The organism is Rhizobium sp. 01L410 (genome assembly GCF_056400165.1).
Genome location: NZ_JBFTST010000003.1, coordinates 166195 through 279434 on the forward strand (window position 1 = coordinate 166195; position 113240 = coordinate 279434).

General features: G+C 61.6%; 112 protein-coding genes (1 of these 112 running past the window's edge). 76 read left to right on the top strand and 36 right to left on the bottom strand.

The features are described 5' to 3' along the window. Nucleotides 1–83 precede the first annotated feature (83 nt). The gene (locus tag AC1DV9_RS08040) at nt 84–416 is read left to right on the top strand and encodes a LapA family protein (RefSeq protein ID WP_112538435.1); all 333 of its coding nucleotides are present in this window, start codon (nt 84–86) and stop codon (nt 414–416) included. Here AC1DV9_RS08040 and AC1DV9_RS08045 read toward each other — a convergent pair whose 3' ends face one another. Then, nucleotides 417–854 carry an N-acetyltransferase family protein gene (locus tag AC1DV9_RS08045; protein ID WP_477947133.1) on the bottom strand — a complete coding sequence of 146 codons (438 nt, stop codon included), beginning with the start codon at nt 852–854 and terminating at the stop codon, nt 417–419. It lies immediately after the preceding gene. 46 nt (nt 855–900) lie between these two features. Next, entirely contained in the window at nt 901–1353 is a 453-nt protein-coding gene (locus AC1DV9_RS08050) for an SRPBCC family protein (protein ID WP_112385265.1), read from the bottom strand. Nucleotides 1354–1469: 116 nt separating this feature from the next. On the opposite strand from AC1DV9_RS08050, the gene AC1DV9_RS08055 reads away from it, so the two are divergent. The 6 genes from AC1DV9_RS08055 to AC1DV9_RS08080 all read left to right on the top strand — a co-directional run bounded on the left by AC1DV9_RS08055 (nt 1470) and on the right by AC1DV9_RS08080 (nt 7985). Next, the gene (locus AC1DV9_RS08055) at nt 1470–2567 is read left to right on the top strand and encodes a class I SAM-dependent methyltransferase (protein ID WP_477947135.1); all 1098 of its coding nucleotides are present in this window, start codon (nt 1470–1472) and stop codon (nt 2565–2567) included. Then, on the top strand, nt 2564–3421 hold the full coding sequence (locus AC1DV9_RS08060; RefSeq protein WP_112385263.1) for a TrmH family RNA methyltransferase: 858 nt from the start codon (nt 2564–2566) through the stop codon (nt 3419–3421). The genes AC1DV9_RS08055 and AC1DV9_RS08060 overlap by 4 nt, the downstream gene beginning before the upstream one ends. After that, entirely contained in the window at nt 3418–3921 is a 504-nt protein-coding gene (gene lspA, locus AC1DV9_RS08065; RefSeq protein ID WP_112385262.1) for a signal peptidase II, read from the top strand. The genes AC1DV9_RS08060 and lspA overlap by 4 nt, the downstream gene beginning before the upstream one ends. Before the next feature lie 85 nt (nt 3922–4006). Further along, a complete protein-coding gene (locus tag AC1DV9_RS08070; protein ID WP_477947137.1) occupies nt 4007–6238 on the top strand; it encodes a PAS domain-containing hybrid sensor histidine kinase/response regulator in 2232 nt (743 codons plus the stop codon). 104 nt (nt 6239–6342) lie between these two features. Further along, nucleotides 6343–7218: a l-ornithine N(alpha)-acyltransferase gene (olsB, locus tag AC1DV9_RS08075; protein ID WP_477947139.1), complete on the top strand. Its 876-nt coding sequence runs from the start codon at nt 6343–6345 to the stop codon at nt 7216–7218. Between the two features lie 131 nt (nt 7219–7349). Next, the gene (locus AC1DV9_RS08080; protein ID WP_477947508.1) at nt 7350–7985 is read left to right on the top strand and encodes a bleomycin resistance protein; all 636 of its coding nucleotides are present in this window, start codon (nt 7350–7352) and stop codon (nt 7983–7985) included. A 57-nt stretch (nt 7986–8042) separates the two neighbouring features. Here AC1DV9_RS08080 and AC1DV9_RS08085 read toward each other — a convergent pair whose 3' ends face one another. Beyond that, on the bottom strand, nt 8043–10328 hold the full coding sequence (locus AC1DV9_RS08085) for an NADP-dependent malic enzyme (RefSeq protein WP_477947141.1): 2286 nt from the start codon (nt 10326–10328) through the stop codon (nt 8043–8045). Between the two features lie 302 nt (nt 10329–10630). Here AC1DV9_RS08085 and mutS point away from each other — a divergent pair, with 302 nt between their 5' ends. The 4 genes from mutS (at nt 10631) to murJ (ending at nt 18225) form a co-directional block, all read left to right on the top strand. After that, nucleotides 10631–13345, top strand: a complete 2715-nt coding sequence (mutS, locus tag AC1DV9_RS08090; protein ID WP_477947509.1) for a DNA mismatch repair protein MutS — start codon at nt 10631–10633, stop codon at nt 13343–13345. 11 nt (nt 13346–13356) lie between these two features. After that, a complete protein-coding gene (locus AC1DV9_RS08095) occupies nt 13357–13629 on the top strand; it encodes a hypothetical protein (RefSeq protein WP_477947143.1) in 273 nt (90 codons plus the stop codon). A gap of 127 nt (nt 13630–13756) precedes the next feature. Continuing rightward, nucleotides 13757–16648 carry a [protein-PII] uridylyltransferase gene (locus AC1DV9_RS08100; protein ID WP_477947145.1) on the top strand — a complete coding sequence of 964 codons (2892 nt, stop codon included), beginning with the start codon at nt 13757–13759 and terminating at the stop codon, nt 16646–16648. Further along, nucleotides 16645–18225 (top strand): murein biosynthesis integral membrane protein MurJ, encoded by a 1581-nt coding sequence (gene murJ / locus AC1DV9_RS08105; RefSeq protein ID WP_477947147.1) that lies wholly within the window; start codon nt 16645–16647, stop codon nt 18223–18225. The genes AC1DV9_RS08100 and murJ overlap by 4 nt, the downstream gene beginning before the upstream one ends. A 3-nt stretch (nt 18226–18228) precedes the next feature. Here the strand turns inward: murJ and AC1DV9_RS08110 are convergent, their stop codons facing one another. Further along, on the bottom strand, nt 18229–18657 hold the full coding sequence (locus AC1DV9_RS08110; protein WP_112385254.1) for a YcbK family protein: 429 nt from the start codon (nt 18655–18657) through the stop codon (nt 18229–18231). A gap of 332 nt (nt 18658–18989) precedes the next feature. Here AC1DV9_RS08110 and AC1DV9_RS08115 point away from each other — a divergent pair, with 332 nt between their 5' ends. The 17 genes from AC1DV9_RS08115 (at nt 18990) to trmB (ending at nt 34005) form a co-directional block, all read left to right on the top strand. Next, the gene (locus tag AC1DV9_RS08115) at nt 18990–19391 is read left to right on the top strand and encodes a VOC family protein (protein ID WP_477947148.1); all 402 of its coding nucleotides are present in this window, start codon (nt 18990–18992) and stop codon (nt 19389–19391) included. A gap of 91 nt (nt 19392–19482) precedes the next feature. Beyond that, nucleotides 19483–20547, top strand: coding sequence for a tryptophan--tRNA ligase (gene trpS, locus AC1DV9_RS08120; protein ID WP_477947149.1), 1065 nt, complete (start codon nt 19483–19485; stop codon nt 20545–20547). A gap of 120 nt (nt 20548–20667) precedes the next feature. Further along, the gene (locus AC1DV9_RS08125; RefSeq protein ID WP_477947150.1) at nt 20668–21627 is read left to right on the top strand and encodes a hypothetical protein; all 960 of its coding nucleotides are present in this window, start codon (nt 20668–20670) and stop codon (nt 21625–21627) included. 83 nt (nt 21628–21710) lie between these two features. Next, on the top strand, nt 21711–22202 hold the full coding sequence (locus tag AC1DV9_RS08130; RefSeq protein WP_112385250.1) for a universal stress protein: 492 nt from the start codon (nt 21711–21713) through the stop codon (nt 22200–22202). Between the two features lie 113 nt (nt 22203–22315). Continuing rightward, the gene (locus tag AC1DV9_RS08135; protein WP_112385392.1) at nt 22316–22882 is read left to right on the top strand and encodes a NifU family protein; all 567 of its coding nucleotides are present in this window, start codon (nt 22316–22318) and stop codon (nt 22880–22882) included. A 99-nt stretch (nt 22883–22981) separates the two neighbouring features. Next, nucleotides 22982–23641, top strand: a complete 660-nt coding sequence (gene tsaB / locus AC1DV9_RS08140; protein ID WP_477947151.1) for a tRNA (adenosine(37)-N6)-threonylcarbamoyltransferase complex dimerization subunit type 1 TsaB — start codon at nt 22982–22984, stop codon at nt 23639–23641. 2 nt (nt 23642–23643) lie between these two features. Continuing rightward, nucleotides 23644–24138, top strand: coding sequence for a GNAT family N-acetyltransferase (locus tag AC1DV9_RS08145; RefSeq protein ID WP_112385391.1), 495 nt, complete (start codon nt 23644–23646; stop codon nt 24136–24138). Nucleotides 24139–24176: 38 nt separating this feature from the next. Continuing rightward, on the top strand, nt 24177–24605 hold the full coding sequence (locus AC1DV9_RS08150) for a Fur family transcriptional regulator (protein ID WP_112385248.1): 429 nt from the start codon (nt 24177–24179) through the stop codon (nt 24603–24605). Between the two features lie 30 nt (nt 24606–24635). Next, nucleotides 24636–25433 carry a lyso-ornithine lipid O-acyltransferase gene (gene olsA, locus AC1DV9_RS08155; protein WP_477947511.1) on the top strand — a complete coding sequence of 266 codons (798 nt, stop codon included), beginning with the start codon at nt 24636–24638 and terminating at the stop codon, nt 25431–25433. Between the two features lie 49 nt (nt 25434–25482). Beyond that, a complete protein-coding gene (miaB, locus tag AC1DV9_RS08160) occupies nt 25483–26895 on the top strand; it encodes a tRNA (N6-isopentenyl adenosine(37)-C2)-methylthiotransferase MiaB (protein ID WP_477947152.1) in 1413 nt (470 codons plus the stop codon). Nucleotides 26896–26919: 24 nt separating this feature from the next. Continuing rightward, nucleotides 26920–27966: a PhoH family protein gene (locus AC1DV9_RS08165; RefSeq protein ID WP_112385245.1), complete on the top strand. Its 1047-nt coding sequence runs from the start codon at nt 26920–26922 to the stop codon at nt 27964–27966. Between the two features lie 5 nt (nt 27967–27971). Beyond that, nucleotides 27972–28487 (top strand): rRNA maturation RNase YbeY, encoded by a 516-nt coding sequence (gene ybeY, locus AC1DV9_RS08170; protein ID WP_477947153.1) that lies wholly within the window; start codon nt 27972–27974, stop codon nt 28485–28487. Next, on the top strand, nt 28484–29620 hold the full coding sequence (locus AC1DV9_RS08175; RefSeq protein WP_477947154.1) for a hemolysin family protein: 1137 nt from the start codon (nt 28484–28486) through the stop codon (nt 29618–29620). Before ybeY ends, AC1DV9_RS08175 begins: the two co-directional genes overlap by 4 nt. Nucleotides 29621–29700: 80 nt before the next feature. After that, complete coding sequence (lnt, locus tag AC1DV9_RS08180; RefSeq protein WP_477947156.1) at nt 29701–31302, top strand: apolipoprotein N-acyltransferase; 1602 nt, start codon at nt 29701–29703, stop codon at nt 31300–31302. A gap of 150 nt (nt 31303–31452) precedes the next feature. Next, on the top strand, nt 31453–31872 hold the full coding sequence (locus AC1DV9_RS08185; RefSeq protein WP_112385241.1) for a helix-turn-helix domain-containing protein: 420 nt from the start codon (nt 31453–31455) through the stop codon (nt 31870–31872). A 181-nt stretch (nt 31873–32053) separates the two neighbouring features. Then, on the top strand, nt 32054–33307 hold the full coding sequence (metK, locus tag AC1DV9_RS08190; RefSeq protein ID WP_112514110.1) for a methionine adenosyltransferase: 1254 nt from the start codon (nt 32054–32056) through the stop codon (nt 33305–33307). Further along, nucleotides 33304–34005 (top strand): tRNA (guanine(46)-N(7))-methyltransferase TrmB, encoded by a 702-nt coding sequence (gene trmB, locus AC1DV9_RS08195; protein WP_477947158.1) that lies wholly within the window; start codon nt 33304–33306, stop codon nt 34003–34005. Before metK ends, trmB begins: the two co-directional genes overlap by 4 nt. A gap of 9 nt (nt 34006–34014) precedes the next feature. Here the strand turns inward: trmB and AC1DV9_RS08200 are convergent, their stop codons facing one another. Then, the gene (locus AC1DV9_RS08200) at nt 34015–34272 is read right to left on the bottom strand and encodes a BQ00720 family protein (RefSeq protein ID WP_112385238.1); all 258 of its coding nucleotides are present in this window, start codon (nt 34270–34272) and stop codon (nt 34015–34017) included. A 49-nt stretch (nt 34273–34321) separates the two neighbouring features. After that, nucleotides 34322–34747: an Hsp20 family protein gene (locus tag AC1DV9_RS08205; RefSeq protein ID WP_477947160.1), complete on the bottom strand. Its 426-nt coding sequence runs from the start codon at nt 34745–34747 to the stop codon at nt 34322–34324. A 272-nt stretch (nt 34748–35019) separates the two neighbouring features. Here AC1DV9_RS08205 and AC1DV9_RS08210 point away from each other — a divergent pair, with 272 nt between their 5' ends. Then, entirely contained in the window at nt 35020–35964 is a 945-nt protein-coding gene (locus AC1DV9_RS08210; protein ID WP_477947161.1) for a nucleoside hydrolase, read from the top strand. Nucleotides 35965–36014: 50 nt separating this feature from the next. Here AC1DV9_RS08210 and grpE read toward each other — a convergent pair whose 3' ends face one another. Together grpE and hrcA are read right to left on the bottom strand one after the other, a co-directional pair. Continuing rightward, the gene (gene grpE, locus AC1DV9_RS08215) at nt 36015–36647 is read right to left on the bottom strand and encodes a nucleotide exchange factor GrpE (protein WP_112514113.1); all 633 of its coding nucleotides are present in this window, start codon (nt 36645–36647) and stop codon (nt 36015–36017) included. 102 nt (nt 36648–36749) lie between these two features. Then, nucleotides 36750–37838, bottom strand: coding sequence for a heat-inducible transcriptional repressor HrcA (hrcA, locus tag AC1DV9_RS08220; RefSeq protein ID WP_477947163.1), 1089 nt, complete (start codon nt 37836–37838; stop codon nt 36750–36752). Nucleotides 37839–38021: 183 nt separating this feature from the next. On the opposite strand from hrcA, the gene rph reads away from it, so the two are divergent. Genes rph through hemW form a run of 4 tightly spaced genes read left to right on the top strand, consistent with a single transcriptional unit; the run spans nt 38022 to nt 41019 of the window. Beyond that, nucleotides 38022–38741: a ribonuclease PH gene (gene rph, locus AC1DV9_RS08225; RefSeq protein ID WP_310293323.1), complete on the top strand. Its 720-nt coding sequence runs from the start codon at nt 38022–38024 to the stop codon at nt 38739–38741. Continuing rightward, nucleotides 38738–39154, top strand: coding sequence for a VOC family protein (locus tag AC1DV9_RS08230; RefSeq protein ID WP_477947165.1), 417 nt, complete (start codon nt 38738–38740; stop codon nt 39152–39154). The genes rph and AC1DV9_RS08230 overlap by 4 nt, the downstream gene beginning before the upstream one ends. 8 nt (nt 39155–39162) lie before the next feature. Next, complete coding sequence (gene rdgB, locus AC1DV9_RS08235) at nt 39163–39807, top strand: RdgB/HAM1 family non-canonical purine NTP pyrophosphatase (RefSeq protein WP_477947167.1); 645 nt, start codon at nt 39163–39165, stop codon at nt 39805–39807. Nucleotides 39808–39816: 9 nt separating this feature from the next. Next, the gene (gene hemW / locus AC1DV9_RS08240) at nt 39817–41019 is read left to right on the top strand and encodes a radical SAM family heme chaperone HemW (protein ID WP_477947169.1); all 1203 of its coding nucleotides are present in this window, start codon (nt 39817–39819) and stop codon (nt 41017–41019) included. Between the two features lie 3 nt (nt 41020–41022). Here the strand turns inward: hemW and AC1DV9_RS08245 are convergent, their stop codons facing one another. Further along, the gene (locus AC1DV9_RS08245; RefSeq protein ID WP_477947171.1) at nt 41023–41943 is read right to left on the bottom strand and encodes a DMT family transporter; all 921 of its coding nucleotides are present in this window, start codon (nt 41941–41943) and stop codon (nt 41023–41025) included. A gap of 207 nt (nt 41944–42150) precedes the next feature. On the opposite strand from AC1DV9_RS08245, the gene gcvA reads away from it, so the two are divergent. Both gcvA and fhuF read left to right on the top strand, forming a co-directional pair. Further along, complete coding sequence (gene gcvA / locus AC1DV9_RS08250) at nt 42151–43035, top strand: transcriptional regulator GcvA (RefSeq protein ID WP_477947173.1); 885 nt, start codon at nt 42151–42153, stop codon at nt 43033–43035. A 177-nt stretch (nt 43036–43212) separates the two neighbouring features. Next, a complete protein-coding gene (fhuF, locus tag AC1DV9_RS08255; protein ID WP_477947175.1) occupies nt 43213–43977 on the top strand; it encodes a siderophore-iron reductase FhuF in 765 nt (254 codons plus the stop codon). Between the two features lie 24 nt (nt 43978–44001). Here fhuF and AC1DV9_RS08260 read toward each other — a convergent pair whose 3' ends face one another. From AC1DV9_RS08260 to mutM, 5 genes are all read right to left on the bottom strand, one after another. Next, nucleotides 44002–45084 carry a saccharopine dehydrogenase family protein gene (locus AC1DV9_RS08260; protein ID WP_477947177.1) on the bottom strand — a complete coding sequence of 361 codons (1083 nt, stop codon included), beginning with the start codon at nt 45082–45084 and terminating at the stop codon, nt 44002–44004. A gap of 130 nt (nt 45085–45214) precedes the next feature. Next, the gene (gene dnaA, locus AC1DV9_RS08265) at nt 45215–46765 is read right to left on the bottom strand and encodes a chromosomal replication initiator protein DnaA (protein WP_112385388.1); all 1551 of its coding nucleotides are present in this window, start codon (nt 46763–46765) and stop codon (nt 45215–45217) included. A gap of 877 nt (nt 46766–47642) precedes the next feature. Then, entirely contained in the window at nt 47643–47921 is a 279-nt protein-coding gene (gene rpsT, locus AC1DV9_RS08270; protein WP_112385227.1) for a 30S ribosomal protein S20, read from the bottom strand. A 194-nt stretch (nt 47922–48115) separates the two neighbouring features. Beyond that, nucleotides 48116–48889, bottom strand: a complete 774-nt coding sequence (locus tag AC1DV9_RS08275; protein ID WP_477947179.1) for an enoyl-CoA hydratase — start codon at nt 48887–48889, stop codon at nt 48116–48118. A 10-nt stretch (nt 48890–48899) separates the two neighbouring features. Further along, on the bottom strand, nt 48900–49790 hold the full coding sequence (gene mutM, locus AC1DV9_RS08280) for a bifunctional DNA-formamidopyrimidine glycosylase/DNA-(apurinic or apyrimidinic site) lyase (protein WP_477947181.1): 891 nt from the start codon (nt 49788–49790) through the stop codon (nt 48900–48902). 152 nt (nt 49791–49942) lie between these two features. On the opposite strand from mutM, the gene ubiE reads away from it, so the two are divergent. The 7 genes from ubiE (at nt 49943) to AC1DV9_RS08315 (ending at nt 59459) form a co-directional block, all read left to right on the top strand. Then, a complete protein-coding gene (gene ubiE, locus AC1DV9_RS08285; RefSeq protein WP_477947183.1) occupies nt 49943–50719 on the top strand; it encodes a bifunctional demethylmenaquinone methyltransferase/2-methoxy-6-polyprenyl-1,4-benzoquinol methylase UbiE in 777 nt (258 codons plus the stop codon). Between the two features lie 5 nt (nt 50720–50724). After that, entirely contained in the window at nt 50725–52299 is a 1575-nt protein-coding gene (gene ubiB, locus AC1DV9_RS08290) for a 2-polyprenylphenol 6-hydroxylase (protein WP_477947184.1), read from the top strand. Between the two features lie 93 nt (nt 52300–52392). Further along, entirely contained in the window at nt 52393–53976 is a 1584-nt protein-coding gene (locus tag AC1DV9_RS08295) for an aromatic amino acid lyase (RefSeq protein WP_310293339.1), read from the top strand. Nucleotides 53977–54000: 24 nt separating this feature from the next. Continuing rightward, nucleotides 54001–55383, top strand: a complete 1383-nt coding sequence (locus AC1DV9_RS08300) for a dihydroorotase (protein ID WP_477947186.1) — start codon at nt 54001–54003, stop codon at nt 55381–55383. Then, entirely contained in the window at nt 55380–56642 is a 1263-nt protein-coding gene (locus AC1DV9_RS08305; RefSeq protein WP_477947188.1) for a Zn-dependent hydrolase, read from the top strand. The genes AC1DV9_RS08300 and AC1DV9_RS08305 overlap by 4 nt, the downstream gene beginning before the upstream one ends. Further along, the gene (locus AC1DV9_RS08310) at nt 56642–57739 is read left to right on the top strand and encodes a DUF917 domain-containing protein (protein WP_477947189.1); all 1098 of its coding nucleotides are present in this window, start codon (nt 56642–56644) and stop codon (nt 57737–57739) included. Before AC1DV9_RS08305 ends, AC1DV9_RS08310 begins: the two co-directional genes overlap by 1 nt. A 58-nt stretch (nt 57740–57797) precedes the next feature. Continuing rightward, nucleotides 57798–59459: a urocanate hydratase gene (locus AC1DV9_RS08315; RefSeq protein WP_477947191.1), complete on the top strand. Its 1662-nt coding sequence runs from the start codon at nt 57798–57800 to the stop codon at nt 59457–59459. Nucleotides 59460–59468: 9 nt separating this feature from the next. Here the strand turns inward: AC1DV9_RS08315 and AC1DV9_RS08320 are convergent, their stop codons facing one another. Next, nucleotides 59469–60707 (bottom strand): MFS transporter, encoded by a 1239-nt coding sequence (locus AC1DV9_RS08320; RefSeq protein ID WP_477947193.1) that lies wholly within the window; start codon nt 60705–60707, stop codon nt 59469–59471. Between the two features lie 114 nt (nt 60708–60821). On the opposite strand from AC1DV9_RS08320, the gene AC1DV9_RS08325 reads away from it, so the two are divergent. Further along, complete coding sequence (locus AC1DV9_RS08325) at nt 60822–61694, top strand: LysR family transcriptional regulator (RefSeq protein WP_477947194.1); 873 nt, start codon at nt 60822–60824, stop codon at nt 61692–61694. Nucleotides 61695–61704: 10 nt separating this feature from the next. Here the strand turns inward: AC1DV9_RS08325 and AC1DV9_RS08330 are convergent, their stop codons facing one another. After that, on the bottom strand, nt 61705–62613 hold the full coding sequence (locus AC1DV9_RS08330; protein WP_477947195.1) for a LysR family transcriptional regulator: 909 nt from the start codon (nt 62611–62613) through the stop codon (nt 61705–61707). 115 nt (nt 62614–62728) lie between these two features. On the opposite strand from AC1DV9_RS08330, the gene AC1DV9_RS08335 reads away from it, so the two are divergent. Beyond that, entirely contained in the window at nt 62729–63493 is a 765-nt protein-coding gene (locus AC1DV9_RS08335; RefSeq protein ID WP_310293353.1) for an SDR family oxidoreductase, read from the top strand. Between the two features lie 53 nt (nt 63494–63546). On the opposite strand, the gene AC1DV9_RS08340 is transcribed toward AC1DV9_RS08335, so the two are convergent. Next, a complete protein-coding gene (locus AC1DV9_RS08340; RefSeq protein WP_477947197.1) occupies nt 63547–64410 on the bottom strand; it encodes an NmrA family NAD(P)-binding protein in 864 nt (287 codons plus the stop codon). 121 nt (nt 64411–64531) lie between these two features. Here AC1DV9_RS08340 and AC1DV9_RS08345 point away from each other — a divergent pair, with 121 nt between their 5' ends. From AC1DV9_RS08345 to coaBC, 3 genes are all read left to right on the top strand, one after another. Next, nucleotides 64532–65431 carry a LysR family transcriptional regulator gene (locus tag AC1DV9_RS08345; protein ID WP_477947513.1) on the top strand — a complete coding sequence of 300 codons (900 nt, stop codon included), beginning with the start codon at nt 64532–64534 and terminating at the stop codon, nt 65429–65431. 94 nt (nt 65432–65525) lie between these two features. Continuing rightward, nucleotides 65526–66449: a DMT family transporter gene (locus AC1DV9_RS08350; protein WP_477947198.1), complete on the top strand. Its 924-nt coding sequence runs from the start codon at nt 65526–65528 to the stop codon at nt 66447–66449. A 71-nt stretch (nt 66450–66520) separates the two neighbouring features. Beyond that, nucleotides 66521–67732, top strand: a complete 1212-nt coding sequence (coaBC, locus tag AC1DV9_RS08355) for a bifunctional phosphopantothenoylcysteine decarboxylase/phosphopantothenate--cysteine ligase CoaBC (RefSeq protein WP_477947200.1) — start codon at nt 66521–66523, stop codon at nt 67730–67732. On the opposite strand, the gene AC1DV9_RS08360 is transcribed toward coaBC, so the two are convergent. Next, the gene (locus AC1DV9_RS08360) at nt 67719–68528 is read right to left on the bottom strand and encodes a class II glutamine amidotransferase (RefSeq protein WP_310293361.1); all 810 of its coding nucleotides are present in this window, start codon (nt 68526–68528) and stop codon (nt 67719–67721) included. The two genes, coaBC and AC1DV9_RS08360, sit on opposite strands and share 14 nt — an antisense overlap. A gap of 58 nt (nt 68529–68586) precedes the next feature. Between AC1DV9_RS08360 and AC1DV9_RS08365 the strand changes: the two genes are divergently transcribed. The 6 genes from AC1DV9_RS08365 (at nt 68587) to otsA (ending at nt 74993) form a co-directional block, all read left to right on the top strand. Then, nucleotides 68587–68760, top strand: coding sequence for a hypothetical protein (locus AC1DV9_RS08365; RefSeq protein ID WP_162698718.1), 174 nt, complete (start codon nt 68587–68589; stop codon nt 68758–68760). Nucleotides 68761–69119: 359 nt separating this feature from the next. Further along, the gene (locus AC1DV9_RS08370; protein ID WP_477947202.1) at nt 69120–69797 is read left to right on the top strand and encodes a FadR/GntR family transcriptional regulator; all 678 of its coding nucleotides are present in this window, start codon (nt 69120–69122) and stop codon (nt 69795–69797) included. Further along, nucleotides 69794–71083 (top strand): CynX/NimT family MFS transporter, encoded by a 1290-nt coding sequence (locus AC1DV9_RS08375; RefSeq protein WP_112514139.1) that lies wholly within the window; start codon nt 69794–69796, stop codon nt 71081–71083. Before AC1DV9_RS08370 ends, AC1DV9_RS08375 begins: the two co-directional genes overlap by 4 nt. A gap of 163 nt (nt 71084–71246) precedes the next feature. Further along, nucleotides 71247–72722 carry a S10 family peptidase gene (locus AC1DV9_RS08380; RefSeq protein ID WP_477947515.1) on the top strand — a complete coding sequence of 492 codons (1476 nt, stop codon included), beginning with the start codon at nt 71247–71249 and terminating at the stop codon, nt 72720–72722. Nucleotides 72723–72777: 55 nt separating this feature from the next. Further along, a complete protein-coding gene (gene otsB, locus AC1DV9_RS08385; protein WP_477938916.1) occupies nt 72778–73575 on the top strand; it encodes a trehalose-phosphatase in 798 nt (265 codons plus the stop codon). Nucleotides 73576–73619: 44 nt separating this feature from the next. After that, nucleotides 73620–74993: an alpha,alpha-trehalose-phosphate synthase (UDP-forming) gene (otsA, locus tag AC1DV9_RS08390; protein ID WP_477947204.1), complete on the top strand. Its 1374-nt coding sequence runs from the start codon at nt 73620–73622 to the stop codon at nt 74991–74993. A gap of 3 nt (nt 74994–74996) precedes the next feature. Here the strand turns inward: otsA and AC1DV9_RS08395 are convergent, their stop codons facing one another. Beyond that, a complete protein-coding gene (locus tag AC1DV9_RS08395; protein WP_477947206.1) occupies nt 74997–75899 on the bottom strand; it encodes a choline sulfate utilization transcriptional regulator in 903 nt (300 codons plus the stop codon). 147 nt (nt 75900–76046) lie between these two features. Here AC1DV9_RS08395 and betC point away from each other — a divergent pair, with 147 nt between their 5' ends. Then, nucleotides 76047–77561: a choline-sulfatase gene (gene betC / locus AC1DV9_RS08400; RefSeq protein ID WP_477947208.1), complete on the top strand. Its 1515-nt coding sequence runs from the start codon at nt 76047–76049 to the stop codon at nt 77559–77561. Between the two features lie 10 nt (nt 77562–77571). On the opposite strand, the gene AC1DV9_RS08405 is transcribed toward betC, so the two are convergent. The 4 genes from AC1DV9_RS08405 to AC1DV9_RS08420 form a co-directional block, all read right to left on the bottom strand. Continuing rightward, the gene (locus AC1DV9_RS08405) at nt 77572–78558 is read right to left on the bottom strand and encodes a DUF2955 domain-containing protein (protein WP_477947210.1); all 987 of its coding nucleotides are present in this window, start codon (nt 78556–78558) and stop codon (nt 77572–77574) included. Between the two features lie 55 nt (nt 78559–78613). Beyond that, nucleotides 78614–79723 (bottom strand): HlyD family secretion protein, encoded by a 1110-nt coding sequence (locus AC1DV9_RS08410; protein ID WP_477947211.1) that lies wholly within the window; start codon nt 79721–79723, stop codon nt 78614–78616. Nucleotides 79724–79753: 30 nt separating this feature from the next. Beyond that, nucleotides 79754–80284: a transporter suffix domain-containing protein gene (locus tag AC1DV9_RS08415; protein ID WP_477947213.1), complete on the bottom strand. Its 531-nt coding sequence runs from the start codon at nt 80282–80284 to the stop codon at nt 79754–79756. Nucleotides 80285–80371: 87 nt separating this feature from the next. After that, nucleotides 80372–81952, bottom strand: coding sequence for a peptide chain release factor 3 (locus tag AC1DV9_RS08420; RefSeq protein ID WP_477947517.1), 1581 nt, complete (start codon nt 81950–81952; stop codon nt 80372–80374). Nucleotides 81953–82043: 91 nt separating this feature from the next. Between AC1DV9_RS08420 and dut the strand changes: the two genes are divergently transcribed. Beyond that, nucleotides 82044–82514, top strand: a complete 471-nt coding sequence (dut, locus tag AC1DV9_RS08425) for a dUTP diphosphatase (RefSeq protein ID WP_477947215.1) — start codon at nt 82044–82046, stop codon at nt 82512–82514. Continuing rightward, nucleotides 82511–83407: a GNAT family N-acetyltransferase gene (locus AC1DV9_RS08430; protein WP_477947217.1), complete on the top strand. Its 897-nt coding sequence runs from the start codon at nt 82511–82513 to the stop codon at nt 83405–83407. The genes dut and AC1DV9_RS08430 overlap by 4 nt, the downstream gene beginning before the upstream one ends. Here the strand turns inward: AC1DV9_RS08430 and AC1DV9_RS08435 are convergent, their stop codons facing one another. Next, nucleotides 83408–83899 carry an Lrp/AsnC family transcriptional regulator gene (locus AC1DV9_RS08435; RefSeq protein WP_477947218.1) on the bottom strand — a complete coding sequence of 164 codons (492 nt, stop codon included), beginning with the start codon at nt 83897–83899 and terminating at the stop codon, nt 83408–83410. It lies immediately after the preceding gene. 70 nt (nt 83900–83969) lie between these two features. Here AC1DV9_RS08435 and AC1DV9_RS08440 point away from each other — a divergent pair, with 70 nt between their 5' ends. Then, entirely contained in the window at nt 83970–84866 is an 897-nt protein-coding gene (locus AC1DV9_RS08440; protein ID WP_477947220.1) for a DMT family transporter, read from the top strand. Here AC1DV9_RS08440 and AC1DV9_RS08445 read toward each other — a convergent pair. Continuing rightward, nucleotides 84856–85413 (bottom strand): cysteine hydrolase family protein, encoded by a 558-nt coding sequence (locus AC1DV9_RS08445; protein WP_477947221.1) that lies wholly within the window; start codon nt 85411–85413, stop codon nt 84856–84858. The two genes, AC1DV9_RS08440 and AC1DV9_RS08445, sit on opposite strands and share 11 nt — an antisense overlap. Nucleotides 85414–85496: 83 nt before the next feature. Between AC1DV9_RS08445 and AC1DV9_RS08450 the strand changes: the two genes are divergently transcribed. Further along, nucleotides 85497–86114 carry a LysE family translocator gene (locus AC1DV9_RS08450; RefSeq protein WP_310293391.1) on the top strand — a complete coding sequence of 206 codons (618 nt, stop codon included), beginning with the start codon at nt 85497–85499 and terminating at the stop codon, nt 86112–86114. A 132-nt stretch (nt 86115–86246) separates the two neighbouring features. Further along, complete coding sequence (cysK, locus tag AC1DV9_RS08455; protein ID WP_112385193.1) at nt 86247–87209, top strand: cysteine synthase A; 963 nt, start codon at nt 86247–86249, stop codon at nt 87207–87209. Between the two features lie 110 nt (nt 87210–87319). On the opposite strand, the gene AC1DV9_RS08460 is transcribed toward cysK, so the two are convergent. The 10 genes from AC1DV9_RS08460 to AC1DV9_RS08505 form a co-directional block, all read right to left on the bottom strand. Further along, a complete protein-coding gene (locus AC1DV9_RS08460; RefSeq protein WP_112514154.1) occupies nt 87320–88852 on the bottom strand; it encodes a YifB family Mg chelatase-like AAA ATPase in 1533 nt (510 codons plus the stop codon). 177 nt (nt 88853–89029) lie between these two features. Beyond that, entirely contained in the window at nt 89030–89977 is a 948-nt protein-coding gene (gene gshB, locus AC1DV9_RS08465; RefSeq protein ID WP_112514155.1) for a glutathione synthase, read from the bottom strand. Nucleotides 89978–90073: 96 nt separating this feature from the next. Next, complete coding sequence (locus AC1DV9_RS08470; protein WP_112385190.1) at nt 90074–90577, bottom strand: cupin domain-containing protein; 504 nt, start codon at nt 90575–90577, stop codon at nt 90074–90076. Nucleotides 90578–90677: 100 nt separating this feature from the next. Then, nucleotides 90678–91781, bottom strand: coding sequence for a sn-glycerol-3-phosphate ABC transporter ATP-binding protein UgpC (gene ugpC / locus AC1DV9_RS08475; protein WP_112514156.1), 1104 nt, complete (start codon nt 91779–91781; stop codon nt 90678–90680). 2 nt (nt 91782–91783) lie between these two features. Further along, nucleotides 91784–92632 carry a sn-glycerol-3-phosphate ABC transporter permease UgpE gene (gene ugpE, locus AC1DV9_RS08480; protein WP_477947223.1) on the bottom strand — a complete coding sequence of 283 codons (849 nt, stop codon included), beginning with the start codon at nt 92630–92632 and terminating at the stop codon, nt 91784–91786. 10 nt (nt 92633–92642) lie between these two features. Next, nucleotides 92643–93527, bottom strand: a complete 885-nt coding sequence (ugpA, locus tag AC1DV9_RS08485) for a sn-glycerol-3-phosphate ABC transporter permease UgpA (RefSeq protein WP_112514157.1) — start codon at nt 93525–93527, stop codon at nt 92643–92645. Between the two features lie 63 nt (nt 93528–93590). Further along, nucleotides 93591–94916 carry a sn-glycerol-3-phosphate ABC transporter substrate-binding protein UgpB gene (gene ugpB, locus AC1DV9_RS08490; protein ID WP_477947224.1) on the bottom strand — a complete coding sequence of 442 codons (1326 nt, stop codon included), beginning with the start codon at nt 94914–94916 and terminating at the stop codon, nt 93591–93593. 125 nt (nt 94917–95041) lie between these two features. Beyond that, a complete protein-coding gene (locus AC1DV9_RS08495) occupies nt 95042–95410 on the bottom strand; it encodes a YraN family protein (protein ID WP_112514158.1) in 369 nt (122 codons plus the stop codon). After that, nucleotides 95400–96317 (bottom strand): 16S rRNA (cytidine(1402)-2'-O)-methyltransferase, encoded by a 918-nt coding sequence (gene rsmI, locus AC1DV9_RS08500; protein ID WP_112385184.1) that lies wholly within the window; start codon nt 96315–96317, stop codon nt 95400–95402. The genes AC1DV9_RS08495 and rsmI overlap by 11 nt, the downstream gene beginning before the upstream one ends. Next, on the bottom strand, nt 96310–96468 hold the full coding sequence (locus AC1DV9_RS08505) for a hypothetical protein (RefSeq protein ID WP_162698717.1): 159 nt from the start codon (nt 96466–96468) through the stop codon (nt 96310–96312). The genes rsmI and AC1DV9_RS08505 overlap by 8 nt, the downstream gene beginning before the upstream one ends. 95 nt (nt 96469–96563) lie before the next feature. Between AC1DV9_RS08505 and dnaN the strand changes: the two genes are divergently transcribed. From dnaN to AC1DV9_RS08540, 7 genes are all read left to right on the top strand, one after another. Further along, on the top strand, nt 96564–97682 hold the full coding sequence (gene dnaN / locus AC1DV9_RS08510) for a DNA polymerase III subunit beta (protein ID WP_112385183.1): 1119 nt from the start codon (nt 96564–96566) through the stop codon (nt 97680–97682). 114 nt (nt 97683–97796) lie between these two features. Next, the gene (pmtA, locus tag AC1DV9_RS08515; protein ID WP_112514357.1) at nt 97797–98390 is read left to right on the top strand and encodes a phospholipid N-methyltransferase PmtA; all 594 of its coding nucleotides are present in this window, start codon (nt 97797–97799) and stop codon (nt 98388–98390) included. Continuing rightward, a complete protein-coding gene (locus AC1DV9_RS08520) occupies nt 98390–98980 on the top strand; it encodes a histidine phosphatase family protein (RefSeq protein ID WP_112514159.1) in 591 nt (196 codons plus the stop codon). The genes pmtA and AC1DV9_RS08520 overlap by 1 nt, the downstream gene beginning before the upstream one ends. Then, a complete protein-coding gene (gene pyrF, locus AC1DV9_RS08525; RefSeq protein ID WP_112514358.1) occupies nt 98977–99672 on the top strand; it encodes an orotidine-5'-phosphate decarboxylase in 696 nt (231 codons plus the stop codon). The genes AC1DV9_RS08520 and pyrF overlap by 4 nt, the downstream gene beginning before the upstream one ends. Before the next feature lie 23 nt (nt 99673–99695). Continuing rightward, entirely contained in the window at nt 99696–99983 is a 288-nt protein-coding gene (locus AC1DV9_RS08530) for a DUF1330 domain-containing protein (protein WP_477947227.1), read from the top strand. Nucleotides 99984–100095: 112 nt separating this feature from the next. Further along, nucleotides 100096–101076 (top strand): complex I NDUFA9 subunit family protein, encoded by a 981-nt coding sequence (locus AC1DV9_RS08535; protein WP_112385178.1) that lies wholly within the window; start codon nt 100096–100098, stop codon nt 101074–101076. Between the two features lie 126 nt (nt 101077–101202). Beyond that, nucleotides 101203–101514 carry a hypothetical protein gene (locus AC1DV9_RS08540; RefSeq protein ID WP_477947534.1) on the top strand — a complete coding sequence of 104 codons (312 nt, stop codon included), beginning with the start codon at nt 101203–101205 and terminating at the stop codon, nt 101512–101514. A gap of 115 nt (nt 101515–101629) precedes the next feature. Here AC1DV9_RS08540 and AC1DV9_RS08545 read toward each other — a convergent pair whose 3' ends face one another. Continuing rightward, nucleotides 101630–102427, bottom strand: coding sequence for an undecaprenyl-diphosphate phosphatase (locus AC1DV9_RS08545; RefSeq protein ID WP_112538370.1), 798 nt, complete (start codon nt 102425–102427; stop codon nt 101630–101632). A 269-nt stretch (nt 102428–102696) separates the two neighbouring features. Here AC1DV9_RS08545 and AC1DV9_RS08550 point away from each other — a divergent pair, with 269 nt between their 5' ends. The 10 genes from AC1DV9_RS08550 to AC1DV9_RS08595 form a co-directional block, all read left to right on the top strand. Continuing rightward, nucleotides 102697–103389 (top strand): glutathione S-transferase family protein, encoded by a 693-nt coding sequence (locus AC1DV9_RS08550; protein ID WP_112385176.1) that lies wholly within the window; start codon nt 102697–102699, stop codon nt 103387–103389. Nucleotides 103390–103400: 11 nt separating this feature from the next. Then, complete coding sequence (gene queG, locus AC1DV9_RS08555) at nt 103401–104558, top strand: tRNA epoxyqueuosine(34) reductase QueG (RefSeq protein ID WP_477947230.1); 1158 nt, start codon at nt 103401–103403, stop codon at nt 104556–104558. Then, entirely contained in the window at nt 104558–105430 is an 873-nt protein-coding gene (locus tag AC1DV9_RS08560) for an SDR family oxidoreductase (protein ID WP_477947231.1), read from the top strand. Before queG ends, AC1DV9_RS08560 begins: the two co-directional genes overlap by 1 nt. A 399-nt stretch (nt 105431–105829) precedes the next feature. Next, nucleotides 105830–106198, top strand: coding sequence for a septal ring lytic transglycosylase RlpA family protein (locus AC1DV9_RS08565; protein WP_477947233.1), 369 nt, complete (start codon nt 105830–105832; stop codon nt 106196–106198). A gap of 140 nt (nt 106199–106338) precedes the next feature. Then, nucleotides 106339–107628 (top strand): RsmB/NOP family class I SAM-dependent RNA methyltransferase, encoded by a 1290-nt coding sequence (locus AC1DV9_RS08570; RefSeq protein ID WP_477947235.1) that lies wholly within the window; start codon nt 106339–106341, stop codon nt 107626–107628. A 176-nt stretch (nt 107629–107804) separates the two neighbouring features. Continuing rightward, the gene (locus tag AC1DV9_RS08575; protein ID WP_477947237.1) at nt 107805–109082 is read left to right on the top strand and encodes an imelysin family protein; all 1278 of its coding nucleotides are present in this window, start codon (nt 107805–107807) and stop codon (nt 109080–109082) included. A 47-nt stretch (nt 109083–109129) separates the two neighbouring features. After that, nucleotides 109130–110668 (top strand): di-heme oxidoreductase family protein, encoded by a 1539-nt coding sequence (locus AC1DV9_RS08580; protein ID WP_477947239.1) that lies wholly within the window; start codon nt 109130–109132, stop codon nt 110666–110668. Next, nucleotides 110668–111762, top strand: coding sequence for an imelysin family protein (locus AC1DV9_RS08585; protein ID WP_477947240.1), 1095 nt, complete (start codon nt 110668–110670; stop codon nt 111760–111762). Before AC1DV9_RS08580 ends, AC1DV9_RS08585 begins: the two co-directional genes overlap by 1 nt. Nucleotides 111763–111767: 5 nt before the next feature. Beyond that, a complete protein-coding gene (locus tag AC1DV9_RS08590; protein ID WP_477947242.1) occupies nt 111768–112859 on the top strand; it encodes a DUF1513 domain-containing protein in 1092 nt (363 codons plus the stop codon). Nucleotides 112860–112899: 40 nt separating this feature from the next. Further along, nucleotides 112900–113240: the 5' portion of a TspO/MBR family protein gene (locus AC1DV9_RS08595; protein ID WP_477947244.1), read on the top strand. 112 nt of this gene lie beyond the right edge of the window; the window shows 341 of its 453 coding nt (coding positions 1–341); the start codon lies at nt 112900–112902; its stop codon lies off the right edge, out of view.

A 113240-nucleotide genomic window follows, 5' to 3' on the forward strand; every position in this document is an offset into this window, starting at 1 on the left:
GAAGTTCGCCCGCCGATTCCTATTCTGCATAAAGTCTGAAAGCGCCGTTTGAACGCGGCGCTGATAATGCGCGGAGGCCATCCATGGCGAAGAAGATCACCAACCTTTTGATTTTGCTGCCGCTAGGCATCATCCTGATCATCTTCTGCGTCGCCAACCGGCAGATCGTGACGCTGGCCTTCAATCCCTTCCGGCCCGAGGATCAGGTCCTGTCGCTATCGGCGCCATTCTTCGTCTTCATCTTCATCGCGCTGATCATCGGCATGTTTGCAGGCTCTGCCGCCACCTGGTTCAGCCAGGGCAAGCACCGCAAGCGGGCGCGCAACGAAGCCAAGGAGGCCGTGCGCTGGCAGAGCGAGGCGGATCGCCACAAGGCGCGCGCCGAAGAGATCGCAGGCCAGCTTCCATCGCGATAATCAGCGAGGCGGATCGAAGGTCAGTTCCTCATACTCGCCTTCCGACGAAGTCCCTCCGCTGGTAACAGCGAAGCCCCTGGATAGATAGAAAGCTTTCGCCTGGGCATTGTTGACCAGGCACTTCAGCCGGTATTTATGCCGTGGCCAGTCCGGAAGTGCGGCAAGCAGCGCTGTGCCGACGCCCCTGCCCCGCCATTCCTTGCGGATATAGAGCATGTGAATGAAATCGTCGGCTGCCCAGAGCGTCATGAAACCGGCGATCGTGCCATCGGCCGCCTCGGCGAGCCAGACGAGTTCGCCTTGCGTGTGAGCTGCAAAATCCTCGTGCCGGAACTTATACGGATCGACCCAGGTGAAGGTCTGGCGGCGAACCTGGAGATAAATGTCGGCCAGCTCTTCGCGATCCGAATGCTGCGGGGTCCTGATCGTCACATTCATGCTTCAGGCTTAGCTTAGACATCGCAAGCCGCCAATGGCCCGAGGCTCAGATCGCTGCCTTTTCCGAGACTGCCGCATTGAAATCGGCGAAGAATTGCTGTGCCAGTTTCTGCGAGGTGGAATCCACCAGCCGGGCACCAAGTTGCGCAAGCTTTCCGCCGACCTGTGCCTTCGCCGCATATTGCAGGATGGTTTCGCTCCCATCTTCCTTCAACACGACATCGGCGCCGCCTTTGGCAAAGCCTGCGATGCCGCCCTTGCCTTCGCCGGAGATCGTATAGCTTTCAGGCGCGTTGATATTGGACAGCGTCACCTCGCCGTTGAAGGTGGCCGAGACCGGGCCGATCTTGATCTTGACCGTCGCGGCCAACTCGGTCGGCGAGGTCATCTCCAGCACCTGACAGCCCGGAATGCAGCGCTTGAGGATGTCTGGATCGTTGAGCGCGGCCCATACGGCATCGCGCGGAGCGTTGATGCGTTCCTCTCCGGTCATATCCATTCGAAATCCTCCCATTTCGGATCGCTAAACTTATCACAGCGGGAAAGCGCTTTGCCAAGGTGAAACGGAATGCTATTTGCACGGGCTCTATCGAATTGAAGACGCGGAACACCACGTTGAAACAAAAAGAACGCCGGCCGGGCGCAAAGACGCCTCCCGGCTCCCCCGGCCACCGCCGCAACGACGAGCGCCCCAACCGCCCGGCAAAGCCCGCAGCGAAACCTGCGGCTGCCCGTGAAACAGTGCGCGAAGCCGCAACGAGCCCTGCTATCGAACGCCCGTTGCAGACCCGGACGGGCGACCGGCCGGCTGAGCGCGTGCCTGTCATTCTTGAATCGCTGGGTGCCGGCGATTTCCACCTGATCGACAGCGGCAACGGCCAGAAGCTCGAACAATACGGGCCCTATCGCATCATCCGCCCCGAGGGACAGGCGCTGTGGCAACCGTCACTTCCGGCGCATGTCTGGGAAAAGGTCGATGCCGCCTTCACCGGCGACGTCGATGAAGAAGGCACCGGCCGCTGGCGTTTCCCGAAGGACGCGCTCGGCGAAACCTGGCCGCTCCACCTGCTCGGCGTCGATTTCTTCGGCCGCTTCACGTCGTTCCGGCATGTCGGCGTATTTCCGGAGCAGATCGTCCATTGGGCCTGGATGAAGGAACAGGTCGAACGTGCAGGCAGGCCGCTCAAGGTGCTGAACCTCTTTGGCTATACCGGTGTCGCCTCGCTGGTCGCAGCTGCAGCCGGTGCCGAAGTGACCCATGTCGATGCCTCGAAGAAGGCAATCGGCTGGGCGCGTGAGAACCAGGCGCTCGGACGGATGGAAAAGCTGCCGATCCGCTGGATTTGCGAAGACGCGATGAAGTTCATCCTGCGCGAAGAGCGCCGCGGCAACACCTATGACATCATTCTGACGGATCCGCCGAAATTCGGCCGTGGGCCGAATGGCGAGGTCTGGCACCTCTTCGAGCATCTGCCTCTGATGCTCGACATCTGCCGCGGCATCCTGTCGCCCAAGGCCGTCGGCCTGGTGCTGACTGCCTATTCGATCCGCGCCAGCTTCTATTCGATCCACGAACTGATGCGCGAAACGATGCGCGGCGCCGGTGGCGTCGTCGAATCCGGCGAGCTGGTGATCCGCGAAGGCGGTCTCGACGGCAAGACGCCGGGCCGCGCCCTTTCTACGTCTCTCTTCTCCCGCTGGGTGCCGAAATGAACGAATATCACGACCGCGGACCCCGCCGGGTCGGCCAGGTGAAGGAAGTCACCTCGCTTGCCAATCCGATCATCAAGGACATCAAGGCGCTCAGCGACAAGAAGACTCGCGAGCAGAGCGGCACCTTCATGGCCGAGGGCCTGAAGCTCGTGATCGACGCGATCGAGCTCGGCTGGACGATCCGCACCCTGGTCTATGCCAAGGCCGCGAAGGGCAAGCCGCTGGTCGAGCAGATGGCGGCAAAGACCGTCGCCTCGGGCGGGCTGGTGCTTGAGGTGAGCGAGAAAGTGCTTTCCTCGGTCACGCGCCGCGACAACCCGCAAATGGTCGTCGGCATCTTCGAGACCCGCTGGAAGCCGTTGCGTGATATCCATCCCCAGCAGGGCGAAACCTGGATTGCACTCGACCGCGTCCGCGATCCCGGCAATCTCGGCACGATCATTCGCACCGCCGATGCGGCAGGCGCCTCCGGCGTTATCCTTGTCGGCGAAACGACGGATCCTTTCTCGCTGGAGACCGTGCGCGCCACCATGGGATCGGTCTTTGCCGTGCCGGTCACCCGCGCTTCGCCAGAGGACTTCATTGCCTGGAAGAAGACGGCCGGTGTTTCGGTGGTCGCAACGCATCTTGCCGGCTCGGTGGACTACCGCACGATCGACTACAAGAAGAAGCCCGTTGTTATCCTGATGGGCAACGAGCAGTCCGGCCTCCCGGATCAGCTTGCAAGCCAGGCCGATGCGCTGGCCCGCATTCCGCAGCAGGGCCTCGCCGACTCGCTCAATCTTGCCGTTGCCAGCGCCGTGATGCTCTTCGAGGCCCGGCGCCACCTTCTCTCATTGTCCGAGGCAAAATGACCGAACAGACGCTCCCGCGCCCGGCCCTCTTTTCGCGCCCGCTGCCGATCTTGCTGTTCATCGTGGTGGCAGTGATCCTCGATCAGGCTGTGAAGATTACCGTCGATCACTATCTGCCGCTGCAGGAGATGGTTCCGGTCATTCCGATGCTGGCGCTCTATAGAACCTACAATCTCGGTGTCGCCTTCTCGATGCTCTCGGGTATGGACGGCTGGTTCATCGTGGGAATGCGCCTGATCATTGTCGCCTTCGTGATCTGGATGTGGCATCGCACAGCGAAGGACCGCTGGATCGCGCATACCGGCTTCGCGCTGATCATTGCCGGCGCGCTCGGCAACCTCTTCGACCGCTTTCTCTACGGGCACGTGATCGATTACATCCTGTTTCATACCGAAACATGGTCGTTCGCAGTTTTCAATCTTGCCGATAGTTTTATCACCGTCGGCGCGGGATGCGTGATTCTTGACGAGTTGCTGCAACCGAAAAAGGCCGAAAGCTAAAATTTTAGCTTTTTCCTGAAGGCATTCGGAAGAGCGCCTATGTTAGCCAGAAGTCATGCAAAGCTTGGCTCAACTGCAGGAAAGATTGACCGCGGCATTCGGTCCCGCCAAACCGCAGGCAATGCGGGCGGCGGATGATAGCCTGCAATCCAAGGCTGACGCGCTGCAGGAACACCGGAAGCGGCCGCTTCGCAGCATTGTGTCATATTGGCTCGGTGGCGCCGGTCTGATTGCGGCCTGCCTCCTCATTTTTCTCGGACAGGCGGGCGGCTTTCTGTTTCTGTCCGCCGAACTTGCCTTCATTGCTGTCGTGTTGATCGCCTATGCCGCCGCGTCGAGCCGCAAGACGAATTCTCGTCTGGCCGCGAAGACCGGACATGAGCGCGTACCGGCCAGCGAGGCAGCAGATCTTTTTGCCAATGTCCACGACGTACTTGGCGATATCACCGTTACCCGCAGCATCGACCGGCGAATCCTTGGCGCCAACGCGACGTTCCGGCGTCTCACCGGGCGGCTGAAGCCGGAAGGCCAGACCTGTGAGGAAATCGGCATTGCCTTTCGCCCCGGCGCCGAACCGCATCGCTTCGACGTCGAGATCTCGACGCCGGAGGGACAGCGCATCTTTGTCTGGAACGACGTCGTCACCCGCGACCCCACGAGCGGCAATCTGCTGATCCAGAGCGTCGCCCGGGACGTAACCGCCGAGCGGCTGACGGCACAGGCCCGCGAAGAGGCGCGGCAGAAGGCGGAATACAATAGCGCGGCAAAATCGCGCCTGCTTGCCACTGTCAGCCATGAAATCCGCACGCCGCTATCCGGCATTCTCGGCATGACGCATCTGCTCACCCAGGCGCAGATGACGCAGGAGCAGCAGAACTATATCGGCGGCATCCGCCAATCCGGCCATGCGCTGACGCAACTGGTTGAAGACCTGCTCGATTTCTCGACCATCGAAGTCGGCCGTTTCCAGCTGCGGCCGCGATCGGAATCGCTCCGGCAGTTGCTGGAGAGCGTCGTCGAAATGCTGGCGCATCGCGCCCATGAGAAGGATATCGAGATCGGCGCGACCGTGTCTTCGGATGTTCCGGAATTCATGAGCTTCGATCCGGCCCGCCTTCGCCAGGTGCTGTTCAACGTTATCGGCAACGCGGTGAAATTCACCCAGGCGGGCGGCGTCTTCATCCGCGCGGCCCTGACGGACGACGACCTTGTCATCACCGTGACCGACACCGGACCCGGCATGACTGCGGAGGAGCAGTCGCGGATCTTTGCAGAATTCGAACAGGGAGGAACGATGATGGAAAAGAGCGGCGGCACCGGGCTTGGGCTGACGATCTCCGCCCGCATCATGCGCGAATTCGGCGGCTCGCTGACGGTTGCCAGCGAAAAAGGCAAAGGCAGCGAATTCACCATCCGCTTCCCGGCCGGCATGACCGACGAAAGCCGCGGACGGCGCAAGGGGCTGCTGGCAGGAAACACCGTGCTGCTGCTCGCACCGGCAGGTGCAGCGCGGGCCGCGATTGCCGAGACGGTGACGGCGCTCGGCGGCGATTGCCACCTCGTCGAAGACGGCGAGACGGCCCGCGATACGCTGCTTTACATGGCCGGCCGCGGACAACGCCCCACCGACATCATCATCGATCACCGGCTATCGGCCGAGTTCTCCAGCCATCTCGCCGATCGCGCCGATATTGCGGCGCTCGGCCTGCGCAAGATCCTGCTCGTCAATCCGGAAGAACGCAATTCCCATGCGCTCGATCTCTTCGACGCCTGGCTGATCCGGCCACTGCGTGAGCAGTCGCTGATAGACGTGCTGCGCGGCCGCATGCGCGGCATGGAAAAGCGCGACGCGCTGAACGACAATCAACCGGGCTTCAGCGCCTCGATCCCGGAAGCCAGCCAGCAGCATGGGCTGGATATCCTGCTTGGCGAAGACGATCCGATCAACGCAATGCTTGTTCGTGCGATGCTGGAAAAGGGCGGGCATACCGTCCGCCATGTCGAGGATTTCGAGGCACTGCTCGATGGCGCGCTGTCGGAGAATGGCAGCAGGCCTGATATCATCATCAGCGACCTGACCATGCCGGGCGGCGAAGGCGTTGACATGATCGGCCGTCTGCGTGGTCACGAGCGGCGGCTCGACCTGCTGCCGGTGCCGGTCATCGTGCTGACGGCCGACAAGCGGGACGAGTCGCGCCGCGCAGTTCTGCTCGCCGGGGCCAACCGCGTCATGATCAAGCCGATCGACCCCATCCGGCTACTGACCGAGGTTCAGGCCGTCGCCGCGCTCTCCGCAAGACGCGCCGAAGCGCTCTGATGATGAGTGACACCAGCTGCATTTTTCCGTAACATTGATGTCACTTTCCTGTCGCACATTAGTGTTTTATGGCAGCTCATGAGCCGGCAACGGGAGAATCGTCAATGGACATCGACACCTTGAATCGTGAGACATTGGTGGAGGCGACACGGCCTGCAGCTTCGGCGACGCCGAAGGAAAGCGACGTTCTCGGCCGCATCGGCAATCTCGAAACCCGGCTGGCCCGCACTGCAAGCGAAATCGACGCTTCGCAGCATGTCCGCTACCGCGTTTTTGTCGAGGAAATGGGCGCGCAGCTTCCGGCTGAGACAATGCGCCGCGAGCGCGACGTCGATGCCTATGACGCCTTCTGTGACCACCTTCTCGTTCTCGACCGCTCGATCGAGGGCGACAGCGAAGATCAGATCGTCGGCACCTACCGCCTGCTGCGGCAGGACGTCGCAATGGCGAATGGCGGCTTTTACTCGGCTTCCGAATTCGCCATCGGCGAGCTGCTCGCCCGTCATCCCGACAAGAAGTTCATGGAACTCGGCCGCTCCTGCGTGCTGCCCGCCTACCGCACCAAGCGCACGGTCGAGCTTCTCTGGCAGGGCAACTGGGCCTACGCCCTGAAGCATGGCGTCAGCGCGATGTTCGGTTGCGCATCGTTTCCGGGCGTTCATCCGGAAAGCCATGCACTGGCGCTTTCCTTCCTGCACCACACGGTCGTTGCCAAGGACGAGTGGGCTGTCGATGCCCTGCCGCATATGGCACGCGCCATGGACCTGATGCCGCCGGAAGCGGTGAACCCGAAGAAGGCGCTGATGGCGCTTCCGCCGCTGATCAAAGGTTACCTGCGCCTCGGCGCCATGGTCGGCTCGACCGCCGTCGTCGACCACGCCTTCAACACCACCGACGTGCTGATCGTCCTGCCGATCTCCAGCATCTCGGACCGCTACCTGAACTACTACGGCGCTGACGCCGGACGTTTTGCAAGCTGATAGCCGTGAGCAGGCGCCGTCACTCTTGACGGCGCCCGGTTGGACATTCATCCTGAAGTCAGCGTTTCAGTAGGGCGCATCGGCATGGTGCCGGCTGGGCTATGCCCGCCTACGATCTTCAACGTTGCGCCATGCCCAATTTCGAAAACCTCAAGAAAAAAGCCAAGCAGTTCAAACGCTGGCATCAGGATCGTTATTATCCTGTTGCTGCGGAAATTGGATATTGGCTCCCGCGCTTCAGGCACCTTGACGACAAGGCTATCCTCAACGCCGAGTTCAAGCTGGTTGATGCTCAAGAGCTGGTTGCCGCTATGGAGGGCTTTGAAAGCTGGGCCGCGCTGAAAGAGGGACTTAGCGAAATGAGTTCAGCAGCCAAGCAGCAATCCCCATCAACGCCTCGAATGATCGATTCACAGCCTCAGCTGTTCGTGAGCGACATCGATTCATCTCTCTCGTTTTATGCCCATAAGCTGAAATTCGAAACTACCTTCGCCTACGGCAATCCGCCCTTCTATGCCCAGGTCGCCCGTGACGCTGCGAAGCTGAATATCAGGCACGTCGATAGCCCAGCCTTCAGCGTTGAATTTCGGCGCCAAGAAATCGATGCGCTCTCGGCAACGATCACTGTCGACGACGTGAAGGCATTATTTCTGGAATATACGGCGGCCGGCGCTCCATTTTATCAGAGCCTGAAAACGGAGCCTTGGGGCGCGCGCACTTTCATCGTGCGCGATCCCGATGGCAACCTGATCATGTTCGCGGGTTGACGACAGACTGAACAAAGCGGATGTGTCGCCAATTCCGCCTTGTCATTGCTATTCGCTTTACGACCCGGCCGCATAGGCGGCAATTGCCGCCATGTTGACGATGTCGCTGTCCTTGGCGCCCATCGAGGTGATCTGGACGGCCTTGTCGAGGCCGACGAGGATCGGGCCGATGACGGTGGAGCCGCCGAGTTCCTGCAGCATCTTGGTGCTGATGGAGGCCGAGTGGAAGGCCGGCATGACGAGGACATTGGCCGGGCCGGACAGGCGGCAGAACGGATACTGCTCCATCGCCTTGCGATTCAGCGCCACGTCCGCCGACATTTCGCCGTCATACTCGAAATCAACCCGGCGCTTGTCGAGGATCTTCACCGCCTCGCGTACGCGCTCGGAGCGCTCACCCGATGGATGGCCGAAGGTGGAGTAGGCGAGCATGGCGACGCGCGGCTGATACCCCATGCGGCGGGCGAGACCGGCGGCTTCCTCGGCGATATCGGCGAGCTCCTCAGCCGTCGGCATGTCATGCACGGCGGTATCTGCAACGAAGACGGTGCGGCCGCGCGCAAGCACCAGCGACACGCCGATAACCCGATGACCCGGCTTCTCATCGATGCAGCGGCGGACATCTTCCAGCGCCGTCGAGTAGTTGCGGGTGATCCCGGTCACCATGCCGTCGGCATCGCCGAGCGCTACCATGGTGGCCGCGAAATGGTTGCGGTCATTGTGGATCAGGCGCTGTGCATCGCGGTGAAGGTAGCCCTTCCGCTGCAGGCGGGCATAGAGATAGTCGATATAGGCGTCGACGCGGGTGGAGATACGGGCATTGACGATCTCCAGGCCTGGACGGTTGAGATCGATACCGGCACGTTCCGCCGTTGCCTTGATCAAGTCCTCGCGGCCGAGCAGGATCGCGGTGCCGAGCTGCTGGTTGGCATAAGAGAGCGCGGCGCGCATCACCTGTTCTTCTTCGGCTTCGGCGAATACGACGCGCTTCGGGCGGCGCCGGACGCGCTCGTAGAGGCTCGCCAGCGTCGAGGCGATCGGATCGCGGCGGGCGGAGAGCTCGCGGCGATAGCCCTCCATATCGGTGATGACCTTGCGGGCCACGCCGCTTTCAATCGCAGCTTCCGCGACGGCGGCCGGGATCGCCGAGATAAGCCGCGGATCGAAGGGAACCGGGATGATGTACTGCGCGCCGAAGCGCGGGCGATTGCCCTGATAGGCGGCAACGACATCGTCGGGCACATCTTCGCGGGCGAGACTGGCGAGCGCCTTGACGGCGGCAATCTTCATGTCGTCGTTGATAGTCGTGGCGCGAACATCGAGCGCGCCGCGGAAGATGTAGGGGAAGCCGAGGACGTTGTTGACCTGGTTCGGATAATCCGAGCGGCCGGTCGCCATGATTGCGTCGTCGCGGATGCGGGCGACTTCTTCAGGTGTGATTTCAGGATCCGGGTTCGCCATCGCGAAGATGATCGGCCGATCGGCCATCGAGCGGATCATGTCCTCCGAGAAGGCACCCTTCTGCGACAGGCCGAAGACGACGTCGGCACCCTTCATCGCTTCTTTCAGCGTGCGGGCCTTGGTCTTGACGGCGTGGGCTGACTTCCACTGGTTCATGCCCTCGGTGCGGCCTTGGTAGATCACGCCCTTGGTGTCGCAGAGCACGATGTTTTCCGACGCGAAACCCATCGCCTTGATCAGCTCGACGCAGGCGATCGCCGCGGCTCCGGCCCCGTTGCAGACGAGCTTCGTCGTCTTCAGGTCACGGCCGGTGAGCTCCAGCGCATTGATCAGACCGGCTGCGGCGATGATTGCGGTGCCGTGCTGGTCGTCGTGGAAAACCGGGATGTCCATCAGCTCGCGCAGGCGCTGCTCGATGATGAAACAGTCCGGCGCCTTGATATCTTCGAGGTTGATGCCGCCGAAGGACGGGCCGAGGAAGCGGACGCAATTGATGAACTCGTCGACATTCTCGGTATCGACTTCAAGGTCGATGGAATCGACATCGGCGAAACGCTTGAAAAGGACCGACTTGCCTTCCATGACCGGCTTGGACGCCAAAGCGCCGAGATTACCGAGACCGAGAATGGCCGTACCGTTGGAAATGACGGCCACCATGTTGCCACGCGTCGTGTAGTCGTAGGCAGTGGCGGGATCGGCGGCGATCGCCTTGACCGGAACGGCGACACCAGGCGAATAGGCCAATGAGAGATCACGCTGTGTCGCCATCGGCTTGGTTGGATTGACCTCGAGCTTGCCCGGCCGCCCCATAGAGTGGAAGTCCAGTGCTTCCTTGTCGGTGATGCCGTTGGCGGGGCGCTGCTTGCTGTTCATGTCGGGCATATGTCCTCCAAATCTCCTGGCAACCATCTTCGATTGCGCCGTTATCCCTCTATAGACACGCTTATTTGGGCCGACACGACGCCTTGCGAAAAAGCCGTACGGCTACAATCGATTAAAATATCCGGTCGAGCTGACAGGTGTCCCCTCAAGGGGTTCCTGACCTCGCGGTTCGCCGAATGCCTCCCTCAATCCTCCTGTGGGCTAACGGCTCCCATTTCCCGATAGCTGTTGTCTTCTATAGCCGCGCTTCGATAGGGTGGCACCTGTTTTTTAGGGAAAAGCCGACCGACGTGAACGACAGAATGGATCCTCGACACGAAGCCTTTTCGGCTGCCGAACTTTCGACGGAGGAAAGCCGCGCCTCGGCCACACCGATGATGGAGCAGTTCATCGAGATCAAGGCAAACAATCCGGATTCGCTGCTGTTCTACCGCATGGGCGATTTCTACGAGCTGTTCTTCGAGGACGCACTCGATGCCTCCCGCGCGCTCGGCATCACGCTGACAAAGCGCGGCCAGCATATGGGCCAGGATATCCCGATGTGCGGCGTTCCCGTTCATGCGGCCGACGACTACCTGCAGAGGCTGATCGGCCTTGGTTTCCGCGTGGCCGTCTGCGAGCAGGTGGAAGATCCGGCGGAAGCCAAGAAGCGCGGATCGAAATCGGTCGTCAGGCGCGATGTCGTCCGCCTGGTCACGCCGGGTACGATCACCGAAGAGAAGCTTCTTTCGCCATCGGAATCGAATTACCTGATGGCGCTCACCCGGATCCGCGGCGCATCCGAACCGCTGCTGGCGCTTGCCTGGATCGACATTTCCACCGGCGTTTTCCGTCTCGCTGAAACAGAGGCTTCCCGCCTGCTGGCCGACATCCTGCGTATCGAGCCGCGCGAGCTGATCGTCCCGGATACGATGTTCTACGACCCGGAACTGAAGCCTGTCTTCGACGTGCTTGGCCGGGTCGCCGTGCCGCAGCCGGGCGTGCTGTTCGACAGCGCCACAGCCGAGGGCCGCATCACCCGCTATTTCGGGGTTTCGACGCTGGACGGTTTCGGGACTTTCTCGCGGGCAGAACTTGCGGCTGCGGCCGCCGCTGTCGCCTATGTCGAGAAGACCCAAATCGCCGAGCGGCCGCCGCTTGGAAAGCCCGAGCGCGAGAGCGGCGCTTCGACGTTGTTCATCGATCCGGCGACCCGCGCCAATCTCGAACTGGCGAAGACGCTCTCGGGAGACCGCAACGGATCGCTCCTGAAGGCTATCGACCGTACAGTTACCGGTGGTGGCGCACGGTTGCTCGCCGAGCGGCTGATGTCGCCGCTGACCGATCCGGCAAGGATCAACGAGCGGCTGGATTCGATCGGCTTCCTGATCGAAGAGCCGTCACTTTGCGGCGATCTGCGGGACGCCTTGAGGCATGTGCCGGATATGCCGCGTGCGCTTTCCCGCCTGGCGCTCGATCGTGGCGGACCGCGCGACCTCTGGGCGATCCGCCAAGGCCTTGGTGCTGCCAGTGAACTGGCGCGCCGTCTTTCCGATGCCCTGCTGCCCGCCGAACTCGATGCCGCCTCGTCCGAGCTTCATGCGCTTCCGCCCGCACTGGAAGCGCTGCTCGGCGAGACGCTGGCCGACGAATTGCCATTGCTGAAGCGCGACGGCGGCTTTCTGCGCGATGGCGCGGATGCCGAGCTCGACGAAGTCCGGGCACTGCGCGACCAGTCGCGCCGGGTGATTGCCGGGCTGCAGCTGCAATATGCCGATGAGACCGGCATCAAGTCGCTGAAGATCAAGCATAACAATGTTCTAGGCTATTTCATCGAGGTGACGGCGGGCAATGCCGGGCCGATGACCGATACCGCCGAGGCCAAGGCGCGCTTCATCCACCGGCAGACGATGGCGAATGCCATGCGTTTCACGACGACAGAGCTCGCCGATCTCGAAAGCCGTATTGCCAACGCCGCCGACCGGGCGCTGCAGATCGAGCTGAAGGCCTTCGACCGGATGACCGCGGCCGTCGTTGCAGAAGCAGAAGCCATCAAAGCCGGCGCCAGGGCGCTGGCCGTGATCGACGTTGCGGCGTCACTTGCCCTGCTCGCCGACGAACAGGCCTATTGCCGCCCGATCGTTGATGGTTCGAAGATGTTTGCGATCGAAGGCGGCAGGCATCCTGTCGTCGAGCAAGCGCTGCGCCGCCAGTCGTCCGGGCCCTTCGTCGCCAACAATTGTGATCTGTCTCCCGCTTCCGACGGCAAGGACGGCGCCATCTGGCTGCTCACCGGCCCGAACATGGGCGGTAAATCCACCTTCCTGCGCCAAAACGCCCTGATTGCGATCCTGGCGCAGATGGGCTGTTTCGTCCCGGCGGCATCGGCGCATATCGGCATCGTCGACCGGCTGTTTTCGCGCGTCGGCGCATCCGACGACCTCGCCCGCGGCCGCTCGACCTTCATGGTCGAGATGGTCGAGACCGCGGCGATCCTCAATCAGGCTACGGAGTGCTCGCTCGTCATCCTCGATGAGATCGGCCGTGGAACGGCGACGTTCGACGGCCTGTCGATCGCCTGGGCCGCTGTCGAGCATCTGCATGAGGCCAACCGGTGCCGCGGTCTGTTTGCGACGCACTTTCATGAGCTGACGGTTCTGTCGGAAAAGCTTGCCCGGCTATCGAACGCTACGATGCGCGTCAAGGAATGGGATGGCGACGTCATCTTCCTGCATGAAGTTGGTCCGGGCGCGGCGGATCGCTCCTATGGCATCCAGGTTGCGCGGCTGGCCGGGTTGCCGGCCTCGGTGGTTGCCCGCGCGCGCGACGTGCTGACCCGTCTGGAAGACGCCGACCGCAAGAACCCGGCTAGCCAGCTGATCGACGACCTGCCGCTTTTCCAGGTGGCGGTGCGCCGCGAAGATGGCAATCGTGGCCCTTCGAAGGTCGAGGAATCACTGAAGGGCATGAGCCTCGACGACATGACGCCGCGCGAGGCGCTGGACGCGCTTTACGCCCTGAAGAAGCAAGTGAAGTAGGAGCCCGCCGGATGTTCATGCGCAGCCTCGTCCGCGAGACACAGCGGCTTTCCGATATGTTCACGATCCTCGAGGCGCTGCGCAAGGCCGACGAGCATGGCAATCCGCGGGGCTGGAAATCGCCCTACGGCCTTCTGGAAGTGACGCGCAGCTGCGCACTGATCTGCGAACTGGCGTCGATGATCGCCAAGGCAGGCTACCGTGAATGCGACAGGCCGACGCTCGATGCGATTACCGGTGAAGCCCGGCAGGTGCTGTATTCGGTCCAGGCCCAGGCCGCCTGAAAGCCGGCGCTCGCTGAACTTGCGGCAAACCGCCTCGGCATGGCCCGCGCTAACACCTTTTCGCCAAAATTAAAGGTTCTTGAGGTATGAAGCCGGTGTCATTCGCCGGGCAGAGAGGCTATAGCGCATGCAGACGAAACGAGAGGCGCAGAACGATCAAGCCGCGCCGCGCGAACAGAGCATGGCGAAGCAAGACATCGACTTTTCCAGCATTCTTGATACCTCCTACCTGCAGAGCCAATGCGACGCCGTCGCCGAGGCGAACAGGAACCGGCCGGATCTACTGCGCTCCGACCTCTTGGCGGTTCTCAAGAAAGCAAGCACAGAGGGCCGCCAGAAGGCCCGGACGCTGCTTTCGGAAGACGGCAGCGGACTGAATTGCGCCTACCGCATCTCCTGGCTTCAGGACCAGATCATCGCGGTCCTCTACAATTTCGCGATCACCCAAGTGTTTCCGAAACAGAAAGACAAGTTCGCGGTGACCGCGGTCGGCGGCTATGGCCGAGACACGCTGGCGCCGGGTTCCGATATCGACCTGCTATTCCTCTTCCTGCCGAAGCCGGGCGAGGAAACCCACAAGGCCGTGGAGTTCATGCTCTACATCCTCTGGGACATGGGCTTCAAAGTCGGCCACGCGACCCGCACCGTCGAAGAATGTATCGCGCTGTCGAAATCCGACATGACCATACGCACGGCGATCCTCGAAATGCGCTATATCTGCGGCCTCCAATCGCTGGAGACCGATCTCGAAGCGCGCTTCGACAAGGAAATCGTCACCGGCACCGGCCCGGAATTCATCGCCGCCAAGCTTGCCGAGCGCGACGAGCGCCACCGCAAGGCCGGCGACACACGCTATCTCGTCGAGCCCAACGTTAAGGAAGGCAAAGGCGGTCTTCGCGACCTGCACACGCTCTTCTGGATCTCGAAATATTACTATCACGTCCGCGATCCCGCCGAGCTCATCAAGCTCGGCGTTCTCTCGAAGCAGGAATACCGGCTCTTGATGCGCGCCGAGGATTTCCTGTGGGCCGTGCGCTGCCACATGCACTTCCTGACCAACAAGGCGGAAGAGCGGCTTTCCTTCGACATCCAGCGCGAGATTGCCGAAGCGCTGGGCTATCAGCCGCGCCCTGGCCTTTCGGCCGTCGAGCGCTTCATGAAGCACTACTTCCTGGTGGCCAAGGATGTCGGTGACCTGACGCGCATTCTCTGCGCCGCGCTCGAGGACCAGCAGGCAAAGTCGACCCCGGGACTGAGCGGCGTGCTCAGCCGCTTCACGCACCGGACCCGCAAGATCGCCGGAAGTGCGGAATTCGTCGAGGATCGCGGCCGTATTACGCTTGCCGATCCTGAGGTCTTCAAGCGTGATCCTGTGGCCATCATCCGGCTCTTCCATGTGGCTGATCTGAATGGACTGGAATTCCATCCCGATGCCCTGAAGCGGGTCAGCCGCTCGCTCGGCCTTATCGACAACGATCTGCGCGACAACGAGGATGCGAACCGGCTTTTCCTATCGATCCTGACATCACACCGTGATCCGGCGCTGATCCTGCGGCGGATGAACGAGGCAGGCGTGCTTGGCCGCTTCATTCCGGAATTCGGCAAGATCGTCGCGATGATGCAGTTCAACATGTATCATCACTATACGGTGGACGAGCATCTGATCCGCAGCGTCGATGTTCTCTCGGAAATCGACAAAGGCAAGGCCGAGGAACTGCACCCGCTTTCCAACAAGCTGATGCCCGGGATCGAGGACCGTGACTCGCTCTATGTCGCGGTTCTGCTGCACGACATCGCCAAGGGCCGCCAGGAAGATCACTCGATTGCAGGCGCGCGCGTTGCCCGCAAACTCTGCACGCGCTTCGGCCTGTCGCAGAAGCAGACGGAGACGGTGGTCTGGCTGATCGAGGAACATCTGACGATGTCGATGGTCGCCCAGACCCGCGACCTGACGGACCGCAAGACGATCACCGATTTTGCCGATCGCGTGCAGTCTCTGGAACGGTTGAAGATGCTGTTGATCCTGACGATCTGCGATATTCGCGCCGTCGGCCCGGGTGTCTGGAATGGCTGGAAGGGCCAGCTGCTGCGCACGCTCTATTACGAAACCGAACTGCTGCTCGCCGGCGGCTTCTCCGAGGTATCGCGCAAGGAGCGCGCCGGCTTCGCTGCCGAGGCATTGTTCAACGCGCTCTCCGACTGGACGCAGAAGGACCGTAAGACCTACACGAAGCTGCACTACCAGCCCTATCTACTTTCGGTCCCGCTTGAGGACCAGGTGCGGCATGCGCATTTCATTCGGCAGACCGACAAGGCTGGTCAGGCGCTAGCGACCACGGTTCGGACCGACAGCTTCCATGCGATCACCGAGATCACCGTGCTGTCACCCGACCATCCGCGCCTGCTTGCCGTCATTGCCGGCGCCTGCGCAGCGGCCGGAGCGAATATCGTTGATGCGCAGATCTTCACGACATCGGACGGACGCGCGCTCGACACGATCCATGTCAGCCGCGAATTTCCCAATGACGAAGACGAGTTGCGCCGTGCAGCAACGATCGGCCGGATGATCGAGGATGTGCTTTCGGGCCGCAAGCGGCTGCCTGAAGTCATCGCGACACGCACCAAGAACCGCAAGAAGAGCAAGGCCTTCGTCATTCCGCCGTCGGTCAACATCACTAACAACCTGTCGAACAAGTTCACCGTCATCGAGGTCGAATGCCTCGACCGCGCCGGTCTGCTGTCGGAAATCACCGCCGTGCTGTCCGATCTGTCACTCGACATTCAATCCGCCCGCATCACAACATTCGGCGAGAAGGTGATCGATACCTTCTACGTCACAGACCTCGTCGGTCAGAAGATCACCAGCGACAGCAAGCGCTCCAACATCACCGCCCGGCTGAAAGCCGTCATGGCGGGTGAAGAGGACGAACTGCGCGAGCGCATGCCTTCGGGCATCATCGCGCCTGCTGCCACCAGGACTTCGCAGCCGAACGACAAGAAAGCCGGTTCGCCCGTATGAGCCTCGTCAAGAAATTTGCCACCGTCGGCGGCGCCACCCTCGGCAGCCGTATCTTCGGTTTTGCCCGCGAAACGCTGATGGCCGCCGCCCTCGGCACCGGGCCGATGGCCGACGTGTTCTACGCCGCCTTCCGCTTTCCGAACCTCTTCCGGCGGCTGTTCGCCGAAGGCGCATTCAATGCAGCCTTCGTGCCGCTGTTTGCAAAGGAGATCGAGGCGAATGGCACCGATGGCGCCAAACGCTTCTCGGAGGAAGTCTTCGGTGTACTCTTCTCGGTACTGCTGCTCATCACCATCGTGATGGAGCTCTGCATGCCGCTTCTGGTGCGCTTTATCATCGCGCCTGGCTTCACCGACGATCCGGACAAGTTCTCGATCACGGTGCGCATGGCGGCGGTGATGTTCCCGTATCTGATGTGCATGTCGCTGACGGCGATGATGAGCGGGATGCTGAATTCGCTGCATCACTTCTTTGCCGCCGCTGTTGCCCCTGTTTTCCTCAACGTCGTCATGATCGGCGCGCTGTTTTATGCGCTCTACACGGGCTCCGAGCCACTGCAGACGGCCTGGTACCTTTCCTGGGGCGTTCTGGCGGCGGGTATCCTGCAGCTCGCCGTCGTCTACATTGGCGTGATCCATGCGGGCATGAGCATTGGGCTTCGCCGTCCGCGCATGACGCCCAACGTCAAGCGGCTGCTGATCCTCGCGGTTCCTGCAGCCGTCACCGGCGGTATCACTCAGATCAACCAGATGATCGGCCAGGCGATCGCCTCATCGCGCGAAGGTGCGATTGCAGCGCTTCAATATGCCGACCGTATCTATCAGCTGCCGCTCGGTGTCGTCGGCGTTGCGGTCGGCGTCGTCCTGCTTCCGGAACTGGCGCGCGCGCTCAAGGGCGGCAATCTGCGCGAAGCTGGCAACCTGCAGAACCGCTCGATCGAATTCGTGTTGTTCCTGACGATCCCGGCTGCCTTCGCGCTCTGGATTCTCTCCGACGAGATCATCCGCGTGCTCTACGAGCGTGGCGCGTTCCACCAGGAAAACACCGCGATCGTCGGCTCGATCCTGGCGATCTACGGTATCGGCCTTCCGGCTTTCGTGCTGATCAAGGCCTTGCAGCCGGGCTTCTACGCCCGCGAGGACACCAAGACGCCGATGCGGTTTTCAGCTGTTGCCGTCGGCGTCAACTGCGCGACAGCGCTGACGCTTTTCCCGCATCTCGGTGCTCCCGGCATCGCGGTTGCCGAGGCGACGGCGGGCTGGATCAGCACGGTTCTGCTGTTCACTACCCTCATCCGGCGAGGCCACCTCGCGTGGGAATGGGCGCTGGCACGGCGCGCTGCGCTGCTCGTCGTCTCGGCCGCCGTCATGGGTGGCGTCATCATCTATCTGCAGCATCGCTGGGAGCCGTGGCTCGCCTCAAGCGCTCATCTGACAACCAAGATCGGCACGCTGGGACTGCTGATCGGGATCTCGATGATCGTCTATTTCGCCACGGCATTCCTGGTCGGCGGCGCCGATCTCGGCATGATCCGCCGCAACCTCAACCGCAAGCCGGCACCTTCCACTGAAGGCTGAGGCTCAACAGTAGGTCCATCGCCGCTTCGGCCCGGTATCGACATGGACGATGCCGTTGCAGTAGCGGCCGATACCACCGATGCCCGGTGCACTCTGAGCGGCGGCAATAACCACCCGCTCAGAAACGCCGGGCACCCGGATATCGGCGGCGTTGCAATGCCGGTGCTGGGAGTGTGACCGGCCGGAATGCGGCCGGAAACCCGATGTCACCATCGGGCGCCTGCCGGTCTTGGCGGCGATATGGGCAAGAATTCCTCTCAGGCGCGGCGGAAAGCAGCCGACGCGGACGCTGACGGTCTGCACCGTGTAGGCAGATGTGGCGGCATTCTTGAGCAGCCTGACGGATGGCTTCTTGGCGGTCTGGGCATTGGCATTCAAGCAACAAGACACGGCGAAAAGACTGGCGAGCGCCAGGGATAGAATGGTGTGCATCGACGTCCCTCCGGAAAGGGCCGGGCTGAAAGGGCAGCGCCCGGCCGGATGGCGCCAGGAACGTTGGTTTCAATTGTGACCATTTTGTGAAATTTTCTACCAATTGAAAATGTGAAAATACCTCATTTATAGGATATTCACATTTTCAACATAGCTATAAATGAGTATAAAATACTCCTGGCACCCAAAACGGAATCAAGGCTTTGCCCGTTGCGCGCATAGCCCATCCGAAATCGCTTTCTGCACGCAAAAAATGCGGCTCGGCGGCTGAAAAAAGTTTAAGAAGGGAGCCTTCATCCCGTTGAAATGCCTTGAATCAGGAGCCCGGACCCATGCAGTCGCTGTTTCTCGTCACGCTTGTTGTCGATGACTATGATCGCGCAAAGGCTTTCTATTGTGGTTCGCTCGGCTTCAACTGCCTGCAGGATGAGGCGATGCCGGACGGCAAGCGCTGGGTCGTGGTGAAGCCGCGCGGCGGCGAAGGTGCGGCCTTCCTTCTTGCGCAGGCCGCGGACGAGCAGCAGAAGACCGCGATTGGCAATCAGACCGGGGGGCGCGTTGGCTTCTTCCTGAAGACCGACGATTTCGCGCGCGACCATGCTGCGATGAGTGCCGCCGGCGTTTACTTTCTGGAGGAACCCCGGCACGAGATCTATGGCACCGTCGCCGTGTTTTCGGATCCCTACGGCAACACCTTCGACCTCATCCAACACGCCGCACCAGCAGGCTCTTGATTGCCGCGTTTGACGCGTGCATAAGCGCGCCCGTTAGCAACATGGGCCTATGGCCCTGGGGCCCTCCACCAGCCTAATCGAGGACATCATCATGGGCGAATTCAAGAAGCTCGTATTCTCCGGCGTTCAGCCGACCGGCAATCTCCATCTCGGCAATTATCTCGGCGCGATCCGCAAGTTCGTGGCGCTGCAGGACGGCAATGACTGCATCTACTGCGTCGTCGACCTGCATTCGATCACCGCGCAGCTGGTCCACGAGGATCTTCGCGGTCAGATCCGTTCGATCGCTGCGGCCTTTATCGCCGCCGGCATCGATCCGGAAAAGCATATCGTCTTCAATCAGTCCGCCGTGCCGCAACATGCCGAGCTTGCCTGGGTCTTCAATTGCGTTGCCCGTATTGGCTGGATGAACCGCATGACGCAGTTCAAGGACAAGGCCGGCAAGGACCGCGAGAATGCCTCGCTCGGTCTGCTCGCCTATCCGAGCCTGATGGCTGCCGACATTCTCGTCTATCGCGGCACCCATGTGCCTGTTGGCGACGACCAGAAGCAGCACCTGGAGCTGGCGCGCGACATCGCCATGAAGTTCAATCTTGACTATCAGGATCACATTCGCCGGGCCGGTCACGGCACCGATATCGTGGTCGGCAACGAGCCTGTTCACGCCTATTTCCCGATGGTCGAGCCGCTGATCGATGGTCCGGCGCCGCGGGTCATGTCGCTGCGCGACGGCACGAAGAAGATGTCGAAATCTGATCCGTCCGACCTGTCGCGCATCAACCTGATGGACGACGAAGAGGCGATCTCCAAGAAGATCCGCAAGGCAAAGACCGATCCCGATGGCTTGCCGAGCGAAATCGAGGGCCTGAAGGGCCGCCCGGAAGCCGACAATCTTGTCGGCATCTATGCAGCACTCGCCGACAAGACGAAGGCGGAAGTTCTCGCCGAATTCGGCGGTCAGCAGTTCTCGGTCTTCAAGCCGGCCCTTATCGATCTGTCGGTGCAGGTTCTTGCGCCGATCACCGGCGAGATGCGCCGGTTGATGGACGACACGACCCATATCGACACGATCCTGCGCAACGGCGGCGAGCGCGCCCGCGCCCGCGCCGAAGCCACGATGAAGGACGTCCGCGACATCATCGGATTTCTTTACTAGGCAAACATTGTTTGAGCCGGGCGTTGTCAGCCCGGCTCAAGCTTTGCCTGCCATGGATTTCCAGCATTGTCCGGACAGTCCGGACGATCATCCAACGCTGACGCGCTGCAAGGAACATCCATGACCCCGTCTGCCTCCACTCCAGGTGCGGCGCATTTGCCGGACGTCGAACTGCTGAAGGCTAAGGTCGCAGGGAACGGATGCCTCGTATACCAGCCCTACCTGAACGATCAGCAGCTCGCTTCGCTGGATCCGCAGGCTGTGCCACTCGACATATCGTTCAATACTGAGGCCGCGACGCGCGAATACGAGCTGTTCCGGACGCTCTACGATCACCATAGAGCCATCGGGTTCGACCCTTCCGCCTTCTGGGGTCTTGTTTCCAGCAAGTTCGCGTTGAAGGCTGCCACGCCATTTTCCCATTTCGTATCTCAGGCGAGCGAAGCGCAACGCGACGGTTTCGACTGCTATGCCTACAATCCGATGCTGGCCAACGCCGCGATCTTTCTCAGTGCCTGGGATCAGGGTATCGCGACCGGTCATGTCGGCATGGACAAGATCTTCGACTACCTTGCCGCGACCGGCTACCCTGTGGGCGAGCCGCAAGGCCCGGATACATTCTTCTTCTGCAATTATTTCGTGGCAAACGACCGCTTCTGGAGAGGCTACTTCTCCTATTGCGAGGCTATCCTCTACGCTCTCGAGCAAGAGGCCGCCGCAGGCAGGCAGGCAGGCCTAGCCTATATCGGCCACGGCAATTATGCGCGCGACAAGAACACGAGCATGCGGCCGTTTGTCATCGAGCGCCTTCTCGGCCTCTACATCGCCTCCGCGCGCACCAGCGGACTTAAGGTCGCCGGTTTCGTTCCCCAGGCCGAAGACTTCGCCCGCAAATTCGGCGACCGCATGGGCAGCGCTTTGTTCGATCTCTGGTCAAAAAAGAACGATGGCATTGCAGGTGAAGGCGCTTCACGTTTCGAGACGTGGAAGGAGGCCCGCTTTGCGATCGCATCGCAGCCAATCCTCGCTTTGCATGCAGACGATCCGCCCGCCTGGCTTCCCAGGATCACCAAGCTCTAGGTGCCGAGCGAACCCGTCCGGAAGGGCTTGCGCTCGTACGAGGGGCTTGCAAATTTTCGGGTTAGGGTGTCAGAGTCCGCGCCATGGTATCAAAGCGACTCTCCCGTCTTGAAGGTCATCGCCGCAAGTTCATGGCGGTCATCGACGGTACACCCGAATGCCAGCGCGCCGTTCACTATGCCGGCCGGCGCGCCAAGAATTCCAACGGCGGCCTCGTCCTCGTCTACGTGATTCCGGAAGGCGATTTTCAGCAGTGGCTGGGCGTCGAGGAGATCATGCGTGCGGAAGCGCGCGAGGAGGCGGAAGCCGTCGTTGCCAAGTCGGCGCAGGTCGTGCGCGAGACGATCGGTATCGAACCGGAAATCGTCATTCGCGAAGGCAGCGCCGCCGAGCAGATCAATCTGGCGATCGAAGAAGACCGGGATATTGCTATCCTGGTGCTCGCGGCAAGTTCGGCGAAAGAGGGACCGGGCCCCTTGGTCTCGTCGGTTGCCGGCAAGGGTGCGGCTTTTCCGATCCCCGTCACCGTGCTTCCCGATACGCTGACGAACGAAGAGTTGGACGCGCTTGCCTGAGAAGGGCAATTCTGGAGTCATTATCTCTTGAATGGCGCGGCCAAACAGCCTATTTTCTTTTGAAGAATTCTAAAGACGGCCCCGAGCGACGGCTTGGCCGCATGGAGAGCGAAATGTTCATTCAGACCGAAGCCACCCCGAACCCCGCCACGCAGAAGTTCCTGCCGGGCAAGGTGGTGATGGAGAACGGCACGGCCGAATTCCGCAGCGCGGACGAAGCACAGGCCTCGCCGCTGGCTGCGCGCCTGTTCGAAATCCCGGGCGTGACAGGTGTCTATTTCGGCTATGATTTCATTTCCGTCTCCAAGGACAATGCCGAATGGCAGCACCTGAAGCCGGCGATCCTCGGCTCGATCATGGAACATTTCATGTCGGGCAAGCCTGTCATGGGCGATGCATCGATCCTTTCCGAGGATGCGGATGCAGGCGACGAGTTTTTCGATGCAGGCGACGAGTCGATCGTCCTCACCATCAAGGAACTGCTGGACACACGTGTGCGTCCGGCTGTGGCCCAGGACGGTGGCGACATCACCTTCCGCGGCTTCAAGGACGGCAAGGTCTATCTCAACATGAAGGGCTCCTGCGCCGGTTGCCCCTCCTCTACCGCAACGCTGAAGCATGGCGTTCAGAACCTGCTTCGCCACTTCGTTCCCGAAGTGCAGGAAGTCGTCGCGGCCTAAACAGCAGTATTTGCGCATCAATTCACCCGGCCGGGCTATTGCAGCACGGCCGGATGAATTTATTGTGCGCGCGGAAGAATTTATTCGGAAATTGATGGCATGATAATTCTGGCGCTCGACACGGCAGGTGTGGATTGCGCTGCCGCTGTTTTTGACAGCGGTAGTGAGACGGTGCTTGGGGAGGCATCGGAGATGATTGGCAAGGGGCATGCAGAGCATCTGATGGGCATCGTCGACCGCGCATTGTCGCAGGCCGGCAAGAAGCTCGCGATGGTCGAACGCATCGCCGTGACGATCGGCCCCGGCTCCTTTACAGGCATTCGAGTGGGCGTGGCCGCAGCCCGCGGTTTTGCTCTTGCACTCGGTATCCCAACCGTCGGCGTCACGACGCTGGAAACCATGGCAGCCGCACAACGGCTGAAGACGCCTGGCCGCGCGGTTCTCGCCGCCATGGATGCCAAGCGCGACGAAATCTATCTCCAGAGCTTTTCGGCCGAAGGCGAGCCTCTCGATGATCCGCGCGCCTTGCCGGTCGGGGAAGCCATCGCTTTCGCATCGTCTTTCGACGGCGAAATCACCGGCTCGGCCGCGCCGCTGCTGCGGCCCGAACTGACTGGCGACTATGTCAACGCATTTCCCATTTCCATCGTGGCGCGCCTCGGTGCTGCCGCTGATCCGTCTTCCCGAAAGCCGAAGCCCCTTTATCTGCGTGGACCCGACGCCAAGCCACAGGCGGGGTTTGCGATTGCGCGAGTATAACGATGCTGGAAGCCTATCTGTCGCTTAAGCCGGAATTCGAGATTGTCGCGATGGACAGCGACGACTGCCATGGGGTTGCGGTGCTCCACGGCGAACGATTTGCCCGCCCCTGGGGCGACGGCGAGTTTCACAGCCTGCTCAGCCAGGACAATGTCTTCGGTTTCGTCGCGCGCCAGACCAACGCTTTCCTCAAGAAGCCTCTGCCCGGTTTCGTTCTTGCCCGGCAGGTGGCAGGCGAGGCGGAAATCCTGACGGTCGCGGTGCAGACGAAGGCCGCGCGCTCTGGCCTCGGCTGGCGGCTGATGCAGGCGGCGATGCGTGAAGCGCATGCGCGGGGTGGCGAAAGCCTGTTCCTGGAAGTTGATGCGGGCAACGTGCCGGCACTCGGTCTTTACCGCAAGCTTGGCTTCGAGCAGGTTGGCGAACGCCGGGGCTATTACAAGGACGACAAGGGTGCGGTTTCCACGGCGCTTGTCATGAAGCGCGTTCTTCGCTAGTTCCCTCTTGGAACTGGAATCTCTTGTGAAGGCCGCCAATGACCGACGTAGCCAAGACCCTTGAGGAGCTTTGCGCCGAACGCGGCATGCGGATGACCGAGCAGCGTCGCGTGATTGCACGCATTCTCGAGGAATCGGAAGACCATCCCGATGTCGAGGAACTCTATCGCCGCTCCGTGAAGGTCGATGCGAAAATCTCGATCTCGACCGTCTACCGCACCGTCAAACTGTTCGAAGATGCAGGCATCATCGCCCGCCACGATTTTCGCGACGGCCGCTCGCGCTACGAGACGGTACCGGAAGAGCATCACGATCACCTGATCGACCTGAAGAATGGCGTCGTCATTGAGTTCCGCTCGCCGGAGATCGAGGCGCTGCAGGAACGCATCGCCCGCGAGCATGGCTTCAAGCTCGTCGATCACAGGCTGGAACTCTACGGCATACCGCTGAAGAAAGACGAACGCTGATCCTATGACCGCAGCCGCAGGGAGTGCCCGCTGATGGTCTGGCTGCGCATTGTCTATGCCGCAATCGTCGTGGCGCTGGCGAGCCTGCTGCTGATGCCGTTCCAGCTGCTCGCGCTCTACTTTGACTGGAAGCTGCGCCGCACCCTTCCCCGCGTCTGGCACAGGTTTGCCTGCCATGCGCTCGGCATCCGGGTCCACGTTCACGGCAGCCTGGAACGGCGCCGGCCGCTGATGCTCTGCGCCAACCATGCATCCTGGATGGATATCATGGTGATGTCGTCAGTCGCCGACGTTGCCTTCATCGCCAAATCCGAGGTGCGCAGCTGGCCGGTCTTCGGGCAGCTTTCCCGGCTGCAGAAGAGCGTCTTCATCGTCCGCGAGGAAAAGCGCAACACCGGCAACCAGGCCAACGAGATTGCCGGACGCATGGCCGATGGCGAGATCGTCGTGCTGTTTCCCGAGGGCACGACATCCGATGGCAACCGCCTGCTGGAAGTGAAATCGTCGCTGTTTGGCGCGGCCGCCATGGCGGTTCCGCATTCGCCCAACGGTTCGGTCTTCGTTCAGCCTGTAGCAATCGCCTATACCAAGGCGCACGGCGTCGCACTCGGCCGCTATCATCGGCCGCTCGCTGGTTGGCCCGGCGACGTGGAGCTGATGCCGCATTTCATGGACGTCGTGAAAAACGGCGCCATCGATGTCGAGGTTCGCTTCGGCGAACCCGTCGACTACCGCGCAGATTCGAACCGCAAGGACGTAAGTTCGACCATCGCGCGGCGCATCCGCGCCATGCTGAACAGCAGCCTGCGCGGACGCGAGATCAGCTGACGCAAGATTTCGATTTTCTAGCGGGCAAAAAACCACTAAATAGCCCGCCATGACCCAAGACAGCGCCCTTCTTCAGGCCCCGGAACTCCCGAGCGAGAGCCTCCGTGATGGCAGCAACAGCCGCAAGGTCTTCATCAAGACCTACGGCTGTCAGATGAACGTCTATGACTCGACGCGGATGAGCGACGCCCTGGCGCGCGACGGCTACGAGCCGACCGAAGATATGGAGGAGGCCGACCTCGTCCTGCTCAACACCTGTCATATCCGCGAGAAGGCGGCGGAGAAGGTTTATTCCGCCCTCGGCCGCCTGCGCGAAATGAAGAAGAAGAAGGCTGCCAAGGGCAAAGAGATGATGATCGGCGTTGCCGGTTGCGTTGCCCAGGCCGAAGGCGAGGAAATTCTGCGGCGGGCGCCCGCCGTCGATGTCGTTATCGGCCCGCAGACCTATCACCGCCTGCCGGAAGCGCTGCGCAAGGCCAAGGAAGGCCAGCGGATCGTTGATACCGAATATGCGCTCGAGGACAAATTCGAGCATCTGCCGATTGCCGAGGCGAAGAAGATTCGCTCACGTGGCGTCACGGCTTTCCTGACCGTGCAGGAAGGCTGCGACAAGTTCTGTACGTTCTGTGTCGTGCCCTATACGCGCGGCTCGGAAGTGTCGCGCCCGGTTTCGCAGATCGTCGATGAAGCAAGACAGCTTGTGGCAGCCGGCGTGCGCGAAATCACGCTGCTCGGCCAGAACGTCAATGCCTGGCATGGTACCGGTGCGAACGGCGAAGAGTGGACGCTCGGCGACCTGCTCTACCGGCTTGCTGAAATTCCCGGCCTCGCGCGGCTGCGCTACACCACCAGCCATCCACGCGACATGGACGACCGGCTGATCGCCGCGCATCGCGACCTCAGGGCGCTGATGCCCTATCTGCATCTGCCGGTGCAGGCGGGATCGGACCGTATTCTGAAGGCGATGAACCGCCGTCATACCGCTGCCGAATATCTGGCGCTGATCGAGCGCATCCGCGCCGCCCGCCCCGACATAGCCCTATCGGGCGATTTCATCGTCGGCTTCCCGGGGGAGACAGATCGCGATTTTGAGGATACACTCAAGCTCGTGGAGGACGTGCGTTACGCGCAGGCTTTCTCCTTCAAATATTCGACACGGCCGGGCACGCCCGGCGCGGACTTGAAGGATCAAGTGCCCGAAGAGGTCAAGGCAGAAAGGCTCGAACGCCTGCAGGCGCTTCTCCTGAAGCAGCAGCAGGAATTTGCCGAATCCTGCATCGGGAAAACGATCGATCTGTTGCTGGAAAAGCCCGGTCGCATGGAAGGACAGCTTATTGGGCGTTCTCCCTGGCTTCAGTCAGTGAATGTTGATGCAAAGGCATCGCAAATCGGTGACATTATTAAAGTGCGAATCACCGGAACTGGAACGAACAGCCTGTTTGCCGAATTTGCAGAGGGCTGAGGTTCAACAAAGGAGCTCGACCGCTTGAACGGACAAGAATTGGTTTCTTCTTCACCGCGCCACCCACGCATTGCGAGCGACGCCAATCACTTTGTCCTGACGTTCGAGAACAACCGGTTCGCCAGCGAACTTTTTGGTCAGTTCGATCAGAACCTGAAGCTCCTCGAAGAGCGGCTCCACATCGATGCGCGCGCCCGCGGTAATTCCGTCGTCATCACCGGCGACGTGGTAACCACCAATCAGGCGCGGCGTACGCTCGATTATCTCTATGAAAAACTTCAGAAAGGCGGCAGCGTGGAACGATCCGACGTCGAGGGTGCCATTCGCATGGCCGTTGCGGCCGACGACCAATTGAGCCTGCCGACGATGGAGAAGAAAGCCAAATTGACCATGGCTCAGATTTCAACGCGCAAGAAGACCATCATTGCCCGGACGCCGACGCAGGACGCCTATATGCGGGCGCTGGAGCGCAACGAGCTGGTCTTCGGCGTCGGCCCTGCCGGTACCGGCAAGACCTACCTCGCCGTTGCCCAGGCCGCCCAGCTGCTGGAGCGCGGTGCAGTCGAGAAGATCATCCTGACCCGTCCGGCCGTCGAAGCCGGCGAGCGCCTCGGCTTCCTGCCCGGCGATCTGAAGGAAAAGGTCGATCCCTATCTCCGCCCGCTTTACGATGCGCTCTACGACATGATCCCGGGCGACAAGGTCGAACGCGCGATTACGGCGGGCGTGATCGAAATCGCACCGCTCGCCTTCATGCGCGGACGGACACTTTCGAACGCGGCAATCATCCTTGACGAAGCGCAGAACACGACATCGATGCAGATGAAGATGTTCCTGACTCGTCTCGGCGAGAATTCGCGAATGATGATCACCGGCGACCCGAGCCAGATCGACTTGCCGCGCGGCGTGAAATCCGGCCTTGTCGAAGCCCTTCACCTGCTCACCGAAGTCGAGGGCATCTCGATCGTCCGCTTCAAGGATGCCGATGTCGTTCGTCATCCGCTTGTCGGCCGCATCGTCAGGGCTTATGACGCCACCTACACAGCGCGCGAAGAAGACGCGATCAAATAGGACTTATGGCCTTACTCGACATTCAGATCAGCGTGGAAGAAGGCGGCTGGCCTTCCGAGGACGAGTTGCAGCCTTTGACGGACCGCGTGCTGGAAAAGGCTGCGGACTATCTCAAGGCCAACGCCAAGCAGAAGTTTCCCAAGATGGCCACCGAGGTTTCGCTGGTCTTCACCGACGACGAGTCGATCCGGGCGATCAATGCCGAATGGCGCCAGAAGGACAAGGCGACCAACGTCCTGTCCTTCCCTGCCTACCCGATCACGCCGGGCAAGATTCCGGGGCCGATGCTCGGCGACATCATCATCGCCAGGGAGACCGTGGCGCGCGAGGCGGAAGAGCTTGAGAAGCCTTTCGAAGACCATCTGACCCATTTGATGGTGCATGGTTTCTTGCATCTGTTCGGCTACGACCATATGAATGATGCAGAAGCCGAAATTATGGAGGGGTTGGAGACTCGTATTTTGGCAGATCTCGGCCTATCTGACCCCTACGAAGGTCAAGACCTTAAATTGGAACCATGAGCGACTTTTCAGCAAAGACCACGGCAGACAGCAAGGATGCCGATCAATCTTCCTCCTCCGACGAGGGTGGAAGTAGTAGAAACGCCGGGCGATCTTTTTGGGCACGCGCAGCCCGCATCCTCCGGCCACAGCAAGGCTCGCGCCTGCGCGAGGACCTCGCCGACGCGCTGATGACCAGCGATACCGGCGATGACGCCTTTTCGCCCGACGAGCGGGCGATGCTGCACAATATCCTGCGCTTCCGCGAAGTTCGTGTTGCCGACGTGATGGTGCCGCGCGCCGATATCGAGGCCGTTGATCAGACGATCACCATCGGCGAGCTGATGATCCTGTTCGAAGAGTCCGGCCGCTCGCGCATGCCTGTCTACGCAGACACGCTCGATGATCCTCGCGGCATGGTGCATATCCGCGACCTTCTCTCCTATGTCGCCAAGCAGGCGCGCAACAAGCGCCGGACCGGCATCAAGGCAAAAGCCGCCGAACCGGTCGTCGAGATCGCGCCCGAAAACCTCCAGAAGGTCAGCCGCTCATCCAAGCCGAATTTCGATCTGGCACGGGTCGATCTGCAGAAGACGCTGGCCGAGGCAGGCATCATCCGCAAGATCCTGTTCGTCCCACCGTCGATGCTGGCGTCGGACCTTTTGCGCCGCATGCAGGTCAACCGCACGCAGATGGCGCTCGTGATCGACGAGTATGGCGGAACGGACGGCCTGGCATCGCATGAAGACATTGTTGAAATGGTTGTCGGCGATATCGACGACGAGCATGACGATGACGAGGTGATGTTCAAGCGCGTCTCCGAGGACATGTTCGTTGCCGATGCCCGCGTCGAGCTGGAAGAGATCGCCGCGGCGATCGGCCCGGATTTCGACATTGCAGAGCAGGTGGACGAAGTGGATACGCTGGGTGGCCTGATCTTCTCCGCACTCGGCCGCATCCCGGTCCGCGGCGAAGTGGTTCAGGCGCTGCCGGATTTCGAATTCCACATCCTCGATGCCGATCCGCGGCGCATCAAGCGCGTCCGCATCACCCGCAAGCGCCAGGCGATCCGCCGTCGCGTGAGAGACGGAGACGGCGCAGGCGGCTCCGAACAGGGCGACGACAGACCCGCAGAATCCCCTGCGGCAAACTGAGCGCCCGTAAGGCACGACAAACAGCTGCTTTTTTGAAAGACTGCGAGCCGGGTTGATTCGCGGCTTGATGGGGACTGTGCATGGAGCGGCTTGCGGATAGGGTTATCCTGCTCTGGGGTTTCAAACGGGCGTTGCTGGCAATCCTTGCGGGCGCCATCGGCGTCATCGCCCTGCCCCCAATCGGCTTCTTTGCGGCGATGTTCATCTCCTTCACGCTGCTCGTGTGGCTGATCGATGGCGCGGCCGCCTCGCCGGAGGCCAGCTTCATCGGCCGGCTCTGGCCGGCCTTCGTCACCGGCTGGCTTTTCGGCTTCGGCTATTTCGTCGCGGGGCTCTGGTGGCTCGGGCATGCGCTGCTGATCGATTCCGATGCCTTCGCCTGGGCGCTGCCGCTTGCCATTCTCGGGCTGCCCGCCGTGCTGGCGATCTTCTACGGCCTGGCCGCTGCCGCTGCCCGGATCTTCTGGTCTGAGGGTTTCGGCCGTATCGCAGCGCTGGCGGCGAGCTTCGGTCTGTTCGAATGGCTTCGCAGCGTCGCGTTCACCGGCTTTCCGTGGAATGCCATCGGTTACGGCATGATGCCGGTGCCGCTGATGATGCAATCGGCCCAGGTGCTTGGTGTCATGGGCGTCACGGCGCTTTCCGTCTTCGTCTTTGCAGCACCGGCGCTGCTTGGCACCCGCCAGGGCGCCAGGACGGGTGTCTTTGCCGCTGCCCTGCTGTTTGCCGCGCATATCGGTTACGGCGGCTACATCCTCTACTATCTACCGAGGCCAACGCCGGCGTCTGGGGCCACGCTGCCTGTCGTCCGCCTGGTGCAACCGATGATCGACCAGGCGGCCAAGCTCGACAGCGATGCCGATCGCTCGGCGATTTTCGAACAGCATCTGAAGCTCTCCGCTGAAGCCCCGAAGAATGGCGCCAAGAAGCCCGATATCATCGTCTGGCCGGAAACCTCTATCCCTTTCATCCTGACCGACAACCAGGATGCCTTGACGAGGATCGCCGATACGCTTGACGACAATCAGATCCTGATTGCGGGCGCTGTCCGTGTCGAGGAGACCGGTCCCGGGAATGCGCCGCGCTATTATAACTCGATCTATGTCATCGATGGACGCGGCCAGATCATCGCGGCATCTGACAAGGTTCATCTGGTGCCCTTCGGCGAATATGTGCCGTTCGAGAACATTCTGGATAATTTCGGCATTCAGAATATCGTCGAGATGCCGGGAGGCTTTACCGCAGCCGCAAGCCGCGAAATGCTGAACCTGCCGGGTGGCCTCGCACTATATCCGCTGATCTGTTATGAAATCATCTTTCCCGGCGAAATGGCCGGGATCAATCAGGCAAACGCCATTCTCAATATTACTAATGATGCATGGTTTGGGTCTACGCCCGGGCCTTATCAGCACTTTCAGCAGGCGCGAATCCGCGCAGTTGAGACAGGATTACCGCTGATTCGCGACGCCAATAGCGGCATTTCAGCGCTGGTGAATTCACGCGGAGAGATTATTGCCGGGCTTGGGCTCAATGAGAGCGGTTTCATAGACGCAACTCTTGATGGCGAACAGGTCGATTCCACAGCGCGCTATCCACATCAAGCCTACTTTTGGTTGACTGAAACGTTGCTGTTTATGATTGCGCTGATTTCTCGCATGGGTTTTATTTTCAAGCAGAATTGACCAAAAACCCCTAAAATTGCATAGTAGTTCAGATCGGCGTTGTTAACGTATGCTTGAGAGTGGGTTAATGCCTCTTGCAACGTGGCGTTACGGATGGGTTCAGGGGATGCCGGTTTCACTCGTTGAAATATCTTTTGTTAGGGCACAACCATGATTGAGAACAAGAAGAAGCCGAACCCGATCGACATCCATGTTGGCAGTCGCATTCGTCTTCGCCGTACTATGCTTGGCATGAGCCAGGAAAAACTTGGCGAAAGCCTGGGCATTACATTCCAGCAGATTCAGAAGTACGAAAAGGGCACGAACCGCGTCGGCGCCAGCCGCCTGCAGAATATTTCGAGCATCCTGAACGTTCCTGTTTCCTTTTTCTTCGAAGACGCGCCAGGCGAGCATGGCGGCGGAATGAGCGGTCTGGCGGAAGCTTCCAGTTCGAACTACGTCGTCGACTTCCTTTCGTCGTCGGAGGGCCTCCAGCTCAACCGCGCATTCGTCAAGATTTCCGATCCTAAGGTTCGCCGGAAGGTCGTCGAACTGGTGAAGGCGCTAGCTGCAGAAGCGGACGCCGACTAAGCGATCCCCAAAGCTGGCAAATTAGAAAAGGCGGTCGAAAGGCCGCCTTTTTTACGTTTTTAAGGCAAAATTTGTCATTTCACCGCAGATATAAAGATATATTTATGTCCTTCTGCGCTTGTTTTTCGAGCCTGAACTGAGTACCAATTCGTCGAACTTATTCTTTGAGGGGAATCCCGGAATGCGCGCTAATTACCTCTTCACCAGTGAGTCTGTTGCCGAAGGTCACCCGGACAAGGTGTGTGACCGTATCTCCGACGAAATCGTGGATCTGGTTTACCGCGAAGCGGCGAAAACCGGCGTAAACCCATGGGGCGTGCGCATTGCCTGCGAGACCCTGGCAACCACAAACCGCGTCATCATCGCCGGTGAGGTTCGCCTGCCGCCGAGCCTGATGAAGAAGGACAAGGACGGCAAGGACGTCATCAACCCGTCGAAGTTCAAGGCTGCTGCCCGCCGCGCCATCAAGGACATCGGCTACGAGCAGGACGGCTTCCACTGGAAGACCGCAAAGATCGACGTTCTCCTGCACTCGCAGTCCGCCGACATCGCCCAGGGCGTTGACAGCGCGGCTGATCAGCAGGGCGACGAAGGTGCCGGCGACCAGGGCATCATGTTCGGTTACGCCTGCAAGGAAACCCCGGATCTCATGCCGGCGCCAATCTACTATTCGCACAAGATCCTGCAGCTGCTGGCCACTGCCCGCAAGAAGGGCGACGGCGAAGTTGCCAAGCTCGGCCCCGATGCCAAGAGCCAGGTGACCGTGCGCTACGTCAACGGCAAGCCGTCGGAAGTCGCATCGATCGTTCTCTCCACCCAGCATCTCGACGAGAGCTGGGATTCGAAGAAGGTTCGTGCCGTCGTCGAGCCCTACATCCGCGAAGCTCTCGGCGAGTTGCCGATCGCCAGCGATTGCAAGTGGTACATCAACCCCACCGGCAAGTTCGTCATCGGCGGTCCGGATGGTGACGCCGGCCTCACCGGCCGCAAGATCATCGTCGATACCTACGGCGGCGCAGCCCCGCATGGCGGCGGCGCATTCTCCGGCAAGGACACGACGAAGGTCGACCGTTCGGCCGCCTACGCCGCCCGCTACCTCGCCAAGAACGTCGTTGCCGCCGGTCTCGCAGACAGCTGCACGATCCAGCTTTCCTACGCCATCGGCGTTGCCCAGCCGCTGTCGATCTATGTCGACCTGCACCAGACCGGCAAGGGCGTAACGGAAGACCAGGTCGAAGCGGCGATCCGCAAGAACATGGACCTGTCGCCGACGGGTATCCGCCGTCACCTCGACCTCAACAAGCCGATCTATGCCAAGACCTCCGCTTACGGCCATTTCGGCCGCAAGGCTGGCCGTGACGGCTCGTTCTCCTGGGAGCGCACCGATCTGGTGAAGGGCCTGAAGGAAGCGATCAAGGTCAAGGCTGCAGCATGACGGATATGGAACGCCGCGAGCGCGCGACCGAAGCCTTCTTCGGCCGTCGCAAAGGAAAGGCCCTCCGCGGACAACAGGCGGAAAAGCTGAGTACCCTGCTCCCGGCTTTCCTCATCGATCTTTCAGCGGCTCATCCCGAGCCGCTGAAAAGCCTCTTTCCGGTGCCAGTGGAGAAACTCCGCCTGGAAATCGGCTTCGGCGGCGGCGAGCATCTGATCCACCGCGCGACCGAAATACCCTCGACCGGCTTTATCGGCGTCGAACCCTTCATCAATTCTATGCAGAAGCTGCTTTCCAGTGTGGAGGCGAAGGGCGCCAGGAACGTCCGCGTCTATAACGACGATGCGACGCAGCTGCTCGACTGGCTGCCCGATGGCTGCCTTGACCAGATCGATCTGCTCTATCCCGATCCCTGGCCCAAGCGGAAGCATTGGAAACGCCGCTTCGTCTCGCAGACGAACCTCGCGCGGTTCCATCGCGTGCTGAAGCCCGGCGGACTGTTCTGCTTCGCTTCGGATATCGATACTTATGTGAACTGGACGCTGCTGAAATGCCGCGACCACGGCGGCTTCGACTGGCTGGCAAGCAATGCCACCGACTGGCTGACGCCCTATGAGGGCTGGCCAAGCACCCGCTACGAAGCCAAGGCGCGGCGTGAAGGCCGCTCTTCCGCCTATCTGACTTTCAAGAAAATATAAGCCTGCAGATTAGTGCAGGCTTACCGTCTTCAGTTCGTCTTCAGCAGCCTTGAAAAAGGTGCTGGAGCGGTTGTCGGTCAAGAGGATCGGCGTGCCGTCCGCGCCGAACAGGGCCCATAGATCGACGCCAGGGTCGATATCGGGCGCTTCGGGGAAGCACTTCGATACTTCTTCGTTACGCATTTTGCGGACGTAGGCGACCTCTCCATTGCCGATACCGGCAAGTTCGGATTTGGTCAGGTGAGAATTCGCTTCTTTCATCAACATTCCTGTACCTCCAAGAGAAGGGACTAACGGCTCAACTCGAACCGTTGTCCTACTGTGGGACCGAAATGTTAATTTTCTTGACCATGCGGGCAGGCTCCGGCCGAATAAGATCGACTGAAAGCAAACCGTTTTTTAGCCCTGCGCCAAGCACTTGCATGCCATCGGCAAGCACGAAAGTACGTTGAAACTGGCGGGCTGCAATACCGCGGTAGAGATACTCGCGCTCGGCCTGCTCGACCTGCCGGCCGCGGATCAAAAGCTGGTTTTCTTCCGTCGTCACATCGAGCTCATCCTCGCCGAAACCGGCAACGGCAAGCGTGATTCGAAGACGCTCGGGCTGATCATGACCGGCGGCGATGCGCTCGATATTATAGGGGGGATAGCCATCGCTTGCCTTGGAAATACGCTCCAGCGTCTTTTCCATGGCGTCGAAGCCCAGAAGCAGCGGGCTGGCGAAGGGAGTGATACGGCTCATGTTTCAAGTCCTTGATGCAAGCGACCTTTCCGGACCTAAACTAGCATCCGGCTGTTGCTAATATGGGAATTGGCGGGCAGCCGCGCAAGGTTTTGCGGACCTCGCGACAGGACTGGGAAATTTTAGGGTAAACGGTGCCTTCGTCCTTGCTTGACAAAGCGCATGCGGGCTCGCATCAAATCGTCACCCGTAAGGGCTGCGCCGATTTGCGACGCAATCATAAACAAATGGTGCCTGCCAGAACGACGTGCACCTGAGGAGGGACGACGTATATGGCAAACCCCAGAAAGATCATCATCGATACCGATCCGGGCCAGGACGATGCTGCAGCGATCATGCTCGCCTTCGGCAGCCCCGAAGAGCTCGAAATTCTCGGCATCACCACGGTCGCCGGCAACGTGCCGCTATCTTACACCAGCCGCAATGCGCGCATCATCTGCGAGCTCTGCCAGCGCACCGACATCAAGGTCTTTGCCGGCGCCGACAAGCCGACCGCCCGTAAACTCGTCACCGCCGAACATGTCCACGGCAAGACCGGCCTCGACGGCCCGACGCTGCCCGAGCCGACCATGCCGCTGCAGGCACAGCATTCCGTCGATTTCATCATCGAGACGCTGCGCCGAGAGCCTGAAGGCAGCGTGACGCTCTGCACGCTCGGCCCTCTCACCAATATCGGCCTCGCCTTCCAGAAGGCGCCTGACATCGTTGCGCGCGTCCGCGAGCTTGTCATGATGGGCGGAGGCTTCTTCGAGGGTGGCAACATCACGCCGGCCGCCGAATTCAACATTTATGTCGATCCCGAAGCGGCCGACATCGTGTTCCGCTCCGGCGTGCCCGTGGTGATGATGCCGCTCGACGTGACGCACCAGCTTTTGACCCGCAAGGACCGCGTCAAGCGCATGGCCGACCTCGGCACCGCGCCGGCGCAGGCGATGGTCGAGATGCTGGAGTTCTTCGAGCGCTTCGATATCGAGAAATACGGTTCCGACGGCGGCCCGTTGCACGACCCGACCGTTGTTGCCTACCTCCTGAAGCCAGAGCTCTTCAAGGGCCGGGAATGCAATGTCGAGATCGAGGTTAAGTCGGAACTGACCGTCGGCATGACGGTCGTCGACTGGTGGCATGTGACCGACCGCAAACGCAATGCCAAGGTGATGCGCTTTGTCGATGCCGATGGTTTCTTCGATCTGCTGATCGAGCGTTTCGCCCGCATCTGAAGGCGCTGCCAGCACAAAAGAAAAGGGCCGCTTTTGCGGCCCTTTTTTCGTCATGCGTCCTTCTGATCCAGATAGGAATTGGCAGCCTCTGCCTCGGGCTTCGGGCCGCCCTTGGCCACGCCGACCATGGCCGGGCGCAGAACGCGCTCGCCGATGGTGAAGCCGGCCTGCACCACCTGGACGACAGTGTTGTTCGGAACTTCCGTGTTCGGCACTTCGAACATCGCCTGATGGAAGTTCGGGTCGAACTTCTGGCCGACAGGATCGAGCTGGCGAACGCCATGGCGCTCGAGCGTCGAGAGCATGGAGCGCTCGGTCATCTCGACACCTTCGATCAGGGTCGTCAGGCCAGCCTCGCCCGCAGCCTTGGCTTCGGCCGGAATGGCATCGAGCGCGCGGCGCAGGTTGTCGGATACGGCAAGCATGTCACGCGCGAAACCGGCAACGGAATAGGACTTCGCGTCCTTCACTTCACGCTCGGTGCGGCGGCGCAGGTTGTCCATCTCTGCGGCGAGGCGCAGATAGCGGTCGCGCAGCTCGGCATTTTCTGCCTTCACGAGTTCCAACGGATCCGGCTGGGACAATGCCTCAGCGGCCGCTTCATTCTCGACGTTTGCGGCTGCGTCCGCAGCAGCGTCAGCCGCAACAGCCTCAGGTCCGTTTTTCGTCGTTTCGTCAGTCATGACGGTCTCCGGGTAAAGGGTTCTTTCGGGATGCGCCCGATATCGAGCTTTGACCGCAAAAAATCAAGTCTGCGTGACAAAGAACCGGAAATTCCGGCTTTTTCAGAGCGACCCGCGCGACAGGCGGGAAATCAGCTGGGCGGTATAATCGACCATCGGCACGATACGGGAGTAATTCAGCCGGGTCGGACCGATGACGCCGACGGCACCGACGATCCGGTCGTCGTCGTCGCGATAGGGCGCGACGATCAGCGAAGAGCCGGATAGCGAGAAGAGCTTGTTTTCGGAACCGATGAAAATGCGGACGCCCGGACCGCTTTCCGCGAGGTTCAGCAGCTCGATCAGGCTGTCCTTCTTCTCCAGGTCATCGAACAGCATGCGCAGGCGGTCGAGATCGCCGGCGCTGTCGAGACCCTGGAGCAGGTTGGCACGGCCGCGGATGATCAATTGCGCCGGTTTGCCTTCATCCGGGCTGCCGGACCAGACGGCAATGCCGCGCTCCACGAGGTCACGCGACAAGGCATCGAGCTCGTGGCGCACATCCGTTTTCAGCCGGTCGAGCTGCTTGCGCAATTCCGGCAACGTCTGACCGGTCATGTGGGCGTTGAGAAAGTTGGCGGCCTCAGTCAGCTGCGACGACGTCACGCCCGCCGGAAGCTCGATGATCCGGTTTTCGACCTGATCATGTTCGCCGACGAGAACCGCGAGTGCCTTCGTCGGTTCCAGCCGGATGAACTCGACATGTTTCAGCACCGGATCGTTTTTCGATGTGATCACCAGGCCGGCGCCGCGGGAGATCCCCGACAGCATCCGGCTTGCCTCGTTCATCATCGATTCCACCGGATTGTCGCGGCTTTCTGCGCGCACCTGCCGGTCGATACTGGCGCGCTCTTCGGCCGAGAGATCGCCGACCTGCATGAAAGCATCCACGAAGAACCGGAGCCCGACCTGGGTCGGCAGACGCCCTGCGCTGATATGCGGCGAATAGATGAGCCCCAGCTCTTCCAGATCGCTCATCACATTGCGCACCGAGGCCGGGGACAGGGACATCGGAAGAATACGGGAAAGATTGCGCGAGCCGAGCGGCTCACCGTTTTCCAGATAGCCTTCGACGATACGGCGGAAGATTTCCTTCGAGCGTTCATCCAGCGCAGCAACGGCATCCGAAACCGACGTAGATCTGAAGCCCATGAATTCTGAAACACCCACGCTGATGACAATCTGCAAAATATAATCAATCTCACCCGCGTGGCAAAAGGGAATTTGCAAATGACCGCAGCCAATCGTAGAAGCGGGGCAGCATCACGAAACAACGCATGATCATGCCGTGCCGCCACCCGCGGCCTAACGGCCTCATGCATCAGGAGACAGAGAATGCGGCCGTCAGGCAGAAAAACCGACCAGATGCGCAAGGTCAGCTTCGAGCGCAACTTTTCCAAGCATGCCGAAGGCTCCTGTCTCGTGAAATTCGGCGATACGCATGTGCTGTGCACGGCAAGCCTTGAAGAAAAGACGCCGCCGTGGCTGCGCAACACCGGCAAGGGCTGGGTCACATCCGAATACGGTATGCTGCCGCGCGCCACGGGCGAGCGCATGAAGCGTGAAGCGGCGACCGGCAAGCAGGGCGGCCGCACGCAGGAAATCCAGCGCCTGATCGGCCGCTCGCTGCGCGCCGTCGTCGATCTCACCGCGCTCGGCGAGCGCCAGATCACCATCGACTGCGACGTCATCCAGGCCGACGGCGGCACGCGCACGGCCTCGATCACCGGTGGCTGGATCGCGCTTTACGACTGCCTGAAGTGGATGGAAAGCCGCAACATGATCAAGGTCGATCGTGTTCTCAAGGATCACGTCGCGGCCATCTCCTGCGGTATCTTCGCCAGCCAGCCGGTCATCGACCTCGACTATATCGAGGATTCCTCAGCCGAGACCGATGCGAACTTCGTCATGACCGGTGCCGGAGGTATCGTCGAAATTCAGGGCACGGCCGAGGGCACGCCGTTCAGCGAAGCCGAATTCGCATCGCTGATGGGCCTCGCAAAGAACGGCATCGCCGAACTTGTGGAACTGCAGAAGCAGGCCATCGCCGGGTGAACGACATGCTGGAGGGCATGCTGGAAACGGCGCTTTACGCGAAGGAGCTGGACAGAGCCGAAGCCTTCTATGAAGGCGTTCTCGGTCTTTCCAAGATCACGCGGGCTGCTAACCGGCATGTCTTCTTTCGGTGCGGTCCTGGGGTGTTGCTGATCTTCAACCCGGACGAGACGGTGAAGCCACCGGCGCCGGGCGCGCTTCAGGTTCCGCCGCATGGCACCAAGGGAGCGGGCCACGCCTGCTTCCGCGTTTCGGCCGGAAATATCGATGCGATGGCCGCCAGGCTGACGGAGGCCGGCATCGCCATCGAATCCGAAGTTCACTGGCCGAATGGCGGCCGCTCGATCTACTTTCGCGATCCGGAAGGCAACAGCCTGGAATGCGCCGAAGCCCGTATCTGGGGTATCGAATAGGAAACAGAATGCGCAAGCTCGACACCAAGACCATCATCGTCGCCAGCCACAATGCCGGCAAGATCCGCGAAATCCAGGACCTGATCGGCCCGCTGGGCTTCACAGCCAAATCAGCGGCCGAGCTCAATTTCGTCGAGCCTGACGAGACCGGCACGACCTTCGAAGAGAACGCGAAAATCAAGGCACTCGCCTCGGCCAACGCTGCCAACATGCCGGCGCTGTCTGATGATTCCGGTCTGGTTATCGATGCGCTCGGCGGCGATCCCGGCGTCTATACGGCCAATTGGGCCGAGACCGCCGATGGCACCCGCGATTTCGCGATGGCGATGCAGAAGGTCGAGACGGCGCTCGAGACAGCCGGTGCGGCAAAGCCCGAGCAGCGCACAGCCCGCTTCGTCAGCGTTCTCTGCCTTGCATGGCCGGACGGACATACAGAGCTTTTCCGCGGCGAGGTCGAAGGCACCGTCGTCTGGCCGCCGCGCGGCACGCAGGGTTTCGGCTACGATCCGGTGTTCCAGCCGCAGGGCTATGACACCACCTTCGGCGAGATGAGCGCCGAACAAAAGCATGGCTGGAAGCCTGGGGATGAGCAGGCGCTGTCGCATCGTGCGCGCGCCTTCAAAATCTTTGTCGAAACCTGCCTGGAAGCGTAAGGTCGGCTCGTGGACGATCTGAACAACCTGACTTCGCTGCGTGATGCCAAGCTTCTGCCGGATACCGGGGAGCCCGGTTTCGGCGTCTACGTGCACTGGCCCTTCTGCGCCGCGAAATGCCCCTATTGCGATTTCAACAGCCATGTGCGCCACCAGCCCGTCGATCAGGAGCGCTATGTTGCCGCCTTCCTGAAGGAGATGGCCGCGATCCGCCAGTTGAGCGGACCGAAGACGGTGACCAGCATCTTCCTCGGCGGCGGCACACCCTCGCTGATGAAGCCGGAGACGGTGGACGCGGTGCTGAACGGCATTGCCCGGGAATGGCACGTGCCTTCGGGCATCGAGATCACCATCGAGGCCAATCCTTCGAGCGTCGAGGCAGAGCGGTTCCGCGGCTATCGCGTTGCCGGCGTCAATCGCGTCTCGCTCGGCGTTCAGGCGCTGAACGATCGCGACCTGAAATTCCTTGGCCGCCTGCACAATGTCGAGGACGCGCTGAAGGCGATCAAGCTGGCGCGCGATATCTTCCCGCGCATGTCGTTCGACCTCATCTACGCCCGGCCCAACCAGACGGTGAACGAATGGGAACGCGAGCTCAAGGAGGCCATCTCCTATGCCGTCGATCACCTGTCGCTCTATCAGCTGACGATCGAGGAAGGCACGCCTTTCTACGGCCTGCACAAGGCCGGCAAGCTCATCGTGCCTGACGGCGAGCAATCGGCCGTGCTCTACGAGGCAACGCAGGAGATTACCGAGCGCGAAGGCATGCCTGCTTACGAGGTGTCCAATCACGCCCGCCCCGGCGCCGAGAGCCGCCATAACCTGACCTATTGGCGCTATGGCGACTACGCGGGTATCGGCCCAGGCGCCCATGGCCGCCTGACCCGCGGCTCGGAGAAGCTCGCCACGGCAACCGAGCGCAAGCCGGAATCCTGGCTGGAGATGGTCGAGCGTGACGGACACGGCGTTCTTGAAGAGGAACGGCTCGGCTACGAAGAGCAATCGGATGAATTGCTGCTGATGGGCCTGCGGCTGAAGGAAGGCGTCGATCTCGCCCGCTGGCAGCAACTCTCGGGACGCGATCCGGATCCGGCGCGCGAGGAGTTCCTGCTGGAACACGGCTTCATCGAGCGGCTCGGCAATTCGCGGCTTCGCTGCACGCCGTCGGGGATGCTGATCCTCGATTCCGTCGTCGCCGATCTCGCCTGCTAATCATCAGGCCGCGCGCTTGCGGCCGAGCGCCAGCAACCGGCCGTCGATCGCCGCGAGACCGATGGCAATCATCGCCATGCCGATCAGATGCTTTGTCTGCAGCTGTTCTCCCAGTATCAGCGCGCCGAGCAGGATGGCGCTGACCGGGATCAGGAAGGTGACAAGCATCAGATTGGTCGCACCGGCCGTCGCCAGGATCCGGAAGAACAGAATGTAGGCGATCGCCGTCGAGAGGATGGCGAGGCCGAACAGCGCCACCCAGGTTTCCACACCAGGCATTGCCAGCGTCCACGGACGGTCGGCGATCAGGGCAATCGGGATCATCAGCACGGTGGAGGCCGTGACCTGGCCGGCAGCCGGCAACAGCGGCGGCATGCCCATGGCGCGGAAGCGGCGTCCCCAGATCCCGGCGAAGGAATAGGAAATCGCCGCACCGAGGACGGCGAGCTGCGCCAGCACGTTCGAGCCGAGATCATGCAGTGCATCGAAGCCGATCATATAGGCGACACCGGCAAAGCCGACGACGACACCGATCAGCCGGTTGGCCGTCATCTTCTCGTCCGCCGTCAGGAAATGGGCAACGACGACGGCGAAGAGCGGCGTCGTGGCATTGAGGATCGAGGCGAGCCCGCTGGCGATATGCGTCTGGCCCCAGACGATCAGGCAGAAGGGGATCATGTTGTTCAACACGCCCATACCGAAGAAGGCGATCCAGCTCTTGCCGTCGCGCGGCATGGCATGGCCCATCATCCGCACAATCAGATTAAGCGCGATGGCGGCCAGCAGCACGCGGCCGGTGACGATGGTGAAAGGCGGCAACGCCTTGACCAGGATGCCGTTGAACAGGAACGAGCCGCCCCAGAGCAGGGAGAGAACCAGCATCATGCCCCATTCGGCCAAGCCCATCTGCTTCTGCATCGTCATCCTCCATCGCATGCAAGCGTCATAGAGCGGCGAGGCGGTAGCGGCCACCCGATTCCTGCAGACGTAGCATGCAGCTACATTCGATTTATTCTCGTCCGAGATCGGCAGGCAATGTGCATTGCAGATCTATTTGATGCTGATATTATTTCGATAAACGGATCGCCGCAAACGAGTCTTTTTCGCCTTACACTTTAGCTGAGCTAAATCATGAGCGACTATCTACCCTCGCTATCGGCCTTGCGGGCCTTCGAAGCCGCAGCCCGCCACCTCAGCATGACGCTGGCAGCCCGGGAGCTGAACGTGACGCCCGGCGCCGTCAGTCTGCAGATCCGCGATCTGGAAGCCGCCCTTGGCGTGCAGCTATTCGACCGCAAGCCGCGCGCTCTGGCGCTGACCGTCGAGGGCGCCGACTACTTCACCACGCTGAGGGCGGCATTCCGGCTGGTGCGCGAAGCGACGGCGGCGATCACCGCCCGGGCGCGCGGCGCAATCCTCAACGTCACCTGTACCGCCGGTTTTGCCACCTACTGGCTGGTGCCCCGGCTTGGCCGTTTCGAAACACTGCACCCGGAGATCGATGTGCGGATCAGCGCCTCACACCGCGTCCTCGATTTCCAGCGCGACGGGATCGATCTGGCGATCCGTCATGGGCTCGGTGGCTATGAGGGGCTGGTCAGCGAACGGCTTGTCGATGACGAGCTCGTGCCGGTCTGCATCCCGAAGCTTGCCGGAGAGCTCGGTGATCGCCCCGCCCCCGCGGCGCTGGCGCCCTTCACGCTGATCCACGACGTCTACCGCCATGACTGGCAGCTCTGGCTGGAGGCCGCAGGCGCGGCCGGCGTCGACGCGTCCCGCGGGCCGATCTTCATGCATGGCAATGGCGCCTATGAGGCGATGAAGGCCGGTCTTGGCTTCGCGCTGATGCGACGCTCCTTCGTCGACACAGAGCTCAAGGAAGGCGCCGTCATCGCACCCTTCCCGATCGGCGTCGCCAGCCGCCTTGCCTTCCACCTCGTCTATCCGGGTGCCGCCTTGGAGCGCCCGGCCGTGGCCGCGTTCCGCCGTTGGCTACTCTCGGAGGCGCAGAGTTAGGCACGTCCATAAATCAAAGGTGAATTATTTAGTCACCTTTATCTTCCTTTTCGCTGATAGTGCAGCTATCAACCAATGACTGCCTGCATTGAAGCCGAACGGTGCCATGAAGATCCGTTGTTCTGCCATTCCATCTGTATGGCGCGCTGAGGCGCGCTCCTGCCGCGTGGTCAGCGCATGGCGGTGATTGCAGCAACAGAGGCCCTGAGAGGCACCTACCGCCCGTCAGAACGGCTTGCGTCACTGTTTACCGGCGAGCATGCGTGGTGTGCCGAAAAGCTCATGCTGTCGGCGAACCTGGAAGGCGCGATGTCTCTCAACAGCTTCTTCACCGGCGGAGCGTTGGAACAAGCAATCGACCGCTACGCCGCCATCTCGGGCGGAACCGACCGCCGTGCTGCCGTGTCGATGTGGACGCTCTACTACTTTGCCGGTCTGACGATCGCCTATCTGATTGCGAGGCGCGCCGGAGGCCGGCGGCTGCCGGTTGCTTTCGATGAGATGACCATTGCACTCAACGAGGACGGATTGCCGCGCGCCTTCGGCGTGCCGCATAGCGGTTGGGATGATGGCGCTGCCCGCGGCTCTTTCGAGGCTATCGATCCGCTTCTTGAAACCCATCTCTTCAAGGCCGTAGGCCAGTTGGTGAAGCACGGCATTTCCGCCAAGCTCTGCTGGAACAATGCGGCCGTCTATATCGACTATGCGCTGCGGCTGACCGCAGACAAGGACGACCCCGACCTTGCCCAGGTCGACCTGCCGGTTTTCGTGCGCGGCTGCCTGCCCGATGGCGGCGTCAATCCGCTCTCCGGCTGTATCCGGCACGTGGAGGAGAACGGCGAATGCGTGGCGCGCCGAAAGGTCTGCTGCCTTCGCTATATGCTGCCCGGCATACCGAGCTGCGGCAAGCTCTGTGCGCTGCCTGAAAGACGCAACCAGTAGCTCAAATACGATCTCCGCCTGCGCCTAATGCCTGCTGGCGCTTCTGGCCTTGAACAGGCTACCGGTCGGGGTCTGCAGGAAGGTGTCGAGCGGGATATGTTCCTGGTGCAGGAAACCGGTCGATGGCAACAGTCCGTCGCGCACCATCTCGATGACGGCGACGACCGAGGCTGATGTGGTCCAGGCGATTGCCGTCCGCCTCTCTCCGGCAACCTCGATCGGATAATAGGCGCGGACGAATTCCTTGCGGCGCAGGCTGCCTCGCTCGGTGCCTTCGGCGGCGACATGGACGTAGACGACGTCGTCATCGACGGGCGGCTTGGCGTCGGTCAGGATCTGGCCGGCAAGCTTGCGCTGGTCGCGCATCAATAGTTCGTGGAAGAAGAAATTCATCAGCTCCATGTGGCCGGGATAGCGCATGGTCTTGTAGTCGAGGTTCTCGACCTTGCCGAGCAGCGTATCGCACATGGTTCCGAGCCCGCCGGAGGTGGTGAAGGCCTCAAGCTTGACGCCTTCGACATAGATCGTCTCGTGCCACTCCATCGGCGAAACGAGCTTGCGCACACCGCCCTCGATAACCTCGCAATCGTTCAGATATTCGTTGACCACGCCTTCGGGCGACCAGTTGAAGGCATAGCCCAGAAGCCCGGTCGGATGCTGCGGCAAGGCGCCGACGCGCATGCGGATCGAACGGCATCGGTCGAAGCCATCCGCGAGGCTCGCACCGACAATGCCGACGAAGCCCGGCGCCAGGCCGCATTGCGGTGCCATGAGGCCGCGCGCGGTCTTCGAAAGCTCGATGATGAAATTCGTCGTCGGCACGTCTTCGGTGAGATCGAAATAGTGGACGCCGGCGGCATGCGCAGCGCGAGCAAGCGCGATGTTCAGGTGATAGGGCAGGCAGGACAGGACGGCCTCGACGCCGGAGAGGAGTTCGGCCGCGACAGCGGCGTTCGAGATGTCACCGGTCCGGCAGGTGAAGGGCACATCCGACAGCGGAAGCTGGGCATCGACGCCGGTGACCTCGAAACCGCCTTCATGCAGAAGCGTTGCGGCGAGACGTCCGACTTTGCCGAGACCGACAACGGCGATTTTCCTGAAGCTCATCCTGTTCCCTCCCAAGCAGCGACCGCTTCACTTTGAGCCGTCTTTGCCGGAGATGTACAGGATAAAAGACCCGTAAAAAGAAAAGGCCGGGATTGCTCCCGGCCGTAGATTTCCAGCGCTCAAAGGCGCACTATTCGTTGATCAGGCGCTTCAGCAGCTCGATCTCGTGCGACAGCTTGGTGTCTTCGGAGATCAGTTCCTCGATCTTGCGAACCGCGTGAAGCACGGTCGTGTGGTCACGTCCACCGAAGCGGCGGCCGATCTCCGGGAAGGAGCGCGGCGTCAGCGTCTTGGACAGATACATGGCGATCTGGCGCGGCTTGACGATGACACGCGTGCGGCGGTTCGAGACCAGTTCCTGGCGCGAGACATTGTAATGGCGCGCGACGATGCGCTGGATGTCCTCGATGCGAACACGGCGCGGTTCGCCGGAGCCGACCAGATGCGCGAGAAGCTCATCGACGCGCTCGATCGACAGGTTCGGCTCGAAGGAGCGGCGGAAGATCAGCTGGTTGAAGGCGCCTTCCAGCTCGCGGCCGCTGGCGGTGACGCTGCGGGCAACATGCGACATCAGCTCGGCCGGAATTTCCAATGACGGATCTTCGACGCGGGCCACGGCCAGACGGCGCTTGAGGATTTCGAGACGCATCTCGTAGTCCGGGCCGTCGAGCTCGATCGCCACACCGCCCTGCAGACGCGAACGGACGCGCGGATCGAGCGATTCCAGCTCCCACGGAGCGCGGTCGGCAGCGACCACGACCTGCTTGGCGCTGTCGAGCAGCATGTTGAGCAGGTGGCAGAACTCGTGCTGGATCATCTTGCCCTGCAGGAACTGCATGTCGTCGATGATCAGGAGGTCGATGTTGCGCAGCGAGTCCTTCAGCGTCAGCGCATCATTGTCGCGGATCGCCGTTGCGAAACGCCACATGAAATATTCGGCCGTCAGATAGACCACGCGCAGGGCGCGGGGGTTCTGGACAGCGGCATTGGCAATCGCCTGCAGCAGATGCGTCTTGCCGAGACCGACCGTCGAATGAACGAAGAGCGGATTGAAGCGCACGGCGCCCTGGCCTGCTTCGGCGATGGTCTTGGCGGCTGCCAATGCAACGCGGTTGGAGCTGCCTTCAACGAAGGTGTCGAAGGTGAAGCGGGAATCCAGCGGCGAGCCAAACAGCGGCTGGCCGAAGGTTGCCGGACGTGCCGCTGCTGCAGCGGAAACGGCCTGCTGGACGGCGTGACCGGCCGGCTGGGCCGATGCCGGACGGCGGATCGGCGTGACCTGCGAGGACGGCTCTTGGGTAGCGACTTCATCGGCAGGCTTGACGCCAGCGCGCGTTGCGGTGCGCACGAGAATTTCGACTTTCAGGATTTCCGCATCTTCCTGCTGGAACAGGCTGGTGATCAGATCCAGATAGCGGTTGTTGATCCAGGACTTCAGGAAGGTCGTCGGAACGGTAAGCCGTACGACGCTCTTGGAAACCGAATGAAGCTTCAGACGCTGGAACCAGCTTGCATAAACGTCCGGGCCGACCTGTGCCTTCAGACGGGCGCTAACGCGCTCAAAAAGTACGCCATGTTTCATGTCTCCCTTTTCTCCTGCCGCCTCAAGCGAAGTAGAGCCAAATGCCGATGCCTTGTCCCCGTTCTCAAGTGCACCCGCTGCCATAGAATTCATCTGCATCATGCCGCCTTCCAATTTCATTTCACCGGGCGGTCATCGTAAAAACGGCCGCCCGATCAATTTTCCCCGTTAGACAGGCTGGCGTCCCCTCATGAGCCGCAGGCTTGCCGGTTCACTCAATACAGATGTCCCAGCTCCAAAAGAGAGCGGCGCAGAAACCCGTGGCGGAAACCGCCATCATGGGGCCTCCGTCATGTTGTCTCCTAACCGTACTGGCTGGCGGCCCTCGTTCGCCCGCTAACCAACCGGAACACAAATGTAGTTTCCCCATCCCCTTCGGCTTCACCTTAAACGTGCAGCCGTCGAGCGCACAAAAGCTACCCGTTCCGAGACCAGCCACGGCCGCGGTGCAAATATGCTCAAGTGCTTGAAAAAACGGAGAGATAGACTGCTCCGCGACAAAAGATACAAACTCATCGCCCTGCCGGTATGGCAGTTAAGACTGAACCTTTTCAGGTGATGTCCGCGCCCTTTGCTGGAAGTCATTTAGGCAGGATCGGTTGCGGATATCAACGATGAATTTTACGCAAAATTAAGGAGGGGCCATTGACTCCGGGCACCGGTTTAGGGCGTCACGCCGGTGTCAAAAAAGAATCGCAGAAGAATCAATGAGATTCCCAAAGTGGGTATTTTCGACACGCTATGAAAGAAAAAAAATAAAAATCCGCTTGACTCATTTCGCCCCCCTTCCGGAGGGGGGAGAGTCGCGCGGCGTTGAAAGAACCTAGCGCAACTATTTGATATTAAACGATTTTTAGTGTCATCCGCTCGACACGAAATCGTCGCTAAATTCGCCATACAAAGGCCAGATCGCGGAATCGAAAAAGCCCGGTAAAATTACCGGGCTAATCATAACGAGCAGTTCGTTAACGAAATGTTATGCGCTTGCGGACGCCGAGAGCGTCTTCAGACGGGCAGCGAGACGCGAGATCTTGCGGGATGCCGTGTTGGCGTGAAGCACGCCCTTGCTTGCGGCGCGTGCCAGTTCCGGCTGCGCTGCGAGGAAGGCTTCCTTAGCCTTGGAAGCGTCGCCGGATGCGAGTGCCTCTTCGACCTGGCGGACGAACGTGCGAACGCGCGAGCGACGAGCCTTGTTGACGTCGGTGCGGCGGGCGATCTTGCGGGTCGCTTTTTTCGCCGAAGCTGTATTGGCCATGGATGCCTCTCAAAAGAATTCGAACAAAACTCCGCCATCACCGCGGGCCCTGCGGCCACTATATTCAGCAATGCGGGAGCATAATCGGAAAACCAGAGCGGCTTCCCGAACCGTGGGCGGGCATATAACTCTAAAGCCGGGCGGCGTCAACGCGGATTTTCACGGAAACGCAGCCTTTCTCCACTGAATGCCCATCAGCGGTGCTTGAAGTCTGGTTTACGCTTTTCGATGAACGCCGTCATCCCCTCTTTCTGATCGGCGGTGGCAAACAGGCTGTGGAAGAGACGGCGCTCGAAACGGAGCCCCTCCTCCAGCGTCACCTCAAAGGCGCGGCTGACGGCCTCCTTGGCCATCAGCACCGAGGGACGCGACAGGGAGGCGATCTTGGCGGCTGCCTCCAGCGCCTCGTCGGGCAGGCGCTCCGGCGCCACCACACGCGAAACGAGTCCCGCGCGCTCAGCCTCGGCCGCATCCATCATCCGGCCGGTGAGCACCATATCCATCGCCTTCGACTTGCCGACCGCTCTTGTAAGCCGCTGCGAGCCGCCCATGCCGGGAATGACGCCGAGGGTGATTTCCGGCTGGCCGAACTTGGCCGTCTCGGAGGCGATGATGAAATCGCACATCATTGCCAGTTCGCAGCCGCCGCCGAGTGCGAAGCCGCTGACGGCGGCGATCACAGGCTTGCGTGCCTTGGCAATCTCGTCCCAGCCGCCGATGAATTCGGCCTTATATATATCGGCGAATTCGAGCGGCTGCATTTCCTTGATGTCAGCGCCTGCCGCGAAAGCCCGTTCTGAGCCAGTCAGGACGATGGCGCCAACGGCGTCGTCGGCATGAAAATCCGCATAGGCCTGCTTCAGCTCGCTCAGCACCCTAGAATTCAGCGCATTGAGGGCCTGCGGCCGGTTCAGCGTGATCAGGCCGACATTGCCGCGGGTTTCGACGATCAGGGTTTCGTAGGCCATGCGTTTCTCCCTATTTCTGGCAGACGGGGCAATAGAAGGTGGAGCGGCCCGCCTGGACGATGCGTGAGACCGTACCGCCGCAGCCGGGCGTGCGGCAAGGATCGCCTTCGCGGTCATAGACAGAGAAGGAATGCTGGAAATATCCCAACGAGCCATCCGTCTGGATATGGTCGCGCAGCGACGAGCCGCCGGCCTTGATCGCATCGGCGATCACATCGCGGATCGACGAGACGAGCAGCTCCAGCGATTCTTTCGGTTTCCCGCTCTTGGTGACGAGGGTCTTGGCGGCTTGTGTCGGCAGGATATGCGAGCGCCATAGCGCTTCGCATACATAGATATTGCCGAGACCCGCGATGTTCTTCTGATCGAGCAATGCGCTCTTCAGCGGCTGCGCCTTGCCTGCGAAACGTTCGGCGAGATAGGCGGCGCTGAGTTCGTTGCCTGTCGGCTCGGGTCCAAGGCCAAAAAGGAACGGATTGGCCTGCAGTTCCGAACGCTCGGCAATATCCATGAAGCCGAAACGGCGCGGATCATTATAGATGACGCGCCTTGGTCCCTTGCTGCTCTCCAGATGGAAGATGGCGTGGTCGTGCTTCTCGTCTTTCGAGCGCTCGTGATGGAAGTCGCCGGGCACGGTTTGCTGCGCGCCCTCCTCGATCCGGAAGGAGCCAGACATGCCGAGATGCGAAATGATGGTCTTGCCGCTATCGAGATCGATCAGCAGATATTTGGCGCGGCGCCCGAGCCCGATGATCGTGCGGCCCGTGACATCAGCCTCGAATTTCTCCGGAAACGGGAAGCGCAGATTGCCGCGGCGAAGCTCCAGCCGCTCGATGCGCGCACCCTCCATCGCGGGGGTCAGGCCGCGCCTGACGGTTTCGACTTCTGGCAATTCCGGCATCGTTACCCATCTGTAGCTAAACGTATTTCAACCGCTGGCGATGTGCGCTATAGCGCCAGAAGGCCGCGGCTTGCGATCCGCGCCTACAGATAGCGTCCAAAGCATCGTTTCGCTATGGTCGCCGCACCGATTTCGAGTAACGGAGTTTTCCGATGTCAGATAGCCGCACTGCCGCCGATGGCGGCATGGAAACGTCCTACGGTTTCCGTGAAGTGTCGAACGGCGAGAAGCAGGGCCTCGTCAACGAGGTCTTCCACAAGGTCGCCAAGCGCTACGACATCATGAACGACGTCATGTCTGCCGGCATGCACCGCGTCTGGAAGGACGCGATGATCGCATCGCTGAACCCGCGCAAGGAGCCGGGTTACAAGGTGCTCGACGTTGCCGGCGGCACCGGCGACATCGCCTTCCGCATCATCGAAGCCTCGAACCGGCTGGCGCATGCGACCGTGCTCGACATCAACGGCTCGATGCTCGGCGTTGGCGCCGAGCGGGCCGAGAAGAAGAAGCTCTCGGATAATCTGACTTTCGTCGAGGCCAATGCCGAAGACCTGCCCTTCGAGGCCAACAGCTTCGATGCCTATACGATCGCCTTCGGCATCCGCAACGTTCCGCGCATCGACGTGGCGCTGTCGGAAGCCTATCGCGTGCTGAAGCGTGGCGGACGTCTGCTCGTTCTCGAATTCTCCGAAGTCGATCTACCGCTGCTGGACAAGGTCTATGACGCTTGGTCGTTCAATGCGATCCCCAAATTCGGCAAGGCGATCACCGGCGATGCCGAGCCCTATCAGTATCTGGTGGAATCGATCCGCAAGTTCCCCAACCAGGAGAACTTTGCCGCGATGATCCGGGGCGCTGGCTTTTCGCGCGTCAGCTACACCAACTATACGGGCGGTATCGCAGCCCTGCATTCGGGCTGGAAATTATAGAATAGATGAGTGCTTTCGGCGCATATTTCCGGCTTTGGCGCGTCGGCTGGGTGCTGGTGCGCGAGGGTGTCGTATCGGCCCTGCCGTCCGAAGGGCTCCCGCCCGTGGTGGCGCTCGCCAAATCCTCCGTGACGATCTTCGAGCGCAGCAAGGCAAAGCGCCAGAAGCGCAGCGACCGTCTGGCGCAGGCGGTCGAGCGGCTCGGCCCGTCCTATGTGAAGATCGGACAGTTTCTGGCAACTCGGCCCGATGTCGTCGGCGTCGATTTTGCCAATGATCTGTCGCAGCTGCAGGATCGGATGACCTTTTTCCCGATTGCGGCGGCAAAGGCCAATATCGAAGGCTCTCTCGGGCGTCCGATCGAAGAACTCTACGCAAGCTTCGGTGATCCGATTGCTGCGGCATCGATCGCCCAGGTTCATCCGGCGGAAGTCGATGGTACCGACGGCCGCAAGAAGGTGGCCGTCAAGGTCGTCCGGCCCGGCGTGCGCCAGCGTTTCGGCCACGACATCGAGGCGATGTATCTCGTCGCCCGCCTGCAGGAGCGCTTCATGCCCTCCAGCCGGCGTCTGCAGCCTGTGGAAGTCACCAAGACGCTAGAGCAGACCACCAAGGTGGAGATGGATCTGCGCCTCGAGGCCGCGGCCCTTTCCGAGATTGCGGAAAACACCGAAAAGGATCCGGGCTTCCGCGTTCCCAAGGTCGACTGGGAGCGCACCGGCCGCGACGTCATCACCATGGAGTGGATCGACGGCGTGAAGATGTCCGATGTCGAGGGGCTGCTGGCCGCCGGACATGATCTGAACGCGCTTGCCGATACGCTGATCCAGTCCTTCCTGCGCCATACGCTGCGCGACGGCTTTTTCCATGCCGACATGCATCCGGGCAATCTCTTCGTCGATGCACAGGGCATGATCGTCGCCGTCGATATGGGGATCGTCGGACGGCTCGGAAAGAAGGAACGGCGCTTCCTGGCCGAGATCCTCTACGGCTTTATCACCCGCGACTATATCCGTGTCGCCGAAGTGCATTTCGAGGCCGGTTACGTTCCCGGCCACCACAATGTCGAGAGCTTTGCGCAGGCGATCCGCGCGATCGGCGAACCGATCCACGGCCAGCCGGCAGAGACAATTTCGATGGGCAAGCTTCTGACGCTGCTTTTCGAAGTTACCGAGCTCTTCGACATGCAGACGCGGCCCGAGCTGGTGATGCTGCAAAAGACCATGGTCGTGGTCGAAGGCGTGTCGCGCATGCTCAATCCGCGCTTCAACATGTGGAAGGCGTCCGAGCCCGTCGTCGGCGAATGGATCCGCAACAATCTCGGCCCGAAGCGCATCGTTACCGATCTGAAGGACGGGTTGAAGGCGGCGGTGAAGCTTGCCGAGGCCGTGCCCGAGATCGCCGCGCAGACGGAAAAATTCCATCACCAGCTGCTGCATATGAGCGAGCATGGATTGCGCTTCGACGAGCAGACAACCGAGGCGATCGGCAAATCCGAGGCACGGCACAACCGGTCGGCCCGCATTGCTCTCTGGATAATTGCCTTGACGCTTCTCTATATTGCCTGGACGTTGAGCTGACTTCAGGCAAAGCAAAGGCATGCTGTGTTCGGCATTTGGGATATCCCATGGTGTGACGCACTCGCTTAGTCTCGCCTTCAAGGAGACCAGCAGATGAAGCATGAACGCCCCGGCATAGAATTGTCCGGCCAACCTCTCGGCTTTGCGGAGATGGTGAGGATCGGATCGGGCAAAGTGGCGCTTTCTGCTTCGGCAGCAGGCATGGCACGGATCCAGCACGCCCGCTTGATCGTCGAAGAGGCCATCAATTCCGGCGTGCCGGTCTATGGCTCGACGACGGGCGTCGGCGCGATGAAGGATGTCGAGTGGTCGAATGACGAGCTCGAAGCCTTCAATCTTGGGCTGGTGCGCGCTCACCATTTCGGCACCGGCACTCCCTTTTCCTGCGCCGTCGTGCGCAATGCGATGGCGATCCGCATCAATACGGCGCTGACGGGCCAAGTTGGCTGCACGGCGGAACTGATCGAAGCCTATATGCGGCTTCTCGACGCCGATCTGATTCCACTGGTGCGCCGGACAGGATCGATCGGCTGCGCCGATATCGGCCTGATGGGCCAGATCGGCGCTGTGCTCACGGGCGTTGGCGAGGCCGTCTATCGCGGCAAGCGCATGCAGGCGGCGGAAGCCTTCCAGGCGGCGGGGCTGGAGCCTGTCAGGATGGCACCGCGCGACAGCCTGGCCTCGCTCAGCGTCAATGCGGTCAGCTTTGCCGCTGCCGGCGAGGCAACCCGCAATGCCGCCGCTTCGATCCGCGTTCTGCTGGCGACGGGCATGATGGCCGCCGGTGCGCTTGGCGCCTCACGCGACCCCTGGAAGGCCGTCCGCCACGTGGGCACGGCCCGCGAGGCGCTAATCGGATCATGGCTTTGCAACGCCTCGGACCCTTGGGACTGGCCGGTCGCAACGCATGTTCAGGACCCGCTCAGCCTGCGCATGATCGCACAGGTCTTCGGCGCGGTGATCGAGAACCTTCTCTCCACCGGGCATAAAATTCTGGCTGCAACGGGCCGCTCCGACGACAATCCTGTTGTTGTCGAGGGCCGGGTAATGACCTCGGGCGGTTCGCTGCCGCTGGACGTGACGATCCTGCTCGAATCCGCAGCCCTCTGCATGGCGCATGCGGCGCGCAACGCCTTCAACCGTTGCGTCATCCTCGGCAACGGACAGCGCCGCGATCTTCCTGTCAATCTCGTTCCTCCCGGCAAGATCGCCACGGGCTTCGGGCCGATCATCAAGCTCGCGGGCGAAATCTTCTCCCGCGTGCTGTCGATGTCCAATCCTGTCTCGGCGCAATCTCTCGTGGTCGCCGCCGGTCTGGAAGACGAAGCCGCTTTCCTGCCGCTGGTCATCGAGCGTTTCGAGCGCCAGACGCGCGCGCTCCGCCGCCTCGCGGCATTGGAAGCCCTGTTGTCGGCGCAGGCGGCCGATATCCTTGGCGACAAGCCGAAGGGTGTCGCGGGGATGATCTATGACGTCGTTCGCAGCCATGCCGAATTCTATACGGTGGACCGGCCGCTTTCGGCGGAGGTCGAAGCGATCGAAGAGGATCTGGGCTCCGACGCCTTTGTTTCGAAGCTGATAGCCGAAATGCCGATCGCCTCCTTCGACGATTTCTTCGCGCTCGGCTCGCTGGAGCGCATCGAAGAACGGCTCGCCACCGAGCCGATGGTTCTCTGAAATTCAAGCATAGAGGAAAGCGGCATGGCTGATTTCGATCTCGTTCTACAGGGTACGGTCGTTCTGCCGGAACGCATTCTGGAGCAGGGCTATGTCGCCGTCCGCGACGGCAAGATAGCCGAAGTCGGCCAAGGCATCCCGCCTGCCGCCCGGGAAAGGCATCTGCTCGGCAAGGCTCTGATCCTGCCCGGCGCGATCGATGCGCAGACGCATTCGCTGTCTCAAAAGGATCAGGAAGACTTCATCTGGTCGACCCGCTCGGCTGCCGCAGGCGGCGTCACCACGATCGTCGACATGCCCTATGACGAGGGCAACCTGATCTGCTCAGCCGAAGCGGTGAAGAAGAAGGTGGACCATGCAAGCCCGCAGGCGCGCGTGGATTTCGCGCTCTATGGTACCGTCGATCCCGAGGAAGGCGCGAAGCGCATCCGCGAGATGGTGGATGCCGGTGTTGCGGCCTTCAAGTTCTCCACCTTCGGCACGGATGCCAAGCGCTTCCCGCGCATTCCCCCTGCCCTGCTCGACGAATGCTTCGCGGCCATCGCCCCGACCGGCCTGACGGCCGGCGTCCATAACGAGGATGACGAGGCCGTCCGCACCTATATGGAAAAGGTCAAGGCGAGCGGCATCACCGACTGGCGTGCCCATGGCCTCTCCCGTCCGCCGATCACCGAGCTGCTGGCGATGCACACGATCTTCGAGACCGGCGCCAACACCGGCTGCCCGTCGCATGTCGTGCATTGCTCGCTCGGCCGGGGTTACGACATTGCCCGCGCCTACCGCCGCGACGGCTTCGAGGCGACGGTCGAGTGCTGCATTCATTACCTGACGCTGGACGAGGAAAATGACGTGAAGCGGCTCGGCGGCAAGGCGAAGATCAACCCGCCGATCCGCCCGCGCGCCGAAGTCGAGACGCTGTGGCGCAAGGTCGCCGAGGGCAAAGTCTGGCTGGTTTCGACCGATCACGTCAGCTGGTCGGAAAACAGGAAGACCAATCCGGATATGCTCGCGAACTCTTCCGGCGTTCCCGGCCTGGAAGTGATGGTACCGCTCTTTGTGAAGGGCGCGCTGGAGCGCGGCATATCGCTAACCTGGGCGGCCAAGCTGATGGCCGAGAACCCTGCGAAGCATTTCCGCCTTGACCACATCAAGGGTGCGCTGACACCGGGCAAAGACGCCGATATCGTCGTGCTCGAGCCACGCGAGACCGTTTACGATGCAGCCGCGAGTGGCAACAATATCGTCGGCTGGAGCCCCTATCACGGCATCCGCCTGCCCTGGAGCGTTTCGGCCGCCTATCTGCGTGGCGAAAAGATAACCGATGGCGCCAAGGTGCTTTCCGAGCCGGGCAACGGCAAGTTCGTCCGCCCGCTGCCCCGCCATATCCTTTCTGGAGAATCCGCATGAGCCGCAACCTGCCCGTCAACGCCGGACGCATCGCCGAAGACATCGATGCGCTGGCAAAGATCACTGAACCGGATCACCCCTGGACGCGCCGCGCCTTCTCGCCGCTTTTCCTTGAGGGCCGTGCCTATATCGAGGCGCGGATGAAGGCCGCCGGGCTTGAGACGCGGATGGACGCCGCCGGCAACCTGATCGGCCGCCGCGCGGGAACGAAGCCGGGCCTCGGGACGATCATGGTCGGCTCGCATTCCGATACCGTGCCTGACGGCGGGCGCTTCGACGGCATTGCCGGGACGATCACCGCGCTGGAAGTGGCGCGATCGCTGGCGGATCAGAAGATTCAGCTGGATCACGACCTGGAGATCATCGACTTTCTGGCCGAGGAAGTGAGCATCTTCGGCGTTTCCTGCATCGGCAGCCGCGGGATGACCGGGCAGATCCCGGAAGCATGGCTCTCGCGCACCAATGGCGGCCGCACGCTTGCCGACGGCATCACCGAGGTCGGCGGTGACCCCGCGACGCTGCTCTCGCAGAGCAGGCCAGACCTGAAGGGTTTCCTTGAGCTGCATATCGAGCAGGGCCCGATCCTCGAGAACGAGAAGAAGGATGTCGGCATCGTCACAGCGATCGCCGGGATCACCCGCATCGAAATCACGGTCGAGGGCCGCGCCGATCATGCCGGGACGACGCCGATGGATGGCCGTGCCGATGCGCTGGTCGCCGCCTCGCAGCTGGTCCTCGACATTCGCGAAGCCGCGGCCCAGCGGGCGAAGACGCCGGGGCATTTTGCGGCAACGGTCGGCGAGTTCCGGATCGAGCCGAATGCCGCCAATGTGGTGCCGTCGAAAGTCGTGCTACTGATTGACGGGCGCGCTGAAATTCGCGGCGACATGGAAGCCTTCTGCGAGTGGCTGGATGCCCATGTGATCAAGCTGGCGATCGCCCAGGGCGTGACCATCAAATCGCCGAACCGCGTTTCCGATAATTATCCGACGCCCGGCGATCCGCGCCTGCTGAAAATTCTGGAGCAGGCCTGCGACACCGTCGGCGCCAAGCATCGGCGGATGGCATCGGGTGCCGGTCACGATACGGCCTGGGTCGCCAAGGTCGCGCCCGCCGCGATGATTTTCGTGCCCTGCAAGGAAGGCCGCAGCCATTGCGCCGACGAGTGGGCGGAAAATGACGACATCGCGCTCGGCGCTGCCGTGCTGTTTGAGGCGGTCCGCGACATGGACAAGAGCTTGAATGAGGAGAAGGCCTGATGGGACGCATACTCGTTGAGAAGGACGTCGAGGCTGCCGTCAAGGGCGGCTCCGTCTATGCGGCAGGCGGTGGCGGTTGGGCCGATCACGGCCGGATGCTCGGTTATGCCGCGGTCAACGTCGGCAAGCCGGAGCTTGTTTCCATCGACGAACTCAAAGACGACGACTGGATCGCGACGGCTGCAGCCATCGGCGCGCCCGCCTCGACCACGCCCTGGGAAATGCAGGGCATCGACTACGTCAAGGCCGTGCAGCTGCTGCAGGAAGAGCTCGGCGAGAAGCTGTCGGGCCTGATCATCGGCCAGAACGGCAAGTCCTCGACGCTGAACGGCTGGCTTCCCTCAGCCATTCTCGGCACCAAGGTTGTCGACGCCGTCGGCGATATCCGCGCACATCCGACGGGCGACATGGGCTCGATCGGCATGGCCGGTTCGCCGGAGCAGATGATCCAGACGGCGGTTGGCGGCAATCGTGCCGAGAATCGCTATATCGAACTGGTGGTGAAGGGTGCGACGGCGAAGATCTCGCCGATCCTGCGCGCCGCCTCGGATCAATCGGGCGGCTTCATCGCCTCCTGCCGCAACCCGCTGCGGGCCTCCTATGTGCGCAAGAATGCCGCACTCGGCGGCATCTCGATGGCGCTGGCGCTTGGCGAAGCGATCATCGCTGCCGAGAAGAAGGGCGGATCGGCGGTGATCGAGGCGATCTGCAAAACGACAGGCGGCAGCATTCTCACCGAAGGCATCATCACCAAGAAGGACGTGGTCTATACCAAGGAAGCCTTCGATATCGGCACCATCGTCGTCGGCTCCGGCGACAACGCGGTGACGATGCATGTGATGAACGAATATATGGCGGTCGACGATGCCGGCGGTACGCGCGTCGCGACCTTCCCGTCCGTCATCACCACGCTCTCTCCTGACGGCGAGCCGCTGTCTGTCGGCCAGCTGCAGGCAGGCATGCATATCTTCATCCTGCATGTGCCGATGGAGATCATTCCGCTTTCGGCCAGCGTTCTCGATCCGACGGTCTATCCCTCCGTCGAAAAGGCAATGGGTATCGAGATCGCGCGCTACGCGCTGTCATCGAAGGCCTGAGCTAAAATCCCTTTCCCCGGCGGGGCAAGGGAAGCCGCAATCAAAGAGGAATATCGCGATGCCGAAGCAGAATCCACGCCACCCGAAATTTCCGATCCCCGGCGGGCCGGAGCTGCGCGCCAAGGGCTGGCGGCAGGAGGCTTTGCTGCGGCTTCTCGAAAACGTGCTGTCGGTCGGCGAAGACCCGGAAAATCTGATCGTCTACGCGGCCCTCGGCAAGGCGGCGCGCAACTGGGCGGCCCACAAGGGTATCGTCAAGGCACTGACCGAGATGGACGAGGACCAGACGCTGCTGATCCAATCCGGCAAGCCGATCGGCCTGGTGAAAACACACGCCAAGGCGCCGCTGGTGATCATGGCGAACTGCAACATTGTCGGCCAATGGGCAAAAGCCGAGGTTTTCTATGAGCTGCAGCGCAAGGGGCTGATCTGCTGGGGCGGGCTGACGGCGGGCGCCTGGCAATATATCGGCAGCCAGGGCGTCATCCAGGGTACCTACGAGATTTTCATGCGTATCGCCGAGCGCCGTTTCGGCGGAGACCTCTCCGGCCGCTTCGTGCTGACGGCGGGCCTCGGCGGGATGGGTGGCGCGCAGCCGCTCGCCGGGCGTATGGCGGGTGCCGCGATCCTCTGCGTCGATATCGATGCCGAGAGGGCGAAGAAGCGCCAGCAGATCGGCTACCTGCAGGAAATCGCGCCTGACCTCGATACGGCTCTCCAGATGATCGATGACGCCGTGAAGGAAAAGCGCGCGCTTTCTGTCGGCCTCGTCGGCAACGCGGCCGAAGTCTACCCGGAGATTGCCCGGCGCGGCATCGTGCCCGATGTGGTCACCGACCAGACCTCGGCCCACGACCTCGTCTATGGCTACGTGCCGAAGGGCATGAGCATCGCGCAGGTGAAAGAATTGCGCGACGACGGTCAGGGGCAACTGATGGCGGCCAGCCGCGCCTCGATCGTCCAGCACGTCACGGCCATGCTGGAATTCCAGAAGAAGGGCTCCGAAGTTTTCGACAACGGCAACCTGATCCGCACCCAGGCCAAGGAAGGCGGCGTTCAGAACGCCTTTGACATTCCGATCTTCACCGAGGCCTATCTGCGCCCGCTGTTTGCCCGCGCCATCGGCCCCTTCCGCTGGATGGCGCTGTCGGGTGAAGAGAGTGACATCGCCCGCATCGACGATCTGCTGCTCGAGATGTTCCCCGACAACAAGATCATCACCAACTGGATCCGGCTGGCGCGCGAACATGTGCCCTTCGAAGGCCTTCCCGCCCGCATCGCCTGGCTTGGCCATGGCGAGCGCACGGCGCTGGCGCGGAGGGTCAACCAGCTGGTCGCCAGTGGCGAATTGAAGGGGCCTGTCGCCTTCTCTCGCGACCACCTGGATGCAGGCGCCATGGCGCACCCGAACATCATGACCGAGCGGATGAAGGACGGCTCCGACGCCATTGCCGACTGGCCGCTGATCGACGCCATGATGCTCTGCTCATCGATGGCCGACCTCGTCGTCGTCCATTCCGGTGGCGGCGGCTATGCCGGCTACATGACGAGCTGTGGCGTCACCGTCGTTGCCGACGGCACCGATGACGCCGACGAGCGCCTCGACCACGCGCTGACCAACGACACGGCGCTCGGCGTCATGCGCTATGCGGATGCAGGTTACGAGGATGCGCTCGACGAGGTTGCGAAGAAGGATGTGCTCTACATCCGGCTTGGTTGAGGTTTCGCCCTAGCCCTGAACGCTCGAAAGCCGCCTTGCCGCATAGGCAGCGGCAAAAGCGCAGGCGAGCATGGCAAGTGTGAAGAAGACGACCGCGGACCATCCTTCGGCCGAAAAGAACCAGCCTCCGGCCGAGCCCATGACGCTGGAGCCGACGTAGTAGGCGAGCATGTAGAGCGACGACGCGTGACCCTTGGTGCCTTTTGCCAGCTTGCCGACGAGGCCGCTGGCGATCGAGTGGCTCATGAAGAAGCCGCTGGTCAGTACGATGATACCAAAGATGATGACGGGCAGGGACGCCGAAAGTGTCATCGCGCTTCCGGCTGCGGTGACGGCAAGGCCGGTAAGCAGCACGGCGAAATGGCCGAAACGATCGCCGAGAATGCCGCCGATCGATGAGGCGCCGATGCCGAACATGTAGACGGTGAAGATCAGGCCTAGTTCGGTTTGTGTCAGCTGGTAAGGCGCCGCTACGAGCCGGAAGCCGGCATAATTGTAGATCGTCACGAAGGAGCCCATGGCCAGGAAGGCGATGGCGAAGACGAAGGGAAGTGCCGCATTGCGCAGGTGGCCGATCCACGCCCGGAGATGAAAGCGCGGATCGAAACCCGGGCGGCGGATGAAATTGCGCGACGCAGGGAGCAGCAGGATAAAACCGATCGCTGCGGCCAGCCCGATCGCACCCATCAGCGCCATCGCCGGGCGCCAGCTCAGATATTCGGCAAAGATTCCGGTCAGCACCCGGCCGGACATGCCGCCGAAGGCCGTTCCGCCGACATAGAGGCCCATGGTGGCGCCGAGCCCTTTCGGATCGATCTCCTCGGCAAGATAGGCCATTGCCACAGCGGGCACGCCGCCGAGAACGAAACCTTGCATGGCGCGCAGCACCAGCAGCAAGTGCCAATCCGGTGAGAAAGCGGCGGCGATCGTTAAGAGCGAGGCACCGATGAGCGAAATCGACATCAGGCTGCGGCGGCCGAGACCTTCGGAAACGGCGGCGGCGCAGACGATGGCGATTGCCAGAAATCCCGTTGAGAGCGACAGCGCCAGAGAGCTCTCAGCCGGGCTGACGGCGAACTCGGAGGCGAAAACCGGAAGCAGCGGCTGGACGCAATAAAGCAGCGAGAAGGTCGAGAAGCCTGACAGGAACAAGGCAAGACTCGCCCGCCGGTAGGACGCGGTGCCGCGGGTCAGATAATCCCTTGCAGGCGCCATCGCCTGCGCCTCGACCGGAGAAATGTCGCTCATTCTTGCTGCTGTCTTTGGCATGTCAGGCGCCTTTCGACTTTGATCTAGCCAGCGGGGCGCAATTTGTCCAATATATGGAACAACCATTCTCGATAGCTTTTGGAGATAGCGCAGATGGAGCTCCGGCATATCCGTTATTTCCTGGCCGTTGCCGAGGAGCGCAATTTCACCCGCGCCGCAGCCAAGCTCGGCATCGGCCAGCCTCCGCTCAGTCAGCAGATCCGCGATCTGGAGGCGGAAGTGGGTGCTGCGCTGTTCCATCGGGTTCCGCACGGCGCGGAACTGACGGCGGCTGGTGAAGCCTTTCTCGGCGAGGCGAAGGCATCGCTCACCGCCGTCGAGAAAGCCAAGCTTGCAGCACAGCGGGCCAACCGCGGCGAGACTGGGCGGCTGGCGCTCGGCTTCACCGCTTCCTCGGCGTTCAACACCGTTGTCAGCGCAACGATCCGGCGCTTCCGGGCACAATGGCCGGAGGTACGGCTGTCATTGACCGAGATGAATACGCTGGCGCTGATGGAGAAGCTGCAGCGTGGCGAGCTCGACGCGACCTTCATGCGCCCGAGCCTGGATGATCCGCCCGGTGTCCGGCTGAAGCGGCTCGCCGACGAACCGATGGTTATCGCACTTCCGGCAAGTCATCCGCTGGCAAAGCGCGCGGCGCTGCCGCTCTCGCTGCTCGCCAACGAGCCGTTCATCCTCTTTCCGCGGCTTGTGGGGCTCAGCCTGTTCGACGACGTTGTACTCGCTTGCCGGAAGGCCGGATTTGAACTTGAAGTGGCACAGGAAGCGCCGCAAATCTCCTCGGTCGTCAATCTGGTGGCCGCGGAACTCGGCGTGTCCATCGTTCCGGAATCGATAGCGCAGATCAGGCTCGACGGCGTCGCCTACCGGCCGATCGAGGGACCGCCCGCCGTTGCCCGGCTGGCGCTTGCGGTTCTCAAGACCCAACGCTCGCCGGTCACGGAAAACCTGATGAGCCTGCTCTAGATCCCCAACCTCAGGATGCGGACCGATCCCAATAAGGCGGATCGCCGAAAACCTTCTTCAGGTGATCGGCAATGGCGCGCAGCTTGGCCGAGGGATTGCGGCCTTCGGGATGGGCCATGTAGATGAATTCCGGTTCTGGCGTGCTGCCGACGTCGATCTCCGCAAGCGCACCCTCGCGAATGGCCGGCCCGGCGATGAAGGCCGGCAGAAGCGCAATCCCGAGACCCGCGATCGCCGCATCGCGCAGCATATCGCCATTGTTCATGCCCATCGCCAGTTGGGCGCGCACCACGGCGACACCCTCTACCGTCTGGAAGCGCCAGTCGGCAACACCGCGATTGGTGTAGAAAAGTCCCCGGTGCTCCTGAAGACTGGCCAGAGTGCGCGGGATGCCCGCCTTGGCAAGATAATCCGGCGAGGCGACAAGCATGCGGCGGCTCGGAGCGAGCTTCCAGGCGACAAGACGCGAGTCAGCGATCGGGCCGTTGCGAATGATGGCGTCGTAGCCCTCCGATGCCGCATCGACGCGGCGATCGTCGATATCGAGCGTCAGGGCGATCTCCGGATGTTCGGCGAGAAACGGATAGAGGGCAGGCCCAAGATGCATGCGCCCGAAAGTGACGGGGGCGGCAATCCGCAGCGGACCGGCAAGCGTCCCGCGGCGCTCCGCCATGCTGGCCGATGCTTCCTCCACCTCGTGGACGATGCGCAGCGCGCGCTCCAGAAAGGCAGTCCCATCCTCCGTCAGCGTCAGCTTGCGGGTGGTGCGATGGAGAAGCAGGCCGCCCAGCGTTTTCTCGAGCTCGGCAAGGCGTTCGCTGACGACGGATTTCGACAGGCGGAGCCTACGTGCCGCTTCGCTGACCGAACCGGCCTCGACCACGGCGACGAAAGCCGCAATTCCCTCAATCTTGATCATTGTTCGGTATTTCCGAAATCGAGTTCCACCATTTGCAGACTAATCCGAACAAATAGAAAATGCCATCTTCCACTCATCGAAGGGGCACAACGCCCCGCAAATAGGAGATGGAATTATGAACCGCCTGAACAACAAAGTTGCAATCGTCACCGGCGCAAGCTCGGGTATCGGCCGTTCGACGGCCAAACTGTTTGCCGCCGAAGGCGCCAAGGTCGTGGTCGGCGCCCGCCGTCAGGCGGAGCTCGATAGCCTCGTTGCCGAAATCAAGGAGGCCGGTGGCACTGCCATCGCGGTTGCGGGCGACGTACGCTCGGAGGATTACCACAAGGCACTCGTTGACGCTGCCGTCGGCAATTACGGCAAGCTCGACATCGCCTTCAACAATGCCGGCATCCTCGGCGAAGCCGGCCCGAGCACCGAGGTTTCCGAAGCAGGCTTTACCGAAGCGCTGACGATCAACCTCGTCGCCTCGTTCCTTGCCGCCAAGCACCAGATCGGCGCCATGGTCAAGACTGGCGGCGGCTCGGTGATCTTCACCTCGACATTCGTCGGCTACAGCTTCTCCTTCCCCGGCGTTGCCGGCTATGCAGCCAGCAAATCTGGCCTGATCGGCCTGACGCAGACGCTTGCCGCCGAATTCGGGGCGCAGAATGTGCGCGTCAATGCAGTGCTTCCCGGCGGCGTCGACACTGACATGTATCGCGAGATGAACGACACCGAAGACAAGCAGGGCTTCATCACCAACCTGCATGCGCTGAAGCGCGTCGCCAAGCCGGAAGAGATTGCCCAATCGGTGCTCTACCTCGCCTCCGACGACTCGAGCTTCGTCAGCGGCACGGCATCGCTGGTCGATGGCGGCGCATCGATCACCCGCACGTAAGCCTTTCAACATCGAAGCAAGGCCGCGGCACGAGAGCGCCGCGGCCTTTCGCGTCAGCGGGTTTCGATCAGCGTGCGGATCGCCGTTTCGAAATCCGTCTTCGCCTTTCGCGAACCGCTCGCGCCGGCTTCGAACTCGATCCAGCCTTCGTTGAAACCGTCGAGCATGCGCATGCGCGGGCCGGGGTTCCGCATGCCCTGCGAAAGGAACAGTTCGTTCCAGCTTTCCCTTGCAACCGCCTCAACATGGACATGTCGGCCGAGTGCGGCCGAAAAGGCTTCAGCCATCTGCAACGGCGTGATGCGGCAGGGACCTTCCAGCTCGACGATGCGGCGCCCCGTCCAGATTTCCTGCAGCAATCCGGCGGCGGTCGCGCCGACATCGCGAACCGCGACCATCGGCACCGGCTTGTCGAGCGGCTGAAGGAAGCTCGGCATCACGCCGCTTTCCCGCGCCGGAACGATATCCCAGGCGGAGTTCTCCATGAACCAGGCGGCCCGCAGAAACGCGACCGGTACCGGCAGCGCGGAAAAGACCTGCTCGGCAATACCGAGCTGGGTCAGAAGGTTTTCCTGCTGCGCCTGAGCGCCGATGGTGGAGAGGCAAACGATCTTCTTCGGGCTTGCCGCAATCACCGCCGCCTTCACCGCCTCAATGATGGCGCGCGCCTGCGGAAAGCCCGGTGCCGGATCGAAGGCTGGCGGCAGCAGCACGAAGACGCCTTCGGCACCCTCGAAAGCCTTGGCGAGCGCATCCGCATCCGTCATCTCGGCGATCGCGATTTCAGCGCCGCGAGCCCGCCACGCCTTTCCCTTTTCCGCATTGCGCATCACGGCGCGCACGGCATGGCCTTCAGCCAGCAATCGCCCGGCCACCACCGCGCCGACCTGACCCGTCACTCCAGTTACTGCAAACATCGTCACGCTCCTTTTCCGGCAGCAACAGGCTGCCGCGATGCGCGGAACATGCACGCAATTCATTTTTGACTGTATTGCGCTTTTGTCATATTATTCATGACAGAAAATCACGGATCAGATGATGTTGGACGGACGACTGCTGACTGGTGTCAGCGTTCTGGCAGCGGTGGTCGAAAGCGGCAGTTTTGCGCGTGCCGCCGAGGCACTTGGTTTAACCGCATCGGGCGTTAGCCGTGCTATATCGCGGCTGGAGGGCCGGATCGGCGTCCGGCTCCTCGACAGGACGACGCGGTCACTCAGATTGACCGATGACGGCGCGCGTTTCTACGAACAGGTCGTGCCCCTGCTCGGCGGCATCGAAGAAGCGGCCAGTTATGCCGCTGGCACCGCACAGGCGGTGCGCGGGCGCCTTCGCGTCAACGCCGATCCCTATTTCTCCAGGCTGATCCTGGCACCGGAGCTTGGCACCTTTCTTGATCGCTATCCTGATCTCCAGCTCGAAATCATCACCCGCAACGAGATCGGCGACCTGGTGGCCGATGGCATGGATGTGGCGGTGCGCTTCGGAGAAATCCCGGCCAGAAGCGCGCTGATTTCCCGGCAGCTGTTTCGCACACGGGTCATCACGGTCGCGGCCCCCGCCTATCTCGAACGCTATGGACGCCCCAGACTTCCGGCCGATCTCGCCGACCACACCTGCATCCAGTATCAGGATCCGCTCACTGGAAAGCCCTTCGAATGGGAATTGCGGCGCGGCGAGAAAGTGGTGCCGATCGCCACGCGCGGGCGGGTCCTCGTCAACGATGCCGGGACGACGCTTGCCACATGTCTCGCCGGCATCGGCATTGCCCAGGTGTTTTCGCTCGGCATGAAGCCCTATCTCGACAGCGGGCAACTGGTCGATCTCTACCCGGACTGGCCGGGCGAAACCTTTCCGCTGCACTGCTTCTACCCCTCGCGGCATCACGTGCCGGCCAAGGTCCGGGCATTCATCGACTTCTGCGCCGAAATCGCCCGCTAGATGTCGCGGGTGAGACTTGTTTCCGGGTGCGGCCAAGCCTATCAACGATGCTGAAATCCACTTCATCTTCCGGCCTTCGCGCCTCCGGTGCCCCATGCTTCTCGGTATTCTTTGCGGCCTCGCCACCTGTGCGTTGTGGGGACTGACTTTCGTCGTGCCGCGCGCCATCGCGCCGTTCACGACCATGGATTTGACGGTCACGCGCTATGGACTGTTTGCGCTAGCCAGCATCGTGCTGATGGTCAGCCCGCGGTTCCGGCCGAAGAATATCAGGCCGCGCATGGCGATCACCGCGCTATTGCTCGGCGGCATTGGCTATGTCGGCTATTTCGTCAGCGTCGCCTATGCGGTGCGGCTTGCGGGGGCAGCCATTCCGCCGCTCGTTATCGGCACCATGCCGGTACTGCTCGCCATCATCGCCAACCTTCGCGACCGCTCGGTTGCCTGGAAGCTGCTGGCGCTGCCGCTGATCCTGATCGCGACCGGCATCGGCTGGGTCAATGTCTCGATCTTCGCGGCCACGCCTTCGGGCGACCAGAGCGCAATCTGGCTCGGCATCGGATCGGCGCTGATTGGCCTGACGCTCTGGGTGATTTACGGGCTGGCAAGCACGGCGGCGATGCAATCGCCCGATGCGCCCGATATCCTGCAATGGACGGGTTTGCAGGGCATCGGCGCCGGGATCGGCTGCCTGGTGCTCATTCCCTTTACCTCCATCGGGACTGATATCGTCTTCACCGGAGCGGAACTTCTGCGCTTCATCCTCTGGTCGCTGATCATGGGGCTGGCCGGCGCCTGGCTTGCGACCCTTCTCTGGATGATCGCCTCCAAGCGGCTGCCGCTGGCGCTTGCCGCGCAGCTGATCGTGGCGGAAACGGTGTTCGGCCTGATCTTCGGCTTCCTGTTCGAGCAGCGGCTGCCGACGATTGCCGAAGCGGGCGGCTCGATCCTGCAGCTTGCCGGCGTCGGCTTGGCGATTGCCATCTTCACGCCCTCCCGCAAGCCTCGGGCCCACTGACCAGCCGCGCATTGCATGTTATTCGCCAAAGGCTTAGGGTCGTTCGACCAATAGGACGACGGGTAAAGGCCATGGCTCTCAGCGGCAAACGCATCCTGCTTATCATCTCGGGTGGCATCGCGGCCTATAAGAGCCTCGACCTGATCCGCAGGCTGCGTGAACGCGGCGCATCGGTGCGCCCGGTCATGACATCAGGCGCGCAGGAATTCGTGACGCCGCTTGCCGTCGGCGCGCTTGCTGCCGATCATGTCTTCACCGATCTCTTTTCCCGGCAGGACGAACAGGACGTCGGACATATCCGCCTGGCGCGCGATTGCGATCTGGTGCTGATCGCGCCGGCGACCGCCGATCTGCTGGCGAAGATGGCGAATGGGCTGGCCGACGATCTTGCCTCGACCGTGTTGCTTGCGACAGACAAGCCGGTGCTTGCCGCGCCTGCGATGAACCCTAGGATGTGGGCGCATCCGGCCACCCGGCGCAACGTCGCGACACTTACCACCGACGGCATCCGCATGATCGGGCCGATGGCCGGCGAAATGGCCGAGAGCCGCGAGGCCGGCATCGGCCGGATGGCGGAGCCGCTCGAAATTGTCGCCGCAGCCGAGGCCCTTCTGGACGACGGACCGAAGCCGCTTGCCGGACGCAAGGCGGTGGTCACGTCAGGCCCGACCCACGAGCCGATCGACCCGGTCCGTTACATCGCCAACCGCTCTTCCGGGCGCCAGGGGCATGCGATTGCGGCAGCACTTGCCAAGCTCGGCGCCGATGTGACGCTGGTTTCGGGACCGGTGACGATCCCAGATCCTGCAGGTGTGAAAACCATCCATGTCGAGCGGGCCGAAGAAATGCGCGACGCCGTGCTGGCAGCGCTGCCTGCCGATATCGCCGTGATGGTGGCTGCCGTTGCCGACTGGCGGGTGGCCTCGGCCGCCGACCAGAAGATCAAGAAACAGCCCGGCGAATCCATCCCGACGCTGGCGCTGACCGAGAACCCGGACATCCTGAAAACCGTCGGCCATCATACGATGCGGCCGAAGATCGTCGTCGGTTTTGCAGCCGAAACGCAGGATGTCGAGAGCAATGCCAAGACCAAACTGGAGCGCAAGGGTGCCGACATGATCGTCGCCAACGACGTGTCTCCGGCGACCGGCATCATGGGCGGGACGCGTAACAGTGTGAAGCTCATCAGCCGCGCGGGCATCGACCAATGGCCCGATATGGCGAAAGAAGATGTGGCGGAAAAGCTTGCTGCCCTGATCGCCGAACGGCTCAGGCAGGGATAGCGAGGCTTGCTGCTCTTTCCACCCGCCGTTCGGGCTGGAACGGCGTAATCGTGATTCCAGCCTCGTTGACGGTGACGGCGCTGCCATCCGGGATTTCCATCCAGGCATCGACGTCGTCATTTAGCGGCTCCGACACCAGGCAATGACCCATGCGCATCGGCGATGCGTAAAGGGTCGGCGCCTTGCGGTCCGTCGCATAGCGGATGCCGTAGAGCGATGCGCCATCGGAAAAGGCGGCGGTGAAGCGGAGATGGGCATCGCCGAGAATGTTTTCGGCCAGTCCTTCAACAAAGCTCACCATCTCCGACATGGCGGCGACCGGCGCCTGACGGAGGCCGAACTGCATGGCGAGCAGAAACATCAGCTCCGAATCCGTCGTGCCGCTTCTGGCGTGGAAGAGTTCGTCATCGAGCATTGCTTCCATTGGCCGGCGCAGCCGCTCGAAGCCACCAATCTGGCCATTGTGCATAAACGACCAGTTTTCGTGGGTGAAAGGGTGGCAATTGTCGCGGCGCGTACCGCCGCCGGTCGCGGCGCGCACATGGGCGAGGAACAGCGGCGAACGGATCTGCCGCGCCAGGCTCTTCAGATTGCAATCGGCCCAGGCCGGGAGAATATCGCGGTAACGACCAGGTTCCGGACGGTCGCCATACCAGGCGATGCCGAAACCATCGCCGTTGGTGGCGGTCTTGGCGCGGGTGGCGCAATGCGACTGTTCGATCAGCGAATGGGCGGGCGACGACACCAGCTCCTCCAGATAGAGGGGGTCTCCGCGATAGGCTGCCCAACGACACATGCTCTTTGCTCCAGCCCGCCGTCTCTGCAGCAGGAATGCCCGAAAACACGAGGCCCGATTGTCGGGCGACGTGGTGAATAAAAACTTAAGGGTTGTAGAGCTGGCAAGCGTTTGTGACCGATTGTTGGCGAAGCCGGCGATCACATTGCGTAGCCGCCAGCATTTCAGCGTGAACGGCGAGATCAATAAGCGTGGTGGCATCGCGCTGATTATTCTTGGAAAACACCTTTGAGACGTAGCGGGGAAAAACCCGCGCCATCTCGCCACTTCGGCCGGACTGCCGATTTTTTCTTGCATCGACGGCGAATCGGCCTACCTTCAAGGTGTGTTCAACGAAATGAAAGGAAGGTGATCCAATGTCTAATGAGATTTCGGTCTTTGTAGCAGGCATGGAAGTGGTGACGAAAGCGGGGCAGCCCTCGCTCTAAAGCCTACCTTCCTAGGATCGCTTTGACGGTCCGGCCAGTTCAAGGCCAAACTCATGGAAAGGGTCGCGAAAGCGGCCCTTTTTCACGTCCGGCAGAATCCATTTGACCTCATCAGCCACCGGGCATATTCATAAAGTCATCTGATGACTTTATGAATATGCCGATGCAGCCCCTGAGCAAGACCAATCTCGCCGATACAGCAATCGAAGCGATCCGCAGCGAAATCGTCGCCAAGCGCTGGGCCGTGGGCGAAAAGCTCCCGAACGAGGCTGCCCTCTGCAGCATGCTGTCTATCAGCCGCGGGACCGTGCGCGAGGCGGTCCGCGTCCTGGCGTCACAGGGATATCTTGAGACGAGACAGGGGTCCGGCACCTACGTGCTGTCGACCGCCGACGCCAGCCGGCCGCTCACCATGGCGAGACGCTCAAGCCTGCGCGACCAGTTCGAGGCGCGTTGCGCGCTGGATGTCGAGGCTGCGCGTCTGGCGAGCCTCAGGCAGACGCCAGAGATTATCGCCGGATTGCGGGCGCTGCTCGAAAAGCGCGGCAACTACGAGGGCGGCGACAAGGCTGCCTTCATCAGGCGCGATCTGGCTTTTCATCAGGCGGTTATCGCCGCATCGCAAAACCGCGCGATGATCGAAATATACGATTTCTTCTCCGCATCGATCGCCGAGACCATCGAGGCGACGCTCGGCCAGGACGTGCCGGAGCCGGATATGCAGGCGCATGCCGACATCATCGATGCAATCGAAACAGGCGATCCCGAACGAGCGGATGCGGCGGTTCGCCGCTTCATGGCCCCCGTCATCGCCGCACTGGACCGGATGCTGCTTTCATGAATACCCCTCACGCCGATGCCGCGCATGCTTTCGATGCGTCCGGCGAGCAACTGATCGATGCCGAAGCAGACAGCGTGCCGCCGGTTCAACCACCTGCGAAACTATCCGCAACAGCCCGCATATTGCTTGGCGTGAGTCTGGTGCTGATTGCCTTCAATCTCCGGCCGGTCTTTTCCAGCGCTTCGGCGCTGCTTCCCGAAATCCGCTCCGGCCTAGGTCTGTCGGCGCTTGGCGCCAGCCTGCTCACCACCCTGCCGGTCGTCTGCCTCGGCGCCTTCTCGCCGCTCGCACCGCGGCTTGCCCAGCGGATCGGCTCGGAGCGGACGCTTCTCGGCGTCATCTTCCTGCTGGCGCTTGGAACGGCGATGCGCGGGCTGAACTCGATACCGCTGCTGTTTCTGGGAACTGCCCTTGCCGGTGGCTGCATCGCCGTCGGCAACGTGCTGCTGCCGGGTCTGGTGAAGCGCGACTTTGCAGACCGGGCTGCGCTGATGACCGGTTGCTACACCATGGCGCTCTGCGCGGGTGCAGCCAGCGCCGCCGGGCTGACGCTGCCGGCCGAGCATATGCTGGGCGGCTCCCTTTCCGGTGCGCTTGCCATCTGGGCCCTACCCGCCCTTGCCGTCGGACTGATCTGGCTTCCACAGGTGCTGCGCACCAAGAACACCGCCAAGCGCAGTGGCTTCCGTGTCGAAGGTCTCTGGCGCGACAGGCTCGCCTGGCAGGTGACGCTTTTCATGGGGCTGCAATCGGCTCTTGCCTACTGCGTCTTCGGCTGGCTGGTGCCGATTCTCCGCGAACGCGGCCTCGACGGCGTGACCGCCGGAGCGATCGTTTCCATGTCGGTCATGGTTCAGGCCGCGGCATGTCTGGTTGCGCCGCAGATCGCCGTGCGCGGCAAGGATCAGCGCGTCATCAACGCCTCGCTCTGCATCGTCGCCGTCGTTGCGCTGCTCGGCCTTCTGTTTGCGCCTCTCTGGACCGTCTGGTTCTGGGCGGCGCTGCAGGGCATCGGCCAGGGCGGGCTGATTGCCGTGGCGATGACCGCCATCGTGCTTCGCTCGCGCGATTCCCATGTCGCCGCACATCTTTCCGGCATGGCGCAATGCGTCGGCTACCTGCTTGCCGCCATCGGCCCGCTTGTCGTCGGCATGATCCGCAGCTGGACGGGCAGCTTCGCCTGGTGCGCGGTGCTGTTCGTCATCCTTGGCCTCGGTGCCGCGATAAACGGCTGGAATGCCGGGCGGGCGCTGCATGTCAACGCAAGGACGATCGAGACGCCTTAGACAGACCTTTGCTACTTGGCGGATCAGCTGCGCTCACCTGAGGGATGAGCTGCGCTCACCCTGGGATCACCATGTCTTGATGAGCCTCCGCGGCAGGCGATGGTAGGGTAGCTCCGTGCTGGACCAATCCGCCGGAGGACATCATTTGCCGCTTCGCTCTCTCATGCTGACGATCGCGCTCGCCGCATCCCTTGCCGCAACACCGGCATTGTCCCAAGAACGCCCGGGCGTGCTGAAGCTGCTGCCCGGCGATGCCGTGACCGAGCACCAAGCGACGATCGGCGGCCGCAAGCTAGACTATACGGCAACCGCGGGAACACTCGATCTCTTCGGCCAGGACGGCAACCAGACGGGGGCGATCTTCTACACCGCCTATACCGCCAAGAATGCGGGTACAAATCGCCCAATCACCTTTGCGTTCAACGGTGGACCTGGGGCGGCATCTGCCTTTCTCCATCTCGGCCTCGTTGGCCCGCGCATTCTCGATTTCGGGCCGCAGGCGCGCGACGGCGCCAATGCCAGGCTCACCGACAATCCGCAGAGCTGGCTCGACTTTACCGATCTTGTGCTGATCGATCCGATCGGCACCGGCTGGAGCCGGACGGCGAAGGCCGACGATGCCAAGGATTATTACAACGTAGGCTCGGACGCGCAGAGCATCGCCAAGGCGATCGCGCTTTACGTTGCCCACAACAACCGCTCTAATTCGCCGAGATACCTGCTCGGCGAAAGTTATGGCGGTTTCCGCGCCGCACGGGTCGCGGGAGCCTTGCAGCAGAACCAGGGCATCATCGTTTCGGGCGCCGTCATGCTCTCCCCGCTCATCGAGGCGCAGTTGATGTTCAATGCCGACGAGTTCGCGTTGGGTGCCGCTCTGGAGCTCCCCTCGCTCGCAGCCGCCGACATGGACCGCCGCGGCGCCTTTTCGGAGGATGCGCAGCGCGAGGCGGAAAAATTCGCGCTCGGCGATTATCTGACGACGCTTGCCGGTCCGGAGCCAACCGGCGACACGGCAAAGGCCTTTTACGGCAAGATATCGGCGATAACCGGCATCCCGGAGGATGTCGTCACCCGCAACCGCGGCTTTCTGGGTGACGCCTATGCCAAGCATTCCGGCAAACCCGCCGGTGAGGTGATGAGCCCCTATGATGCGGCTTTCGCATCTCCCGATCCCTATCCGGAATCCGACTATGACCGCGGTGACGACGCCATCCTCGACGGGTTCACCCGCGCCTATGGCGGTGCGTTTTCCGGCTATGCCCGCAACGAACTCGGCTTCAAGACGGAGATGACCTATTCGCTGCTCGACAGCGATATCAGCCGTCAATGGGAATGGGGCGGACGCGGCGGCGGATCGCGGCTGCAGGCCAGTATAACCGGCGATATACGCCAGTTGCTGGCGTCAAACCCGTCCTTCCATCTGCTGATCGCGCATGGCTACAGCGATCTTGTCACGCCCTATGGCGTCAGCCGCTATGTCGTCGATCACTTGCCGCAAAGTCTCGCTAAAGACCGCGTCAAGCTGGATGTCTATCGCGGCGGCCACATGTTCTACACGAATACCGAACAGCGGGCTGCCTTTACGGCCGATGCGAAGGCATTCTACGCGCAGAGCGGCACAGCGCAGCCCGCGGACTAGGCTCCGGTTGGCGCATGAGGGTTGCCGCAGTGCAGCACTGACCTAGATAGACCCCATGTCCTACCAAAAGCAGCCGCTTGTTATCGCGGAGCCGGATGCGGCTTCAGGCGAGGAGTCCATGCATGCCGCACTCGCCGGAGCGCCGCACGAATGGGCGCTCTTTCTCGATATCGACGGCACCTTGCTCGATCTCGCAGATACGCCTGACGGCATCGAAGTCCCCACCGGTCTCCCGCGCCAGCTCGACGCTCTCTCGCAAAAACTTGGCGGCGCGCTGGCGCTGGTCACGGGCCGCGGCCTTGCCTACGCGGACCGCCTATTTGCACCGCTCAGCTTTCCGATTGCCGGGTTGCACGGTGCCGAACGCCGCGATGCCGATGGAACGCTCACGACCGCCGCGGCAACCGCGGCCTTCGACGCCGTGAAGGCTGATCTCGCCGCCCAGACGGCCGGCTGGCCGGGCATCCTTATCGAGGATAAGGGTGCGGCGGTCGCCGCGCATTACCGTCAGGCGCCGGAGCGGGAAATCGATCTGGAGCCGCTGATGCAGCAGGCACTCGACCGTGCCGGCCCCGGCTGGCACATCCAGCATGGCAAGATGGTGATCGAAATCCGTCCCTCAAGCGCCGACAAGGGACATGCCGTCGAAGCCTTTCTTGCACAGCCGCCCTTCGAAGGACGGCGCGCCATCGCTATCGGCGACGACGTGACGGACGAGGCGATGTTTCGTGCCGTCAACCGGCTTGGTGGCCTGTCGATTCGTGTCGGCCCGCTTGCGCCTGCCAGCGAGGCGACGGCCTCCTTCCCGTCCGCAGCTGCGGTGCGCGATGTGATCGCCCGGCTGACGGCGTGAACCATTTCAGCATCTAAGACATTTTCTGAGAAAAGGATCCTTTCATGAGCCGTCTCGTCGTCGTTTCCAATCGCGTCCCCGTTCCCGAGAAGGGCGGCATTGCGCCCGCCGGTGGGCTTGCGGTTGCCCTCAAGGCAGCGCTCGAAGAGCGCGGCGGCATCTGGATGGGCTGGTCGGGGAATTCGAGCGGCGCCCAGGAGCCGGAAAAGCTGAAGGAAATCCAGCAGGGCAATATCACCTACGCGCTGACGGATCTCACCGATACCGATGTAGAGGAATATTACCACGGCTTTGCCAACCGCGTGCTCTGGCCGATCTGTCACTACCGGCTGGACCTCGCGGAGTACGGCCGCAAGGAGATGGCGGGATATTTTCGCGTCAACCGCTTCTTCGCCCACCGGCTTGCGCCGCTGATCAAGCCCGATGACGTCATCTGGGTGCATGACTATCACCTGATTCCGCTGGCAGCCGAGCTGCGGCAGATGGGGTTGAAAAACAAGATCGGCTTCTTCCTGCACATCCCCTGGCCGCCGGCGGATGTGCTGTTCACCATGCCGGTCCACGAAGAGATCATGCGCGGGCTATCCCATTACGATCTCGTCGGCTTCCAGACCGACCATGACCTCGAGAATTTTGCGGGCTGCCTGCGCCGCGAGGGCATTGGCGACGAGCTCGGCGATGGCCGCTTCAGTTCGCATGGGCGGACCTTCAAGGGCGGCGCCTATTCGATCGGCATCGAGACGGCAGCCTTTGCCGAATTCGCCCGCAAATCGGCAACCCACAGCATGGTCAGGAAAGCACGCGAGAGCATCGAGGGCCGCAGCCTGATTATCGGCGTCGACCGCCTCGACTATTCCAAGGGACTGACACAACGCATCGACGCTTTCGAGCATTTCATCCTGACAAACCCGGCGCAGCAGGGCCGCGTGACCTACCTTCAGATCACGCCGAAATCGCGCTCCGAAGTGCCGGAATACGAGGCGATGCAGCGGACTGTCGCCGAGCAGGCCGGGCGGGTGAACGGCGCTCTCGGCTCCGTCGACTGGGTGCCGATCCGCTATATCAACCGTTCGGTCGGACGCCCCATTCTCGCCGGTCTGTACCGGCTCGGCAAAGCCGGTCTCGTGACGCCATTGCGCGACGGCATGAATCTCGTCGCCAAGGAATATGTGGCGGCGCAGGATCCGGAGGATCCTGGTGTTCTGGTGCTTTCCCGCTTTGCCGGCGCTGCCCGCCAGCTGAAAGGCGCGCTGCTGGTGAACCCCTATGACATCGAGGGCACAGCCAACGCGCTGGCGCGCGCACTCAGCATGCCGCTGGAAGAGCGGCAGGAACGCTGGAAATTGATGATGGATCAGCTCCTCGAATTCGATGTGTCGCGATGGTGCAGGGATTTTTTGACGGATCTGGCGCCTTAGGTTTCACGCGGTCGCGACTTCGGATTGCAGCCACGCGACAAGCCTGCCGGTCTCCTCCGTCATCTCTTTCGGCGGCACCAGCCAGTAACCGCGGTCCGAGGCCTCGACCATCGGGCCGGCCGCGACCAGCATGCCTGATGCCAGCAGTGAGTCGACCAGCCCCATCCAGCCGATCGCAACACCCTGTTCGCCGATAGCGGCCTGCACCACTAGCGAATAGGTGTTGAAGCTGATCTCGCCGGGCGCGGCAGCGGCATTGCGGCTGATGGCGAACTCGTAAAGATAGCTCGTCCAGTCGAACCAGGGCGGCGTCCCGCGGGCATCCAGATGCAGAAGTCGCGCGACGGAGAGGCGCTCCGGCGTCCCGAGCGGACCGTACCGCTCGGCAAAACCCGGCGAGCAGACCGGCACCACTTTTTCCGGCAACAGCAAGATGCCATGCCCGCCAAGCTCGCGACGGCTTCCGAAGACGATCGCGGCGTCGCTTGCGTCCGGCACGCCCTGTTCGACGAATTGGGTAGCGACGATCTGGATATCCATGCCGGGGTAAAGCTGGCGGAAGCCATGCATGCGCGGGATCAGCCAGAGCGACGAGAAGGCATAATCGGTGCGCAGCCGCACCGTCGAACGCTCCGCCTCGCTACGAAAGCTGCGCGCAAGGGCGTCCACGTCTCCGACGGTTCGGGCGGCGACATCGAAGAGCCTGCGGCCCTCGGCCGTCAATTCGACGCCACGATGACGTCGCTGCAGCAGGCTGACGTTCATCTGCTCTTCGAGGCGGCGGATCTGGTAACTGACGGCCGGTTGCGTCAGGCCGAGAGCGCGAGCCGCCGCCGACAGATTGCCGAGCCTGCCGATCTCAGCGAGAATGCGAAGCCATCCGAGATCCACCGGCCGCTCAGCCATAAAAAATCCTTTTGGCAAACATCGAAAAATTTTAGCTTCACAAGGGCCGTGAGCCGTTGTTGAATAAAATGCTCGAATAGCAGGCAGAGCGCAACGGCCTTCGAAGACCGCGCTTGATCCTGCTCCACATCATCAGGACATGACAGCATGGCGCGCCCGAATATTCTCATCCTCATGGTCGACCAGTTCAACGGCACGCTGTTTCCAGATGGCCCTGCCGATTTCCTGCATGCGCCGCATCTGAAGGCGCTGGCCCAGCGCTCGGTACGCTTCGCCAATACCTATACGGCAAGCCCGCTCTGCGCCCCGGCGCGCGCCTCCTTCATGTCCGGCCAGCTGCCGAGCCGGACGCGCGTCTATGACAACGCCGCCGAATTCGCCTCCGATATTCCGACTTACGCCCATCACCTGCGGGCCGCCGGTTACCAGACTGCGCTATCCGGCAAGATGCATTTCGTCGGCCCGGACCAGCTTCACGGCTTCGAGGAACGGCTGACGACCGATATCTATCCGGCGGACTTTGGCTGGACGCCGGACTATACCAAGCCCGGCGAGCGCATCGACTGGTGGTATCACAATCTCGGCTCGGTCACCGGCGCGGGCGTCGCCGAAATCACCAACCAGATGGAATATGATGACGAGGTCGCCTACAACGCGACCCGCAAACTTTACGACCTGTCACGCCGCCAGGACGACCGGCCCTGGTGCCTGACCGTCAGCTTCACGCATCCGCACGACCCCTATGTCGCCCGGCGCAAGTTCTGGGATCTCTACGAGGATTGCCCGGCGCTCAACCCGGCCGTTGCGCCTCTGCCTTTCGAGGAACTCGATCCGCATTCGCAGCGCCTGCTCGAAGCCTGCGACTACAAGGCGTTCGATATCACGCCCGAGCAGATCCGCCGCGCGCGGCAGGGCTACTTCGCCAATATTTCCTATGTCGACGAGAAGATCGGCGAGATTCTCGATGTGCTTGATCGCAGCCGGATGGCAGACGACACCATCATCCTCTTCGTATCGGACCATGGCGACATGCTGGGCGACCGCGGTCTGTGGTTCAAGATGTGCTTCTTCGACGGCTCTGCCCGCGTGCCGCTGATGATCGCGGCGCCCGGCTGGACCCCGGCAAAGATCGACCGCCCGGTTTCGACGCTCGACGTCACACCGACGCTCGCCGGTCTCGCCGGCCTCGACATCTCGTCGCTGAAGAAATGGACCGACGGCGAGGACCTGGCGCCGCTGGCAACCGGAACCGGCAGCCGCAGCCCGGTACCAATGGAATACGCCGCGGAAGGGTCGATCGCGCCGCTTATCGGCATCCGCGACGGCCGCTTCAAGCTTTCGCTTTGCGTCAAGGATCCGCCGATGCTGTACGATCTTGACGCCGATCCACACGAGCTGAACAATCTCGCTGAGAACCCTGACTATGCTGAAGTCCTGGCGTCTCTGAAGGCGCAAGCCGATGCCCGCTGGAATCTTGAAACCTTCGACGCAGCCGTGCGTGAAAGCCAGGCCCGCCGCTGGGTGGTCTATGAAGCGCTGCGCAACGGCGCCTATTACCCTTGGGACTATCAGCCGCTGCAGAAGGCATCGGAACGCTACATGCGCAACCACATGGACCTCAACATTCTTGAAGAGAGCCAGCGGTATCCGCGCGGAGAGTGACCCTTCCGGCCTATTCCAGTGCCTTTGGCAGGGCCGCGGCCACCCGGCGTTCAGCCGGCCAAAGCAATGCGGCCATGAACAGACTGTAGAGCGTTGCGAGAATGATATAGCCGATGCGCGTGGCGAATGTTTCCGCCGCCGTACCGGGCAGCGGCGATATTCCCGATCCCAGCACCACGAGGAATATCGTCAATGCACCTGCAAACACCTTGGCGGAAGGCCGCGGCAACACCGCACGGCCACCGAGTATCAGAATTACCGCGAGAATGCTGAGGAACATAAAAACCAGCGAGTGCCGCAGCGTGACGAAACCGAAGACCACACTCGCCGCGGCGCCACCGAATATGTTGACAAGGATGAGGCCGAAGGCGGCTCTTGCGCCAGCAAGGACATCCAGCTGCATCAGCATCGACGCGACCGTAATCGGTATGACCAGCGCTGTGGCGAAGCGATCATTTGTCAGGCAGATGGCGACAGCGCCCAGCAATATCGCTCCGCTTGCCAGCGCCCGGGGTATCGGTCTCTGGTGATGGATAGCGGGCGGCTGGCCGCTGGCAGTCAGTCCGCGGTGGGGAAAGGCGGCGTGCGCTGCCCAGCTCCAGATGATACCCTCGACGATGCCCCCGACCAGCAGCGCGAGGATCGAGCTGCCGAGGTCGTAGTGCAGCAACGTCAGAAGCGGCAGCATGACGGCGACGACGAGGATCATGAATGGCAGAGCGCCTGCCCTTCCTGTCGCTTGAGCGAGAAAGCAAAGGAAGTAAATCGCGGTAAGGAAGGTGAGGATCACCGGTGGATGATCGGAGGTGACCGTCAGGAACATCTGCAGGCAGAGCCCTGTAAGCGTCACAATCAGCGCCATGCCGAGTGCCTTGCCGAATGGCATCGGCGTGCGATCCGTCAGCAGGAACTGGACGGCGAAGAGCGCGCCGAGAAACGGGATAGCGTCTCCAACGGCAACGGACCAAGTAAACGAGAGCGTGGCGGCGAATGCCACGCGAAGACCTTGCGAAGCCTCAGGCGAATGCCACCAGCGATGACCCGATACGGCGTCAGCTGACATAGGTCAGAACCGAGATGATGCGCATCCACAATGCGCCCAGCGCGTTGGTCACCGGATTGTCGCCGGTATAGATCACCACATTCGCCTGGGCGCCGTAGCGGATACCCTTCGGCCGCTCGCCGTCGAGAATGAGCCGCACGGGGAAGCTCTGCGGCGTGCGGATCCAGCCGCTCTGATCCGATACTTTCGGCAAGCCCGTATTCGGATCGACATTGCCCTGGGCGACGCCGAAACCGACGCTTTCGACATGAGCAGGAAACAGCTTTCCGGGCAGCGCATCGAACAGGATTTCCGCCTTGTTGCCGCTTGCGACATTCTCGAGGCTGTTCTCCTTGAAGTTGGCCGCTATCCAGATCGTGCCGGCGTCGATGAAGGTGATGGCGCTCTGTCCGGTGTTGACAAAGCCACCGACGGACAGCTGAAGATTGGTGACAACGCCATCGGCGGGCGCGAGCACGGTGGTGCGGAGCAGATCGAGCCTGGCCCGCTCCAGCGCTGCAAGAGCGTCCTGTAGCTGCGGGTTATCCTGGCCGGCCGGTCCGAGCTCTTTCTCGGCGCTCGCAAGTTCTGCATCGGCCGCAGCTGCTCCCGCCTGCGCCTGCTGGAGCGTGGTCCGCGCCTGATCCGCCCGCGTCTGCGCGATGACCCCGCGTTTCAGCAAGGCCTCCGAACGGTTGGCCTGTTCCAGCGCGTTATCGCGTACAGCGCGCGCTTCCACGACTTTCGCCTGGGCGCCATCGAGCGCGGCGATCGAGGCGCCGATCGACTGGCCGACCTTGGCGAGCTGCGCCTCTGCTTGCGCCAGCGCCAGTTCGTATTGCTGCGGATCGATGCGAAACAGCATCTGACCCTTGGCGACCGGGTTGTTGTCGGAAACCGCGACATCTACCACCCGGCCGGAAACTTCAGGCGCGATGCCGACCACATAGGCGTTGACCGTCGCCTGCGCCGTTATTGGCGTGCGGCGTTCCATGAAAACGGAAACCGCAAAGGCGAAGACAAGAAACACGAGGACGCAGACCGCGACCCGGCGCAACGGGTTTCGCGCACTCACCGGCGCGGCAACGTCCTGCACAGCTCTGTTGTCCTGCTGATCCATTCGCCCCTCCCGAAATCTCTGCGAGAATGATCAGCTGGTTTGGATGCCCTCAGCGGTGTTTACCGCGCGCGCGGTCCGCACAAACAAGGCCCGGATCTTGCCCCAGAAATTGCCGCCGAGAACGAAGATGCTGGCAATCAGCATGAGGTCGCCGAGCAGCTGAAATTCCCAGCGGTTCGGGCGAAAATCCGGCCAGATGTTATCGACATAGGGTTCGAACAGCGCGGAAACGAGCGGCAAGCAGAACATCACGAGGCCAACAACATGGCGCACTGGACTGACGATCTCGTCTTTCAGCGATGGCAGATAGCCGCCGAGCGTGCGCTTCAATTCCTGAAAACCCGCTTTTCCCATCACCGCGATCATCACGACAAGGATGATCTTGTTGCCGACCAAGATGGCGCCCGTCAGCGCCGCGACGCGCGCAGGCGGCATTCCGGACATCGCCAGAACCGGGATTGCAACGACCAGCAGCAACATCAGCGCAAAGAGCGCAATGCCACATTTGAAACGCCAGCCGCCACTCGCAGGCGCATTCTCCAGCTCGATATTCGTGCTCACGTTCGCCAGCCCCCCATGGATGAACGATTTACGAATATCTAATGTACATTAGTATGATTGCGCAGTCATCCCAGCATTTCGGCGAGATCACGCCGCCTTGGCGACGTGATATTCCTTGATGGCATCCATCTTGATTGCCGGGAAACGCTCGGCTTCGTAACGAAGCGAGAAGCTGTCCTGCGCCAGAAAAACGGGATCGCCGTCGAGATCGCGGGCGATATCGCCGCGCTTGACGGTCAGGAACTTGTCGAGATCCGCGGCATTCTGCGATGAAACCCAGCGGCACACTGAGAAGCGCGACATTTCGAAGGAAACAGGCAGGCCATATTCCTGCTGCAGGCGCTCCTTCAGAACGTCGAGCTGTAGAGCACCAACAACGCCGACGATCGCCGGTGAGCCATCCTCCGGTGAAAACAGCTGGACGACGCCTTCTTCGGCCATCTGCTGCAGGGCTTCCTTTAGCTTCTTTGCCTTCATCGCATCCTCGAGACGCACGCGGCGGAGGATTTCCGGCGAGAAGTTCGGTACGCCTTGGAAGACCAGCGGTTCGCCTTCGGTCAGCGTGTCGCCGATGCGCAGCGTGCCGTGGTTCGGGATGCCGACGACATCGCCGGCATAGGCGGTGTCGGCCAGCTGGCGCTGCGAGGCGAAGAAGAACTGCGGCGCGGTGAGACCGAGCTGTTTACCGGTGCGGGCGAGACGCGCCTTCATGCCGCGTTCCAGCTTGCCGGAGCAGATGCGGGCGAAGGCGATGCGGTCGCGGTGGTTCGGGTCCATGTTCGCCTGGATCTTGAAGACGAAGGCGGTCATCTTGTCTTCGTTGGCATGAACGGTGCGGATATCGGCCACCTGGTCACGCGGCGGCGGCGCAAAATCGGCAAGCGCGTTGATCAGATCGCGCACACCCAGATTGCGCAGCGCCGAACCGAAAAAGACCGGCGTCATATGGCCTTCCAGAAATGCCTGGCGATCAAAGGGGCGGCACGCCTCCTTGGCGAGGTCGACCTCGTCGATGAAAGCCGCGCGTTCGTTTTCCGGAAGGCGATCGGCCACGCCCTGCGGGCCATTGACCACGATCGCATCTTCCTTGTCCGATCCGCGCGCCCGGTTTGCCGCGAGGTGGTAAGTGCCGCAGAAGCTCTTCGAGCGGCCGATCGGCCAAGTGACCGGGGCGGTATCCAGTGCCAGCTTTTCCTCGACCTCATCGAGAATTTCGAAGACATCGCGGCTTTCACGGTCCATCTTGTTGATAAAGGTGATGATCGGGATGTCGCGCATGCGGCAGACTTCGAAGAGCTTCAGCGTCCGTGGCTCAATGCCCTTGGCGGCATCGATGACCATGATGGCGGCATCCACCGCCGTAAGGGTGCGGTAGGTATCGTCGGCGAAGTCTTCGTGACCGGGCGTATCGAGAATGTTGAAGACCTTGTCGGCATATTCGAAGGTCATCACCGAAGTGACGACCGAAATGCCGCGCTCGCGCTCGATCTTCATCCAGTCGGAACGCGTCTGGATGCGGTCCTTCTTCGCTTTGACTTCACCGGCGAGCTGAATGGCGCCGCCGAACAGCAGCAGCTTTTCGGTCAGCGTCGTCTTGCCCGCGTCCGGGTGCGCGATAATAGCGAATGTGCGGCGGCGGGAGACCGCCTCGGCGAGTGTTTCGGCCATCATGTGAATCCTGTGGAATTGCGGGCTATCTAGCGATTTAGGCCGGGCTTTGCAATTGACCTTCGGCGGCCGGACGCAAACTAATGCCCGCATGAACATTCAAAACGACCTCCGCCCGAAGCTCAATCTCGTCCGCCTCGCCAATGGCGAAGGGCTGGAGCTGCCCTCCTATGAAACCTCAGGGGCTGCCGGGATGGACCTGCGCGCCGCTGTCGATGACGGCGCACTGCTGGTGCTGGCGCCAGGCAAGCGTGCCCTCGTTCCGACGGGCTTCATCTTCGAGGTGCCCGAAGGTTTCGAGGCGCAGATCCGCCCGCGTTCCGGCCTCGCCTTCAAGAACGGCATCACCTGCCTCAACACACCCGGCACCATCGACAGCGATTACCGCGGCGAGGTGAAGGTACTGCTGATCAATCTCGGCGAGGAGCCTTTCGAGATCAGCCGCGGCATGCGGATCGCCCAGATGGTCATTGCGCCGGTCACCCAGGTGCGCATTGCCGAGATCACAGAGACGAGTGCCACCGCGCGCGGCGCCGGTGGCTTCGGCTCCACCGGCGTATGAGCGCAGCGCCTGACACAACAGGTCTGACCTTCCGGCAGGATTACTTTGCGGACCACGCCGCCTGGCGGGCGCTGGTTTCGCTTCTCCACGACACATTCGGCATCGATATCGGCCCCCTGATGGAGCTCGGTGGTCCTGATCCATCCAGCATGCCCTTCGGCTGGTTTGCCGAAGACGGGATGCTGGCCGCCAACCTCTCGGCCTTCGCCATGCCTATCATCGTCAACGGCCGCCGGATCAATGCAGCCGGCCTGCAATCCGGCGCAGTAAGGCCGCCCTGGCGCGGTCGTGGCCTTTATCGAGATGTGACGAAGAAGGCGCTAGACTGGTGCTCGGACCACGGCTTCGAGGCCATCGTGCTCTATACCGACAAGCCGGCGCTCTATGAGCCCTACGGCTTCCGAAAGCTGCCGATGCACAGCTTCGAGGGTGATGCGCCGAAACCGGATGGCGCCGCCGACGCAAGGACGCTCGATCCCCGGCTCGCCGCTGATCTCGCCCTGCTCCAGGATCTGCTGGTGCGGCGGGAACCGGTGTCCGACACATTGGCCGTCACCGGCAGCCCGGCGATGTTTCTGATCAATACGCAGCTCGATCCCGATGTGCGGCTGACGTTCATCGAGAAGCTCAATGCGGTCATTGCCTGGAAGCTCGATGGCGAGCGCTTTATCCTGCTCGATGTGCTCGCGTCCTCGATCCCTTCCCTCGCTGCCATTCTCGGCGGGCTCGGCATCAAGCCTTCACGCGCTGAAATCCTGTTCAGGCCCGAGAAGCTTGGCTGGAACGGCGCGCCGCTGCCGTCTTCTTCGCACGGGACGCATTTCATGATCCACGGACTGGACGGCCTCGATCTGCAGGGCCCCGCCATGCTCTCGCCGATGGCGGATTTCTGATCAAACCGGCGGCAGTCGGCGCTTGACCGGCGACGACTTGATCATCGACGTGTTGGTTTCGGCGCGCTCCGCAATCTTGTCGAGGATGCCATCGAGTTCCCCCATGGAACGCACAACGAGGCGGGCGATGAAGCAGTCGTCGCCCGTCACCTTGTCGCATTCGATGAATTCAGGGGTTTCCTGGATCAGCTTCTCGACGATATGCAGCTGACCTGGCAACGGGCGGACGCGGACGATCGCCTGTAGGGGATAGCCGAGTGCGGCCGGATCGATATCGATGGTGAAAGCCCTGACGATGCCGCGTTCCTCCAGCCGGCGCAGGCGCTCGGCGGCGCTCGGCGAGGACATGCCGGCGGCCTGAGCTAGTTCCTTCAGTGATAGTCGGGCATTGATGGCGAGCGCATCCAGCAACTTCTGGTCCGTTTCGTCGATTCTGTCGTAATTAGCCACAACACTCCTTTCACCTAAAATTATTAGGCAAGACGCTTCCATTCTGCTTCACACGATATAGAGACGGCAGCGGTTGCGCAATAATCTGCGCCCCCATCACGGGAGAGTTGCGATGCAGAGCGAGATCAGACGGGGAAGCGCGGAAATGACGGCGGCAATGCTGATTTCGGGCAGCATCGGCTGGTTCGTTATCATGTCAGGGCAGCCGGTTGGCAATGTCGTGTTCTGGCGCTGCCTGTTCGGGGCCATCAGCCTGCTTGTCATCTGCGCGGTGCTCGGGCTTCTCAATCCTCGCCTGCTGTCGCTGAAGAGCTTCGGCATCGCCGTTTTCGGTGGCATCGCCATCGTGCTGAACTGGCTGATGCTTTTTGCGTCCTATTCGCATGCGTCGATCTCGATCGCCACGACGGTCTACAATACCCAGCCCTTCATGCTGCTGGCGCTGGGTGCGGCCTTTCTCGGCGAGAAGATCACCGGCACGAAGCTGTTCTGGCTCGGGCTCGCCTTCGCGGGCATGGCGACGATCGTCGAGGCGAAACCGGATAGCGGCGCGATCAGCGGCAGCTACGGAATGGGGATCGCGCTGGCGCTCGGCGCCGCCTTCTTCTACGCGCTGGCGGCGCTGGCAGCCAAATGGCTGAAAGGCACGCCACCGCATCTTATCGCCCTCATCCAGGTCTCGACTGGCATTATTATGCTGGCGCCCTTTGCCGATTTTTCCGCCATGCCGGCGACAGCTGGCACGTGGTCGCTTCTGGTGACCATGGGTGTCGTCCACACCGGACTGATGTATGTGCTGCTCTATGGCGCGATCCAGAAGCTGCCGACCCATCTCACGGGTGCGCTGTCCTTCATCTATCCGATTGCCGCGATCGCGGTTGACCGCATCGCCTTCGGCCACGCGCTGCAGCCGCTGCAGGTGGTGGGAGCGGCGATCATACTGCTTGCCGCTGCGGGCATGAATCTCGGCTGGACCCCGGGGCGCTTTCTGCGCGTGGTCAGAAGCTGACCTCGGCGGCCTTTGACAATCCGACGCCGTGAGAGCCGGCGCCGAATCCCCACAGAACCATGTTGTGATGTGCGATGATCTGCTCGAAGCCGAGTGCGCCGATATCGCCGCTCATGTGACCGTCGGTGATTAACGTCACATCGAAGCCGAGGGAGACGGCGCGGCGAACCGACGTGTCGATGCAGAAGGGCGTGACGCAGCCGCCGATGACGAGATGGGTAATGTCGCGCCTGCGCAGCTCGGCTTCCAGCGGCGTCTCGAAGAAGGCATCGCAAGCCTGCTTGTTGATCAGCAGCTCGCCGGGCGCAGGCACCACTTCCGCCCTGATTTCCCAGCCCTTGCTACCCTTGGCGATCGGATCGCCTTCGGCTTCGTCATGCTGGACGATGATAACCGGGACCGCTTCCGATCGCGCTTTTGCGAGCACGGCTGCGAGCCGTCTGGTCACCGCATCGTAGGCTTCCTGGATCGCCGGTACACGCTCTTTCGTCCCCATGCCTTCCAGCACGGCGTTCTGGACATCGATCAGTAGCAAAGCCTTGGACATTTCATCCCCCATGACGTCATTTTCGAAGTCGCTTGAAAGCCATTTCACACAGACGTAAATAAGCGGCAATCAGGGAGAGACAAATGACGATTGCAGCGCTCATTGCCTATAGCGGCGCACTGTTCATTGCAGCAGCCATTCCGGGGCCGGGTATCACGGCGATCGTGGCGCGGGCGCTGGGCTCGAATTTTCGCGAGACCTTCTTCATGGGGCTCGGTCTTGTGCTTGGCGACATGACCTATCTGACGGCGGTCATCCTCGGCCTCGCCTTCGTGGCGCAGACCTTCACCGAGATCTTCCTGGTCATCAAGTTCGCCGGCGTGATCTATCTCTGCTACATCGCCTACAAGCTCTGGACATCGGGGCTTCTGCCGCAGGATATCTCAGCGCGCAAATCGAGCAGCATGGGCATGTCTTTTCTTTCGGGCCTGCTCGTAACCCTCGGCAATCCGAAAACGATGCTCTTCTATGTGGCATTGGTGCCGACGCTGATCGATATCCATACCATCGGCCTGCGCGAGTATGGCCTGCTGCTGGCCGCGACTTTCATCGTTCTGCTGACGGTGCTGATCCCCTATATGCTGCTGGCAACCCGTGCCCGCAGCATGCTGAAGCAGCCGCGCGCATTGCAGGCCCTGAACCGGACGGCGGCCGGCATTCTGGCGGGCACCGCAGCCTTCATCGCCACCCGCGCGGCCTGAAAAATTCATCCGTCAAACGGCGGTTTTCAAAGGATTTTTTCTCTGGCTTGCCACTCCTGCGCGTGAGGCCGGTCTGGTCTGACGCCCGCTTTGACCCTATTGTCTGCGCAACACACTTCAAGGAGAGCACTCATGTCGAAAAAACCGGGCCGCGGCCGCATCTACTCGTCGATCACCGAGACTATCGGCGATACGCCGATCGTGCGCCTCGACAAGCTTGCCAAGGAAAAGGGCGTGAAGGCCAACCTGCTGGCGAAGCTCGAGTTCTTCAACCCGATCGCCTCGGTCAAGGACCGTATCGGCGTGGCGATGATCGAGAGCCTGGAAGCGCAGGGCAAGATCTCGCCCGGCAAGACGACGCTGATCGAGCCGACCTCCGGCAACACCGGTATCGCGCTTGCCTTCGCCGCCGCCGCCAAGGGCTACAAGCTGATCCTGACGATGCCGGAAACCATGTCCGTCGAGCGCCGCAAGATGCTGGCGCTGCTTGGCGCCGAGCTGGTGCTGACGGAGGGACCGAAAGGGATGAAGGGCGCGATCGCCAAGGCCGAGGAACTGGCCTCGACCCTGCCTGACGCGATCATTCCGCAGCAGTTCGAAAACCCGGCCAACCCTGAAATCCATCGCAAGACGACGGCAGAGGAAATCTGGAACGATACCGACGGCGCAGTCGATATCTTCGTTTCCGGCATCGGCACCGGTGGTACGATTACCGGCGCGGGACAGGTGCTGAAGTCGAAGAAGCCCGGCATCAAGGTGATCGCCGTCGAGCCGGAAGAATCGCCGGTTCTCTCCGGCGGCCAGCCCGGCCCGCACAAGATCCAGGGCATCGGCGCCGGCTTTGCGCCCGCCATCCTCGACACGAAGATCTATGACGAGGTCGTCACCATCAACAGCGCATTGGCCATGGAAACCGCCCGTCTGGTCGCCAGGCTCGAAGGCGTGCCGGTCGGCATCTCGTCCGGTGCGGCACTCGCCGCCGCCATCAAGGTCGGTAGCCGCGAGGAAAATGCCGGCAAGACCATCGTGGTGATCATCCCGTCCTTTGCCGAGCGCTATCTCTCGACGGCGCTATTTGATGGGCTCGGGAGCTGATCAGCGAATAGCGAATAGCGAATAGCGAATAGCGAAGCTTGCTCGGCCCTAAGCGCCCAGCAAGCTTTTCTTTTTCTATTCGCTATTCGCTACTCACTATTCGCTTCCCTTCATGCTGCAGCCGTCAGCCGCTCGCCTGCGATCCGATAGGAGATCGCTTCAGCCAGATGGATACGGCCGACAGTCGTCTTTCCATCTAGATCGGCAAGGGTACGTGCGACTTTCAGAACGCGATGATAGCCGCGGGCGGAGAAGCGCATCTTCTCGGCCGCATCCCGCAACAGCTGCAAGCCGCCGGCATCCGGTTCGGCGTATTTCTCGATGAGCGCCGTCGAGCAGCGCGCGTTGGTGACGATGCCGCCGAGGCCTGCAGCGATGAACCGGTCGGCCTGCAAGTCTCGCGCCCGTGCAACGCGGGCCGCCACCGTGCTGCTTGCCTCAGCCGGCATCGGCCGGATCAAGTCCGTTGCTGCCACGGCCGGTACGTCGATGCGGATATCGATGCGATCCATCAGCGGGCCGGAGATCCGCCCCTGATAGTCGGACTGGCAGCGCGGCCCGCGGGCGCAGCTATGGCCCGGCTCTCCCGCCATCCCGCAACGGCAGGGGTTCATGGCGGCGACCAGCTGGATACTGGCCGGATAGGAGACCCGGTGATTGGCGCGGGCGATGATGCATTCGCCGGTCTCCAGCGGCTGGCGCAGTGCATCCAGCGCCTGTGGCGAGAATTCCGGAAATTCATCGAGAAAGAGCACGCCATGATGGGCAAGCGACGCCTCGCCGGGCCTTGCCCGGAGACCGCCGCCGACCATGGCGGCCATGGTCGCGGAATGATGCGGGGTGCGGAACGGACGGCGATCGGAAAGCTTGCCGCCGGAGAGCTGCCCGGCGATCGAGTGAATCATCGAGACTTCAAGCAACTCGGCGGCCGAAAGCGGTGGCAGGATCGACGGCAGGCGCGCCGCGAGCATCGACTTGCCCGAACCGGGCGGACCGACCATCAGCAGATTATGATTTCCGGCCGCTGCGACCTCGAGCGCGCGCTTGGCGCTCTCCTGACCCTTGATATCCGCAAGATCGGGCAGGTTGGCGGCGTTGGCGCGGATCGACGGCTCGGGGCGCGACAGGACCTGCGTACCGCGGAAATGATTGGCGAGGGCGATCAGGCTTCTCGGCGCCAGAATATCAAGGCCGGTCCCGGCCCATGCCGCTTCCGGGCCGCTGTCGGCCGGGCAGATCAGGCCCTTACCAAGCCCGTTGGCACCGATCGCCGCCGGAAGCGCACCGGCAACCGGGGCGATCGTGCCATCCAGATTGAGTTCGCCGAGCACGACATAATCCGCGAGCGCATCGCCGGGAATGGCGCCGAGCGCCGCCATCAGGCCGAGCGCGATCGGCAGATCGAAATGCGAGCCTTCCTTTGGAAGATCGGCGGGTGCCAGATTGACGGTGACCCGCTTGGCCGGAAGCGCCAGCCCCGACGCATGAAGGGCGGCCTGAACCCGCTCGCGGCTTTCCGCTACGGCCTTGTCGGGAAGACCCACGATCTGCATGCCGACCTTGCCCGGAGCGACCATCACCTGGACTTCGACCGGCACACCTTCAATGCCCTGAAATGCAACCGTACTGACGCGCGCGACCATGCCCCTGCCCCCGCAACCAACTACATCGCGTTTTACGACCCATCATGGCCGCCAATTGCAATCTGGCATGGAAAACGGAATAAAACAAGAACAATAAACGAACAGATTCCCGCGCCCGCTGCGTTCAGGTTGCAGCTGGTTGTATTGGGCCGTCAAAATGAGAACAAAACACTCGTTTTAGGGACGCTTGCGCTCGATGGCATCCCAGAGAAGGCTGGCAATATCGGCGCCACCGAACTTTGCGACCTCGCGCAATCCGGTCGGAGAGGTGACGTTGATCTCCGTCATGTAGTCGCCGATGACGTCGATGCCGACCAGCAGGAAGCCGCGCTCCTTCAGAGCCGGGCCGATGCGCTTGCAGATTTCCTTCTCGCGCGCCGTCAGCTCGGTCGCCTCGGCGCGGCCGCCGACATGCATGTTGGAGCGGCTGTCATGCTCCGCCGGAACGCGGTTGATGGCGCCGACAGGTTCGCCGTCAACGAGGATGATCCGCTTGTCGCCCTTGCGCACGTCAGGCAGGTATTGCTGAGCGATGAAGGGCTCGCGGAAGAGCTGGCCGAACATTTCGAGCAGCGAGGAAAGGTTGCGGTCGTCCTTGGTCGAGTGGAAGACACCGGCGCCGCCATTGCCGTAGAGCGGCTTGAGGATGATATCGCCCATCTCATCGCGGAAGCGGCGGATTTCGGCGGCGTCCTTGGTGATCAGCGTCTTCGGCATCAGATCGGCGAATTCGGTGACGAAGATCTTTTCCGGCGAGTTACGCACCCAGGCCGGATCGTTGACCACGAGTGTCTTCGGGTGGATGCGCTCGAGCAGATGCGTCGAGGTGATATAGGCCATATCGAAGGGCGGATCCTGACGCAGCAGGACGACATCCATGGTCGAGAGATCGATGCGCTCGGGGGCGCCGAGCTCGAAATGGTCGCCCTTGACGTCGCGCAGGATCATCGGCTCGACCGAGGCAAAGACCTGGCCATCGCGGAAACTCAGACGATCCGGCGTGTAATGAAAAAGCTTGTAGCCCCGGGTCTGCGCCTCAAGGCTCATGGCGAAGGTGGAATCGCCTGCGATGTTGATACCCGAAACATGGTCCATCTGGACCGCTACGTTCTTGATCTTGGCCATTTCCGTCCCTCACTGAATGCCGGACAGATGTAGGTCGCAAGACGGCTGAACGCAACGGCCAATCAATGGCTTCGTGATATCGCGATCAAGGTTTCTTCAGGCCGCGAGGCCTTGCTGTCCGGTGTTGCGCAGCATGTTGCGGAGGCGGTAGGCGAGCGCCACCGGCTTCGGGAAGGGCTTGCGCAGGAAGGCAACCTTGCGAACGTAATTATCGACCCGCCAGCTGGCCCAGGTGCCGCCGGCGAAGAAGGCGACGTCGCCGGCGCGGAGTGTGCGCTCGGTGCCGTCTTCAGCGGTGATATGGACCTCTCCCTCGATGATCATCACCGTCTCGTCCCAGCCGAAGAACCAGCGGAACTCACCGGCGGTGCAATCCCAGATCGCTGTCAGCGAAGCTTCGTCGTGGCCGCGTGAATGCTCGGCGGTGCGGGCCTGCGGGTCGCCGCTGACCACCCAGTCCGGGTTGATCGGCGTCGACTTCATCGGCAGATGGTCGCTCGAATGCGCGATGAAGGATTTGCCGCGCGGCATCGCCACAGCATACGGCACCGTGCGCGCAGCCATTGCGACCGCACTTGCAAGCATAAGCTTCCAGGCCATGAAACACCCCGTTTGCTACCCCAATGTTCGCGGAATAACAGACAAGTCGTAAGAGAGGCGTTCAAGCAGCCGCTAAAATTTTAACGGTTCCTGACGAAGCCTACTGGACTGGCTCGGCGGCGACCGGCGCGCTTGTGCTGGCCGCGACGCCGGCACCGATCCGCTTGCCGCTATCGGCTGCGAAGAAGTGAAGCTTTTCGGGGGCGATGACGAAGCGCATTTCGCCGGCGAGCGGCGTTTCCGGCGAGACGACCGCAGTCAGCTGCTGATCGCCGAGCATACCGTGGACGAGGCGCTGCGAGCCCAGTTCCTCGACATATTCGACGGCGAGCGGCATGGCATATTCGTCCGGGCGCGCGAGACGCAGGTCCTCAGCACGCATGCCGATGGTAACAGGGCCGGAGGCCGGAGCGTTGCCTGCGAGGTCGATCAGGCTCGGGCCGATCGCCAGCTTGTCGCCATGCAATTCCGCCTTCAGGAGGTTCATGGCCGGTGAGCCGATGAAGCTGGCGACGAAGGTGGAGGCCGGGGTGTGGTAGACGTCGAGCGGCGCGCCGATCTGTTCGATCTCGCCACCATTCAGGACGACGAGGCGGTCCGCCAGCGTCATCGCTTCCAGCTGGTCGTGGGTGACATAGATCGAGGTGGTGCCGAGGCGGCGTTGCAGACGCTTGATCTCGCCGCGCATCGAGACGCGAAGCTTGGCATCGAGGTTGGACAACGGCTCATCGAAGAGGAAGACGGCCGGCTTGCGGACGATGGCCCGACCCATGGCGACGCGCTGGCGCTGACCACCCGAGAGAGCCTTCGGCTTGCGCTCCAGATATTGCTCGATCTGCAGCATGCGGGCGGCTTCGGCCACGCGAGCGTCGATCTCGTTCTTCGGCGTCTTGCGGTTCTTCAGGCCATATTCGAGGTTCTGGCGGACCGACATATGCGGGTAAAGCGCATAGTTCTGGAACACCATGGCGATGTCGCGATCGGCCGGTTCGACATTGTTGACGACGCGGTTACCGATCTTCACCTGTCCCTCGGAAATGCTCTCGAGACCGGCGATCATGCGCAGCAGGGTGGACTTGCCGCAGCCGGACGGGCCGACGAGGACGATGAACTCGCCGTCCCTGATGTTGATGCCGACACCCGAGACAGCCTTGACGCCGCCCTGATAGATTTTGCCGACGCCTTCTACATCGATAGAGGCCATTATCATTTCTCCGTTTCGACCAGGCCTTTGACGAAAAGGCGCTGCATGACGATGATGATGAGAACCGGCGGCAGGGCGGCGAGGATGACGCCTGCCATCACGAGGTTCCATTGTGTATCGCCGTCCAGTACCGAAGCCAGACGCTTGATGCCCATGACCGCGGTGTAATAGCCGGGATCGGTGGTGATCAGCATCGGCCAGAGATACTGGTTCCAGCCATAGATGAAGAGGATGATGAACAGCGCCGCGATATTGGTGCGCGACAGCGGCAGCAGGATATCCCGGAAGAATTTCATGGCGCCGGCGCCATCGACGCGGGCCGCTTCCATCAGCTCTTCCGGGATCGTCAGGAAGAACTGACGGAACAGGAAGGTCGCGGTCGCCGAGGCGATCAGCGGGATGACGAGGCCCGGATAGGAATTCAGCATGCCGAGATCGGCGACCACCTTGTAGGTCGGCAGGATGCGGACCTCGACCGGCAGCATCAGCGTCAGGAAGATGATCCAGAAGGCCACCATGCGCAGCGGAAAGCGGAAATAGACGATCGCGAATGCGGAGATGATCGAGATGGCGATCTTGCCGACGGCGATCATGACAGCCATCGCCAGGCTGTTTGCCAGCATCAATGCAAATGGCGGCGCACCGGCGACGGAATTGCCGCTGCCGAGCAGCTGGCTGAAATTGGAGATCATTTGATCGCCGGGGAGAAGCGGTACTAGGCCGGTCATGAAATCGGTCGAGCCGTGGGTCGCCGCAATGAAGGCGAGGTAGACGGGAAAGACCACGGTCACGACGCCGACGATCAGGATGAAATGCGTCAGAAAGTTCAGAAAGGGACGGTTCTCGATCATCGCGCGGGCCTCAATACTGGACTTTTTTCTCGATCCAGCGGAACTGGATGACGGTCAGGGCGACAACGATGAGCATCAACACCACCGACTGCGCCGCCGACGGGCCAAGGTTCAGGCCGACGAAACCATCAGCATAGACCTTGTAGACGAGCGTATTCGTCGATTGCGAGGGGCCGCCTGACGTCGTGGAATCGACGATCGGGAAGGTGTCGAACAGCGCATAGGTGACGTTGATGACCGCCAGGAAGAAGGTGGTCGGAGAGATCAGCGGAAAGACCACCGTCCAGAACCGTTTGAACGGTCCGGCGCCATCGATCGATGCAGCCTCGATGACCGACTGCGGGACGGATTGCAGGCCAGCGACGAAGAACAGGAAATTGTAGGAAATCTGCTTCCAGGCCGAGGCAATGACGATGAGGATCATCGCGTCATTGCCGTCGAGGCGGTGGTTCCAGTCATAGCCGAACTGGCGAAGGATATAGGGCAGGATGCCGATGCTGGGGTTGAACATGAACCACCAGAGCAGGCCGGCGGCCGCTGGCGCCACGGCATAGGGCCAGACGAGCAGCGTCGTATAGATGCGGCCGCTCTTCAGAACGCGATTGACGCAGACAGCAAAGAGCAGTGACAGCCCCATCGACAACACGGTGACGGAAACCGAGAAGATCAGCGTCACCCACAGCGCGTTCATATAATCGGTGCTGCCGAAGAGCTTGGTATAATTGGCGAACCAGACAAAGGTGGTCTTCATGCCGAAGGGGTCTTCGCGCAGGAAGGACTGCCGGAAGGCCTGAAAGGCCGGCCAGATGAAGAAGACCAGGGTGACTGCGAGCTGCGGCGCCAAAAGAAAATATGGCAGGACGCGGTTCGAGAAGATTGTGCGCTTTGTCTGCATGGCTCGCCCGATATGGAAAGGCCCTCCCCGGACTGGGGAGGGCTCAGCTTCTGCTTCGAAAGCTTAGTTCGAGTTGGCGGCTTCGAACTCGCGCAGGATGGCGTTGCCTTCCTTGACGGCTTCGTCGAGCGCCTGCTGGGCGGTCTGCTTGCCAGACAGCACGGTTTCGAACTGCTGGTCGATAACGTCGCGGATCTGGGTCAGGTTGCCGAAACGAACGCCCTTGGAGTTTTCGGACGGCGTGCCGCGCAGGATCTGCTTCAGGCCAACGTCGGAGCCCGGGTTCTTGTCGTAATAACCCTGCGACTTGCCGAGATCGTAGGCAGCATTGGTGATCGGCAGATAGCCCGAGAACTGGTGCCAATCAGCCTGAACTTCCGGCTGGCTGAGGTAGGTGTAGAACTTGGCAACACCCTTGTAGACCTCAGGCTTCTGGCCGTTCAGCGTCCAGAGCGTTGCGCCGCCGATGATCGAGTTCTTCGGATCCTTGGTGACGTCGTCGTAGTAGGGCAGTGTCGAGAAGCCGACCTGCAAGGCCTTGGCGTTGTTGATCACACCAGCGCGCGAGCCCGAGGAGCCCATGTAAATGGCGCATTCCTGCGAGTAGAACTTCGGAGCTGCATCGGGGCCGCCGCCCGGACCACCGTACTGGAAGTAACCGGCATCCTGCCACTTCTTCAGGTCGCTCCAGAGACGAGCCTGGTTCGGGCCGTTGAAGCTCAGCTCAGCCTTGGTGCCGCCAAAGCCGTTCTGCAGCGTGCCGTAGGGCAGGTCGTGGATGGCCGAGAAGTTTTCGAGGCCGAGCCAGGTTGCAGCATAGGTAATGGTGAAGCCGCACTTGGCAGCGCCGGAGTCAACGATCTTCTTCGAGAACTCAGCCAGTTCGGCATAGGTCTTCGGGGCAACTTCCGGATCGAGGCCAGCCTTCTTGAAGACGTCCTTGTTGTAATAGAGGATCGGCGTCGAGGAGTTGAACGGGAAGGACAGGATGTTGCCTTCCGGATCGGAGTAGTAACCGACGACAGGCGCGATGAACTTCGACGGATCCCAGGGCTCGCCCTCGTCGGCCATCAGCTTGTAAACCGGATAGACGGCGCCCTTGGCGGCCATCATCGTGCCGGTGCCGACTTCGAAGACCTGAACGATAGCCGGCTGCTGACCAGCACGGAAAGCGGCGATAGCGGCAGTCAGGGTCTCAGGATAGGTGCCCTTGAAAACCGGGGTCACGTGATATTCGGTCTGGCTGTCGTTGAACTTCTGAACGATCTGCTCGAGCTTCTGCCCGAGTTCGCCACCCATGGCGTGCCACCAGGTGATCTCGGTTGCGGCGAACGATGCCGACGAAGACAATACGACCGCGGCAGCGGCCAGAGAAAACGTCTTGAACATGGATAAATCCTCTCCACCAATTGTTGGGGTGAGGAAGCCAATAGAGGCCTTACGTGACGCCTCCTTTACATTTGCATGACAGAAAAATTACAAAGCCTGGCTGTCTGCACGCCTATGCAATGCCGCTAGAAGGCATTTGGGAAATGCCGGGGCAAGCGGCCGGGCAACACGGCCACGATGTCGTAACGCTGCGATAGAAGGTGATTGGCCGGCTGGCGGGCAAGCCAGAGGTCGCTGGCATCACGGATGCGTTTCTGAGCCGCATAAGAAACAGCGTCGACCGCGCCGCGCTCGTCACGCCGTGCTTTGACCTCGACGAAAATGGCGAGATCGCCCTTGCGGGCGATGATATCGATCTCGCCGAGCTTGGTGCGATAGCGGAAGGCGGCGATGCGGTAGCCCTTCAGGATAAGAAACAGTGCGGCCGCGTATTCCGAGAACCGGCCCCGGCGCAGCGCCTTCTGCCTGTCCGCGCGAGGGCCGCTACCGCTCATCCGCCTTCATCTCCAGCAAGCGCTGATAAAGCTCCTTGCGGGGCAGACCCGTCAGCTTTGCGGCCTCGGCTGCCGCCTTGGCTGTCGGCATCGTGCCCGAGAGATCGGCAAGGATCGCATCGACATCGGCAGCATCGGCCGGCTTCTCGGCGGCCGGTGCCACGACGAGGACGATCTCGCCCTTCACATTGTCGTTCTCGGCGTAGTGGGCAGCAAGTTCCGCGAGCGTGCCACGGCGGAATTCCTCATAGGTCTTGGTCAGTTCGCGGCAAACCGAGGCAAGGCGTTCACCGCCCAGCACATCGGCCGCAGCCGCCAGCGTCGCGCCGATGCGATGCGGGGACTCGAAAAACAGCAGCGTTGCCGGCGTGGTTGCGAATTCGCCCAGCCGGTCGCGGCGCGCCTTGTCCTTGACCGGCAGAAAACCGGCGAAAAGAAAGGCTTCGTTTGGCAGACCGGAACCGACGAGGGCCGCCAGCGGGGCCGAAGCACCCGGGATCGGAACAACCTTGTAGCCGGTCTCGATGGCTGTCTGCGCCAGACGGTAGCCCGGATCGGAGACCAGCGGTGTTCCGGCATCCGAGACCAGCGCAACCGATTTTCCGGCCTCGATCGCCTGCATCAGACGCGGACCGGCCTCGTCGGCATTGTATTCGTGATAGGAAAAGGGCCGATTCTGGATGCCGTAGCGATCGAGAAGCACGCGCGTCACACGCGTATCCTCGCAGGCGAGCACATCGGCTCCCGCCAGCGTTTCCAGCGCGCGAAGCGTGATATCGCCGAGATTGCCGATCGGCGTTGCGACCAGATACAGCGCCGCTTCGAGCGGGCGGGCGGGGATGCTGACATTATGCAGGCGGTAGGTGCGAAGCTTGCCGCCCTCGCCCGCCGTCTCTTCATTACTCAATTTCAAAGGCCCTCTCTGGCGTCGGCTCTTTATGCGCGCAGGCTTCGTTCGCGGCAAGGGTTCGGATTTCTGTGAGGATCATTGGGTAAATGCGCCTTTGCAGGCCTGCAAAGCCTTGCACCCCTTGCAATGCCCGGCAAAGTTCTGCCATTTTGCCCGTCCACTCCTCCGGCCATGGAGCCGGAAAGGCATTTTTCTGGCGCGCTCGCGCGCCCGGACAGTCACGGTCGAAAGCGGTAGCATCCCATGCGTATTACGATTGAGCGTTCCAACCTCCTGAAGTCGCTGAACCACGTTCACCGCGTCGTCGAACGACGGAACACGATCCCGATCCTGTCCAACATCCTGCTGCGCGCCGACGGCCAGAACCTCGACATGAAGGCGACCGACCTCGATCTCGAAGTCACCGAAGCGACGCCCGCCAATGTCGAACAGGCCGGTGCGACCACCGTTCCTGCCCATCTGCTCTACGACATCGTCCGCAAGCTGCCCGATGGTTCGGAAGTCCTGCTTGCGACATCGACCGATGGCGGCTCGATGACCGTCCAGTCCGGCCGCTCGAAGTTCTCGCTGCAGTGCCTGCCGCAATCCGACTTCCCGGATCTGACCGCCGGCACCTTCACCCATTCCTTCAAGCTGAAGGCAACGGATCTCAAGATGCTGATTGATCGCACCCAGTTTGCGATCTCCACCGAAGAGACCCGCTATTACCTGAACGGTATCTTCTTCCACACGATCGAAAGCGAAGGCGACCTGAAGCTGCGCGCCGTTGCGACCGACGGCCATCGTCTCGCCCGCGCCGACGTGAAGGCGCCTTCGGGCTCCGAGGGCATGCCCGGCATCATCATTCCGCGCAAGACCGTCGGCGAGTTGCAGAAGCTGGTCGATAGCCCGGATGCACTTGTTACCGTTGAAGTTTCCGACGCCAAGATCCGCCTCAGCATCGGCTCGATCGTCATGACATCGAAGCTGATCGATGGTACATTCCCGGATTACCAGCGCGTCATTCCGACCGGCAACGACAAGGAAATGCGCGTCGATTGCACCACTTTCGCCCAGGCCGTCGACCGCGTCTCGACGATTTCGTCCGAGCGTGGCCGCGCCGTGAAGCTGGCGCTTTCCGACGGACAGCTGCTGCTGACGGTCAACAATCCGGATTCCGGCAGCGCAACGGAAGAAGTCGCCGTCGGCTACGACACGGATTCGATGGAAATCGGCTTCAACGCCAAATACCTGCTGGATATCACGGCGCAGCTTTCCGGCGATCAGGCGATCTTCCTGCTCGCCGATGCCGGTTCGCCGACGCTCATTCGCGACACGGCTGGCGATGATGCTCTCTACGTTCTGATGCCGATGCGCGTGTAAACGCGCGTCGCATTTGGCGGGCAAAGTTTTCAGATTGCGACGTTTGGTCTTGTTTTACTGCCGGATGATTGCAATTAGATAGCCAGCGGTTTGTTGCTTGACGAGGAGGACGGCATGGCGTTGCGGCTGAAAGAACGGCTCGGCAAAAAGTTCGATGAGGAAATCCGTTTCTTCAAGGGAATGATGCAGGGGCCGAAGACTGTCGGCTCCATCGTTCCCACCTCCTCGATTACCGCCAGGAAGATGGCAAGCGTCATCAACCTTAATTCCGGTCTGCCGGTGCTTGAGCTTGGACCCGGTACGGGCGCGATCACCAAGGCGATCCTCAGCCGCGGCGTTAAGCCCGAAAAGCTTGTCGCAATCGAATATTCGACGGATTTCTACGAGCACCTCGTTCGCCTCTATCCGGGCGTCCACTTCATCAACGGCGACGCTTTCGATCTCGACAAGACGCTCGGCGCACTGAAGGGACAGATGTTCGATTCCGTGGTGTCCGCCGTGCCATTGCTGAACTTTCCGATGCAGGCCCGCAGCGCACTTCTGGAAAGCCTTCTCGACCGCGTTCCGGCTGGCCGGCCCGTCGTCCAGATTTCCTATGGGGCCGTCTCGCCGATCATCGCGCGGCCGGATCGCTATCACATCCAGCATTTCGACTTCATCGTCCGCAACATCCCCCCGGCTCAGCTCTGGATCTACCGCCGCGGCTGATGTTCGCGCTCTACATCACCCACCCACAGGTCAGGATCGATCCCGACGTCCCCGTTCCGCAATGGGGTCTGTCGGAAACAGGAGTGGCGCGCACCCGGCAGGCGGCCGCGAGCGGCTGGACGAAAAGGCTTCGCCGGATCGTTTCGAGTGATGAAACAAAGGCGATAGAGACAGCAGAGATTCTGGCCGAATCCGCCGGGATCGGTGTTGAGATCGTCCATGGCATGCATGAGAACGACCGGTCGGCGACCGGATTTCTGCCGCCTCCGGAATTCGAAAAAGCCGCCGACTGGTTCTTTGCCAATCCAGACCTCAGCTTCAAAGGCTGGGAGCGCGCTATCGATGCGCAGGCCCGCATCGTTTCCGCCGTCGATCGCATCCTGTCGTCGCACAATACGGACGAGCCGATCGCCTTCATCGGGCATGGCGGCGTCGGAACACTGCTGAAATGCCACCTGGAAGCAAAGCGGATTGGGCGCGACCGCGACCAGCCGGGCGGAGGCGGCAATCTCTACGCTTTCTCCCTTGCAGACCGGCGCTTATCATGCGACTGGACGCCCATTGAAAGCTGGCAGGGGTGGATGCGATGAACGCACGCGAACGGTTGATCGTCGGGCTCGATGTTCCGACACTGGGCGAAGCGGAAAAGATCGTTTCGACGCTCGGCGACGACATTCTCTACTACAAGATCGGCTATCAGCTGGTCTTTGCTGGCGGACTGGAATTTGCCCGCGAACTTGCCCAGACCGGCAAGAAGATCTTCCTCGACATGAAGCTTCTCGACATCGACAACACGATCGCATCGGGTGTCGAGAACATCGTCAAGATGGGCATGTCGATGCTGACATTGCATGCCTATCCGAAGGCAATGAAGGCGGCTGTCGAGGCCGCAAAAGGGTCCGATCTTTGCCTGCTCGGCGTTACGGTGCTGACCTCGATGGACGAGCAGGATCTGACAGCGGCCGGTTACGAATATGATCCGCACACCCTGGTGTTGCGCCGTGCCGAACAGGCGCTCGCCGCCGGCATGGGCGGCATCGTCTGCTCGGCCGAGGAATCGTCAGCCGTCCGCAAGATCGTTGGCCCTAACATGGCGATCGTTACCCCGGGCATCCGCCCGGCCGGCAGCGACAAGGGCGACCAAAAGCGCGTGATGACACCGGCAGACGCCTTGAAAGCGGGCTCCAGCCACCTTGTCGTCGCCCGCCCGATCGTCAAGGCGCCGGATCCGAAGGACGCCGCCCGCGCGATCCTGGCCGAGATGGACGCAGCGCTCCGTTAAGCAAAGAGAGGGAGAGGAAGATCATGGCTAAGGGTTACTGGATCGCGCGCGTCGATGTTCGTGACGCCGAGCGCTACAAGGACTATGTCGCGGCCGCAAAACCGGCCTTCGAGAAATACGGCGCCAACTTCCTCGCCCGCGGCGGTGCGATCACCGAGCTCGAGGGCAAGGCGCGGGCGCGCAATGTCGTGATCGAGTTCCCGTCGATGCAGGCAGCCGTTGATTGCTACAACTCGCCGGAATACCAGATCGCCGCCAAAATCCGCCAGGAAGTCGCGGATGCCGAAATGGTGGTCGTCGACGGAATCTGAGGCGTCTTCGCAGATGCGAAACTGCGGCGCGATGGGCCTTTCCGTCGCGTCTGGATTGGGCTAATACGGGAGCCAACAACCACTCTCTCCCAAGCCTTTCGAGGAACCTGCCATGACACTTGCCAACCTGCCGCCGCTCGTCACCGTGTTCGGAGGCTCCGGCTTCGTCGGCAGGCACGTGGTTCGCGCGCTTGCCAAGCGTGGATACCGCATCCGGGTCGCGGTGCGCCGCCCCGATCTCGCAGGTTTCCTGCAGCCGCTCGGCAATGTCGGCCAGATTTCCTTCGTGCAGGCCAATCTGCGCTACCGCCAGTCGGTCGAGCGCGCCGTCGAAGGCTCCGACTGTGTGATCAACTGCGTCGGCATTCTTTTCGAGACCGGCCGCAACACCTTTGACGCGGTGCAGGATTTCGGTGCGCGCGCCGTTGCCGAAGCGGCGAAGAATGCCAAGGCTCGTCTGATCCACATTTCGGCAATCGGCGCCGACGAGAAGTCGGAATCGAGCTATGCCCGCAGCAAGGGGCGCGCCGAGACGGCGGTGCTGTCGATCAAGAAGGATGCAGTGATCTTCCGCCCGTCGATCGTTTTCGGACCCGAGGACAGCTTCTTCAACAAGTTTGCCGACATGGCCCGTTTTTCGCCGGTTCTGCCTGTCATCAGCGGGGGCAAGACCAAGCTGCAGCCTGTCTACGTCGAGGACGTTGCCGAAGCCGTCGCTCGCGCTGCCGACGGCAAGGCTCTCCCTGGCAAGATCTACGAACTCGGCGGCCCTGAAGTCCTCAGCTTCCGTGAATGTCTCGAGACCATGCTGAAGGTGACAGCGCGCAAGAATCCGCTGGTATCGATGCCGGCAGGTATCGCCTCGCTGATCGGCAGCATCGCATCGCTGATCCCCTTCGTTTCACCGCCGATCACGCCCGATCAGGTTCGCCTGCTGAAGTATGACAATGTCGTTTCGCCGAAAGCGGAGAAGGAAGAGCGCACGCTGAAGGGCCTCGGCGTCACGCCGACGATGGCGACCTCGGTTCTGCCGTCCTACCTGGTGCATTACCGTCCGCATGGACAGTACACGGGCACCGGCAAGGCCGCCTGATTCGTCCCATTAGAATTAACCGAAACGCCGCCTGCGGATTTCCACAGGCGGCGTTTCTATTTTGGGCGAAAGCTCAAATCTGGCGCAAGTTTCGCGTGTTTTTGTGGCCTGCGAACAGGATTGGCGTTGCATAAAAGCCGCATGAAAAAATTAGTGAAATTAACGTCACATTTAGCAGGAACATTTATTGCTATTTGCCATTCCACTGACTACACACCCGGCGCGCAACTAGCGGCTCACGAGGCTTGGCAGGCGCGTTCAATCGATTTGAAAGGCTTTATACCGATGGGCAAGTCAATCGCGCTTCTCTTTGCGTGTGCGGCACTGGTTATCCTGGCCGGCTCCTTCATCGCGCCCGGCTCGGTCGCGGCTGTGAAGGATGGCTGTGCGCCGGCTTACGGTGTCGACCCCTGCTCGACGGCAAGCATTCCCCAATAGCTTTTCCACGCGGCTGAGTTGAACAGCCCGCTTGGCGGAAAGCAACGATTTTCAAAATAGTCTGAATTGGTTTCAGCCCCCTGCCTGCCGGCAAGGGGCTGTTTTTCGTTGAGGCTCAGGCAATGATGCCGGCATAGGCCATGCCGAGCAGCACGGCGCCGAGAATGATGCGGTAGATCGCAAAGACCGTGAAGCGGTTGCTCTGGATATAGGAGAGCAGCCATTTGACCGCGATGAAGGCAACGATGGTCGAGACCACGAAGGCAATGCCGAGCGCTGTCCAGTCTTCGTTCGCCGCGCCGCCATCCTTCACGGTCTTGAACAGCTGATAGGCACTGGCCGCGTACATGGTCGGAATGCCGACGAGGAAGGCGAATTCCGTTGCCGCGGCGCGATTGGCCGTTCCGGCCAGCATGGCGACGAAGATCGTTGCGCCGGAGCGCGAGGTGCCCGGGAAGATGCCGGCGACGACCTGAGCAATACCGACCAGAATGGCAACCATCCAGGTGATGTCCTTATAGGGCGGCTTCTTGGCGGCGGCCCATTCGGCAAAGATCATCCAGAAGCCGCCGATAATCAGCGCCCAGGCAATCGGCGTCGCATGTTCCGGCAGCTCGAAGCCGAGCTTCTTGACGATCAGGCCGAGCACGGCGGTGATCAGGAAGGCGACGATGAGCCTGGAGGCGTAGCGGCGGTTCTTGGGTTCCCGCCAGCCGACAACCAGATCCACGAGGCGGCGCCAATAAATGATGGTGACGGCCAGAATGGCGCCAGCCTGAATGACGATATTAAACGTATCGGACCGGGCGCCGAGCCACTGCTCTGCAATGATCAGGTGGCCGGTACTGGAGATCGGCAGGAACTCCGTTATCCCCTCGATGATACCCAGGATGATCGCGTTTATATAATCCATCTATGGTCTCCGGTTAAAATTCCTGGCCGCCGAATCAGGACCGGGCAAGCGCCGGCGGCGGGCAACTCATTGGTCATCAGGATGGCGGAAAAAGGCCGGATCTTTCGGGAGATCATGAAAAACCCATCAGTGGCCGCACTTAGAAGCGGCTGCAACCCTGCTTCGCAGTTGAAGCCGCCATCCAATCCTATATCTTTCTTAAACTCTAATTGTTAGGAGTTTGAGAAGGACACAATGTCGCCGAAACGCGGGCGGACCGAAAACCCACAATGCCAGTACTTTATCATCACCCCATGTCGACCGCCTCCCGGTTTATCCGGCTGGTGCTTGCAGAATACGGCTATCAGGTCGATCTCGTTGAAGAGCAGACCTGGGACAAGCGCCGTGATTTCCTGGCGCTGAACCCCGCCGGGACGTTGCCGGTCTATGTCGACGACAGCATGCGCGCACTCTGCGGCGCCATGGTCATTTCCGAATATCTCGACGAAACACACGGCGTCCTCAAGCGTGACCGCCGGCTTCTGGCGGAAGACCCGTTTCAGCGCGCCGAAATCCGCCGCCTCGTCGAATGGTTCATGCTGAAGATGGAAACCGACGTGACGCGCCCGCTGGCGCGCGAGCGGGTCTACAAGCTGCAGATGACAGCGGAGCAAGGCGGCGGCGCGCCTGACTCCAAGATGCTGCGCACCGCGCGCAGCAACATCCGCCAGCATCTGAAATATGTGACATGGCTTGCCGGCTCGCGCCAGTGGCTGGCGGGCGAGCGCATGAGCTATGCGGATCTGGCCGCGGCGGCATCGATCTCGATCCTCGATTACCTCGGCGAGATCGACTGGGCGGAAACGCCTGTCGTCAAGGACTGGTACCAGCGCATCAAGTCGCGGCCGTCCTTCCGCCCGATGCTCAACGAGCGGGTTCGCGGCCTGACGCCGGTTTCCCATTACGCCGACCTGGATTTCTGACGGGGCTCTCGATGCCCGCACGATCAGAGCAGGATAAAGAGCGAAAGAAGCGCGAGAGCCTGACCGCTTTCGTGCGCGCCGAGGCAGCAAGCCTCGGCTTCGAGCTCTGTCGCGTGACCCGGCCGGACTCCATTCCTGAAGCCAAGGCACGGCTCGGTGAATTCATTGATGCCGGACGGCACGGAACGATGGAATGGATGGCCGAGACGCAGGAGCGGCGTGGCGATCCCCGCTCGCTCTGGAGCGATGTCCGGTCCGTCGTGGTCTTCGGACTGAATTACGGCCCGGAAGAGGATCCGCGCAGCATTCTCGAGAAGCCCGATAAGGCGGCGATCTCGGTCTACGCCCGCAATCGCGACTATCACGATGTCATCAAGGGCCGCCTGAAGGAAATCGCCACGCGCTTTGCCGCACGCGCCGGAGCCGACGTGAAAGTCTTCGTCGATACCGCGCCCGTCATGGAAAAGCCGCTGGCTGCCGCTGCCGGGCTTGGCTGGCAGGGAAAGCACACGAACCTCGTCAGCCGGGCGCATGGATCCTGGCTGTTTCTCGGCTCGATGTTTACCACTGCCGACCTCGATATCGACGCGGCGGAGAGTGATCATTGCGGCTCCTGCCGCGCCTGTCTCGACGCCTGTCCGACCAATGCCTTTCCCGCCCCCTACCAGATCGACGCGCGGCGCTGCATCTCCTACCTGACGATCGAGCACAAGGGGCCGATCGCTGCTGAATTCCGGCCGCTGATCGGCAACCGCATCTATGGCTGCGACGACTGTCTCGCCGCCTGTCCCTGGAACAAGTTTGCGGCGTCTGCTTCCGAGATGAAGTTGCAGGCCCGCGAAGACCTGAAAGAGCCGGAGCTCGCCTTCCTGCTGACGCTCGACGATGCCGGCTTCCGCACGTTCTTCAGCGGCTCGCCCGTCAAGCGGATCGGCCGCAACCGCTTTATCCGCAACGTCCTGATCGCCGCCGGCAATTCCGGCCAGCGGCAATTGATCGATCTCTGCTGCAGCCTCAGCCGCGATCCCTCGCCTGATGTGCGCGGAATGGCGGTGTGGGCCCTTTCGAGGTTGATGGACGCTGGCGAATTCCAGTCGTTTGCGGCAGAAAGGCAAACCGAAGATGACGGCGACGTCCTGAACGAGTGGCGGCTGGTGGGAGTATTGTGATGAAGCTGATGATCTTCGGATGTGGCTTTTCGGGAATGGCGATCGCCAAGGCATTTGCCGCAGAGGGTGCCAGCGTCGGCGGCACGACCCGCAGCCGCGACAAGCGCGATCAGCTGCATGCCGCCGGGATCGACGGCCATATCTTCGACGGCGAGAGCTTGAGCCCGGAGCTGATGGCGGCGATGCATGGGGCAACGCATCTCGTGCAATCGATCGCGCCACGCGAAAACGGCGATCCCCTCGTCAATATTGCCGGATCGTCCCTCCAGACGCTGATGCCGCAGCTGCAATGGATCGGTTATCTTTCGACGGTCGGGGTCTATGGCGATCACAAGGGTGCCTGGGTCGACGAGGAAACCGTGTGCGTGCCGGTGTCCGGCCGTTCCAAGGAGCGGTTGGAGGCGGAACAGGCCTGGAGCGACCTCGGCACAGCACTGAATGTATCGGCTGCCATACTCCGCCTCTCCGGGATCTATGGACCGGGGCGCAACGCCTTCGTCAATCTTGAGCGCGGTACGGCGCGGCGGCTGATCAAGAAGGATCAGGTCTTCAATCGGATCCGTGTCGAGGATATCGGGGGTTCGGCCCTGTTTCTTTCGCAGAGAAAACTCGGTGGCATCTATAATGTGACCGACGATCTGCCAGGCCCGCCGCAGGATGTGATCGTCGAGGCGGCCCACCTGATGGGTGTCGAGCCACCTGCCGAACAGGCCTTCGAGACCGCCGAGCTGACGCCGATGGCCCGTTCCTTTTACGGCGAGAACAAACGGGTCTCGAATGCCAAGCTTAAGGCTGCCGGTTTTGCTTTAGCCTTCCCGAACTATCCCATGTCGCTCGCCCAGATGTGGCAGGACGGGCGATGGAAAATCTAACACTTCCGAGCTAGCGATCTAACCCCTCAAAGAGCAGAAAATTCCTACTTCCGAATTTTAGCAATCAAAATTTCGCGCCCATTTATGGTTAACGGCCTCTAAATTTGCGCAAATACGGCAACAAATATGGCGGTCTAGCAAAATTATTTTTGTGATCACCGTAACATTCCGTGAGCGGACTCAGCCCTCGGAAAAATTGTTCTAATTTTACCTGATTCTATTGTCTTTTTTCCATGAATGCGGCGGCAAGACTTTATTGACCCTAATCCGCCGGGAATCACGAATATTACAGACTGCAACATTCCGTGATCACGTGTGGCACTTTTTCGCCACTTTTGAGCGGATTCAAGCCCTCACCGCCCCCAAGGCGCAAGTTCAATAGTTGAGGGATACTCCGTTTTGAGGAAAATCAGCCGTTCTCTAATCACTGCCGCGGCGATTGCAGCCTGTTCTTTCATCCTTCCTGCCGAAGGATTTGCTGCAGCCGGATGTGGTGGTGCTTCGTGGTACGCACTGCACTCCAAAACAGCTTCCGGCGAACGCATGAACCCCGCCACACTGACTGCTGCACATCGCTCGCTGAAGTTCGGTACCAAGCTGAAGGTCACCAACCGCAACAACGGCCGTACGGTCATCGTTCGCGTCAACGACCGTGGCCCCTTCATTCGCGGCCGCGTCCTCGATCTTTCCCGTGCCGCCGCTCAGAACATCGGCATGGTCAGCTCCGGCACCGCCAAGGTCTGCTACGAAGTCGTCGCCTCCCGCTAGGCGTCCATCTGCTTGCGCCGAGGCGCTTGCTCTTGCCGTCAATCGCGTTTACCACGCGCTTGAGACTTGTGAATTATCCGCTGCATCCGTCTTCTTTCCCGCGGATCGTTCACAAGCCGTTGGCAACAGGAGACTTGTGAATGCGTTTGGGCGGCCGCCTCGAAGGGGCGATTTCGGTTCTGGCTGACATCGAGCAGCGAAAGAGACCTGTCGCCGACGCTCTCAAGGACTGGGGCCTCGCGCACCGCTTTGCCGGGTCCGGCGACCGCGCCGCGATCGGCAACATCGTCTATGACGCGCTGCGCATGCGGCTCTCGCATGCTTTCCTGATGGATGACGACAGCCCGCTGGCGCTTGCCTATGCGGTGATGTTGCGTCAGTGGGGCTTTACACAGGAAAGCCTCGCAGCCGAACTTTCCGGCGACAAGTTTGCGCCGCCGGAACTGCCGGATGCGGCTGCCACCGCTTTCGCAAGCCGCGATCTTTCGTCTGCTCCCGCGCATATACAGGGCGACATACCCGAATGGGTGCAGCCGTCCTTCGAGACTGCCTTCGGCAGTAGCTGGCTTGCCGAGGCGCAGGCGCTTGCTGCGCGCCCGACACTCGACCTGCGCGCCAATATCCTGAAGGCCAGCCGCGAGAAGGCCGTAAAGGCGCTGGAACGCGCAGGCGCGCAGGATGCCAAGATCGCCCGCCACGGCATTCGCATACCGGCCGGCGAAGGCGCCTCAAGACTTCCAAACGTCACGGCCGAGCTTTCGTTCCAGAAGGGCTGGTTCGAAGTTCAGGACGAAGGATCGCAGATCGTCGCCGACCTGGTGCTGCCGAAGGATGGCGAGCAGGTGCTCGACTATTGCGCCGGCGGTGGCGGCAAGACGCTCGCCATGTCGGCAGCCATGCATAACAAGGGTCAAGTCCACGCCTATGACGCCGATCGCAAGCGCCTTGCGCCGATCATCGAGCGGCTGAAGCGGGCGGGAACGCGCAATGTCCAGGTTCATGACGACGCGAGAGCGCTCGCAAGTCTCAAGGACCGCTGCGACAAGGTTCTGGTCGATGCGCCCTGCACCGGCACCGGCACCTGGCGCCGCCGCCCAGACACCAAGTGGCGGCTGACCGCCAAGAATCTCGACGAGCGCACCAGCCAGCAGCAGGACGCGCTGACCCAGGCCAGCGCCTTCGTGCGTCCCGGCGGCGAACTGATCTATGTGACCTGCTCGGTGTTGCCGCAGGAGAACGAGGAACAGGTCCGCAAGTTCACCGGCGATAACCCGGAATTCTCGATCGCCAGCGCCCTGCCCGCCTGGAAAGACCTGTTCGGTGCGGCAGCGCCGCAACCGCGCTCCTCCGATCAGCAGACGATTACGCTGACGCCGGCATCGACCGATACCGACGGCTTCTTTTTCTGCCGGATGCAGCGGAAGGCGTAAGGCGCTTTCACCGCTTGCAAGCGATGTGGATGCCGCGGCGGAACGCGTTTTTGAAACGCGGACGTTTTAGTACGTTCGATCCTTAAAACAATTCCAAACTAGAGTGTTTGACACCAGTTTGCTTTTGGGCGATGAGACTTGGGCATTTCAGACGGATATCCGTCAAGGAGAGGACCATGAAGCTCAACAAGAATGTCTGCGCAGCACTGGCGCTGGCGGTAGCCCCCCTATCCGCCGCTCCGGCTCTCGCAGCAGCCCCGAAGGCTGCCGAAGTCGTCAAATATTATACCGAAGTCGCGCATGCGAAATACGAAGACTCGCTGACCACGGCGAAGACGCTCGATGCAGCGATCGACGCCTTCCTGAAGACGCCGACCGACGAGACGCTGAAGGCTGCCCGCGACGCCTGGATCAAGGCACGCGGTCCCTATCAGCAGACGGAAGTCTACCGCTTCGGCAACCCGATCGTTGACGATTGGGAAGGCAAGGTGAACGCCTGGCCGCTCGACGAAGGCCTGATCGACTATGTCGACGCCTCCTACGGCACCGAAAGCGACGAGAACTCGCTCTACGTTGCCAACGTCATCGCCAACAAGACGATCAAGATCAACGGCAAGGATGTCGACGCATCCAAGCTGACGCCTGAGTTCCTCTCCGGCACGCTGGCTGAAGCAGGCGGCGTCGAGGCGAACGTTGCGACCGGCTACCACGCCATCGAATTCCTGCTCTGGGGCCAGGATCTGCACGGCACCGGACCGGGTGCCGGCGAACGTCCTGCCAGCGACTACGACCTGAAGAATTGCACGCACGGCAATTGCGACCGCCGCGCCGAATACCTGAAGTCGGCCTCCACCCTGCTGGTCTCCGATCTGCAGGAGATGACCGACAACTGGGCTCCGGATGGCGCTGCCACCAAGCATGTCGAGGAAAATGCCAAGGCTGGCCTCACCGCCATCCTGACCGGCATGGGTTCGCTCTCCTACGGCGAGCTTGCCGGCGAGCGCATGAAGCTCGGCCTTCTGCTGCACGATCCCGAGGAAGAGCACGATTGCTTCTCCGACAACACCTACAACTCGCACCTCAACGACGCGATCGGTATCGCCGCTGCCTACACGGGTGACTACACCCGCGTCGACGGCAAGAAGATGACCGGCCCGTCGCTTCACGACCTCGTCGCCGCGAAGGACAAGAAGCTCGACAAGGAAGTCGAAGGCAAGCTGAAGACCACGCTCGACGCCATGCACGCCATGGCCAAGCGCGGCGAGACGGTCGAGAAATACGACCAGATGATTGCCGAGGGCAACAAGGAAGGCAACGCGACCGTTCAGGCCGCCATCGACGGCCTCGTTGATCAGACCAAGTCGATCCAGCGCGTTATTGCCGCACTCGATCTCGGCAAGGTCGAGCTTGAAGGTTCGGACAGCCTGGATAATCCTAACGCTGTCTTCAAGTAAGCAGATAAAGGCGGGCCGTCCTGAAACAGGGCGGCCCGAACTCCGAAATGCCCCACCCACCGGCTCGCCGTCTCTATCTCAGCGTCGCGCTTCTCGCCATGCTTGCCGGTCTTCCCGTCGCGCTCGCCGCCAATTTCGATCTGCCGGTGAAGCGGACCGATCTTTCCGATGCCGACATGAAGCGGGTGGCAGACGTGACGCGCCCGACCTCGGACTTCTCCAAAGCCGAGCCTTACGAGGCGATGCAGGCCGGGGCAGCGACATCGATCGATCCCGTCACCGAAGACAGTTTCTCGCATATCTCCGCCAACATTCCCTTCGAGGAAGAGCAGAACTTCCGGCTCGGCAATGCGCTGTTCAAGAAGCTCTGGGTATCGGCACCATCCTCGACACAGGCTTCCGATGGGCTTGGCCCACTGTTCAACGCACGCTCCTGCATGAGCTGCCACGTCAATGATGGGCGCGGCAAGCCGCCGGAGGGCGGTGCCAGCGCAACGTCGATGGTCCTGCGGCTGGCGCGGCCACCAAAGACATCAGCGGAAGAAAAGGCGATCGCCGATGCCGAAACGGTGAATTTTCCCGATCGGGTCTACGGGCATCAGCTGCAGGACCTCGCAGTTCCTGGCCTTGCCGCCGAAGGCAAGATGGCGATCCGCTATACCGAAAGAAGCGTGATGCTGGCGGGCGGCGAAACCGTCATGCTGCGTACGCCCGAATATTCGGTGACCGGTCCCGCCTATGGGCCGCTCGATCCGGCGACGACAATTTCGCCGCGCGTCGCACCGGCAATGATCGGGCTTGGCCTCATCGAAGCGATCCCGGCGGCAGATATCCTGGCGCATGCCGATCCTGACGACCGAGATGGCGATGGAATCTCCGGCAAGGCTGCGATCGTGCGCGATCACCGCACCGGCGACATCGCGCTCGGCCGCTTCGGCTGGAAGGCGCAGAACGCCACGGTGCGCGACCAGAGCGCCGACGCTTTCTCCAACGATATCGGCATCTCAACCCCCGACCGGCCGGATGCCTATGGCGACTGCACGGATGCCGAGACCAAATGCCGCAAGATGCCGACGGGCGTTCAGAAGCGGCTCGGCAACGAGGAGGCGCCCGGGCCGGTGCTCGACCTTGTGACCTTCTACTCCGCCAACCTCGCAGTACCCGCCCGCCGCAAGGCGAGCTTTCCGGATACGCTGCGCGGCAAGCAGCTGTTTTATCAGTCCGGCTGCATCTCCTGCCACGTTCCGAAATTCGTCACCCGTCGCGATACGGCTGAAAAAGCTCAATCTTTTCAGCTGATCTGGCCCTATTCCGATTTTCTGCTGCATGACATGGGCGATGGACTGGCCGACGGTCAGCAGGTCGGGCTTGCAAGCGGACGTGAATGGCGCACCCCGCCGCTATGGGGTATAGGACTGACCCGGACTGTCAGCGGACACAGCTTTTTCCTGCATGACGGCCGCGCCAGGAACCTCACCGAAGCGATCCTATGGCATGGCGGCGAAGCAGAAAAAGCCCGCAACGCATTCTCCTCTCTGCCGAAAGACGATAGAGAGGCCCTGATCAGATTCCTGGAGTCCCTGTAATGCGCCTTTGGCAGCCTCTCGTTCTTTCGCTTGCCCTTGCCGGCCAGGCAGCCGCACAGACGGCAGCGCCTCCCTCAGGTCTCAACGAAGATGCCGTGCCGCAGGTGATGGCCCGCGCCGTCGACGAGGTGATCCGCCCCGGCTACCGCAACATGCAGCAGTCGGCGGCCCGGCTGACGACGGTGATGAAAGACCTTTGCGCCGACGGCACGCAGCAGACGCTCGACAAGGCGAAGTCGACCTTCGACGATACGATCCGCTACTGGTCGAATATCGAGATCGTCCAGACAGGACCGGTCATTCACGACAACCTCTTCGAACACATCCTATTCTTCCCCGATCGCAAGGGCGTCGGCCTCAAGCAGGTCCAGGCGCTGATCGCCAAGGCCGATCCGAAGGATACGACCGTCGATGCGATCGCCGGCAAGAGCGTTGCACTGCAGGGCCTGACGGCGCTGGAATACGTACTCTATGGAAACGGCTCGGAAGATCTGATCAAGCAGAAGAACGGCTTCCGCTGCCAATATGGCGCGGCCGTCGCCGGCAATATCCAGCGCGAGGCCGGCGAAGTCGTCGCCGCCTGGGAAAAGCCCGATGGCGTGCAGGCGAGCTGGAAACATCCAGGCCCTGAGAGCGAAGACTTCATGGACAACAAGGAAGCCGTCACAGCACTGCTCGGCATCCTCGTCCATGGCGCCGAGACGGTGCGCGACCAGCGGCTGGAACAGTTCTACAAGGGCAAGGACACGGCACCGCGGCCGCGCATGGCGATCTACTGGCGCTCCAAGAACACTTGGAAGTCGATGACGGCCAATATCGAGGGGCTGCGTACGCTCTGGCAGAAGGCTGGCATGGCCGAGCTGCTGTCGGCCGACAAGAAACCAATTGCCGATGCGATCGACGCCAATTTCAAGACGTTGCTCGACACGGTGCCGAAGCTCAATCCTGACATCGACGGCGCGACCAGCGATGCCGAGAAGGCCAAGCTCGATGCATTTCTGGCGACCAGCCGCGACCTGATCACCCGGATCAGCGATGATTTCGGTGGTGCGGTCGGCCTTTCGGCCGGTTTCTCCTTCTCCGACGGAGACTGATGCCAATGTGGCGCAGCGCTGCGATCGACCGGCGCGGCTTCATGAAGGCCGCAGGCGTGACGTTTCTTGCGGCGCTGCAGCCGCGCAGCCTGTTTGCGCTCGAGCGCGCCGACGCTGTCTACGCCTCCGGCATCCGGGCAGCTGACGGCTCTTTCGCGGTGGCGACGGTTACCGAGCGCGGAGAGATCGTCGATCAGGTAGCCTTGCCTGCCCGTGCGCATGGCATGGCCTTCAGCAAGGCGACCGGCAGGACCGTGGCCTTTGCCCGCCGTCCCGGCACCTATGCGATGATCTTCGACCCCTGGAACACGGGCGAGCCCGTTGTCATCACCTCGTTCGAGGGCCGGCATTTCTACGGGCACGGCGCCTTCTCTCCCGATGGCCGCATCCTCTATGCCAGCGAGAACGATTTCGACGCCAATCGCGGCATGATCGGGCTTTACGACGCGACCGATCGCTTCGCCCGGATCGGCGAGTACGAAACCTATGGCATCGGCCCGCACGACATGACGGTTTCCGATGACGGCAAGATGCTGATCATTGCCAATGGCGGCATCGAAACGCATCCGGATTTCGGCCGCGCCAAGCTCAATCTCGACAATATGCAGCCGTCTCTGGCGCTGATCGACGCGGCATCAGGCGCGCTCATCGAGCGGCGCACCTTGCCGCCGCAATGGGCGCAGGTCTCGACCCGGCATGTCGATCTCGATGCCGATGGCCGCGTCTGGTTTGCCTGCCAATACGAAGGGTCGCGGCGTGATCTTCCGCCGCTGGTCGGCCACTTCTCCAAGGGCGAGGATCTCACCCTCATCGACCTGCCAGAGGACACGACGCGGCGGCTCGGCAGCTATGTCGGCGCAATTGCCGTCAACCGTGCCGACCGGCTGATCGGCATCACCTCGCCGAAGGGTGTTTCGGTCACCATCGATGGGCGCACGGGGCGGATGGTTGCAGAAGACGCTCTGCCGGATGCGGCAGGTATCGCGCCCGCGGAACACGGGTTTGCAGTCTCTTCCTATGAAGGTGAATTCCTTGGGACCCAGAGCGATGTGGCATGGGATCAACACATCGTCCGAATTCAGCGCAAAGGCGCCTGACATCGCTGGACCGCGGGCCGCACGGCCCTAATTCCGCAGCATGAACAAAGCGCTCACCTATATCGTCTTCATTGCCGTCTCCCTTGGAGGCGGCCTGCTGATCGGCACCAACAATCTTCCCGGCGAATGGTATCAGTCGCTGGCCAAGCCGGTCTTCAATCCGCCGAACTGGATCTTCGGCCCCGTGTGGTCGATCCTCTACGTGCTGATCGGCATTGCCGGCGCGCGGACCTGGCTGCGCGGCCACCTCTCGGCAGCCATGCTGATCTGGGCCGGGCAGATGGTCCTCAACTTCCTCTGGTCGCCATTCTTCTTCGGTGCCGAGATGCCGAAGGCAGCGCTGGTGGTCATCGTTATCCTGCTCGGGCTGGTGCTTGCATT

Coding starts and splice junctions, on each gene's coding strand:
- AC1DV9_RS08040 (WP_112538435.1), top strand. CDS start 84: ATGGCGAAGAAGATCACCAACCTTTTGATTTTGCTGCCGCTAGGCATC.
- AC1DV9_RS08045 (WP_477947133.1), bottom strand. CDS start 854: ATGAATGTGACGATCAGGACCCCGCAGCATTCGGATCGCGAAGAGCTG.
- AC1DV9_RS08050 (WP_112385265.1), bottom strand. CDS start 1,353: ATGGATATGACCGGAGAGGAACGCATCAACGCTCCGCGCGATGCCGTA.
- AC1DV9_RS08060 (WP_112385263.1), top strand. CDS start 2,564: ATGAACGAATATCACGACCGCGGACCCCGCCGGGTCGGCCAGGTGAAG.
- lspA (WP_112385262.1), top strand. CDS start 3,418: ATGACCGAACAGACGCTCCCGCGCCCGGCCCTCTTTTCGCGCCCGCTG.
- olsB (WP_477947139.1), top strand. CDS start 6,343: ATGGACATCGACACCTTGAATCGTGAGACATTGGTGGAGGCGACACGG.
- AC1DV9_RS08080 (WP_477947508.1), top strand. CDS start 7,350: ATGCCCAATTTCGAAAACCTCAAGAAAAAAGCCAAGCAGTTCAAACGC.
- AC1DV9_RS08085 (WP_477947141.1), bottom strand. CDS start 10,328: ATGCCCGACATGAACAGCAAGCAGCGCCCCGCCAACGGCATCACCGAC.
- mutS (WP_477947509.1), top strand. CDS start 10,631: ATGGATCCTCGACACGAAGCCTTTTCGGCTGCCGAACTTTCGACGGAG.
- AC1DV9_RS08095 (WP_477947143.1), top strand. CDS start 13,357: ATGTTCATGCGCAGCCTCGTCCGCGAGACACAGCGGCTTTCCGATATG.
- AC1DV9_RS08100 (WP_477947145.1), top strand. CDS start 13,757: ATGCAGACGAAACGAGAGGCGCAGAACGATCAAGCCGCGCCGCGCGAA.
- murJ (WP_477947147.1), top strand. CDS start 16,645: ATGAGCCTCGTCAAGAAATTTGCCACCGTCGGCGGCGCCACCCTCGGC.
- AC1DV9_RS08110 (WP_112385254.1), bottom strand. CDS start 18,657: ATGCACACCATTCTATCCCTGGCGCTCGCCAGTCTTTTCGCCGTGTCT.
- AC1DV9_RS08115 (WP_477947148.1), top strand. CDS start 18,990: ATGCAGTCGCTGTTTCTCGTCACGCTTGTTGTCGATGACTATGATCGC.
- trpS (WP_477947149.1), top strand. CDS start 19,483: ATGGGCGAATTCAAGAAGCTCGTATTCTCCGGCGTTCAGCCGACCGGC.
- AC1DV9_RS08125 (WP_477947150.1), top strand. CDS start 20,668: ATGACCCCGTCTGCCTCCACTCCAGGTGCGGCGCATTTGCCGGACGTC.
- AC1DV9_RS08130 (WP_112385250.1), top strand. CDS start 21,711: ATGGTATCAAAGCGACTCTCCCGTCTTGAAGGTCATCGCCGCAAGTTC.
- AC1DV9_RS08135 (WP_112385392.1), top strand. CDS start 22,316: ATGTTCATTCAGACCGAAGCCACCCCGAACCCCGCCACGCAGAAGTTC.
- tsaB (WP_477947151.1), top strand. CDS start 22,982: ATGATAATTCTGGCGCTCGACACGGCAGGTGTGGATTGCGCTGCCGCT.
- AC1DV9_RS08145 (WP_112385391.1), top strand. CDS start 23,644: ATGCTGGAAGCCTATCTGTCGCTTAAGCCGGAATTCGAGATTGTCGCG.
- AC1DV9_RS08150 (WP_112385248.1), top strand. CDS start 24,177: ATGACCGACGTAGCCAAGACCCTTGAGGAGCTTTGCGCCGAACGCGGC.
- miaB (WP_477947152.1), top strand. CDS start 25,483: ATGACCCAAGACAGCGCCCTTCTTCAGGCCCCGGAACTCCCGAGCGAG.
- ybeY (WP_477947153.1), top strand. CDS start 27,972: ATGGCCTTACTCGACATTCAGATCAGCGTGGAAGAAGGCGGCTGGCCT.
- AC1DV9_RS08175 (WP_477947154.1), top strand. CDS start 28,484: ATGAGCGACTTTTCAGCAAAGACCACGGCAGACAGCAAGGATGCCGAT.
- lnt (WP_477947156.1), top strand. CDS start 29,701: ATGGAGCGGCTTGCGGATAGGGTTATCCTGCTCTGGGGTTTCAAACGG.
- AC1DV9_RS08185 (WP_112385241.1), top strand. CDS start 31,453: ATGATTGAGAACAAGAAGAAGCCGAACCCGATCGACATCCATGTTGGC.
- metK (WP_112514110.1), top strand. CDS start 32,054: ATGCGCGCTAATTACCTCTTCACCAGTGAGTCTGTTGCCGAAGGTCAC.
- trmB (WP_477947158.1), top strand. CDS start 33,304: ATGACGGATATGGAACGCCGCGAGCGCGCGACCGAAGCCTTCTTCGGC.
- AC1DV9_RS08200 (WP_112385238.1), bottom strand. CDS start 34,272: ATGTTGATGAAAGAAGCGAATTCTCACCTGACCAAATCCGAACTTGCC.
- AC1DV9_RS08205 (WP_477947160.1), bottom strand. CDS start 34,747: ATGAGCCGTATCACTCCCTTCGCCAGCCCGCTGCTTCTGGGCTTCGAC.
- AC1DV9_RS08210 (WP_477947161.1), top strand. CDS start 35,020: ATGGCAAACCCCAGAAAGATCATCATCGATACCGATCCGGGCCAGGAC.
- grpE (WP_112514113.1), bottom strand. CDS start 36,647: ATGACTGACGAAACGACGAAAAACGGACCTGAGGCTGTTGCGGCTGAC.
- hrcA (WP_477947163.1), bottom strand. CDS start 37,838: ATGGGCTTCAGATCTACGTCGGTTTCGGATGCCGTTGCTGCGCTGGAT.
- rph (WP_310293323.1), top strand. CDS start 38,022: ATGCGGCCGTCAGGCAGAAAAACCGACCAGATGCGCAAGGTCAGCTTC.
- rdgB (WP_477947167.1), top strand. CDS start 39,163: ATGCGCAAGCTCGACACCAAGACCATCATCGTCGCCAGCCACAATGCC.
- AC1DV9_RS08245 (WP_477947171.1), bottom strand. CDS start 41,943: ATGACGATGCAGAAGCAGATGGGCTTGGCCGAATGGGGCATGATGCTG.
- gcvA (WP_477947173.1), top strand. CDS start 42,151: ATGAGCGACTATCTACCCTCGCTATCGGCCTTGCGGGCCTTCGAAGCC.
- fhuF (WP_477947175.1), top strand. CDS start 43,213: ATGGCGGTGATTGCAGCAACAGAGGCCCTGAGAGGCACCTACCGCCCG.
- AC1DV9_RS08260 (WP_477947177.1), bottom strand. CDS start 45,084: ATGAGCTTCAGGAAAATCGCCGTTGTCGGTCTCGGCAAAGTCGGACGT.
- dnaA (WP_112385388.1), bottom strand. CDS start 46,765: ATGCAGATGAATTCTATGGCAGCGGGTGCACTTGAGAACGGGGACAAG.
- rpsT (WP_112385227.1), bottom strand. CDS start 47,921: ATGGCCAATACAGCTTCGGCGAAAAAAGCGACCCGCAAGATCGCCCGC.
- AC1DV9_RS08275 (WP_477947179.1), bottom strand. CDS start 48,889: ATGGCCTACGAAACCCTGATCGTCGAAACCCGCGGCAATGTCGGCCTG.
- mutM (WP_477947181.1), bottom strand. CDS start 49,790: ATGCCGGAATTGCCAGAAGTCGAAACCGTCAGGCGCGGCCTGACCCCC.
- ubiE (WP_477947183.1), top strand. CDS start 49,943: ATGTCAGATAGCCGCACTGCCGCCGATGGCGGCATGGAAACGTCCTAC.
- ubiB (WP_477947184.1), top strand. CDS start 50,725: ATGAGTGCTTTCGGCGCATATTTCCGGCTTTGGCGCGTCGGCTGGGTG.
- AC1DV9_RS08295 (WP_310293339.1), top strand. CDS start 52,393: ATGAAGCATGAACGCCCCGGCATAGAATTGTCCGGCCAACCTCTCGGC.
- AC1DV9_RS08300 (WP_477947186.1), top strand. CDS start 54,001: ATGGCTGATTTCGATCTCGTTCTACAGGGTACGGTCGTTCTGCCGGAA.
- AC1DV9_RS08305 (WP_477947188.1), top strand. CDS start 55,380: ATGAGCCGCAACCTGCCCGTCAACGCCGGACGCATCGCCGAAGACATC.
- AC1DV9_RS08310 (WP_477947189.1), top strand. CDS start 56,642: ATGGGACGCATACTCGTTGAGAAGGACGTCGAGGCTGCCGTCAAGGGC.
- AC1DV9_RS08315 (WP_477947191.1), top strand. CDS start 57,798: ATGCCGAAGCAGAATCCACGCCACCCGAAATTTCCGATCCCCGGCGGG.
- AC1DV9_RS08320 (WP_477947193.1), bottom strand. CDS start 60,707: ATGAGCGACATTTCTCCGGTCGAGGCGCAGGCGATGGCGCCTGCAAGG.
- AC1DV9_RS08325 (WP_477947194.1), top strand. CDS start 60,822: ATGGAGCTCCGGCATATCCGTTATTTCCTGGCCGTTGCCGAGGAGCGC.
- AC1DV9_RS08330 (WP_477947195.1), bottom strand. CDS start 62,613: ATGATCAAGATTGAGGGAATTGCGGCTTTCGTCGCCGTGGTCGAGGCC.
- AC1DV9_RS08335 (WP_310293353.1), top strand. CDS start 62,729: ATGAACCGCCTGAACAACAAAGTTGCAATCGTCACCGGCGCAAGCTCG.
- AC1DV9_RS08340 (WP_477947197.1), bottom strand. CDS start 64,410: ATGTTTGCAGTAACTGGAGTGACGGGTCAGGTCGGCGCGGTGGTGGCC.
- AC1DV9_RS08345 (WP_477947513.1), top strand. CDS start 64,532: ATGTTGGACGGACGACTGCTGACTGGTGTCAGCGTTCTGGCAGCGGTG.
- AC1DV9_RS08350 (WP_477947198.1), top strand. CDS start 65,526: ATGCTTCTCGGTATTCTTTGCGGCCTCGCCACCTGTGCGTTGTGGGGA.
- coaBC (WP_477947200.1), top strand. CDS start 66,521: ATGGCTCTCAGCGGCAAACGCATCCTGCTTATCATCTCGGGTGGCATC.
- AC1DV9_RS08360 (WP_310293361.1), bottom strand. CDS start 68,528: ATGTGTCGTTGGGCAGCCTATCGCGGAGACCCCCTCTATCTGGAGGAG.
- AC1DV9_RS08370 (WP_477947202.1), top strand. CDS start 69,120: ATGCAGCCCCTGAGCAAGACCAATCTCGCCGATACAGCAATCGAAGCG.
- AC1DV9_RS08375 (WP_112514139.1), top strand. CDS start 69,794: ATGAATACCCCTCACGCCGATGCCGCGCATGCTTTCGATGCGTCCGGC.
- AC1DV9_RS08380 (WP_477947515.1), top strand. CDS start 71,247: ATGCTGACGATCGCGCTCGCCGCATCCCTTGCCGCAACACCGGCATTG.
- otsB (WP_477938916.1), top strand. CDS start 72,778: ATGTCCTACCAAAAGCAGCCGCTTGTTATCGCGGAGCCGGATGCGGCT.
- otsA (WP_477947204.1), top strand. CDS start 73,620: ATGAGCCGTCTCGTCGTCGTTTCCAATCGCGTCCCCGTTCCCGAGAAG.
- AC1DV9_RS08395 (WP_477947206.1), bottom strand. CDS start 75,899: ATGGCTGAGCGGCCGGTGGATCTCGGATGGCTTCGCATTCTCGCTGAG.
- betC (WP_477947208.1), top strand. CDS start 76,047: ATGGCGCGCCCGAATATTCTCATCCTCATGGTCGACCAGTTCAACGGC.
- AC1DV9_RS08410 (WP_477947211.1), bottom strand. CDS start 79,723: ATGGATCAGCAGGACAACAGAGCTGTGCAGGACGTTGCCGCGCCGGTG.
- AC1DV9_RS08420 (WP_477947517.1), bottom strand. CDS start 81,952: ATGGCCGAAACACTCGCCGAGGCGGTCTCCCGCCGCCGCACATTCGCT.
- dut (WP_477947215.1), top strand. CDS start 82,044: ATGAACATTCAAAACGACCTCCGCCCGAAGCTCAATCTCGTCCGCCTC.
- AC1DV9_RS08430 (WP_477947217.1), top strand. CDS start 82,511: ATGAGCGCAGCGCCTGACACAACAGGTCTGACCTTCCGGCAGGATTAC.
- AC1DV9_RS08435 (WP_477947218.1), bottom strand. CDS start 83,899: ATGGAAGCGTCTTGCCTAATAATTTTAGGTGAAAGGAGTGTTGTGGCT.
- AC1DV9_RS08440 (WP_477947220.1), top strand. CDS start 83,970: ATGCAGAGCGAGATCAGACGGGGAAGCGCGGAAATGACGGCGGCAATG.
- AC1DV9_RS08445 (WP_477947221.1), bottom strand. CDS start 85,413: ATGTCCAAGGCTTTGCTACTGATCGATGTCCAGAACGCCGTGCTGGAA.
- AC1DV9_RS08450 (WP_310293391.1), top strand. CDS start 85,497: ATGACGATTGCAGCGCTCATTGCCTATAGCGGCGCACTGTTCATTGCA.
- cysK (WP_112385193.1), top strand. CDS start 86,247: ATGTCGAAAAAACCGGGCCGCGGCCGCATCTACTCGTCGATCACCGAG.
- AC1DV9_RS08460 (WP_112514154.1), bottom strand. CDS start 88,852: ATGGTCGCGCGCGTCAGTACGGTTGCATTTCAGGGCATTGAAGGTGTG.
- gshB (WP_112514155.1), bottom strand. CDS start 89,977: ATGGCCAAGATCAAGAACGTAGCGGTCCAGATGGACCATGTTTCGGGT.
- AC1DV9_RS08470 (WP_112385190.1), bottom strand. CDS start 90,577: ATGGCCTGGAAGCTTATGCTTGCAAGTGCGGTCGCAATGGCTGCGCGC.
- ugpC (WP_112514156.1), bottom strand. CDS start 91,781: ATGGCCTCTATCGATGTAGAAGGCGTCGGCAAAATCTATCAGGGCGGC.
- ugpE (WP_477947223.1), bottom strand. CDS start 92,632: ATGATCGAGAACCGTCCCTTTCTGAACTTTCTGACGCATTTCATCCTG.
- ugpA (WP_112514157.1), bottom strand. CDS start 93,527: ATGCAGACAAAGCGCACAATCTTCTCGAACCGCGTCCTGCCATATTTT.
- ugpB (WP_477947224.1), bottom strand. CDS start 94,916: ATGTTCAAGACGTTTTCTCTGGCCGCTGCCGCGGTCGTATTGTCTTCG.
- AC1DV9_RS08495 (WP_112514158.1), bottom strand. CDS start 95,410: ATGAGCGGTAGCGGCCCTCGCGCGGACAGGCAGAAGGCGCTGCGCCGG.
- AC1DV9_RS08505 (WP_162698717.1), bottom strand. CDS start 96,468: ATGGCAGAACTTTGCCGGGCATTGCAAGGGGTGCAAGGCTTTGCAGGC.
- dnaN (WP_112385183.1), top strand. CDS start 96,564: ATGCGTATTACGATTGAGCGTTCCAACCTCCTGAAGTCGCTGAACCAC.
- pmtA (WP_112514357.1), top strand. CDS start 97,797: ATGGCGTTGCGGCTGAAAGAACGGCTCGGCAAAAAGTTCGATGAGGAA.
- AC1DV9_RS08520 (WP_112514159.1), top strand. CDS start 98,390: ATGTTCGCGCTCTACATCACCCACCCACAGGTCAGGATCGATCCCGAC.
- pyrF (WP_112514358.1), top strand. CDS start 98,977: ATGAACGCACGCGAACGGTTGATCGTCGGGCTCGATGTTCCGACACTG.
- AC1DV9_RS08530 (WP_477947227.1), top strand. CDS start 99,696: ATGGCTAAGGGTTACTGGATCGCGCGCGTCGATGTTCGTGACGCCGAG.
- AC1DV9_RS08535 (WP_112385178.1), top strand. CDS start 100,096: ATGACACTTGCCAACCTGCCGCCGCTCGTCACCGTGTTCGGAGGCTCC.
- AC1DV9_RS08545 (WP_112538370.1), bottom strand. CDS start 102,427: ATGGATTATATAAACGCGATCATCCTGGGTATCATCGAGGGGATAACG.
- AC1DV9_RS08550 (WP_112385176.1), top strand. CDS start 102,697: ATGCCAGTACTTTATCATCACCCCATGTCGACCGCCTCCCGGTTTATC.
- queG (WP_477947230.1), top strand. CDS start 103,401: ATGCCCGCACGATCAGAGCAGGATAAAGAGCGAAAGAAGCGCGAGAGC.
- AC1DV9_RS08560 (WP_477947231.1), top strand. CDS start 104,558: ATGAAGCTGATGATCTTCGGATGTGGCTTTTCGGGAATGGCGATCGCC.
- AC1DV9_RS08570 (WP_477947235.1), top strand. CDS start 106,339: ATGCGTTTGGGCGGCCGCCTCGAAGGGGCGATTTCGGTTCTGGCTGAC.
- AC1DV9_RS08575 (WP_477947237.1), top strand. CDS start 107,805: ATGAAGCTCAACAAGAATGTCTGCGCAGCACTGGCGCTGGCGGTAGCC.
- AC1DV9_RS08580 (WP_477947239.1), top strand. CDS start 109,130: ATGCCCCACCCACCGGCTCGCCGTCTCTATCTCAGCGTCGCGCTTCTC.
- AC1DV9_RS08585 (WP_477947240.1), top strand. CDS start 110,668: ATGCGCCTTTGGCAGCCTCTCGTTCTTTCGCTTGCCCTTGCCGGCCAG.
- AC1DV9_RS08590 (WP_477947242.1), top strand. CDS start 111,768: ATGTGGCGCAGCGCTGCGATCGACCGGCGCGGCTTCATGAAGGCCGCA.